The sequence below is a fragment of the Sphingomonas sp. GW821-FHT04B01 genome, from assembly GCF_059420425.1.
Map to the genome: position 1 here is coordinate 55,059 of NZ_JBWKTR010000002.1, position 113,696 is coordinate 168,754.

Annotated in this window: 97 protein-coding genes, 2 tRNA genes and 2 pseudogenes (2 of these 101 cut by a window edge); 38 read left to right on the top strand and 63 right to left on the bottom strand. The window is 67.5% G+C overall.

Annotated features, from left to right (window positions below; translation table 11 throughout):
* Positions 1-45 carry the 3' portion of a 30S ribosomal protein S20 gene (rpsT, locus tag AC07UH_RS06540; protein WP_038658785.1) on the top strand. 219 nt of this gene lie to the left of the window's left edge, so the window shows 45 of its 264 coding nt (coding positions 220-264); the start codon falls outside the window, past its left edge; the stop codon is at positions 43-45.
* Positions 46-48: 3 nt separating this feature from the next.
* Here rpsT and AC07UH_RS06545 read toward each other — a convergent pair whose 3' ends face one another.
* On the bottom strand, positions 49-384 hold the full coding sequence (locus AC07UH_RS06545) for a hypothetical protein (protein WP_495180427.1): 336 nt from the start codon (positions 382-384) through the stop codon (positions 49-51).
* Between the two features lie 93 nt (positions 385-477).
* On the opposite strand from AC07UH_RS06545, the gene dnaA reads away from it, so the two are divergent.
* The gene (gene dnaA, locus AC07UH_RS06550; RefSeq protein WP_495180426.1) at positions 478-1,896 is read left to right on the top strand and encodes a chromosomal replication initiator protein DnaA; all 1,419 of its coding nucleotides are present in this window, start codon (positions 478-480) and stop codon (positions 1,894-1,896) included.
* Between the two features lie 252 nt (positions 1,897-2,148).
* Here the strand turns inward: dnaA and trpS are convergent, their stop codons facing one another.
* From trpS to secB, 3 genes are read right to left on the bottom strand one after another with little or no spacing between them, the layout of a single operon-like run.
* Positions 2,149-3,162: a tryptophan--tRNA ligase gene (gene trpS, locus AC07UH_RS06555; RefSeq protein WP_495180425.1), complete on the bottom strand. Its 1,014-nt coding sequence runs from the start codon at positions 3,160-3,162 to the stop codon at positions 2,149-2,151.
* An 8-nt stretch (positions 3,163-3,170) separates the two neighbouring features.
* Entirely contained in the window at positions 3,171-4,733 is a 1,563-nt protein-coding gene (gene murJ / locus AC07UH_RS06560; RefSeq protein WP_495180424.1) for a murein biosynthesis integral membrane protein MurJ, read from the bottom strand.
* Between the two features lie 25 nt (positions 4,734-4,758).
* Positions 4,759-5,268 (bottom strand): protein-export chaperone SecB, encoded by a 510-nt coding sequence (gene secB, locus AC07UH_RS06565; protein ID WP_038658797.1) that lies wholly within the window; start codon positions 5,266-5,268, stop codon positions 4,759-4,761.
* Positions 5,269-5,463: 195 nt separating this feature from the next.
* Between secB and AC07UH_RS06570 the strand changes: the two genes are divergently transcribed.
* The 3 genes from AC07UH_RS06570 to AC07UH_RS06580 all read left to right on the top strand — a co-directional run bounded on the left by AC07UH_RS06570 (position 5,464) and on the right by AC07UH_RS06580 (position 8,520).
* Complete coding sequence (locus AC07UH_RS06570) at positions 5,464-6,114, top strand: Tim44/TimA family putative adaptor protein (protein ID WP_495180423.1); 651 nt, start codon at positions 5,464-5,466, stop codon at positions 6,112-6,114.
* A 494-nt stretch (positions 6,115-6,608) separates the two neighbouring features.
* Positions 6,609-7,982, top strand: a complete 1,374-nt coding sequence (gene mltA / locus AC07UH_RS06575) for a murein transglycosylase A (protein ID WP_495180422.1) — start codon at positions 6,609-6,611, stop codon at positions 7,980-7,982.
* A 25-nt stretch (positions 7,983-8,007) separates the two neighbouring features.
* Positions 8,008-8,520, top strand: coding sequence for a Smr/MutS family protein (locus tag AC07UH_RS06580; RefSeq protein ID WP_495189931.1), 513 nt, complete (start codon positions 8,008-8,010; stop codon positions 8,518-8,520).
* 152 nt (positions 8,521-8,672) lie between these two features.
* Here AC07UH_RS06580 and dapE read toward each other — a convergent pair whose 3' ends face one another.
* From dapE to rpmH, 7 genes are all read right to left on the bottom strand, one after another.
* Complete coding sequence (gene dapE, locus AC07UH_RS06585; protein ID WP_495180420.1) at positions 8,673-9,791, bottom strand: succinyl-diaminopimelate desuccinylase; 1,119 nt, start codon at positions 9,789-9,791, stop codon at positions 8,673-8,675.
* Positions 9,788-10,450 (bottom strand): glutathione S-transferase, encoded by a 663-nt coding sequence (locus tag AC07UH_RS06590; RefSeq protein ID WP_495180419.1) that lies wholly within the window; start codon positions 10,448-10,450, stop codon positions 9,788-9,790. Before AC07UH_RS06590 ends, dapE begins: the two co-directional genes overlap by 4 nt.
* Before the next feature lie 154 nt (positions 10,451-10,604).
* Positions 10,605-11,270 carry a ribosome biogenesis GTP-binding protein YihA/YsxC gene (gene yihA / locus AC07UH_RS06595; RefSeq protein WP_495180418.1) on the bottom strand — a complete coding sequence of 222 codons (666 nt, stop codon included), beginning with the start codon at positions 11,268-11,270 and terminating at the stop codon, positions 10,605-10,607.
* Complete coding sequence (gene yidC / locus AC07UH_RS06600) at positions 11,267-12,970, bottom strand: membrane protein insertase YidC (protein ID WP_495180417.1); 1,704 nt, start codon at positions 12,968-12,970, stop codon at positions 11,267-11,269. The genes yihA and yidC overlap by 4 nt, the downstream gene beginning before the upstream one ends.
* Before the next feature lie 16 nt (positions 12,971-12,986).
* Entirely contained in the window at positions 12,987-13,199 is a 213-nt protein-coding gene (yidD, locus tag AC07UH_RS06605; RefSeq protein WP_322849134.1) for a membrane protein insertion efficiency factor YidD, read from the bottom strand.
* On the bottom strand, positions 13,196-13,561 hold the full coding sequence (gene rnpA / locus AC07UH_RS06610; RefSeq protein WP_495180416.1) for a ribonuclease P protein component: 366 nt from the start codon (positions 13,559-13,561) through the stop codon (positions 13,196-13,198). Before rnpA ends, yidD begins: the two co-directional genes overlap by 4 nt.
* Positions 13,562-13,680: 119 nt before the next feature.
* Positions 13,681-13,815, bottom strand: coding sequence for a 50S ribosomal protein L34 (gene rpmH, locus AC07UH_RS06615; RefSeq protein ID WP_031393806.1), 135 nt, complete (start codon positions 13,813-13,815; stop codon positions 13,681-13,683).
* Between the two features lie 223 nt (positions 13,816-14,038).
* On the opposite strand from rpmH, the gene AC07UH_RS06620 reads away from it, so the two are divergent.
* Complete coding sequence (locus AC07UH_RS06620) at positions 14,039-15,547, top strand: YifB family Mg chelatase-like AAA ATPase (protein ID WP_495180415.1); 1,509 nt, start codon at positions 14,039-14,041, stop codon at positions 15,545-15,547.
* On the opposite strand, the gene AC07UH_RS06625 is transcribed toward AC07UH_RS06620, so the two are convergent.
* Entirely contained in the window at positions 15,540-15,698 is a 159-nt protein-coding gene (locus AC07UH_RS06625) for a hypothetical protein (protein WP_156143756.1), read from the bottom strand. The two genes, AC07UH_RS06620 and AC07UH_RS06625, sit on opposite strands and share 8 nt — an antisense overlap.
* Before the next feature lie 264 nt (positions 15,699-15,962).
* Between AC07UH_RS06625 and AC07UH_RS06630 the strand changes: the two genes are divergently transcribed.
* Positions 15,963-16,047 (top strand) — tRNA-Leu (locus AC07UH_RS06630).
* A 105-nt stretch (positions 16,048-16,152) separates the two neighbouring features.
* On the opposite strand, the gene AC07UH_RS06635 is transcribed toward AC07UH_RS06630, so the two are convergent.
* Together AC07UH_RS06635 and AC07UH_RS06640 are read right to left on the bottom strand one after the other, a co-directional pair.
* Complete coding sequence (locus AC07UH_RS06635; protein ID WP_495180414.1) at positions 16,153-18,471, bottom strand: TonB-dependent receptor; 2,319 nt, start codon at positions 18,469-18,471, stop codon at positions 16,153-16,155.
* 84 nt (positions 18,472-18,555) lie between these two features.
* A complete protein-coding gene (locus tag AC07UH_RS06640; protein WP_495180413.1) occupies positions 18,556-19,812 on the bottom strand; it encodes an MFS transporter in 1,257 nt (418 codons plus the stop codon).
* Positions 19,813-20,111: 299 nt separating this feature from the next.
* On the opposite strand from AC07UH_RS06640, the gene AC07UH_RS06645 reads away from it, so the two are divergent.
* The 7 genes from AC07UH_RS06645 (at position 20,112) to AC07UH_RS06675 (ending at position 25,714) form a co-directional block, all read left to right on the top strand.
* Positions 20,112-21,905, top strand: a complete 1,794-nt coding sequence (locus AC07UH_RS06645; protein ID WP_495180412.1) for a methyl-accepting chemotaxis protein — start codon at positions 20,112-20,114, stop codon at positions 21,903-21,905.
* A 122-nt stretch (positions 21,906-22,027) separates the two neighbouring features.
* A complete protein-coding gene (locus tag AC07UH_RS06650) occupies positions 22,028-22,420 on the top strand; it encodes a MerC domain-containing protein (protein ID WP_495180411.1) in 393 nt (130 codons plus the stop codon).
* A 41-nt stretch (positions 22,421-22,461) separates the two neighbouring features.
* Positions 22,462-22,929 (top strand): Fur family transcriptional regulator, encoded by a 468-nt coding sequence (locus AC07UH_RS06655; RefSeq protein WP_495180410.1) that lies wholly within the window; start codon positions 22,462-22,464, stop codon positions 22,927-22,929.
* Positions 22,930-22,982: 53 nt separating this feature from the next.
* A complete protein-coding gene (gene dxs, locus AC07UH_RS06660; RefSeq protein ID WP_495180409.1) occupies positions 22,983-24,908 on the top strand; it encodes a 1-deoxy-D-xylulose-5-phosphate synthase in 1,926 nt (641 codons plus the stop codon).
* Entirely contained in the window at positions 24,905-25,039 is a 135-nt protein-coding gene (locus tag AC07UH_RS06665) for a hypothetical protein (protein WP_495180408.1), read from the top strand. The genes dxs and AC07UH_RS06665 overlap by 4 nt, the downstream gene beginning before the upstream one ends.
* Before the next feature lie 46 nt (positions 25,040-25,085).
* Positions 25,086-25,316, top strand: a complete 231-nt coding sequence (locus tag AC07UH_RS06670) for a hypothetical protein (protein ID WP_495180407.1) — start codon at positions 25,086-25,088, stop codon at positions 25,314-25,316.
* Positions 25,313-25,714 carry a PIN domain-containing protein gene (locus AC07UH_RS06675; protein ID WP_495180406.1) on the top strand — a complete coding sequence of 134 codons (402 nt, stop codon included), beginning with the start codon at positions 25,313-25,315 and terminating at the stop codon, positions 25,712-25,714. The genes AC07UH_RS06670 and AC07UH_RS06675 overlap by 4 nt, the downstream gene beginning before the upstream one ends.
* A gap of 9 nt (positions 25,715-25,723) precedes the next feature.
* On the opposite strand, the gene AC07UH_RS06680 is transcribed toward AC07UH_RS06675, so the two are convergent.
* On the bottom strand, positions 25,724-26,395 hold the full coding sequence (locus AC07UH_RS06680) for an RBBP9/YdeN family alpha/beta hydrolase (protein ID WP_038658841.1): 672 nt from the start codon (positions 26,393-26,395) through the stop codon (positions 25,724-25,726).
* A gap of 203 nt (positions 26,396-26,598) precedes the next feature.
* Here AC07UH_RS06680 and AC07UH_RS06685 point away from each other — a divergent pair, with 203 nt between their 5' ends.
* The 5 genes from AC07UH_RS06685 to AC07UH_RS06705 all read left to right on the top strand — a co-directional run bounded on the left by AC07UH_RS06685 (position 26,599) and on the right by AC07UH_RS06705 (position 29,685).
* Positions 26,599-27,333, top strand: coding sequence for a TlyA family RNA methyltransferase (locus AC07UH_RS06685; protein WP_495180405.1), 735 nt, complete (start codon positions 26,599-26,601; stop codon positions 27,331-27,333).
* Positions 27,334-27,422: 89 nt separating this feature from the next.
* The gene (locus tag AC07UH_RS06690; RefSeq protein ID WP_495180404.1) at positions 27,423-27,974 is read left to right on the top strand and encodes a TspO/MBR family protein; all 552 of its coding nucleotides are present in this window, start codon (positions 27,423-27,425) and stop codon (positions 27,972-27,974) included.
* Between the two features lie 32 nt (positions 27,975-28,006).
* Positions 28,007-28,291, top strand: coding sequence for an accessory factor UbiK family protein (locus AC07UH_RS06695; RefSeq protein WP_495180403.1), 285 nt, complete (start codon positions 28,007-28,009; stop codon positions 28,289-28,291).
* A 96-nt stretch (positions 28,292-28,387) separates the two neighbouring features.
* The gene (locus AC07UH_RS06700) at positions 28,388-28,891 is read left to right on the top strand and encodes a type III secretion system chaperone family protein (protein ID WP_038658848.1); all 504 of its coding nucleotides are present in this window, start codon (positions 28,388-28,390) and stop codon (positions 28,889-28,891) included.
* Positions 28,891-29,685, top strand: a complete 795-nt coding sequence (locus AC07UH_RS06705; protein ID WP_495180402.1) for a pyrroline-5-carboxylate reductase family protein — start codon at positions 28,891-28,893, stop codon at positions 29,683-29,685. Before AC07UH_RS06700 ends, AC07UH_RS06705 begins: the two co-directional genes overlap by 1 nt.
* Positions 29,686-29,726: 41 nt before the next feature.
* Here AC07UH_RS06705 and AC07UH_RS06710 read toward each other — a convergent pair.
* Together AC07UH_RS06710 and AC07UH_RS06715 are read right to left on the bottom strand one after the other, a co-directional pair.
* A tRNA-Gln gene (locus AC07UH_RS06710) sits at positions 29,727-29,801 on the bottom strand.
* A 79-nt stretch (positions 29,802-29,880) separates the two neighbouring features.
* Positions 29,881-30,987 (bottom strand): branched-chain amino acid aminotransferase, encoded by a 1,107-nt coding sequence (locus tag AC07UH_RS06715; protein ID WP_495180401.1) that lies wholly within the window; start codon positions 30,985-30,987, stop codon positions 29,881-29,883.
* Positions 30,988-31,047: 60 nt separating this feature from the next.
* Between AC07UH_RS06715 and AC07UH_RS06720 the strand changes: the two genes are divergently transcribed.
* Complete coding sequence (locus AC07UH_RS06720; RefSeq protein WP_038658858.1) at positions 31,048-31,536, top strand: MarR family transcriptional regulator; 489 nt, start codon at positions 31,048-31,050, stop codon at positions 31,534-31,536.
* A gap of 48 nt (positions 31,537-31,584) precedes the next feature.
* On the opposite strand, the gene AC07UH_RS06725 is transcribed toward AC07UH_RS06720, so the two are convergent.
* Together AC07UH_RS06725 and AC07UH_RS06730 are read right to left on the bottom strand one after the other, a co-directional pair.
* On the bottom strand, positions 31,585-31,716 hold the full coding sequence (locus AC07UH_RS06725; RefSeq protein WP_495180400.1) for a hypothetical protein: 132 nt from the start codon (positions 31,714-31,716) through the stop codon (positions 31,585-31,587).
* A 31-nt stretch (positions 31,717-31,747) separates the two neighbouring features.
* Positions 31,748-32,158 (bottom strand): hypothetical protein, encoded by a 411-nt coding sequence (locus AC07UH_RS06730; RefSeq protein ID WP_495180399.1) that lies wholly within the window; start codon positions 32,156-32,158, stop codon positions 31,748-31,750.
* A gap of 128 nt (positions 32,159-32,286) precedes the next feature.
* Here AC07UH_RS06730 and AC07UH_RS06735 point away from each other — a divergent pair, with 128 nt between their 5' ends.
* From AC07UH_RS06735 to AC07UH_RS06745, 3 genes are all read left to right on the top strand, one after another.
* The gene (locus tag AC07UH_RS06735) at positions 32,287-32,958 is read left to right on the top strand and encodes a DUF6445 family protein (RefSeq protein WP_495180398.1); all 672 of its coding nucleotides are present in this window, start codon (positions 32,287-32,289) and stop codon (positions 32,956-32,958) included.
* A 166-nt stretch (positions 32,959-33,124) separates the two neighbouring features.
* The gene (locus tag AC07UH_RS06740) at positions 33,125-36,037 is read left to right on the top strand and encodes a TonB-dependent receptor (protein WP_495180397.1); all 2,913 of its coding nucleotides are present in this window, start codon (positions 33,125-33,127) and stop codon (positions 36,035-36,037) included.
* A 77-nt stretch (positions 36,038-36,114) separates the two neighbouring features.
* Positions 36,115-37,611, top strand: coding sequence for a tryptophan halogenase family protein (locus AC07UH_RS06745; RefSeq protein WP_495180396.1), 1,497 nt, complete (start codon positions 36,115-36,117; stop codon positions 37,609-37,611).
* Positions 37,612-37,905: 294 nt separating this feature from the next.
* Here AC07UH_RS06745 and AC07UH_RS06750 read toward each other — a convergent pair whose 3' ends face one another.
* On the bottom strand, positions 37,906-38,958 hold the full coding sequence (locus AC07UH_RS06750) for a LacI family DNA-binding transcriptional regulator (protein WP_495180395.1): 1,053 nt from the start codon (positions 38,956-38,958) through the stop codon (positions 37,906-37,908).
* 144 nt (positions 38,959-39,102) lie between these two features.
* Between AC07UH_RS06750 and AC07UH_RS06755 the strand changes: the two genes are divergently transcribed.
* The 4 genes from AC07UH_RS06755 to AC07UH_RS06770 all read left to right on the top strand — a co-directional run bounded on the left by AC07UH_RS06755 (position 39,103) and on the right by AC07UH_RS06770 (position 46,478).
* A complete protein-coding gene (locus AC07UH_RS06755; protein WP_495180394.1) occupies positions 39,103-40,926 on the top strand; it encodes an alpha-amylase family glycosyl hydrolase in 1,824 nt (607 codons plus the stop codon).
* Positions 40,923-42,530: an alpha-glucosidase gene (locus AC07UH_RS06760; protein ID WP_495180393.1), complete on the top strand. Its 1,608-nt coding sequence runs from the start codon at positions 40,923-40,925 to the stop codon at positions 42,528-42,530. Before AC07UH_RS06755 ends, AC07UH_RS06760 begins: the two co-directional genes overlap by 4 nt.
* Positions 42,527-44,620, top strand: a complete 2,094-nt coding sequence (locus tag AC07UH_RS06765) for a glycoside hydrolase family 97 protein (protein WP_495180392.1) — start codon at positions 42,527-42,529, stop codon at positions 44,618-44,620. The genes AC07UH_RS06760 and AC07UH_RS06765 overlap by 4 nt, the downstream gene beginning before the upstream one ends.
* 352 nt (positions 44,621-44,972) lie before the next feature.
* Positions 44,973-46,478: an MFS transporter gene (locus AC07UH_RS06770; protein ID WP_495180391.1), complete on the top strand. Its 1,506-nt coding sequence runs from the start codon at positions 44,973-44,975 to the stop codon at positions 46,476-46,478.
* Positions 46,479-46,514: 36 nt separating this feature from the next.
* Here the strand turns inward: AC07UH_RS06770 and AC07UH_RS06775 are convergent, their stop codons facing one another.
* The 6 genes from AC07UH_RS06775 to AC07UH_RS06800 all read right to left on the bottom strand — a co-directional run bounded on the left by AC07UH_RS06775 (position 46,515) and on the right by AC07UH_RS06800 (position 56,732).
* Complete coding sequence (locus AC07UH_RS06775) at positions 46,515-49,331, bottom strand: TonB-dependent receptor (protein ID WP_495193941.1); 2,817 nt, start codon at positions 49,329-49,331, stop codon at positions 46,515-46,517.
* A gap of 391 nt (positions 49,332-49,722) precedes the next feature.
* Entirely contained in the window at positions 49,723-50,505 is a 783-nt protein-coding gene (locus tag AC07UH_RS06780; protein WP_495180389.1) for an energy transducer TonB, read from the bottom strand.
* Positions 50,495-51,988, bottom strand: coding sequence for a surface lipoprotein assembly modifier (locus AC07UH_RS06785; RefSeq protein ID WP_495180388.1), 1,494 nt, complete (start codon positions 51,986-51,988; stop codon positions 50,495-50,497). Before AC07UH_RS06785 ends, AC07UH_RS06780 begins: the two co-directional genes overlap by 11 nt.
* Before the next feature lie 28 nt (positions 51,989-52,016).
* Positions 52,017-52,796, bottom strand: coding sequence for a Slam-dependent surface lipoprotein (locus AC07UH_RS06790; RefSeq protein ID WP_495180387.1), 780 nt, complete (start codon positions 52,794-52,796; stop codon positions 52,017-52,019).
* Positions 52,797-52,910: 114 nt separating this feature from the next.
* Positions 52,911-56,069 (bottom strand): TonB-dependent receptor domain-containing protein, encoded by a 3,159-nt coding sequence (locus AC07UH_RS06795; protein ID WP_495189843.1) that lies wholly within the window; start codon positions 56,067-56,069, stop codon positions 52,911-52,913.
* 120 nt (positions 56,070-56,189) lie between these two features.
* Entirely contained in the window at positions 56,190-56,732 is a 543-nt protein-coding gene (locus AC07UH_RS06800) for a sigma-70 family RNA polymerase sigma factor (RefSeq protein ID WP_495180385.1), read from the bottom strand.
* Positions 56,733-56,918: 186 nt separating this feature from the next.
* Here AC07UH_RS06800 and AC07UH_RS06805 point away from each other — a divergent pair, with 186 nt between their 5' ends.
* On the top strand, positions 56,919-59,963 hold the full coding sequence (locus AC07UH_RS06805) for a TonB-dependent receptor domain-containing protein (RefSeq protein ID WP_495193942.1): 3,045 nt from the start codon (positions 56,919-56,921) through the stop codon (positions 59,961-59,963).
* A 126-nt stretch (positions 59,964-60,089) separates the two neighbouring features.
* Here the strand turns inward: AC07UH_RS06805 and AC07UH_RS06810 are convergent, their stop codons facing one another.
* Positions 60,090-60,656: a zinc-binding dehydrogenase gene (locus AC07UH_RS06810; protein ID WP_495180384.1), complete on the bottom strand. Its 567-nt coding sequence runs from the start codon at positions 60,654-60,656 to the stop codon at positions 60,090-60,092.
* Positions 60,657-60,728: 72 nt separating this feature from the next.
* On the bottom strand, positions 60,729-61,142 hold the full coding sequence (locus AC07UH_RS06815) for an alcohol dehydrogenase catalytic domain-containing protein (RefSeq protein ID WP_495180383.1): 414 nt from the start codon (positions 61,140-61,142) through the stop codon (positions 60,729-60,731).
* Positions 61,143-61,206: 64 nt separating this feature from the next.
* Between AC07UH_RS06815 and AC07UH_RS06820 the strand changes: the two genes are divergently transcribed.
* Positions 61,207-62,124: a LysR family transcriptional regulator gene (locus AC07UH_RS06820; protein ID WP_495180382.1), complete on the top strand. Its 918-nt coding sequence runs from the start codon at positions 61,207-61,209 to the stop codon at positions 62,122-62,124.
* Between the two features lie 43 nt (positions 62,125-62,167).
* Here AC07UH_RS06820 and AC07UH_RS06825 read toward each other — a convergent pair whose 3' ends face one another.
* The 7 genes from AC07UH_RS06825 to AC07UH_RS06855 form a co-directional block, all read right to left on the bottom strand.
* Complete coding sequence (locus AC07UH_RS06825; protein ID WP_495180381.1) at positions 62,168-62,980, bottom strand: ABC transporter ATP-binding protein; 813 nt, start codon at positions 62,978-62,980, stop codon at positions 62,168-62,170.
* Positions 62,967-63,821: an ABC transporter permease subunit gene (locus AC07UH_RS06830; protein ID WP_495180380.1), complete on the bottom strand. Its 855-nt coding sequence runs from the start codon at positions 63,819-63,821 to the stop codon at positions 62,967-62,969. The genes AC07UH_RS06825 and AC07UH_RS06830 overlap by 14 nt, the downstream gene beginning before the upstream one ends.
* A 10-nt stretch (positions 63,822-63,831) precedes the next feature.
* Positions 63,832-64,797, bottom strand: a complete 966-nt coding sequence (locus AC07UH_RS06835) for an aliphatic sulfonate ABC transporter substrate-binding protein (protein ID WP_495180379.1) — start codon at positions 64,795-64,797, stop codon at positions 63,832-63,834.
* Positions 64,794-66,158, bottom strand: coding sequence for an LLM class flavin-dependent oxidoreductase (locus AC07UH_RS06840; protein ID WP_495180378.1), 1,365 nt, complete (start codon positions 66,156-66,158; stop codon positions 64,794-64,796). The genes AC07UH_RS06835 and AC07UH_RS06840 overlap by 4 nt, the downstream gene beginning before the upstream one ends.
* A gap of 36 nt (positions 66,159-66,194) precedes the next feature.
* Positions 66,195-68,570: a TonB-dependent receptor gene (locus AC07UH_RS06845; RefSeq protein ID WP_495180377.1), complete on the bottom strand. Its 2,376-nt coding sequence runs from the start codon at positions 68,568-68,570 to the stop codon at positions 66,195-66,197.
* A gap of 106 nt (positions 68,571-68,676) precedes the next feature.
* A complete protein-coding gene (locus AC07UH_RS06850) occupies positions 68,677-70,032 on the bottom strand; it encodes a hypothetical protein (protein WP_495180376.1) in 1,356 nt (451 codons plus the stop codon).
* 104 nt (positions 70,033-70,136) lie between these two features.
* The gene (locus AC07UH_RS06855; RefSeq protein ID WP_495180375.1) at positions 70,137-71,081 is read right to left on the bottom strand and encodes a TauD/TfdA dioxygenase family protein; all 945 of its coding nucleotides are present in this window, start codon (positions 71,079-71,081) and stop codon (positions 70,137-70,139) included.
* A 542-nt stretch (positions 71,082-71,623) separates the two neighbouring features.
* On the opposite strand from AC07UH_RS06855, the gene AC07UH_RS06860 reads away from it, so the two are divergent.
* Both AC07UH_RS06860 and AC07UH_RS06865 read left to right on the top strand, forming a co-directional pair.
* Positions 71,624-73,378, top strand: coding sequence for a tryptophan-rich sensory protein (locus AC07UH_RS06860; RefSeq protein ID WP_495180374.1), 1,755 nt, complete (start codon positions 71,624-71,626; stop codon positions 73,376-73,378).
* Between the two features lie 54 nt (positions 73,379-73,432).
* The gene (locus tag AC07UH_RS06865; RefSeq protein WP_038658893.1) at positions 73,433-73,699 is read left to right on the top strand and encodes a hypothetical protein; all 267 of its coding nucleotides are present in this window, start codon (positions 73,433-73,435) and stop codon (positions 73,697-73,699) included.
* Positions 73,700-73,712: 13 nt separating this feature from the next.
* Here the strand turns inward: AC07UH_RS06865 and AC07UH_RS06870 are convergent, their stop codons facing one another.
* The 4 genes from AC07UH_RS06870 to AC07UH_RS06885 are packed head-to-tail and all read right to left on the bottom strand — an operon-like array spanning position 73,713 to position 75,033.
* Positions 73,713-73,871: a hypothetical protein gene (locus AC07UH_RS06870; protein WP_156143759.1), complete on the bottom strand. Its 159-nt coding sequence runs from the start codon at positions 73,869-73,871 to the stop codon at positions 73,713-73,715.
* Positions 73,868-74,050, bottom strand: coding sequence for a hypothetical protein (locus tag AC07UH_RS06875; RefSeq protein WP_495180373.1), 183 nt, complete (start codon positions 74,048-74,050; stop codon positions 73,868-73,870). The genes AC07UH_RS06870 and AC07UH_RS06875 overlap by 4 nt, the downstream gene beginning before the upstream one ends.
* Before the next feature lie 26 nt (positions 74,051-74,076).
* Positions 74,077-74,580, bottom strand: a complete 504-nt coding sequence (locus AC07UH_RS06880) for a metallophosphoesterase family protein (protein WP_495180372.1) — start codon at positions 74,578-74,580, stop codon at positions 74,077-74,079.
* Between the two features lie 6 nt (positions 74,581-74,586).
* Entirely contained in the window at positions 74,587-75,033 is a 447-nt protein-coding gene (locus AC07UH_RS06885; RefSeq protein WP_495180371.1) for a winged helix-turn-helix transcriptional regulator, read from the bottom strand.
* A 51-nt stretch (positions 75,034-75,084) separates the two neighbouring features.
* Between AC07UH_RS06885 and AC07UH_RS06890 the strand changes: the two genes are divergently transcribed.
* On the top strand, positions 75,085-75,693 hold the full coding sequence (locus AC07UH_RS06890) for an NAD(P)-dependent oxidoreductase (RefSeq protein ID WP_495180370.1): 609 nt from the start codon (positions 75,085-75,087) through the stop codon (positions 75,691-75,693).
* On the opposite strand, the gene AC07UH_RS06895 is transcribed toward AC07UH_RS06890, so the two are convergent.
* The 16 genes and pseudogenes from AC07UH_RS06895 to glpK all read right to left on the bottom strand — a co-directional run bounded on the left by AC07UH_RS06895 (position 75,687) and on the right by glpK (position 94,238).
* Entirely contained in the window at positions 75,687-76,880 is a 1,194-nt protein-coding gene (locus AC07UH_RS06895) for a histidine-type phosphatase (RefSeq protein WP_495180369.1), read from the bottom strand. The two genes, AC07UH_RS06890 and AC07UH_RS06895, sit on opposite strands and share 7 nt — an antisense overlap.
* A 57-nt stretch (positions 76,881-76,937) precedes the next feature.
* A complete protein-coding gene (locus AC07UH_RS06900; protein ID WP_495180368.1) occupies positions 76,938-78,608 on the bottom strand; it encodes a hypothetical protein in 1,671 nt (556 codons plus the stop codon).
* A 13-nt stretch (positions 78,609-78,621) separates the two neighbouring features.
* Positions 78,622-79,698, bottom strand: a complete 1,077-nt coding sequence (locus AC07UH_RS06905) for a protein-glutamate methylesterase/protein-glutamine glutaminase (protein ID WP_495180367.1) — start codon at positions 79,696-79,698, stop codon at positions 78,622-78,624.
* A 1-nt stretch (position 79,699) separates the two neighbouring features.
* Complete coding sequence (locus AC07UH_RS06910; RefSeq protein ID WP_495180366.1) at positions 79,700-80,551, bottom strand: CheR family methyltransferase; 852 nt, start codon at positions 80,549-80,551, stop codon at positions 79,700-79,702.
* Complete coding sequence (locus AC07UH_RS06915; protein WP_495180365.1) at positions 80,548-81,051, bottom strand: chemotaxis protein CheW; 504 nt, start codon at positions 81,049-81,051, stop codon at positions 80,548-80,550. Before AC07UH_RS06915 ends, AC07UH_RS06910 begins: the two co-directional genes overlap by 4 nt.
* Positions 81,048-82,865 (bottom strand): methyl-accepting chemotaxis protein, encoded by a 1,818-nt coding sequence (locus AC07UH_RS06920; protein ID WP_038658919.1) that lies wholly within the window; start codon positions 82,863-82,865, stop codon positions 81,048-81,050. The genes AC07UH_RS06915 and AC07UH_RS06920 overlap by 4 nt, the downstream gene beginning before the upstream one ends.
* A gap of 103 nt (positions 82,866-82,968) precedes the next feature.
* Positions 82,969-83,886, bottom strand: a pseudogene (locus AC07UH_RS06925) (methyl-accepting chemotaxis protein); the annotation flags it as partial.
* A gap of 504 nt (positions 83,887-84,390) precedes the next feature.
* Positions 84,391-84,915: pseudogene (locus tag AC07UH_RS06930) on the bottom strand (CHASE3 domain-containing protein); the annotation flags it as partial.
* Positions 84,916-84,965: 50 nt separating this feature from the next.
* Positions 84,966-85,442 (bottom strand): chemotaxis protein CheW, encoded by a 477-nt coding sequence (locus tag AC07UH_RS06935; RefSeq protein ID WP_495180364.1) that lies wholly within the window; start codon positions 85,440-85,442, stop codon positions 84,966-84,968.
* A gap of 4 nt (positions 85,443-85,446) precedes the next feature.
* Positions 85,447-87,390, bottom strand: coding sequence for a chemotaxis protein CheA (locus tag AC07UH_RS06940; protein ID WP_495180363.1), 1,944 nt, complete (start codon positions 87,388-87,390; stop codon positions 85,447-85,449).
* The gene (locus AC07UH_RS06945; protein ID WP_038658930.1) at positions 87,387-87,755 is read right to left on the bottom strand and encodes a response regulator; all 369 of its coding nucleotides are present in this window, start codon (positions 87,753-87,755) and stop codon (positions 87,387-87,389) included. The genes AC07UH_RS06940 and AC07UH_RS06945 overlap by 4 nt, the downstream gene beginning before the upstream one ends.
* Positions 87,752-88,066 (bottom strand): STAS domain-containing protein, encoded by a 315-nt coding sequence (locus tag AC07UH_RS06950; RefSeq protein WP_495180362.1) that lies wholly within the window; start codon positions 88,064-88,066, stop codon positions 87,752-87,754. Before AC07UH_RS06950 ends, AC07UH_RS06945 begins: the two co-directional genes overlap by 4 nt.
* Before the next feature lie 291 nt (positions 88,067-88,357).
* Entirely contained in the window at positions 88,358-88,834 is a 477-nt protein-coding gene (locus AC07UH_RS06955; RefSeq protein ID WP_495180361.1) for a cupin domain-containing protein, read from the bottom strand.
* The gene (locus AC07UH_RS06960) at positions 88,831-89,937 is read right to left on the bottom strand and encodes a Gfo/Idh/MocA family protein (protein ID WP_038658936.1); all 1,107 of its coding nucleotides are present in this window, start codon (positions 89,935-89,937) and stop codon (positions 88,831-88,833) included. The genes AC07UH_RS06955 and AC07UH_RS06960 overlap by 4 nt, the downstream gene beginning before the upstream one ends.
* 270 nt (positions 89,938-90,207) lie before the next feature.
* Positions 90,208-92,493 (bottom strand): TonB-dependent receptor, encoded by a 2,286-nt coding sequence (locus AC07UH_RS06965; protein WP_495180360.1) that lies wholly within the window; start codon positions 92,491-92,493, stop codon positions 90,208-90,210.
* A gap of 254 nt (positions 92,494-92,747) precedes the next feature.
* Positions 92,748-94,238 carry a glycerol kinase GlpK gene (gene glpK, locus AC07UH_RS06970; protein WP_495180359.1) on the bottom strand — a complete coding sequence of 497 codons (1,491 nt, stop codon included), beginning with the start codon at positions 94,236-94,238 and terminating at the stop codon, positions 92,748-92,750.
* A 75-nt stretch (positions 94,239-94,313) separates the two neighbouring features.
* Here glpK and AC07UH_RS06975 point away from each other — a divergent pair, with 75 nt between their 5' ends.
* The 3 genes from AC07UH_RS06975 (at position 94,314) to AC07UH_RS06985 (ending at position 98,278) form a co-directional block, all read left to right on the top strand.
* Positions 94,314-95,795, top strand: coding sequence for a glycerol-3-phosphate dehydrogenase (locus AC07UH_RS06975; RefSeq protein ID WP_495180358.1), 1,482 nt, complete (start codon positions 94,314-94,316; stop codon positions 95,793-95,795).
* A 117-nt stretch (positions 95,796-95,912) separates the two neighbouring features.
* The gene (locus tag AC07UH_RS06980) at positions 95,913-97,268 is read left to right on the top strand and encodes a carboxylesterase/lipase family protein (RefSeq protein ID WP_495180357.1); all 1,356 of its coding nucleotides are present in this window, start codon (positions 95,913-95,915) and stop codon (positions 97,266-97,268) included.
* Positions 97,265-98,278, top strand: coding sequence for an SMP-30/gluconolactonase/LRE family protein (locus AC07UH_RS06985; protein WP_495180356.1), 1,014 nt, complete (start codon positions 97,265-97,267; stop codon positions 98,276-98,278). Before AC07UH_RS06980 ends, AC07UH_RS06985 begins: the two co-directional genes overlap by 4 nt.
* Positions 98,279-98,291: 13 nt before the next feature.
* Here AC07UH_RS06985 and AC07UH_RS06990 read toward each other — a convergent pair whose 3' ends face one another.
* From AC07UH_RS06990 to AC07UH_RS07010, 5 genes are all read right to left on the bottom strand, one after another.
* Positions 98,292-98,717: a bactofilin family protein gene (locus AC07UH_RS06990; protein ID WP_495180355.1), complete on the bottom strand. Its 426-nt coding sequence runs from the start codon at positions 98,715-98,717 to the stop codon at positions 98,292-98,294.
* Between the two features lie 4 nt (positions 98,718-98,721).
* Entirely contained in the window at positions 98,722-99,864 is a 1,143-nt protein-coding gene (locus tag AC07UH_RS06995; protein ID WP_495189841.1) for a M23 family metallopeptidase, read from the bottom strand.
* 276 nt (positions 99,865-100,140) lie between these two features.
* On the bottom strand, positions 100,141-103,122 hold the full coding sequence (locus AC07UH_RS07000) for a diguanylate cyclase domain-containing protein (RefSeq protein ID WP_495189840.1): 2,982 nt from the start codon (positions 103,120-103,122) through the stop codon (positions 100,141-100,143).
* Between the two features lie 109 nt (positions 103,123-103,231).
* Positions 103,232-104,227, bottom strand: coding sequence for a copper resistance protein B (locus AC07UH_RS07005; RefSeq protein WP_495180494.1), 996 nt, complete (start codon positions 104,225-104,227; stop codon positions 103,232-103,234).
* Positions 104,228-104,265: 38 nt separating this feature from the next.
* Complete coding sequence (locus AC07UH_RS07010; RefSeq protein WP_495180352.1) at positions 104,266-105,960, bottom strand: copper resistance system multicopper oxidase; 1,695 nt, start codon at positions 105,958-105,960, stop codon at positions 104,266-104,268.
* Between the two features lie 181 nt (positions 105,961-106,141).
* Between AC07UH_RS07010 and AC07UH_RS07015 the strand changes: the two genes are divergently transcribed.
* Entirely contained in the window at positions 106,142-106,417 is a 276-nt protein-coding gene (locus AC07UH_RS07015) for a DUF1488 family protein (protein ID WP_038658953.1), read from the top strand.
* A gap of 59 nt (positions 106,418-106,476) precedes the next feature.
* Here AC07UH_RS07015 and AC07UH_RS07020 read toward each other — a convergent pair whose 3' ends face one another.
* The gene (locus AC07UH_RS07020; protein ID WP_495180351.1) at positions 106,477-107,001 is read right to left on the bottom strand and encodes a Ros/MucR family transcriptional regulator; all 525 of its coding nucleotides are present in this window, start codon (positions 106,999-107,001) and stop codon (positions 106,477-106,479) included.
* 319 nt (positions 107,002-107,320) lie between these two features.
* On the opposite strand from AC07UH_RS07020, the gene nhaA reads away from it, so the two are divergent.
* Positions 107,321-108,712, top strand: coding sequence for a Na+/H+ antiporter NhaA (nhaA, locus tag AC07UH_RS07025; RefSeq protein ID WP_495180350.1), 1,392 nt, complete (start codon positions 107,321-107,323; stop codon positions 108,710-108,712).
* Positions 108,713-108,870: 158 nt separating this feature from the next.
* Positions 108,871-111,672, top strand: a complete 2,802-nt coding sequence (locus tag AC07UH_RS07030; RefSeq protein WP_495180349.1) for a TonB-dependent receptor — start codon at positions 108,871-108,873, stop codon at positions 111,670-111,672.
* 6 nt (positions 111,673-111,678) lie between these two features.
* On the opposite strand, the gene AC07UH_RS07035 is transcribed toward AC07UH_RS07030, so the two are convergent.
* Both AC07UH_RS07035 and AC07UH_RS07040 read right to left on the bottom strand, forming a co-directional pair.
* Positions 111,679-112,695: an LLM class flavin-dependent oxidoreductase gene (locus AC07UH_RS07035; protein WP_495180348.1), complete on the bottom strand. Its 1,017-nt coding sequence runs from the start codon at positions 112,693-112,695 to the stop codon at positions 111,679-111,681.
* Between the two features lie 73 nt (positions 112,696-112,768).
* Positions 112,769-113,696, bottom strand: partial view of a phospholipase C/P1 nuclease family protein gene (locus AC07UH_RS07040; protein ID WP_495180347.1) — the 3' portion only. 47 nt of this gene lie beyond the right edge of the window; the window shows 928 of its 975 coding nt (coding positions 48-975); the start codon falls outside the window, past its right edge — the gene reads right to left on this strand; the stop codon is at positions 112,769-112,771.

Below are 113,696 nucleotides of genomic sequence, written 5' to 3' on the forward strand. Positions count from 1 at the left end.
CGCAAGTTCTCGCGCCTGACCAAGGCGGTCGGCACGCTCGCCTAAGCCTTACCGTTCAGTGAGTTTTGACCCGTCGGGACGCATGTCCCGGCGGGTTTTTTGATGTCCGGAACGGGCGCAAAAGGAACGAACCGGGAAAGCGGGAGAACACCGCGATTCGTGTTGGCTGGCATTCAGGGCAGTCGTGCGGAAACGGGCAGAAAATGTAGCTTTTTCAATGGCTTGTAAGATTTCCGAACGCGTTTCTGCGGGCTTCGGGCTGTCAATCCCGTTTATTTCAACAATGTGACCTGCCGAGGGGTTGATCGACTCGGCCCAGGCTTCATAACTCGACTCCACCGCAGCGATGTTCATCGCGGTCGGGGACCTGAACAGCGTGGGCATGCCGGACGGCCGTTGGCCGTAAGGGGGATTTGTCTGTCTTGAATACGGCCGCCGGGCGACATTTCGTCGCTTTCGGCAACGAAGGGGTATGCGTTGAACGATCGACAGGCAGCGGCAGTGACGGAGACTGAGGCGCAACGCGCCTGGGCTCGCGTCCGCTGCAACCTGCGCGAATCCGCCGGCGCGCGGCTCTTCGAGCAATGGCTGAAGCCGATGGAGCTGATCGAGGACGGCGATCCCGAATCGATCCGCCTCGGCCTGCCGTCGGCGTTCATGACCAACTGGGTCCGCAACCATTATGCCGACCGGCTGCTGCTCGAATTCCGCGCGCTGCTGCCCGACGTGCGCGGCGTGTCGATCGAGACGCGCATCGCCGCGCCGGTCGCGATCAAGCTGGTCGCCGAGACGCCCGCGCCGGTCGCCGCCGTCGCGCCGGCGCCTGCCCCGGCGCCGCTGGCGGTGGCCGCGCCGCTCCGCCCGGCTGTCGATCGCCCGCCGCTCGATCCGCGCTTCACCTTCGACCGCTTCGTCGTCGATGCCGCCAATCGCGTGGCGTTCAACGCCGCGCGCATGCTTGCCGAACCCGGTGTGCCGCGGTTCAGCCCGCTGTTCCTCCATTCGGGGACGGGGCAGGGCAAGACGCATCTGATGCACGCGATCGGCCACGCCTTCCTCGCCGCGCATCCCGACGCGACCGTGCTGTGCATGTCGGCCGAGCGCTTCATGTTTGATTTCGTCGCGGCGATGCGCGCGCGCGACACGCACAGCTTCAAGCAGCGCCTGCGCGGCGCCGACCTGCTGCTGATCGACGACCTCCAGTTCATCGCCGGCAAGGACGCGACGCAGGAGGAATTCTTCCACACGGTCAACGAGATCATGAGCGCCGGCAAGCGCCTCGTTATCTCCGCCGATCGCTGCCCGACGGCGCTCGACGGCGTCGAGGCACGGATCGTCAGCCGCATGTCGGTCGGCCTCGTCGCCGACATCAAGGCGCCCGACCTCACGTTGCGCCGCACTATACTGGACAGGAAACTCGCAGACCTGCCCGAGGCGAAGGTCCCCAACGAGGTGCTCGACCTGCTCGCGGCGCGCATCCACGCCAACATCCGCGAGCTGGAAGGCGCGCTCAATCGCGTCGTCGCCTATGCGCAGCTCACCGGCGACAGTATCGATCTCGATTTCGCGGTGGCGACGCTCGGCGACGTGCTGCGCGGCTCGCAGCGCCGGGTGACGATCGACGAGATCCAGAAGCTGGTCAGCCAGCATTTCGAGCTGAAGCCGCTCGACCTCGTCTCCGCCCGCCGCAGCCGCGCGGTGGCGCGCCCGCGCCAGATCGCCATGTATCTCGCCAAGCGCCTGACGACGCGCTCGCTGCCCGAGATCGGCCGCAAATTCGGCGGGCGCGACCATTCGACGGTGATCCACGCGGTCCGCAAGATCGAGGAACTCCGCGACCAGGATCGCGACATCGACGCCGCCGTCCGCACGCTGATGCGCGAGCTGGAGGCGTAAGCAGCGGTAGCGCGCCAGGCCACACGCACCCGCCCCCCTTGCAGGGGCTATCGCCGACGATCAGTTGCAGTGTCGCGACGGCATTTATATCGTCGTCATGCCGGACATGATTCGGCATCCCGCTTCCTCGCCGCGTCCGAAGAAGTGGGACCCCGGATCAAGTCCGGGGTGACGGGGTGGCGTTGGAACGTCGTCCGAAGCCTGCAGATGTCCATATGCGACAGCTCCTCCCTTGCGGGGAGGGGAGAGAGGTTAAAGCACCAGCCCCATCGCCTCCTGCGCGCGGCGCAGCACCGGCACCGCCAGTGTCCGCGCCTTGTCCGCGCCCTTCTCGAGGATCGCGTCGATCGCGCCGCGGTCGTCGAGCAGCCGCACCATCTCGTCGCGGATCGGGCCGAGCTTCGCCACCGCGAGATCGGCGAGGTCGGGCTTGAACGCGCCGAACCCCTTGCCTGCATAATCCGCCAGCACGTCGCCCGGCGTGCGGTCGGCCAGCGCCGCGAAGATCGTCAGCAGGTTGCGCGCCTCGGGCCGCTCCGCCAGTTCCTCGACGGTCGCCGGCAGCACGTCGGGATCGGTCTTCGCCTTGCGGAACTTGTCGGCGATCACCTCGTCCGAATCGATCAGCTTGACCACCGACTGTTCGGACGGATTGGACTTGGACATCTTCGCCGACGCATCGCGGAGCGACATGATCCGCGGCGCCGCGGCGCTGACCAACGGCTCGGGCAGGGTGAACAGCTCGGTGGCATAATCGCCGTTGAACTTGGTCGCGATGTCGCGCGCCAGCTCAAGATGCTGCTTCTGATCCTCGCCGACGGGCACGTGCGTCGTATTGTAGAGCAGCACGTCCGCCGCCATCAGCACCGGATAATCGTATAGGCCGACGCTCGCGCCCTCGCGGTTCTTGCCCGCCTTGTCCTTGAACTGCGTCATGCGGTTGAGCCAGCCGACCCGCGCGACGTTGTTGAGCAGCCACGCCATCTCGCTATGCGCGGGCATGCGCGCCTGGTTGAACAGGATCGAGCGGTCGGGATCGATCCCCGCCGCCACCAGCGTCGCGGTCATCTCGATCGTATTGGCGCGCAGCTCGGCGGGCGCGATCCACTCGGTCAGCCCGTGGAGGTCGGCGATGAAGTAGAGCGTCTCGCCGCCCTCCGCCTGGATCGCATCCTGCTGCGCGACCCATTGCTTCACCGCGCCGAGATAATTGCCGAGGTGGAGATTGCCGGTGGGCTTGATCCCGGAAACGACGCGCTTTGCCATGATGGGCCTTATCTGGAACGGATGAGCTGACGAATGTCCGCGGGGCGCAGCGCGCCGGTCGCGAACACGGCGAGCGCATAGACCAAGGTGCCGGTCCCGACCAGCACCGCCATCGCGCCCCAGCGCGCCAGGTTGCTCCCCGACACATAGGGCGCGAACAGGTCGTTGAGGAAGAACATCACCCCGCCCATCACCAATGCCGCGACCAGCAGCCGCGGCGCCCGTCGCGTCAATTGCGCGTCGGGCACGAACTGCCCGCGCCTGCGCAGTGTATTATAGAGCAAGGCGACGTTGACCGTACTCGCGATCGCGGTGGCGAGCGGCGGCCCCATATGCTGGAGCGGCACGATCAGGATCAGGTTGAGCACCAGATTGACCACCATCGACACCGTCGCATAGCGCACCGGCGTGCGGGTGTCCGACCGCGCATAATAGCCCGGCGTCAGCACCTTGACGAGGATGTAGGACGGCAGCCCGATCGAGAAGGCGGCGAGCGCCTGTGCGGTGGCATGCGCCGCCGCGGCGGTGAACTGGCCATGCTGGAACAGCGCCGCGACGATCGGCACGCCGCAGACGATCAGCGCGACCGTCGCCGGCAGCGTCAGGAACAGCGCCAGCTCCATGCCGCGGTTCTGCGTCGTCATCGCCGCCGCCTCGTCGCCCTTGCCGAGCTGGCGCGAGATCGTCGGCAGCAGCACCGTGCCGAGACCGATCCCCACCAGCCCGAGCGGCAATTGGTTCAGCCGGTCGGCCATGTAGATATAGGTCACCGAGCCGTGGCTGAGCAGCGAGGCGGCGAGCGCGGTCGAGACGACGAGGTTGATCTGCACCGCGCCGGCGCCCGCCGCGGCGGGCCAGATCAGCGACAGCAGCTTTTTCACGTCCGGCCCGAGCCGCGGCGCCTTGATGCGTAGATGCACCCCCGCCTTGCGGCAGGCGAAATAGAGCCAGGCAAGCTGCAACGCGCCCGAGATCGTCACCGCGATCGCCTGGTTGCGCGCGGTGACCAGCGGCAGGTCGCTGTGGAAGACGAGCAGCGCGACGATCAGCGTCAGGTTGAGCAGGATCGGCGCCGCCGCCGCCACCCAGAAGCGGTGCAGCGAATTGAGGATGCCGCCGAGCAGCGAGACGAGGCTGATCAGCAGCAGATAGGGGAAGGTCAGGCGGCAGAGCTGGACGACATAGGCGAACTGGTCATGCGAGGCGTCGTTGAAGCCCCAGGTGAGCAGCCACGTCACCGGCCAGGCGGCGATCTCGATCAGCACGGTCATGCCGATCAGGATCGGCAGCAGCACCGACAGCGCGTCCTCGGCGAAGCGCACCCCGGTCGGCAGCCCGTCGCCCCCGGCTTCGGCCACCTTGCGGTTGAACATCGGGATGAACGCCGCCGAGAAGGCGCCCTCCGCGAACAAGGCGCGGAACATGTTGGGCAGGCGGAAGGCGATCAGGAACGCATCCGAGGCAAAGCCGGCGCCGACGAAGCGCGCGAACAAAGCGTCGCGCACCAGCCCCAGCACCCGGCTGGCGAGCGTCAGCCCGCCCACCGAGCCGAGCGCCTTGGTCAGATTCACGCGATCGCGCCCCCCGCCTTATGGATCAGGCGTGGCCGACGTCGCCGACCGAGAAGGCGCCGTTCTGCTCCGCCTGCTGCAGATAGAGCTGCGCGAAGTCGATCGGCTCGAGCAGCAGCGGCGGGAAGCCGCCGTCGCGCACGCAATCGGCGAGCACGCGGCGCGCGAAGGGGAAGAGGAGCCGCGGGGCTTCGCCGAGCAGGAACGGCTGCACCGCATCGGCGGGCACGTTGCGCAGGCCGAACAGGCCGGCATAGGTCAGGTCGACGATGAACGCGGTCTGCCCCTCGACCTCGGCCTTGACGTCGATCTTCAGCAGCACCTCATGCACCTCTTCGCCGACCTGGGCGGTGCCGATGTTGAATTGCACGTCGATCGCCGGCGGATTGGCGTTCTGGAAGATGCCCGGCGCATTGGGATTCTCGAACGAGAGATCCTTGACGTATTGCGAGATCAGGCCGGCGGCGGGGGCGGTGTCCGCGCCGTTGAGCGCCGACTGCGTATCGATCGAAGTGCCGTTGTCCTGGTCGGCCATGGGAATGATCCTCGAATGAAGCGGAAAAAGAAGGGGACCGAAGCCGCATGTCGGGCGTTCGATGCCTTTGGCGCCCGCGCCTAGCAGCGCCCGAACCGGGTTTCAACGGGCTGGGCTCAAAAGCCCGCGGGTCGAAAGCCCCGGTTTGAATTGAAGGGGTTTTGGGCCTATGTATCGATCAAGATCGGAGGCACGGTGTTTTACGTAGTTTTACTCGCGATGGTGGCGGCGTTCCTGGCGCTGCGCCTGTACAGCGTGCTCGGCAAACGCACCGGCCACGAACAGCAGCCGCTGCCGCGTGCCGCCGACGATCGCCCCGCCGCGGTCGCCCTGGCGCCGCGCCCGATCGATGCCACGGCCGAATCGCGCGAGCCGGTCAACCGCAACATCGAACCGCGTGCCGAGGCTGGCCTGCGGGGGATCATCGCCGGTGAGCAGGGCTTCGACGTCAACCAGTTCCTGTCCGGCGCGCAATCCGCCTATCGCATGACGCTGGAAGCCTATTGGGCGGGCGACGAGGCGACGCTGGCGACCCTCGCCGAGCCCGACGTCGCCCATGCCTTCGACGAAGCGATTGCCGCCCGTCGCGAGGCCGGCGAGACGCTGGAGAACCGTCTGGTCTCGATCGAGCGCGCGGTGATCGCCGATGCGTCGCTCGATGGTCGCGAGGCGCGGATCACCGTCCGTTTCGACGCCGATATCGCTGCGGTGACCCGCGACGCCGAGGGCCATGTCATCGCCGGCTCGCTGACCGACGCGGTCGAAACGCACGACGTCTGGACCTTCGCCCGCACGCTGAAGAGCCGCGACCCCAATTGGAAGCTGGCGGACACCGACGAGGAATAGGGGGCGGAGCGGACTATCGCGCAGGGCTGCGATGACGAAGGTCGCTCGATATCCTCATCAGATTCGTCACCCCGGACTTGTTCCGGGGTCCACCGGGCAACGAGCGAATGGTGTCGCTTCAAGCCTTTGCCCTCGCCGCAGAGTAGACCCCGGAACAAGTCCGGGGTGACGGGATGGGCTTGGAAAGCGCCGAGCTCAAACAAAAGCTCGTGAGGCAGATATAGAACCACGCCCGCTACCAGACCGACCCCGACCGCTGTCCTACACCCGCCGCGCTCTGCTATGCCGCCATCATGCCGGCCGACCCTCTCACCTCTGGATCACCACAGAAATGGAAACGATTCCCCGAGATCGTTTCCGTTAAGGTGTCCATCTTGTCCATGTCGTCCAACACGCCGCACCGCATTTGCGACCGCTTGGCCCTTGTCGGCACCCCTCCGCTTCGGCACAGCCGCAGCTTTCCGCAGTCGATAGGCGGACATACGGGGATCAGGATGACCGGTAATCGCATAATCGCCAGCATCGCGCTGGCTCTGGCTCTGGCTCTCAGCGCCTGCGGCGGCCGCGTCGTGCCGCTCGACACCGGCGCTGCGCCGCCTCGCCAGCCCGGCCGCCAGCCGGTCAGCCAGCCGAGCCGGCCGACGACACGCCCCGTCAGTCCCGGTCAGCAGATCGCCAGCGGCCGCAGCTTCGACGGCCGTATCCAGGGCGCGACGGCGCTGCCCGCCGCACCGGTCGTCGCCAATCCCGGCGCGACGACCGCGGCAACCGCGGGCATCGTCCCCGGCCCGAGCCTCGCGACGCTGCCGATCACTGAGGCGCAGGCCGAGGCGGCACGACAGGCGTTCCTCACCAGTTGTCCGGGCCTGATGCGCCGTACTGACGCCTCCGGCCTCACCCGCGGCACCGACTGGCAGCCCGCCTGCGCCGCTGCCGCCGGCGTGCCGCGCGGTGGCGCGCGCGCCTTCTTCGCCAGCTATTTCGAGGCGGTGCAGGTCGGCGACGGCAAGGCCTTCGCCACCGGCTATTACGAGCCCGAGATCGCCGCGTCGCGCGAGCGCCGTGCCGGCTACACCGTGCCGATCTACGCCCGTCCCAACGACCTGATCGACGTCGATCTCGGCAAGTTCAGCGATGCGCTCAAGGGCAAGAAGATCCGCGGCCGCGTGCAGGGCAGCAACCTCGTGCCTTATTACGACCGCGCCGCGATCGACACCGGCGTGCTCGACGGCAAGGCGCCGGTGCTCGCCTGGGGCGCCGACGAGGCGTCGGTGTTCTTCCTCCAGATCCAGGGCTCGGGCCGCCTGCGCCTGCCCAATGGCGAGATCATGCGCGTCGGCTACGATACGCAGAACGGGCGCGACTATACCGGCATCGGCGCGTTGATGAAGGCGCGCGGGCTGCTCCAGCCCGGCCAGACCTCGATGCAGGGCATCGTCGCCTGGCTTCGCGCCCATCCCGAGGAAGGTCGCGCGATCATGGCGGAGAACAAGAGCTTCGTCTTCTTCCGCGAACTCGACACGCCGCCGGTCGGCGCGATGGGCTATGTCGTCAACGGCGGGATCAGCGCCGCCGCCGACGTCAAATACGTGCCGCTCGGCGCGCCGGTGTTCCTGTCGATGGACCGGCAGGACGCGAGCGGCCTGTGGGTGGCGCAGGACACCGGCGGCGCGATCAAGGGCGCCAACCGCTTCGACACCTTCTGGGGCGCCGGCGCGGTGGCGGAGGCGACCGCGGGCGGCATGGCGGCGCGCGGCACCGCCTTCCTGCTGCTGCCGGTCGGCACGCTCGCGCGGAGCCAGCCGCAGCGATACATCCCCGATCCGTCGATATATGGGACAGCGGCCGGTGCGCCAGCTCAACCCTGACGAGGCCGATCTCTGGGCCCGGGTGATGGCGACGGTGAAACCGCTCCGAGCGGTGGCCGCGCCCACGCGCCCGGCGCCCGCCGTCGTCGCGCCGCCGCCACCCAAGGCGACCAAGCCCTCCAAGGCACTGACCCGCGCGATGGCGTCGCGCACGCCGGTCGCCAAGCCGGTCGCGGCGCCGTCGCCGCCGCGCCAGAACACGCTGGACGGCAGCTGGGACAAAAGGCTGACCCGCGGCATCGTCAGCCCCGACAGTTCGATCGACCTCCACGGCCACACCTTGAGCTCCGCGCATGCGATGCTCGACGACGGCCTGTCGCGTGCGATCGCGCGCGGCGAGCGCGTCCTGCTGCTGGTGACGGGCAAGCCGCCCCGCCCGGAAAGCGAACGCCCCCACGCGAGGGGTGCGATCCGCGCCGCGATCGCCGACTGGCTGGCGGCATCGCGCCACGCCGATGCGATCGCCGCCGTCCGCGGCGCGCACCCGCGCCACGGCGGGCAGGGCGCGCTCTATATCGTGCTGCGGCGGGGGAGGTAACGGCGTGCGGCTTATCGTCTCCCAATCGTCATCCCGGCGCAGGCCGGGACTCATGGATACGAGGCGCTGTCGGTCTTACGCTGACGAGCATTCGTCGTGACCATGGATCCCGGCGTTCGCCGGGATGACGAACGGGGGCTTCGATGTTGGCGCTAAAGGGTAGAAACCCGCCCGATCACATCGGCATAGACCGCCGCCAGCGTCTCCAGATCCGCCACCGCCACCGCCTCGTCGACCTGATGCATCGTCGCATTGACCAGCCCGAACTCGACCGTCGGGCACAGCCGCGACAGGAAGCGCGCATCCGACGTGCCGCCCGAGGTCGACAGCTCCGCGACCAGCCCGGTCTGCGCCTCGATCGCCGCGCTCAGCACCGCGGTCCACGGCCCCGGCGCGGTGAGGAACGCCTCGCCCGACACCTTGCCGGTCACCACCGCCCCCGGCGCATGTTCCTGCACCAGCACGGTGACCCGCTCGATCAGCTCGTCGCCACGCTGGCCGTCGTTGAAGCGGATGTTGACCCGCGCCTCGGCGCGCGCCGGAATGACGTTATGCGCCGGATTGCCGACCGCGATATCCGTGATCTCGAGGTTCGACGGCTGGAACCAGTCGTTGCCATGATCGAGCCCCATGTCCTGCAACGCCGCGAGCGCCTTGGCGAGCTTGCCCGCCGGATTGTCGGCGAGATGCGGATAGGCGACATGGCCCTGCCGCCCCGCCACGACGATCCAGATATTGACCGAGCCGCGCCGCCCGATCTTCACCATGTCGCCGAGCTGGCGCACCGAGGTCGGCTCGCCGACGAGGCAGAGGTCGGGCGCGATGCCGCGCGCCGCCATCCGCTCGATCAGCGCCGGCGTTCCGAAGGTCGCGGGTCCTTCCTCGTCGCCGGTGACGAGCAGGCTGAGCGTCGGTCCGCTCGCACGCGCCGCCGCCGCGACGAAGGCGGCGATCGCCCCCTTCATATCGACCGCGCCGCGCCCGTAGAGCAGGTCGCCACGCACCTCCCCGGACCAGGGCGGGCCTGTCCAGCCCACCCCCGGCGGCACCACGTCGAGATGGCCGGCGAAGGCGAGATGCTGCCCGACGCCCGCGCGCACCGCGATCAGATTTTCGACCGGCCCGTCCGGCGCCTCACCGACGACGAACCGGTCGACCGCGAAGCCGATCGGCGCCAGCGCCGCCTCCAGCACGTCGAACACCGCACCGCGCGCCGGCGTGACGCTCTCCGCCCGCAGCAGCGCCTGGGTCAGCGCGACGACATCGGTCACGCGGGTTGCTGCTCGTATTGCTCGATGACCCAATCCTCTTCCTGCGCCCCGGCGATCCAGTCCTGCATGAACGGATGGCGGATCACCGCATCGATATAGCCGGCGGCGAAGCGCGCGATCGGCAATTGGTAGGTGATGATCCGCGTGACGACGGGCGCGTACATGATGTCCGCCGCGCCGAAGTCGCCGAACAGGAAGTCGCCGCCGCCGCCCCAGCGCGCGCGCGCCTGCGCCCATAATTCCATGATCCGTGCGAGATCGGCGAGTACGTCGTCATCGGGGCGTTTTGCCGGGAAGACCTGACGGATGTTCATCGCATGTTTGCGGCGCAGCGCGGTGAAGCTCGAATGCATCTCCGCCGCCATCGACCGTGCCATCGCGCGCGCCGCCTCGTCGGCGGGCCAGAAGCGCTCGCGGCCGACCTTGTCGGCGAGATAGTCGACGATGGCGAGACTGTCCCACACCACCGCCTCGCCGTCCCACAGGATCGGCACCTTGCCCGACGAGGGCGCGAATTCGGCACCCTCGCGGCGGCGGTCCCATTCCGCGTCGTAGAGCGGCACGACGACCTCCTCGAAGGGAAGCGCCGATTGCTTGCACGCCAGCCAGCCGCGCAGCGACCAGCTCGAATAGGCCTTGTTGCCGATGATGAGCTTCATGGCCAAGGGACTAGCCGCGCGGGGAGGGCAGGTCCAGCGTGCTCGGGTGGGTATCAGACCTCGCCACGCCTACCCGTCACCCCGGAACGAGTTTGGGGTGACGGGTGGTCGTGGCCGCCGCCCGAACGCGAGTGGCCGGGTCAGCGGGGGCGGATCAGCCCACCGCTTCCAGCACGGCAGCGCGGAGCTCGGCGATGCCCATGCCGCCCTCGCTCGACGTCGCGAGGATATCGGGATGCGCCGCCGGCCGCTTGCGCGCCTCGGCCGCGACGCTGTCCATCACGTCGGCGAGTTCGGTCGCCTTGACCTTGTCCGCCTTGGTGAGGACGAGGCGATAGCTCACCGCCGCCTTGTCGAGCATCTCGAGGATCTCGCGGTCGACGTCCTTCACGCCGTGGCGCGAATCGATCAGCACCAGCGCGCGCTTCAACGTATCGCGTCCGCGCAGGAAGTCGTTGACCAGGAATCGCCACTTCTTGACGACATCCTTGGGCGCCTTGGCGAAGCCATAGCCCGGCATGTCGACCAGCCGGAATGACAGCGGCAGGCCGACGTCGAAGAAGTTGAGCTCCTGCGTCCGCCCCGGGGTGTTCGACGTGCGCGCCAGCCCGTTGCGCCCGGTCAGCGCGTTGAGCAGCGACGATTTGCCGACGTTCGAACGCCCGGCAAAGGCCACTTCCGGCACCACCGGCGCGGGCAGATGTTCGAGCGCGGGCGCCGATTTGAGGAAGCTCACTGGACCCGCGAAGGTCTTGCGCGCCTGCTCGATCAGCTCGGCCGAGAAACCCTCGTCCTCGGGGATGACGACATCCTCGCTCATTTGGCGGCCGCAATCTTGAGGTCGGGGTGGCGGGCATAGAGCACGCGCTGCTGGAGGATCGCGAGGAAGTTCGAGGCGATCCAATAGACCTGCAGGCCGACCGGATAGCTCGCCATCACGAACATCAGCACCCAGGGAATGATCGCGAACACCTGCTTCTGCGTATCGTCCATCGGCGCCGGGTTCAGCTTGAACTGGAAGTACATCGAGATGCCGAGGATGATCGGCACGACGCCGATCGCGATCATGTGCGGCGGGGTGAAGTGCAGATAGCCGAACAGGTTGAGCGGCGTCAGCGGATCGGGCGCGGACAGATCCTTGATCCACGCGACGAACGGCTGGTGGCGCATCTCGATCGTCAGCATCAGCACCTTGTACAGCGCGTAGAAGATCGGGATCTGGAGCAGGGTCGGCAGGCAGCCCGCGACGGGATTGACCTTCTCCGTCTTGTAGAGCGCCATCACCTCCTGCTGCATGCGCGGCTTGTCGTCCTTGTAGCGCTCCTGGATCGCCTTCATCTTCGGCTGGATGGCGCGCATCTTCGCCATGCTGGCGAACTGGCGCTGCGCGATCGGGAACATCAGGCCGCGGATCGTCACCGTCAGCAGGATGATTGCGACGCCGAAATTGCCGATCATGCGGAACAGCCAGTCGAGATAGGTGAAGATCGGCTTCTCGACGATCTCGAACCAGCCCCAGTCGATCGCCTTGTCGAGCTTGGCGACCCCGGCGTAATTCTCGTAATGCTGAAGCGCCTTCACCTCCTTGGCGCCGGCGAAGAAGCGGCTGGTCTGGGTCAGCGCGCGGCCGGCGGGCAGCAGCTTGGGCGCGAAGGCATAATCGGCCTGATAGGCGGTGTTGGCGCCGGCGCGGAACTGGCCGTCGAACTGTGCCGCCTGATCGGGAACGAGCGCGGTCAGCCAATATTTGTCGGTGAAGCCGAGCCAGCCGCCGGTCGTCGTGAACTTCTCGGGTGCCTTGTCGAGGTCCTTAAACTTCGTGCCGTAATCGGCGCCGCCGCCATGGACCGACATCGGGCCGGTATGGATCTGCCACGTGCCGGGGTCCTTCGACACGCCGACGCGGTTGACATAGCCATAAGGCGCGACCGGCACCGACGCGGCGCCGCCGTTCTGCACCGTCTGCCTGACGGTGAACATATATTGGTCGTCGACCGACAGTTCGATCGCGAAACGCTGGCCAGTCGCGTTGGCGGCGGTCAGCGTCACCGGGCGGCCCGGCGCGAGCAGCGGCGACGAGGCGGTCCACACCGCATCCGCGGCGGGCGGCTTCAATCCGTCGTCGCGCCAGCCGAAGCCGGCGAAATAGGCCTCGGGCGCGCCGGCGGGCGACAGCAGCCGGATCGGCGGCGAATCCTTGGCGATCGTTTCCCTGTACCTGACCAGCACGAGGTCATCGATGCGCGCGCCCTTGAGGTTGATCGAGCCCTGCAAGGTCGGCGTCTGGATGCGCACGCGCGGGCTTTCGCCGAGCACCGCCTGGCGGCTGCGCGTCGCGGCGGGCGCGTCCGCGGTCGGATCGGCGGTCTTCGTCGTCACCGGCACCGACTTGCCATTGACGATCTTCGTCACCGGCGGATTGGCCACGGGGAAGAACTTGCCCTGGATCAGCGGCCAGGCAAACAGGATCACCGCCGCGAAAACCGCGAACAGGATGAAATTCTGGCGTTCTTTGTTCAAAATACAGCCCCGTAGCTCAAGGGACGGGATCGGGTCCGTACCCGCCCCAGGGATGGCAACGCGCAATCCGCTTGGCCGCCAGCCATCCGCCCTTGGCGGCGCCATAGCGGCGAAGCGCGGTGATTGCATAGGCCGAACAGGAGGGTTGATAGCGGCACGAGGACGGCAAGATCAGTGACGGCCCCAATTGCCAGCCGCGCGCTATCCATATGAGAAGCTGCGCGATCATCGACGAGGCTTGCGCGGCCCGCGCGGCCGCGACGGCGAATCCTCGCCGCGCGCGATCTTGCCCAGCGCCTTGCCGAACTCGGCCTTGAGCAGATCATGGTCGCGTTCGATGCCGCCGTCGCGGCCGATCAGCACATGATCGGCGCCGCGGATGCCGCCCTCCGGCAACAGCTCGCGCGCCAAAGCCCGCAACCGCCGTTTCATGCGGTTCCGGACGACAGCGTTGCCGATTTTCTTGGTGACGGTGAAGCCGACGCGAATCGCCGGATCGCCGTCCTTGCGATCGTGCACCAGCAGGACGAAGCCCGGCATCGGTGCGCGCTTGCCCGCATTGGCCGCGAGGAAATCGCGGCGCAGCGTCATCGTGCGGATGTCGGCTGCGGCGGCCGTCGCCCGTATGTCGACTGCGCCGACGGTCACCTGCATGTCGGCTGCGCCGACGGGAGCCCGGACGTCGGCAGGACCGACGTCCGGCACCGAAATTACGCCGACAGCTTCTTGCGGCCACGCGCGCGACGCGCGTGGATCACCGCACGGCCGCCGACCGTCGCCATCCGGGCGCGGAAGCCGTGGCGACGTGCACGCACCAGATTGCTCGGCTGAAAGGTCCGCTTCATGATTCATTCCCTGATCGTCTGAATAGAAAAGGGCCGCCACGCGGACGGCCTTGATGGGGCGCGCTTAGCCAGACGGGGCGCGGAAGTCAACGCAAGGGCAGGGTTTCGATGCGTCATGCCGGTCGAGATAGGCAGCGTGTGTTATCCTGACAAGACGGCTGCGTTCGTCGCGTCCGCACCGATCGTGCCCGAACGCCGCTATGGTGGAAACGAAGGGGCAGACATGGCGGCGATCGTTCAGACGGTGGCGTATCTCGGGCTGGAGGCGCGCGGGGTCGAGGTGCAGGTGCAGCTCATCCCGGGCGTGCCTGCCTTCTACGTCGTTGGCCTCGGTGACAAGGCGGTGGCGGAGAGCCGCGAACGCGTGCGGGCGGCGATCTCCGCGCTCGGCCTTGCGCTGCCGCCCAAGCGGATCGTCGTCAATCTGTCGCCCGCCGATCTGCCCAAGGAGGGCTCGCACTTCGACCTACCGATCGCGCTCGCCTTGTTGGGGGCGATGGCGGTGATCGATGTCGAGCATCTCGCCGATTATGTCGTCGTCGGCGAACTCGGCCTCGACGGTCGCATCGCGCCGTCGCCGGGCGTGCTGCTCGCGGCGATCCACGCCAGCGCCGAGGGCAGGGGGCTGGTCTGCCCCGCAGCGCAGGGGGCAGAGGCAGCCTGGGCCGGATCGATCGAGGTGCTTGCCGCGCCCGACCTCCTCGCGCTCATCAACCATTTCAAGGGCCACGGCCTGCTCGCCGCACCGCCTGCCGGCGAGGTCGAGCCGATCGGCCACGGTCCGGACCTGCGCCAGGTGAAGAGGCAGGAGGTCGCCAAGCGCGCGCTGGAGATCGCCGCCGCCGGTGGCCACAATCTGTTGATGATCGGCCCGCCGGGGGCGGGCAAGTCGCTGATGGCGTCGTGCCTGCCCGGCATCCTGCCACCGCTCGACGCCGCGGAGGCGCTCGAAGTGTCGATGGTCCAGTCGGTCGTCGGCACGCTCGCCAGCGGGCGGCTGACCCGCAACCGGCCGTTCCGCAGTCCGCATCACAGCGCCTCGATGGCGGCGCTGACCGGCGGCGGCCTCAAGGTGAAGCCGGGCGAGGTCAGTCTCGCGCATCTCGGCGTGCTGTTCCTCGACGAGCTGCCCGAATTCCAGCGCGCGGTGCTCGATTCGCTGCGTCAGCCGCTGGAAGCCGGCGTGGTCAGCGTGGCGCGTGCCAACGCGCACGTCACCTTTCCGGCGCGCGTGCAACTCATCGCGGCGATGAACCCGTGCCGCTGCGGCCATCTCGGCGATGCGAGCCTCGCCTGCGCACGCGCGCCGCGCTGCGCCGCGGATTATCAGGCCAGGGTGTCGGGACCGCTGCTCGACCGGATAGACCTGCACGTCGAGGTCGCCGCCGTGACCGCGACCGATCTGATCCTGCCGCCACCGACGGAAGGCTCGGCGGACGTCGCCAAACGGGTCGCCGCCGCCCGCGCGATCCAAAGCGAACGCTATGCGCACGAAGCGATCCGCACCAACGCCGAGGCCGATGGCGCGCTGCTCGACCGCATCGCCACGCCGGAGGAAGCCGGGCGTCGCCTGCTCGCCCAGGCGGCGGAGGCGATGCGCCTGTCGGCGCGCGGCTATACCCGCATCCTGCGTGTCGCCCGGACGATCGCCGATCTCGCCGACGCGGGAACCGTAAATCGCGTCCACATCGCCGAGGCGCTGAGCTATCGCCGGCGTGCCCCGATCAATTGACCGCGGCGATCCGTTCGGAAGACGCAGCGCGATGATGCATCAGATCGAGGCACTGGCTGAGCAGCGCGGCGATGAGGCAATCCCCCGTGGCGTCGGCCTGTTGCAGCGCGCGCACCAGCTGCTGCTCCAAATTATCCTGCTCGACCATCATGCTGTCAGCACCATCTTGAAGCGGAGCGGCAATCCAGCACGGCTGGCGACCTGTCCGCAACGACATGGATTAGCATAACGGACTCGTGGTGCTAATCCAAGACGCTTGCGATCCCTTCGCCAATTGGCTACCGGCCTTTGCCTCGTCACCGGGGTCCGGTTCGCGGACGCTGTCCTATGATCGCTCCGGGTGACGAGCAGGGCCGTTCCGGTTACTCGCGGTGCCTTCAGGCGCTGCGAATGCGGGTTGAGTAAGCGGCTCCGTGCGGGTGTGGTGAAATTGGTAGACGCGCGGGACTCAAAATCCCGTTCCGCAAGGAGTGTCGGTTCGAGCCCGACCACCCGCACCATTCATGTCAGCTTGGATGCCGAAAGGCGTGGGTGGCAACGTTGATCCCTTCTCCCGGATCTCCGGCCCGCCGCGGGGCGAGGGGCCGTGATCGCTATCCCCTCGCTCAGAAATCCTTGCGCAGCAGCAGTCCGCCGTAACGGCGGTCGTCGCGGGGGACGAAGCGGACCGTTCCGGCGAACGTCCCCGGCGCGAGGAAGCTGGCGTAGGACGTATCGGTGATGTTCTTGACATAGGCCCGCAGCTGCCAGCCGTCGGCAGGGCGGACCAGCGCGACGCTGGCGTTCCAGATCGCATAGGCCGGCTGGATCGTGTTGGCGGTCTCGCTCAGCGAATATTGCACCTTGCTGCTGAACGTCACGTCGCTCTGCAATTCGAACGCCAGGGCGTCCGACAGCGCGAAGCGATAGGCGGCATTCTCGTACAATTTGACACGCGGCGCATAGGGCAGCGGCTGACCGTCGACGTTGCAGCTCACCGGGGCACCCGGCGGGCAGAGGAAGTCGCGCACCTTGGCATCGGTATAGGCGCCCGACAGATCGACGGTGAAGCCCTTGGCCGGTCGCAGCGTCACGTCCGCCTCGACGCCGCGCGAGCGCACCGAGCCGGCGTTGATCAGCCGCGTCACCTGCGCGCCATTGACCACGTCGGCGAAATTCGCCTGATAGCCGTCGAACGTCGTCGTATAGGCGGCGAGGCTGTAGCTCAGCGTGCGATCGGCGGTGCTGCCCTTCAGGCCGATCTCGAACGAGTTGGACGTTTCCGGGCTCAGCGGCAGTTCGTCGAGCGGGGTGGTCGCGTTGAGCGAGCGCATGTTGAAATAGACGTTGTAGGCCGGTCCCTTGTAGCCCCGCGAATAGGTGAAATAGGTCTGCGCACGATCGCCGAGGTCGAGTTGCAGGCCGAGACGATAGCTGTCGCCGCGCCGGTCGGTGCTGCCCTGCGCCCGGTGATAGGCGCGGATGCCGGGGCGATCGAGCGCCGGCGCGCCGCTGTTGGTCGGATCGGCCGACGAGGTGCGCAGATGGTAGAAGGACAGGTCGTCCCAGGTCGAGCGATAGCCGCCGATCCCGCGAAACGCCGTGGTGAAGTTGATGTTGGCCTCGCCGAACAGCGCATAATTGTCGTCGGTGATGCCATAGTCGGCGACGCCGTTGGTCGTCGTCTGCACCGTGCCGGCAAGGCTCGTCAGCGTCCGCGCGTAGACCTCGTCGGTCCTGGCGTGGAGGTAGTAAGCGCCGACGACATAGTCGATCAGTCCACCGCGCGGCGAGGCGAGGCGCAGCTCCTGCGAGAATTGCTTGCTGTCGACGCGGCCGTCGTCGATCCCCTGCGGAAAGGCGGCGGTGAGCGTCGGCAGGCCGTCGTAATCCTGCTGCTGGTGGTTGAGCCACTGCCGCCACGCGGTGATCGAGGTGACGCGATACTCGCCGATCGCCAGTTCGGCGGTCAGCGAGCCGCCGTAATTTTCGTCGCGGACGTTGGTGTCGATATTGGTCGCCGCGACGCGATTGCCGGCCGATGGCCGCACCCCGGCATTGGCGAGCACCGCGGCGAGCGGTGCCGAGACGCTGACGATCCCGGTGGGGTAGGCGACCTGCCGCGTCGAGGCATAGACCGGGGCGACCGTTTCATAGGTGTTGAGGTAATCGCCGATCAGCGTCAGTTTGAGCGCATCGACCGGGGTCACGACCAATTTGCCGCGCACGCCGTAACGGCGCGAGCCGTTGGTGTCGTTGCCGGTGGTCGCATTGCGGGTGTTGCCGTCGAAATCGCTGTAGAGCCCGCCGATCAGCGCCTGGAGCTTGCCCGGCACGATCGCGCCCGACACACCCCCCTTGATGCGATAGTCCCGATCGGTGGTCACGCCCGCTTCGCCGAAGGCGTGGAAGTCGTCGGTTGGGTTGCGCGTGACGATGTTGACGACGCCCGCCGAAGCGTTCTTGCCGAACAACGTCCCCTGCGGCCCGCGCAGCACCTCGATCCGCTCGACCTCGCCGAGATCGAGCGTCGACTGGCCCGGCCGGGTCAGCACGACGCCGTCGAGCACGGTCGACACCGACGGCTCGACGCCGGGGGACGTGGTGATCGTGCCGATGCCGCGGATGAAGATCGTCCGGTCCTTGTTCGACGCGCCGCTGCGGAAACCGACCGAGGGGATCGCCGCGCTGATCGTCTCGACCGTGTTCAACTGCCGCTCGGCGAGCGAACTGCCGCTGATCGCGGTGATCGCGATCGGCACCTGCTGGAGGCTTTCGTTGCGGAAACGCGCGGTGACGACGATCTCGCCGTCCTGCGTGTCGCCCGGCGCGTCGCTCACCGGCACGGGCACGGGCACGGGCGGGGGCGCTTCCTGGGCGAAGGCCGGCATGGCGGCGGACAGGCAGGTGGTGGCGAGCAGCGCGAACAAACGGTTGGCGTTCATCGAAATCCCCTTTGATCGCGCGACCTTATTATCCCTCTGCGCGCTGGGGTATAAAGAAGCATCGCGGCCCCCGACAGCACGCCTTTATACCGCGTCCCCGTCCATACCCTCCGCCAGCGGCTGCAGATGTGGCAGCAGCAACTGGATCCAGCCGAGCGCGGCGAGATAGGCGACGCTCGCGAACAGCAGCAGCGGCAGATAGCCGAGCCCCGCCGCCAGCGTCAGTCCGGCGACCTTGGCGATGCCGATGCCGCCGACGTTGCCGCAGAACGATCCGAAGGCGGTCACCCGCCCGACCCGGCGCTGCGGCACGATATCGGCGATCAACGCGAACAAATTGGTCGAGAAGGCCTGATGCCCGGCGAGCGCCAGCGCCATCAGTGCGATCGCCAGCGGATAATCGTGGATGAGCAGCGCGAAGGGGATCGGCACCACCGCCAGCGCCGCGACCAGCATGATGCCCTTGCGCACGCGGTTCACCGCAACCCCCTTGCCGAGCAGCCGCGTCGACACGCTGCCGCCGACCAGCGACCCCACCGCCGCGCCGCCATAAGCGATGGCGAGCGGCACGCCGAGCGCGACCCCCGACAGCCCGAACTGGCGATGGAAGAAATCGGGCAGCCAGAATAGCAGCAGCCACCAGGTCGCGTCCGACAGGATCTTGGCGCCCGCCACCGCCCAGGTCCGGGAATCGCGCAGGATCGGGCCGTCGAGCGCCGCCAGCGGCGTCGCCGTGGCGGGCCGGTGCGGCGTGAAGCGCACGCCGCGTGCCGCGATCAGCCAGCCGCCCGCCCATATCAGCCCGAACAGCCCGGCGGCGACGAAGGTCCCGCGCCAGCCGAACGCCAGCGCCACGGCGGGGATCGCCAGCGGGGCGAGGATCGCGCCGAGGCTGCTTGCCGCGTTGGTTGCGCCGAAGCCGGTCGACCGCCAGCGCGGCGACAGCACCGCGGTGACCGTCTTGGCCCCGGTCGGCGTCCCCATCGCCTCGGTCGCGCCGAGCGCGATCCGCACCGCGGTGAACTGCCCGATCGTCATCGCCCAGCCGTGCAGCAGCGCCGCGACGCTCCACGCTGCCACCCCCGCCGGATTGGCCCATTTGACGCCGAGCCGGTCCGCGATCCAGCCGCTGAACAGGAAGCCGATCGCCGCGCCGGTCTGGAACCAGGCGGCGAGCGTGCCGTAATCGTCGTCGCTCCAGCCGAGTTCGGCGGCGATCGTCGGCTTGAGCACCGCGATGATCTGGCGATCGACGAGGTTGAGCACCCCCGCGGTGATCACCAGCGCGAACAGCAACCCACGATGGCGCGCGCTCAGCTCGCCTACCGTCCTCAATGCCATGGTCCATTCATGCGCCCGACCATGAGCGGCCCGCGCCGGGGTGGCGAGGGAGTTTTTCTAAAGCACGCTGCGTTCGTACCGCATTGCGCCGTCGCGCGCACTCCACCCGCTCAAGTAGTTGAGACAATTCCAAGGATGGTTGACGAACGCTTCCGCTCCTCCTGATCGAGATTTCACCTCGCGATCGTCGACATCCGCGCAATGCGGTTTGCAGGCGAGCGGATGCTTCGGTCCAACTATACTAGCAATAGGACGAAGCGATGCCGAGTGGAGTACGTCGGGGTGGGCGGATCAATCGTATGACTATTCAGGAAAAATGCCGGATTGCAGGGCTATCGGCGATCGCGCTGGTGCTATTCTGCGGTGTCGTTGCCGGTTTCGGCATCGATACGATCCGGGTCGGCGGCCCGATCGCGCGTCAGAATCAGGAGATCAGCGACCTCGACGCGGACATCCTGCCGCCCCCCGCCTATGTCATCGAACCCTTCCTCGACGCGACGCTGCTCGCGCGCGATCCGGCGTCGCTGCCCCGCCGACGCGCGTCGCTCGCCCGGGCCGAACAGGCCTTTCGTGGCAGCGTCGCCCGCTGGAAGGCGTCGTCGCTGTCGGAGCCGTCGATCCGCCAGCCGCTCGATCGCGCGGTACATGACGCCGAGCTGTTCTGGGGCGAGCTCGACCGCGTCCTGATGCCCGCGGTGGAACGTGGCGACGCCGCGGCGATGCAGGAAAGCTACGCGCGGCTTGCAACACTCTATGCGACCCACCGACAGCATATCGACCAGCTCGTGATCGCCACCGCCAAGGTCCAGCAGGCGCTCGCCGAACACGGCCAGCGTCAGCTCGCCAGGACGATCGCGTTGCTGGCGCTGATCGGCCTCATTCTGATCGCGCTGACCGCGGCGGCGCTCGCCTATCTGCTCCGTCGCGTGCTGAGGCCGGTCGGCGATACCGCCAACGCGATGCGCCGCATGGCGGATGGCGACCTTAGCCTGCGTCTTGCCGGCGGCGATCGGGCCGACGAGATCGGCACGATGGTCGCCGCGGTCGAGGTGTTCCGGGTCGCGGCGCAGGCGCAGGTCACCAACGCGCGCAAACAGGACGCCGTCGTTTGCGAACTGACCAAGGCGCTGGGTGAACTCGGCAGCGGTGACCTGTGCTACCGGATCGGCGACGCGCTGCCCGACGATTATCGCGAACTGGCGCGTTCGTTCGATGCCGCGACGGAGCGCCTGTCGCAAACGCTCAGCCGGGTCGCCGAGTCCGCCACGCGGGTGAAGGTCGCGACGGTCGAGCTGCGCAGCGCCTCGGACGACCTGTCGCTGCGCACCGAGCAGCAGGCGGCGGCGCTCGAACAGACCGCGGCGGCGATCCACGAGATCACCTCGGCGGTGAGCGAGGCGGCGAGCGGCGCCAACCGGACCGACACGATCGTCGGAAACGTCCGTCGCGAGACCGAGGAATCGGGGGGGATCGTGCGTCGCGCCGTCGAGGCGATGGGCGCGATCGAGCGCTCGTCGAACGAGATATCGGAGATCATTTCGGTGATCGACGGCATCGCCTTCCAGACCAATCTGCTCGCGCTCAACGCCGGCGTCGAGGCGGCACGCGCCGGCGACGCGGGACGCGGCTTCGCGGTCGTCGCCTCCGAGGTGCGGGCGCTGGCGCAGCGGTCCGCGGATGCGGCGCGCGACGTCAAGGGCCGTATCCTCGCCTCGGGGGCGCTGGTGCAGGACGGCGTCGGCCTCGTCACCGATACCGGGCGCACACTCGACAGCATCTTCGTGCGGATCGGCGAGGTCAGCGATCTCGTCTCCGGTATCGCCCGCTCGTCGGAGCAGCAGGCGAGGGGGCTCAGCCAGGTCAACGTCGCGGTCGGCGAGATGGACGGCATGACCCAGCAGAATGCGGCAATGGTCGAACAGGCGACCGCCGCGGCGCGCGAACTCGCCGCCGAAGCGGATGCGCTGGCGCAGGATGTCGACGGGTTCAAGCTCGATGCCACGCCCACCGCCGGCCCGATCCGCGACGCGCGAGCCGCGCAGCTCGCGCTGGTTCATCCCGGCAACGACACGCCGTCGCTCGCCGCCAGCTGACCGCGGCCCGCCGGTGGCCGCGGGGCTACCGGCTTGTCGATGAAAGACCGCAAGAAAATCGCTGCCGAATGCGCCATGTGATATTGTAACCTTGCAGCAACCGGCCTAGATGGACGGCAGCAATGACGCACGGGACGCATATTGTACGCCGCTTCGGCTGGGCCTGGCTCGATCGCGCCGCGATCGCGCTGTCCGGCCTGTGCGTCGTCCATTGCCTCGCGAGCGCGGTGCTGCTGGCGATGCTGTCGGCGGCGGGCGGGCTGCTGCTCAACCCGATCTTCCACGAGATCGGCCTGACGGTCGCCATCTTCCTCGGTGCGGTCGCGCTCGGTCGCGGCGTTATGGAGCACGGCTATGTCATGCCCGCGTCGATGGGCGCCTTCGGCCTCGGGATCATGGCGGGTGCGATGACCCTGCCGCACGAAGGTGGCGGCGGTGCCGAAACCTTGTGGACGGTGATCGGCGTCGGGTTGCTGGCGTTCGGTCACGATCTCAACCGCCGCGCCGTCATCTGACGCCGCTTGTGATCGCGGTCGACGCCACCTAAGTCCCCGTTATGACAGCGCACGCGCATCACGATCACCACGAGCCGCAGGGCGCCGACCTCACCAAGGCCGCGCGCGCGACGCTGGAGAAGTCCGGCGAGCAATGGACGCAGATGCGCGCCAACGTCTTCGCCGCGCTCGTCGGTTTCACCAAGCCGGCCAGCGCCTATGATATCGCGGAGGCGATGTCGAAGAGCGAAGGCCGCCGCGTCGCCGCGAACAGCATCTACCGCATCCTCGACGTCTTCGTGGCGTCCAACCTTGCGCGGAAGGTCGAAAGCTCAAACGCTTACGTGGCCAATGCGCATCCCGATTGCCTGCACGATTGTATCTTTCTGGTGTGCGATTCGTGTGGACAAACGGTGCATCTCGACGACGACACGGTCACGCGTGGTGTCAGGAGTGCCGCGCAAGCCGTTGGTTTTGCACCAATTCGTCCGGTGATCGAGGTGCGCGGCAAATGCGCCGACTGCGCCTGACGTTGCGCGCGCCGACAATCGACACCCATCGTACAAGCGCGTAGACGGGTCCGATGGCCGAATTACCCGAAACGCCGCTGCTCGATACCGTCAACACACCGGAAGAGCTGCGAAAACTCCCTCCCGAGCAGTTGCGCCAGCTGGCCGACGAACTGCGGCAGGAGACGATCTCGGCGGTCGGATCGACCGGCGGCCACCTCGGTTCGGGGCTCGGCGTCGTCGAGCTGACCACCGCGATCCATTACGTCTTCGACACGCCGCGCGACCGGCTGGTGTGGGACGTCGGCCACCAATGCTATCCGCACAAGATACTGACCGGCCGGCGCGACCGGATCCGCACCCTGCGTCAGGGCGGCGGGCTCAGCGGCTTCACCAAGCGCAGCGAGAGCGAATACGACCCCTTCGGCGCGGCGCACAGCTCGACCTCGATCTCGGCGGCGCTCGGTTTCGCGGTGGCGAACAAGCTCGCCGGCACGCCCGGCCGCGGCATCGCGGTGATCGGCGACGGCTCGATGTCCGCGGGCATGGCCTATGAGGCGATGAACAATGCCGAACAGGCGGGCAACCGGCTGGTCGTCATCCTCAACGACAATGACATGTCGATCGCGCCGCCGGTCGGCGGCCTGTCGGCCTATCTGTCGCGCATCGTGTCGAGCCGCGAATTCCTCGGCGTCCGCGACATCCTGCGCAAGTTCGCGCGCCGCCTGCCGCGGCCCTTCTACGCCGCCGCGCGCAAGACCGACGAATTCGCCCGCGGCATGACGATGGGCGGCACCTTGTTCGAGGAGCTCGGCTTCTACTACGTCGGCCCGATCGACGGCCACAATCTCGACCATCTCATCCCGGTGCTCGAGAATGTCCGCGACGCCGAGGAGGGGCCGATCCTCGTCCACGTCGTCACCAAGAAGGGCAAGGGCTATGGCCCGGCCGAGGCGGCGGCGGACAAATATCACGGCGTCCAGAAATTCGACGTCATCACCGGCGCGCAGGCCAAGGCGCCACCAGGACCGCCCCAATATCAGAACGTCTTCGGCGACGCGCTGATCAAGGAAGGCGAGCGCGACCCGACGATCGTGGCGATCACCGCGGCGATGCCGTCGGGCACCGGCGTCGACCGCTTCGCCAAGGCCTTCCCCGACCGCGCCTTCGACGTCGGCATCGCCGAACAGCATGCGGTGACCTTCGCCGCGGGCCTCGCCGCGCAGGGAATGCGGCCGTTCTGCGCCATCTATTCGACCTTCCTCCAGCGCGCCTATGACCAGGTCGTCCATGACGTCGCGATTCAGAACCTGCCGGTACGCTTCGCGATCGACCGCGCCGGGCTGGTCGGCGCCGATGGCGCGACGCATGCCGGCTCGTTCGACGTTACTTATCTGGCGACCCTGCCCAATTTCGTCGTGATGGCGGCGGCCGACGAGGCCGAGCTGGTCCATATGACGCATACCGCCGCGTTGCACGACAGCGGTCCGATCGCGCTGCGCTACCCGCGCGGCAATGGCGTCGGCGTCGATTTGCCCGAGGTGCCCCAGCGGCTCGAGATCGGCAAGGGTCGCATCGTCCGCGAGGGCAAGACCGTCGCGATCCTGTCGCTCGGCACCCGGCTGGAGGAGGCGCTCAAGGCCGCCGAGGTGCTCGAGGCCAAGGGGCTGTCGACCACCGTCGCCGACCTGCGCTTCGCCAAGCCGCTCGACGAGGCGCTGATCCGCCGCCTGCTGACCACGCATGAGGTCGCGGTGACGATCGAGGAGAATGCGGTCGGTGGCTTCGGCGCGCACGTGCTGACGCTGGCGAGCGACGAGGGGCTGATCGACGGCGGGCTGAAGCTGCGCACGATGCGCCTGCCCGACGTCTTTCAGGATCAGGACAAGCCGGAGAAGCAATATGCCGAAGCGGGCCTCGACGCCGACCATATCGTCCAGACCGTGCTCAGGACGTTGCGCCACAACAGCACCGAGGTGACCGAGGGCGCGCGCGCATGAAGGGGTGGACCGCGGTGGTCGTCATCACCGGTCTCGCGCTGGTGGTGCTGATCGGCCTCAACGTCCGCCTCTACCGCGCGATGAAGGCGGCGACGGCCAAGGGGCGCGAGCAGGAGCGGGAGGGGCGCTGAACGGCCCCGTCTCGCCCCTGTCACGATATTGTGGTATGAGCGGGTCATGAAGCTGACGAAGACATCGGATGGCTATATCGTGAAGGTCCCCGACGAGGTCGTTGCCTCTTTGGGACTGCACGACGGGGACGATGTCGATTTCGCGAAATTGGGTGTCATCACGCTGGCGGTGACGCAAGAACAGCGGGAACGGGCACTGGAAGACATGAAGCGGCTCGCACGTCCTTTGCCGACCGATTATAAGTTCGACCGCGAAGAAGCCAATGCGCGCCGATGAGCGCGTTTCTCGACTCTAACGTCCTCGTCTATGCATTCGGCGCCGATGTGCGCAGCGCCGTTGCTTATAGCCTCGTCGAGGATGGCGGCGTGATCAGTACGCAATCGCTCAACGAAATGGCGAACGTCTTGCGGCGCAAGCATCGATGGACCTGGGATGAGGTGAGGCGAGCCACCCGCGCCGTCATCGTGAACTGCCCGACCATCGTGGTGCTCGACGTGGCACTCCACCAACTCGGCGTGCGTCTGGCTGAACGCTATACCCTCTCGATCTACGACGGGATGATCGCGGCGGCAGCCGTCATTGCCGGGTGCGACATTCTCTATTCGGAAGACATGCACCACGGCCTCGTCATCAACGGGCGCGTCAGGATCGTGAACCCCTTCGCGCCCGCCTGACGCGGCCGCTCACCGGCCGAGGTAATGCGCCTGCGCCGCCTCGGTGGCGTTGATCGCGAGGATCGAACGCGCGTCGCTCGCCGGGCGCGCGCGGCCGCGGCTGTCGGTGCCCGCGGCGATCACCCGGTTGAGCAACTCCTGCCCCTCTTCCCACCAGCCGATGCCGCTGGCGGCGTTGAGGTGCCCCTGCGGCCCGGCATCGATGAAATGGCTGCCCCATTGCGCGGCGAGGCTGTGCGCCCGGTCGATGCCGATCCACGGATCGTCGCTCGACGCGACGAGGATCGACGGGAAGGGCAGGGGAGTGCGCGGCGTCGGCGCGAAGCCGCGCAATTCGTCGGGCGCGCCGGGCCGATCGACATCGGCGGGTGCCACCAGCAATGCGCCGGCGACTGGCCAGCCATAAGGCTGCGGGCTCAGCTCCGCCCACCACGCCACCGCGAGGCAGCCGAGGCTGTGTGCGGCGAGGATCACCGGCGCCTCGGCGCGGGAAATCGCCTGGTCGAGCTTGGTCACCCAGGCGTTGCGATGCGGTGTGTTCCACATGCCGAGCTCGACGCGCAGCGTGTCGGGACGCGAATCCTCCCACAAGGTCTGCCAGTGCGACGGCCCGGAGCCGCCGAGGCCCGGCACGGTCAGGATGGTCGGTTGCACGCTTTCGAAACTGGAAAATCCGGTCATGGCTGCATCTCCCTCCGTGTGAAAGGGCGTGTCGGGCCGGGGCTCGGATCCTCCGTCCTTCCACACCAGCACAACCGAGAAGATAATCCTACTGTTCCACTAGGCAATTGCCGATGCGCCCAATCGAAGGCGGCGAGCGCCGGAGCGAAGGACCGGCGCATGCGGGGTGACGCGCGCGCCATTTCCGCGCTAGGGCGCGCGTCATGGCAAAGACCCGTGCGGACCAGATGCTCGTCGATCGCGGCCTTGCGGAATCGCGGACGCGTGCGCAGGCGCTGATCATGGCGGGGCTCGTGTTCGCCGGCACGCGCAAGGTCGACAAGCCGGGACAGGCGTTCCCCGACGACGTCGCGCTCGACGTGCGCGGGCGCGATCATCCCTGGGTATCGCGCGGCGGCATCAAGCTGGCGCACGGACTGAACCATTTCGGTTGGGCCGTCACCGATGCGGTGGCGATCGACGTCGGATCCTCGACCGGCGGCTTCACCGACGTGCTGCTCAGCCGCGGCGCGGCGCGCGTCTATGCCGTCGACAGCGGCACCAACCAGCTCGCGTGGAAGCTGCGTCAGGATCCGCGCGTCATCGTCCACGAGCAGACCAGCGCCCGCATCCTCACCGACGCGCATATCCCGGAGCCCGTCGACCTGATCGTCTGCGACGCCAGTTTTATCGGTCTTGCCAAGGTGTTGGAGCGGCCGATGGGCTTCGCCCGGCCGGGCGCGCGACTGCTCGCGCTGATCAAGCCGCAGTTCGAGGCGGGGCGCGCCGAGGTCGGCAAGGGCGGGGTGGTCCGCGATCCGGCAGTCCGAACCCGCGTCTGCGACGAGGTCGTCGCATGGCTGTCGGCGGAAGGCTGGCCGGCGGTCGGTGTCGTCGAGAGCCCGATCACCGGACCGGAGGGCAATGTGGAATATTTGGTCGCCGCGATACGCGATTGATCTACAATGGGAACGATCACCGATACGGGTGCTTTACGAAGGCTGCGCGGCGCGGCAAAGCAGGCGTGAACGCTGTTGAGGAGCATCGGGTGGGGGGCATCGCTTCCAAGGGACAGTTGCGGGTGTCTTTCCTGCGCTGGGCCATCTTTACCGTACCGCTGATCCTGTTGCTCGGCTTCGCCTCCGGACGAGCGGTGCCGGCGGGTGCCGACAACGGCTGGTACGTCGCGTTGCAGAAGCCGGCGCTGACCCCGCCGGGCTGGGTCTTCCCGGTCGCCTGGACCTCGCTCTACATCCTGCTCGGCCTCGCGGTGGCGATGATCCTCCATGCGCGTGGCGCACGGGGGCGGGGACTGGCTCTGACGGCCTTCGCCGTCCAGTTCGTCCTCAACCTCGCATGGACGCCGCTGTTCTTCGGGATGCATCAGGTCGGCGCCGCATTGCTGGTGATCGTCGCGATCCTGATCGTCGCGACGATCACCACCGTGCTGTTCGGCCGCATCCGCCCGCTCGCCGCGTGGCTGATGGTGCCTTATCTGATCTGGATCAGCTTCGCCGGCGTCCTGACCTGGCGGATCGGCCAGCTCAACCCCGATGCCGAAACCCTTGTGCCGGCGGCGCATACGTCCCAGATGCTCTGACACATAGCATCGCTTTTCCGGGACCCTTCGATATGCAATCCGACAACCGCCTGTTCGACGATCTGGTGAAGCTGGTGAACGGCGCCGCCGGCACTCTGGCCGGGGTCGGCCGCGAGGCCGAATCGGGCGCGCGGGCACGGGCGCGCGAGTGGATCGGCGGTCTCGACTTCGTCAGCCGCGACGAGTTCGAGGTGGTGAAGGCGATGGCCGTCGCCGCGCGCGACGAAAACGATGCGCTCAAGGCGCGGCTCGATGCGCTGGAAGCGCGGCTCGGCGCCACCCCGACGCCGTCTACCGATCCGGTCCCCACCGCCTGATCGACTTTTCCACAGCTTTATCGACAGTGTTGTCCACGATGGGGTTGCCTGGGCGTTTTTGCCTCGGCAGCCTTGTCGTGCGATAGAGGCGTAACGATGCTCGACCACGCTGAACACGAATCCGAACCCGACGCCCCCATCGACATGCTCGAGGCCTATTATGCCGCGCATGGCTGGGAGCATGAGCGTCACGACGACGAGATCGTCGCGACGGTGAAGGGCAGCTGGACCAGCTACGAATTGCGCGCACTCTGGCGCGAGGACGACAGCGTCCTGCAATTCCTCGCCTTTCCCGACATCAAGGTCACCGACGATCGCCGCGCTGCGGTGTATGAGGCGATCGGTCTGGTCAACGAGCAATTGTGGATCGGCCATTTCGAGCTCTGGTCGTCCTCGGGCGTGCTGCTCTACCGCCATGCCGCGATGATCGACGGCGAGGAGGAGGGGACGATGTCGCTCGGCGCCACCGAATTGCTCGTCGAATCGGCGATCGAGGAGTGCGAGCGCTTTTATCCGGTGTTCCAGTTCGTGCTCTGGGGCGGCAAGACACCCAAGGAGGCGCTCGCCGCCGCGCTGATCGAGACGCAGGGCGAAGCCTGATGCGGCTGCTGATGGTCGGTGCCGGCAACATGGGCGGCGCCATGCTCCGCCGCTGGCTCGCCGCCGGCCTGTCGCCCGCCGACGTCACCGTCGTCAGCCCCAGCGGTCGCGCGATGCCCGATGGCGTCCGCGTCGTCCCGGCGATCCCCGACGCGGGGGAGGGGGCGTTCGACGTCATCCTGCTCGGCCTCAAGCCGCAGCAACTGGGCCTGTTGCGTGACGGGCCGCTCGCCGGTCATGCGCCGCGCGTGCTGGTGTCGATTCTCGCCGGTGTGGAGGAGGCGACGCTCGCCACGCTCTGCAAGGCGGGCGCGGTGGTGCGTGCGATGCCGAACCTGCCGGTCGCGATCGGGCAGGGCGTCGTCGCACTCTTCTCCACCGCCGCCGACGATGCGACACGTGCCGAGCTGACCGAATGGATGCAGCCACTCGGCCTCATCGAATGGATCGCCGGCGAAGCGCAGTTCGACGACGTCACCGCGCTCGCCGGTTGCGGCCCCGGCTTCGTCTTCCGTTTCGCCGATGCGCTCGCGCAGGCCGGTGCGGCCTTGGGCCTGTCGCAGGATCAGGCGGCCCGGCTCGCGCTGGCGACGCTCGAGGGATCGGCGACGATGGCCGCAGAGGCCGACGTCAGCCCCGCGACACTCGCCGACCGTGTCGCCAGTCCGGGCGGCTCGACCCGCGAAGGCCTGAACGTTCTCGACCGCGACGATCGCCTCGTCACGCTGCTGACCGAGACGTTGGCGGCGTCCGCGGCACGCAACCGCGCCATGGCGGCGGCAGCGCGGGACTAGGCCGCCGCGACCGGCGCATCGAGGTCGATGTGTCTGGATCCTGGCTGGGGCGGCAGGATTCGAACCTGCGGATGGCGGCACCAAAAGCCGCTGCCTTACCACTTGGCGACGCCCCAACGAGGAGGCGGCCTTATAGCCGGGTCGACGGGGTTGGAAAGCCCCGCCGGTACGACTTTTCGGGCCGCCCCGACGAAATCAGTCGAGCCGCTGCAACCAGCCGTGCGGGTCGGCCGCGCGACCGCGCTGGATCGCCGACAGCGCGTCGAGCATCCGCTGCGTGAGTTGACCGGTGCCGCCGCCGCCGATCGTGAACCGGCCGTCGACACCCGCGACCTCGCCGATCGGCGTCACCACCGCGGCGGTCCCGCAGGCGAATGCCTCGGTCAGGCGACCGCTCGCCGCATCGGCGCGCCACTGGTCGATGCCGTACAGCTCCTCGCGCACCTCGATCCCCTGATCGCGCGCGATGCGGATGATCGAATCGCGGGTGATGCCGGGAAGGATCGTGCCGGTCAGCGGCGGCGTCACCATCGAACCGTCGTCGAACACGAAGAAGACGTTCATGCCGCCCAATTCCTCGACCCAGCGGCGCTCGACCGCGTCGAGGAAGACGACCTGGTCGCAGCCCTGACGGATCGCCTCCGACTGGGCGAGCAGGCTGGCGGCATAATTGCCGCCGCATTTCGCCTCGCCGGTGCCGCCGGGCGCGGCGCGGGTATAATCCTGGCTGACCCAGATCGACACGGCGCGTGCGCCGCCCTTCCAATAGGCGCCGACCGACGAGGCGATCACCATATAGAGATAGTCGGACGACGGCTTGACGCCGAGGAACGCCTCGCTCGCGAACATGAAGGGGCGCAGGTAGAGTGCGCCGCCGTCGATCTGCGGGAACCAGTCGCGCTCGGTGGCGACCAACTGCCGGCACGATTGCAGGAACAGTTCCTCGGGCAGTTCGGGCATCGCGAGCCGGCGCGCGCTGTTGTTGAAGCGGCGGGCATTGGCGTCGGGCCGGAACAGCGCGGTGCCGCCGTCGTCGAGCCGATAGGCCTTGAGCCCTTCGAAGATTTCCTGCGCATAATGCAGCACCGCAGTCGACGGATCGACCGTGATCGGCGCGCGGGCGGTGATCTTGGCGTCGTGCCAGCCCTCCGCCTCAGTGTAGCGGATCACCGCCATATGATCGGTGAAGACGCGGCCGAAGCCCGGATCGACCAGCCGCGCGGCACGCTCATTGGCCTCGACCGGGGTTGCGCTGCGATCGAAACGGAAGGTCGGCGCGGCGGCCGTGGAAACACGGGTCATCGATTTCTCTCAGGCATCAGGGGTTGCGGACGCGTACGGGCGGGGGCTAAACTGGTCAACATGGCTGCCACAGCTCCCTCCGCTTCCGCCCAGTTTCTCCGCGAGCCCGAATTGCGTCGCGGCATGGAACTGCTGTATTTTGGCCATAGCCATCTCACCCGCTCCGTCGATCAGGGGCTCGCAGCACAGGGATTGGGCCGCGCGCATCATCGTGCACTGTATTTCATCGCGCGCAAACCCGACCTGACGGTCAGCGAGTTGCTGGGATTGCTCGCGATCACCAAACAGTCCTTGGGCCGCGTACTCAACGAACTAACCGACCGCAAGTTGGTCGAGACCCGTCCGGGCGAACGCGACCGCCGCCAGCGTCTGCTGCGCCTTACCGAAGAGGGCGCGCGGATGGAGAACGACCTGTTCGAGGCGGTGCGGATCAAGATGTCGCAGGCATACCAGACCGCCGGGCAGGATGCGGTGTCGGGCTATTGGGCGGTGCTGGAAGGCATGATCCCGGACGTCGACCTGACGCTGGTCGAGGGCTTGCGATCCTGACGGGCGGGGGCGGCGCTTCCACGGCGGCTTGGCCGCCGACCGCGCCTGCTACAGCGACGCCTTGACCGCGATCGCCATCATCCGGTCGAATGCCGCCTCGCGGATCCCCGCGATCGGCTCATAAGCGACCCAGCCGGCATTGTGGATCGCCCCGTGGACCCGTCCGCTAACATCGACCATGATCCTTTATCCTCGTCCAGCGGCGCTGCGTTCATACCTCGTCCGCCGGCCCGCCGCCGGCCAGGAGCTGGCGCGCGAGCCGTTCAGCCTCGGCAGCCGTGGCGCGTACGGCCTGCGGCGTACCGAACGCCTTGACGAGATTGGGGTACATCGCCTCCATCTCCGCCCGCCGCGCGGCATCGGGCTCGATCGCGATCACCGCGAGGCAGCGCTCGGCCAAGGCCGTCTTATTGTGTTTGAGCCACTGGCCGCGGGCGACGCGGTCGGCATGTGCCTCCTCCTGGCGGCGCGGCGGATAGATCAGCACGAACCGCCCGCCATCGGCGAGCAACCGATCCATTTCCGCGCACCAGCGCGTCGCATAGCCTTCCGTCGCCTCGCCGACGAAGCGCACGATCGGGTAATCGCGAACGTCGTACAGGGTGTAGACCGGCTCCGTCATGGCATCGCCTCCGTTGATCCCGTCGCCTCTTCATCATAGATGTTCCGACGCATTAGCGGAAGTGCAGATATGAGCCCTTGCGGGTCCCGCGATTGCATTCTTCGCCGTCATGCCCGACATCCCCGGCGATGGACTGGACGGTTTCGATCACCCACCACGGCGCCGAGGCGCAGCCCGTCGTCGTCATCGACGGTTTCGCCGATGCCGCGCGCTTCCGCGACGATGCCGCCTTCCTGTCGTTCGCGCCGATCGGGCCGCATTATCCCGGCATCCGCGCCCCGGTCTCGCCGCGAATGCTGCGCGATCTGCTCGCCCGGCTCGAGCCCGTCGCACAGGCGGCGTTCGGCGTCGGCGGGCTGGCGATCGCCGATGCCTTCTATTCCATCGTCACCACGCCGCCGGCGGCGCTCGCGCCGATCCAGCGCCTGCCGCATTTCGACGAAGTCTCGCCGACGCGGCTCGCGCTGCTCCATTATCTGTCGCCGGACGAGCGTAGCGGCACCGCCTTCTACCGGCATCGCAGCACCGGTTTCGAGTCGATCGACGCGACGCGGCTCGACCCGTATCGCGCCGCGCTCGACACCGACCTGCGGCGCGACGGCCTGCCCGCGGCCGGGTATATCGCGGGCGACACGCCGTTGTTCGAGCGGCTGGCGGTGCACGAGGGGCGGTTCAATCGCGCGATCCTCTATCGGTCGAACACGCTGCACTGCGCCGATTTGCCGGTGGACCTCGCCTTCGATCCCGATCCGGCGACCGGCCGGCTCACCGTCAACACCTTCCTCGACGCCACGCACTAGTGGCCTGACGTTGCACGAAAAGCACGGAGCGCCTGCCGCTCCGTGAATACGTATGTGGCCGACTTGGCTCCTAATCCCCCCGCGTTCACAAGCCGGGCAACCAGTCAGCTGATCATCCGCGATGGAGCGGGTGGGGGCATGACGCCACCAGGGGGAGGATTTCTTCGTGTCCCAGACCGAGTCTCTATACACGCGCCGCGCTCGTATCGCGCTGTGCTCCAGCACCGTCGCCATCGCCAGCGTGCTGCTGGTCACCGGCGGTGCCGCCTTCGCGCAGGAAGCGCCCAACCCGCAGTCGCCCACCGCCAATCCGCCCGCCGCGGCGACGGTGCAGGCGCCGGCCCCCGCCGCTGAGCCGACCCCCAATCAGGAGGCGGCACAGACGCAGACCGTCGAGGACGCAGCCACCGACAATGGCGAGATCGTCGTCACCGGCATCCGCGCCAGCCTCGCCAATTCGGCGAAGATCAAGCGCAACTCGACGCTGATCGTCGACAGCGTCTCGGCCGAGGACGTCGGCAAGCTGCCCGACGTCTCGATCGCCGATTCGCTCGCGCGTCTGCCCGGCGTCACTGCGCAGCGGCTCGAGGGGCGCGACCAGCGCCTGTCGATCCGCGGCCTCGGCCCCGATTTCTCGACGACGCTGCTCAACGGCCGCGAACAGGTGACCGTCGGCGACAACCGCGGCGTCGAATATGACCAGTATCCGTCGGAATTCTTCCGCAACGTCAACGTCTACAAGTCCGCCGACGCATCGCTGATCGCAGCTGGCATCTCGGGCACCGTCGACCTGCGCATGCTGCGTCCGCTCGAACAATCGGGCCGCGTCTTCGCGATCAACGCCCGCGGCCAGATGAACGGCATCGACAATCTCAATCCGGATTCGTCGCGCTACGGCTATCGCGCCTCGGCGACCTATATCGACAAATTCGCGGGCGACACGCTCGGCATCGCGATCGGCGTATCGGGGACGCAGACGCCGTCGCAGGACGAGCGCTACAATGCCTGGGGCTATCCGGGCACCGGCACCGCCGCCGATCCGTACATCCTCGGCGGCGCCAAGCCCTATGTCCAGTCGAACGAGTTGAAGCGCTACGGCGCGGTCGGCACGATCGAATGGCAGCCGTCCGAGGTGTTCCACTCGACCTTCGACGCGCTCTATTCCAATTTCGAGGAAACGCAGCGGCTGCGCGGCATCGAATTCCCGCTCGGCTTCTCCGATCCGGTGCGCAGCGGCATCACCGTCAACAACGGCTTCGCGACGACGACGACGTTCAGCAACGTCTTCGCGGTTCAGCGCAACGATTATAACCAGCGCAAGGCGGAGAATCTGTCGCTGGGCTGGAACAACGACATCAAGCTCGGCGAGCGCCTGCACTTCAACGTCGACGCGAGCTGGAGCCGCGCGACGCGCACCGACTTCCTGCTCGAGACCAACACCGGCACCGGCTTCGCCAAGAGCGGCGTCGCCGACACGGTGACGGTCACGCAGAATGCCAACGGCACCTACCGGATCGTGCCGACGCTCGATTACACCAACACCAACATCCTGCGCCTCACCGATCCGCAGGGCTGGGGCAACAACGGCACGCAGGCGGTGGTCCAGTCGGGCTTCCTCAACCAGCCCAAGTTCAAGGACGATCTCAAGTCGCTCCGCGCCAGCCTCAACGGCGAGTTCGAGGGCAGCCTCGTGCGCAGCTGGGAGGTCGGCGGCAATTACAGCCGGCGCGAGAAGACCAGCGCCTATACTTCCTATTTCCTCTGCCCGCGGGGCGCCGGCACCGGCTGCACCGTCGCGAGCGGCACGCCGACCAGCGCCGCGGTGCCGACCGAGGCGTTGCTCGGTACCAACATCCCGCTCGATTATCTCGGCGTCCCGGCGATGCTGACCTACGACCCGCTCTACGTGTACAACAATGCGCTCAACGCCGCCTATGACAACCGGCCGTCGTCGCTGGTCCGCGACAATCGCGTCATCGAGGACGTCTATACCGGCTATGCCAAGCTGAGCCTCGACGGCGACCTCGGCGGCAAGGCGGTGAAGGGGGCGCTCGGCGTGCAGGTGGTCCGCTCCGAACAGCGATCGGTCGGCCAGATCGCCAGCGTCGTCAACGGCGTCGTTACCGTCGCCCCGGCCGACCAGACCGAAAAATACACCAACGTCCTGCCCTCGGCGACCTTCTCGGTCGAGCTGGTCGACAATGGCTACGTCAAGCTCGGCGCGTCGCAGACGATGGTGCGTCCGCGCCTCGATCAGGAGCGCGTCACGCAGGACGTGGGGATCAACCTCACCAACATCGGTCGTACCCCGGCCGGGCTGTTCCCGGTGTTCAGCTCGACCGGCGGCAACGTCGCGCTGCGACCCTATCAGTCGACCAACATCGACCTGTCGCTGGAGAAATATTTCGACGCCGGCGGCTATGTCGCGCTGTCGGGCTATTTCAAGCACCTCACCGACTTCGTCGATCCGAACAACAGCTATGCCTATGACTTCTCGGCGCTGCTGCCGGCGCTGACCGCGGCGCAGCAGGCGCAGGTCATCGCCGCCGGCCAGACGATCGGCAACGTCAGCGCCCCGGCCAACACCGGTCGCGGCGAGGTGCTCGGCGTCGAGGCGACCATCTCGCTGCCGTTCAAGGCGATCACCAGCGCGCTCGACGGCTTCGGCATCTTCGCGAGCGGCAATTACACGCAGTCGACGATCAAGTTCGCCAGCAACCCGACGCGGGCGATCACCTTGCCCGGCCTGTCGAAATGGACCGGCAGCGGCACGATCTACTTCGAGAAATGGGGCTTCCAGGCGCGCGCCAACTACCGTTATCGCTCGGACTTCCTCGCCGAGGTCGCCGGCCTCTCGGCGTCGCCGACCTATCGCACCGCCAAGTCGGAAGCGATCCTCGACGCGCAAATCGGTTATGAATTCCAGGAGGGCTTCCTCCGCGGCTTCTCGATCCTCGCGCAGGCGAAGAACCTCACCGATCGTCCGTTCATCACCTATCAGAACGACGATCCGCGCCAGGTGATCGACTACCAGCGCTATGGCCGCGATTACTATATCGGCGTCACCTACAAATTCTGACGCCGACCTCCATTCCTCCCCGGAACCTTGGGCTGTCGTCTTGTGACGGCAGCCCTTTTTGTCGATAGGCCAAGGGCATGACAGCATCCGTCACCACGATCGTGATCGCCGGCGGCGGCACCGCCGGCTGGATGGCGGCGGCGGCGCTGGGTGGGTTTCTCGAGACCGGCTATCGCATCCGCCTGATCGAATCAGACGACATCGGTACGGTTGGCGTCGGCGAGGCGACGATCCCGCAGATCCGCCTGTTCAATCAGGCGCTCGGCCTCGACGAGGATGCCTTCCTGCGTGCCACCGGCGGCACGTTCAAGCTCGGCATCGCCTTCGACGGCTGGCGCGAGCCCGGCCATAGCTACATGCACGCCTTCGGCGACGTCGGCCGCGACGTCGGGCTGATCGCCTTCCAGCATTACTGGCTGCGCGCCCGCCGCCTCGGCCGCGCCAAGCCGCTCGACGCTTATTGCCTCAACGAGGTCGCGGCGCGGGCCGGACGGATGCACCGCGGCGGGCCGCTCACCGCGGCGACGATCCCGGCGATGCCTTATGCCTTCCATTTCGATGCGGGCCTCTATGCCGCCTACCTCCGCCGGTTCGCGGTCAATCGCGGCGTCGAGCGGACCGAGGGGAGGATCGTCGGCGTCGAACGCGATGCCCTGACCGGCGACGTCGCTGCGCTGACGCTCGACTCCGGCGAGCGTGTCGCTGGCGACCTGTTCCTCGATTGCACCGGTTTCCGCGGCCTGCTGATCGAGGGGGCGCTCGCAACGGGTTACGACGACTGGCGCCATTGGCTGCCCTGCGACCGCGCGATCGCGGTGCCGAGCGCCAATGTCGGCGCGCCCTTGCCCTATACCCGTGCGATCGCGCGCGAGGCGGGCTGGCAATGGCGCATCCCGCTCCAGCATCGCACCGGCAACGGCCACGTCTATTGCAGCGCCTTCACCAGCGACGAGGCCGCGGCCGACACGCTGCTCGCAAACATCGAGGGCGAGACGCAGGGCGATCCGCGCCAGCTCCGCTTCGTCACCGGCCGCCGCAAGCGCGCCTGGAGCCACAATGTCGTCGCGATGGGGCTGGCGAGCGGCTTCCTCGAACCGCTCGAATCGACCAGCATCCACCTCATCCAGTCGGCGATCGCGCGGCTGATCAAGCTCCTGCCCGCGCTGCCCGTCGCCCCCGCCTTGCGCGACGAATACAATCGCCAGACCGGGATCGAGATTGAGCGCATCCGCGACTTCCTGATCCTCCATTATTGGGCGAACGGCCGCGCCGAACCCTTTTGGCAAGCATGCCGGGCGACGGACCTGCCCGACACGCTGCGCGCCAAGATCGCGCTCTGGCAGGAGGCGGGGACGATCGTCCGCGAACAGGAAGAATTGTTCACCGAGGACGGCTGGCTCCAGGTGCTGGCCGGGCAGGGGGTGGCGGCACGCGCGCATCACCCGCTCGCCGGCCAGATCGACGACGGCGACCTCGGCGAGTATATGGAGACGCTGGAGCTGCTCTACCGTCGCGAGGCGGGCGCGATGCCGACGCACGCGGCGTTTATCGACCAACATTGCAAGGCGCGGTGACTGTAAGGAAGGTTTTTGTTCGCGCAGAGACGCAGAGACGCGAAGGTGTCGCGCTCGGGGCAGTGCGTGGTCCTGTCTACCTCATGGCGTGAAATGACGGGCCGCGGACGCGGCAGGCGCTCCCCCTTTGCGTCTCTGCGTCTCTGCGTCTCTGCGCGAACTATTCTTTGCCGGGTTTGAAAAGGCATGAACGTCCGGGCGAGAACGCCCCTTCCCCCCGTTCGCCCTGAGCCTGTCGAAGGGCAGGTGAGTCTCACGGTGCTTCGACAGGCTCAGCACCAACGGTATGGATGCTTACGTCGATCCCCGCACGATCAGCCGCGGCTGCAACAGCGCCGTATCGGTCGGTTCGTCGGCGATGCGGCGCAGCAAGGTGTCGACCAGCACCTCGCCCGCGCGGCGATAGTCCTGCGCGATCGTCGTCAGCGGCGGCTGCGTCGTCGCGGCGGCGGGGATGTCGTCGAAGCCGACGATCGCGACATCCTCGGGCACGCGCCGTCCCGCCTCGGTCAGCGCGCGCATCGCGCCGAGCGCGATGATGTCGGAGGCCGCGAACAGCGCGTCGAACGGAATGTCGCGCGCCAGCAACCGCTTCGTCGCCTCATAGCCTGATTGTTCGACGGTCAGCGCATCGGCGTGCAGACCGGGATCGACCGGCAGGCCGTGCGTGCGCAACACGGCGCACAGCCCGCGATAGCGGTCGCGGAATTCGGGATAATGATCGTCCGCATGGCCGATGAAGCCGATCCGGCGGCGGCCGCGGTCGACCAGATGCTCGGCGGCGATCCGCCCGCCCGCGATATTGTCGCAGCCGATCGTCACGCCGAGATTGTGGCTGTCGACCGAGCCCCAGCGCACGAAATGCGTCCCCTGCGCGACCAGCGCCTCCAGCCGCGCCTTGTACAGTTCGTAATCGCCATAGCCGAGCAGGATGATCCCGTCCGCCTTGCGGCTGTCCTCGTAATCGGTGTGCCAGTCGGCGGAGAGCTGCTGGAACGAGCTGAGCAGATCATAGCCGCGCGCCGCGCAGGTGCGCAGGATCGAGCCCAGCATCGACAGGAAGAAGGGGTTGATGAAGCTGCCGTCGTCGAGCGGGTCCTCGAAGAACAGCAGCGCCAGCGTCATGCTCTGGCCGCGGCGCAGCGACGAGGCGTTCTTGTCGACCTTGTAGTTGAGCTGTCGGGCGATCGCCTCGATCCGCATCCGCGTCGCCGCGCTCACCGTGCGGTCGCCGCGCAGCGCGCGGCTGACGGTCGGCTGCGACACGCCGGCGCGTGCGGCGATGTCGAAGGAGGTCGGCTTGTCGCTCGCTCCGCCCGGTCCCCGTCCTCTGCTCTTCACGGCCATGAGGGCAATCTACATCAGTGCGACGGGGCGGGATAGCGTCAGTGAATACGTATGCCCTATGCTTGGCTTGGCGCGCCTGCGTCCGCACAACGGCCCCGGATGCGGCCGGCGATGGATCGGGCGCACGACGATGCCGGGGGATGCATGCTGAAGCTCGCCACACGAACCGCGACCGCGCTCGCGCTGCTGTTCGCGGCCCCCGCCGTGTCCGCGCAGACCGCCGATTATCGCGCGCGGTTGCCGCAGGACGAGGTGATCTATTTCCTGCTCCCCGACCGGTTCGAGAATGGCGACACCGCCAACGATCGCGGCGGCCTGAAGGGCGGGCCGCTCGTCACCGGCTTCGATCCGACGGCGAAAGGCTTCTATCACGGCGGCGACCTCAAGGGGCTGACGCGGCGGCTCGACTATATCCAGTCGCTCGGTGCGACGGCCCTGTGGGTCGGGCCGATCTTCAAGAACAAGCCGGTACAGGGCGGCGCCGGCCAGCAATCGGCGGGCTATCACGGCTATTGGATCACCGACTTCACGCAGGTCGATCCGCATCTCGGCACCAACGCCGATTTCGCCGCTTTGGTCGCGGCGGCGCATGCGCGCGGGATGAAGGTCTATATGGACATCATCATCAACCACACCGCCGACGTGATCCAGTATCGCGAATGCCAGGCAAAGCGCGAATGCCCGTACCGCAGCCGCGCCGATTATCCCTATCAGCGCCGGCTCGGCATCAACGGCAAGCCGATCAATCCGGGTTTCGCCGGCGACGACGTCCGCACGCCGGAGAATTTCGCGCGCCTGACCGATCCGGCCTATGCCTATACGCCCTTCGTCCCCGCCGCCGAAAAGGCGGTGAAGGTGCCGGCATGGCTCAACGACGTCACGCTCTACCACAATCGCGGCGACACGACCTATCGCAACGAGAGTTCGACGATGGGTGATTTCGTCGGCCTCGACGATCTGATGACCGAAAACCCCAAGGTCGTCGCGGGGATGATCGACATCTTCGGCGGCTGGATCGACCGGTTCGGGATCGACGGCTTTCGCATCGACACCGCGCGCCACGTCAACCCGGAGTTCTGGACCGAATTCGTCCCCGCCATGCAGGCGCGCGCGAAGGCGAAGGGCATTCCCAATTTCCACATCTTCGGCGAGGTGTCGGATCACGAGGTGCGGCCGGCGGTGCTCGCGCAGCATACGATCGTCGACAAACTGCCCGCGGTGCTCGACTTCTCCTTCCGGCAGGCGGTGGTCGAGACGGTCGCCGGTACCCGCGGCACCGACGCGTTCGAGGCTCTGTTCGACGGCGATGCGCTCTATGCCAAGGGCTTCGACACCGCGGTGCAATTGCCGACCTTCACCGGCAATCACGACGACGGCCGCTTCTCGACCTTCGTCCGCAAGGCCTTCCCGCAGGCGAGCGACGCCGAGGTGATGGCGCGCGTCATGCTGTCCAACGCGATGCTGCTGACGCTGCGCGGCGTACCGACGATCTATTCGGGCGACGAACAGGGGTTCGTCAGCGACGGCAACGATCAGGATGCGCGCGAGGACATGTTCGCAAGCAAGGTCGCGGTCTATAACGACAACCGCCTGCTCGGCACCGACACCACCAACGCGACGGCGCATTTCGGGCAGGACAATCCGCTGTTCCGGCAAACCGCCGCGCTGGCGAAGCTGCGTCTGGCCACCCCGGCGCTCACCCGCGGTCGCCAGCAGCTGCGCGCACGAGAGGAGACGCCGGGCCTGCTCGCCATCTCGCGATTCGATCCGGACAGCGGCGCGGAGGTGCTGCTCGCCTTCAACACCGCGACGACGCCGCTCACCCGTCAGGTCGAGGTCGGCATCGGCGCGACCGGCGCGACCACGCTCTCCGGCAGCGGCTGCGGTGCGGTCGCCGCGCCCGGCAGCCTGACGATCACGCTTCCTCCCCTCGGCTATGCCGTCTGTGCCCTGAAGGCGACCCAATGACCCTGACTGACCGCCCGTGGTGGCACGGCGCGACCATCTACCAGATCTATCCGCGCAGTTTCGCGGACTCCAACGGCGACGGCATCGGCGACCTGCCGGGCATCACCGCGCATCTCGATCACGTCGCCAGCCTGGGCGTCGAGGCGATCTGGCTGTCGCCCTTCTTCCGCTCGCCGATGGCCGATTTCGGCTATGACGTGTCGGACTATTGCGACGTCGATCCGATCTTCGGCACGATCGCCGATTTCGACGCATTGGTCGTGCGCGCGCATGCACTGGGTCTCAAGGTGATCGTCGATCAGGTCTGGGCGCATACCAGCGACCAGCATCCCTGGTTCGTCGAGAGCCGGTCGAGCCGCGACAATCCCAAGGCCGACTGGTACGTCTGGCGCGATCCGCAGCCCGAGGGGTCGCCGCCCAACAATTGGCAATCGGTGTTCGGCGGTCCGGCCTGGACGTGGGACGCGCGCCGCGGCCAATATTACATGCACAATTTCCTGAAGGAGCAGCCGCAGGTCAACGGCCACCATCCGGCGGTGCAACAGGCCTTCCTCGACGTCGCCCGCTTCTGGCTGGAGCGCGGCGTCGACGGCTTCCGTATCGACGCGATCAACTTCATGATGTTCGACCCCGATCTACGCGACAATCCGCCCGCGCCGCTCGACGACGGCATTCCGCGCACCCGCCCGTTCGATTTCCAGCTGCACAAATACAATCAGAGCCACGACGCCATTCCCGGCTTTCTGGAGCGCGTGCGGGCTTTGTTCGACAGCTATGACGCGCGCTTCACCGTCGCCGAGGTCGGCGGTGCGGACAGCGATCGCGAGATGAAGCTGTTCACCGCGGAAGGGCGCCGCCTGCACAGCGCTTATGGCTTCGACTTCCTCTATGCGCCGACACTGACGCCGGGGATCGTCGCGGAGGCGATCGACAAATGGCCCGAGCAGGACGGCGTCGGCTGGCCGAGCTGGGCGTTCGAGAACCACGATGCGCCGCGGGCGATTTCGCGCTGGGCGGGGCAGGGCGATCCCAGTGCCTTCGCGCGCATGAAGATGCTGCTGCTGGCCAGCCTGCGCGGCAATATCTTCCTTTATTATGGCGAGGAACTCGGCCTGACCCAGGTCGCGGTGCCGTTCGAGGATCTGCAGGATCCGGAGGCGATCGCCAACTGGCCGCAGACGCTGTCGCGCGACGGCGCGCGTACGCCGATGGCGTGGCGCAGCGATGCCGCCAATCTGGGCTTCTCGACCGCCCGGCCGTGGCTGCCGGTCGGTGCCGATCATGCCGCGCTGGCGGTCGACCGGCAGGAGCGCGATCCGCATGCCCTGCTGCACTGGACGCGCGAGACGCTGGCGCTGCGCAAGCGGCATCCCGCGCTGCTGACCGGCGACATTCGCGTCGTCGCGGCGGACGCGGCGATGCTCGCGATCGAACGCCGCGCATCGGACGAGACGATGCTCTGCGTCTTCAACCTGTCGCCCGAGCCGCAGCGCTGGGCGCCCGAGCAGCCCGATGCGTGGCGGCCGGTCGTCGAAAACGCGACACAGGGCTGGCATTTCGACGGATATGGCGCACTGATCGCCACCAAAATGGGAGAGGCATGATGAAGCATTACACGATCGGGGGCGCCCTCGCGCTGGCGCTGCTGACGAGCACGGCGATCGCGCAGACCGACGCCAATGGCGTCGCCCAGATCCCGACCGTCGCTGCCCAGCCGGCGGCGACCGCGACCTCGCCCGACAAATCATTGGTGGTGACGATCGCGCTCGATAACGACGGCCGCCCGACCTACGCGGTGACGCGCAAGGGCAAGCCGGTGCTCAACCCCAGCAAGCTCGGCGTCATGTTCACCGACGCACCCAAGATCGAGCGCAACCTCGAACTGATCGGCAAGACGACCGCGTCGGCGGACAGTAGCTGGACGCAGCCGTTCGGCGAATGGAAGACGATCCGCGATCGGCATAACGAGCTTGCCCTCCGCTTCCGCGAGAAGACCGGGCTGAAGCGTGAGATGGACGTCACCTTCCGCATCTTCGACGACGGCATCGGCTTCCGCTACAGTTTCCCCGACCAGCCCAATCTGCATCAGGCGAATATCGCCGACGAGCTGACCGAATTCGCCTTCGCGCAGAACGGCACGGCGTGGTGGAAGCCCGCGCTCCAGTGGAATCGCGAGGAATATCTCTACGAGAAGACCCCGCTCGACGCGGTCGGCACCGCGCAGACGGTGATGACGGTCAAGCTGGCCGACGGCACGCACGCCGCGGTGCATGAGGCGGCGCTGATCGATTATGCCGCGATGAATCTGGCGCGTAGCGAGGGCAATACGTTCAAGGCGGCGCTGACCCCCGGCGCCGGCGCGCCCAAGGTCGTGCGGACCGCGCCCTTCGCTTCGCCGTGGCGGACGGTGATCCTGTCCGACGATGCGCCCGGCCTGTACATGAGCCACCTCGAGCTCAACCTCAACGAGCCGAACAAGCTCGGCGACGTCAGCTGGATCAAGCCCGGCAAGTTCGTCGGCGTGTGGTGGAACATGATCAAGGGCGACTGGACCTGGGCAACCGGCCCGAAGCACGGCGCGACCACCGCCAACGTCAAGACCTATATCGACTTCGCCGCCGCCAATCGCATCCCCGGCGTGCTCGTCGAGGGCTGGAACGTCGGCTGGAACGGCGACTGGTTCGGCAATGGCAACGACATGCAGTTCGACCAGCCGACCCCCGATTTCGACGCGGCGGAACTGTACCGCTACGCCAAGGCGAAGGGTGTCTATCTGGTCGGCCATAACGAGACCGGCGGTTCGGCGAGCCATTACGACGCGCAGCTCGACCGCGCCTTCTCCTATGCGCGCGACCACGGCATTCCGGTCATCAAGACCGGCTATGTCACCGACGCCGGCCAGATCGAGCGCGTCGATGCCGACGGCACCAAGAAGCGCGAATGGCACGAGGGCCAGTGGATGGCGAACCACTATCTGCGCGTCGTCCAGACCGCCGCCAAATACAAGGTCGGCATCGACAGCCACGAGCCGATCAAGGACACCGGCCTGCGCCGCACCTATCCCAACTGGCTGAGCCGCGAGGGTGGCCGCGGGATGGAATATAACGCTTGGCCGGGCAAAAACCCGCCGAACCACGAAGCCAATATGTTCTTCACGCAATGGCTCGGCGGCCCGATGGACTTCACCCCCGGCGTGCTGAGCCTCGAAGGATCGGGCGGCAGCCCGTTGCTGTCGACCGAGGCGAAGCAGCTCGCGCTGTACGTCGTGATCTATTCGCCGGTGACGATGGCGGCGGACACGCCCGAGAATTACGCCAAGCATATGGACGCCTTCCAGTTCATCCGCGACGTGCCGGTCGACTGGTCGGAGACGCGCGTGCTCAACGGCGAGGTCGGCGAGTACGTGACGGTGGCGCGCAAGGACCGCGCCGGCGAAGATTGGTATCTCGGCAGCATCACCAACGAGGCGCCGCGCATGCTCACCGTCGCCCTTAACTTCCTTGATTCCGGGCGTAGCTATACCGCAGAAGTGTATCGCGACGGCGCGGGCGCGGATTACCGGACGTCGGCGCGCCATGCGATCGCGATCGAGAAGCGCAGCGTGAAGAAGGGCGACACGCTGTCGCTCGCGCTGGCGCCGGGCGGCGGACAGGCGATCCGCTTCGTCGCCGCCGGCAAGGCGCGGCGGCGGTGATCCGCCGGGGGCCGAGGCGCGCGATCGTTGCCGAACCCACGCCGTCATGCCGGACTTGTTTCGGCATCCACCGGTCCGCAGGCGCGGAAAGCGTTGCTCACCGGGGGGACGGGAGGTTTGGCGAGGCCGGTTGCCCGGCCCCGTACAGCCGCGGCATCGCCTATGGCCGATCGGGTGTCGCGGCGGTTTCCACATCGTTCGTCATGCCGGACTTGATCCGGCATCCCGCTTTCTGGCGCCGAAGAAAAAGAAGCGGGACCCCGGCGCAGGGCCGGGGTGACGGCGGGGTGCGAGAGCGTGCGAGGCCAGCATCGACCCTACCTCATGTCCCCGCGATCCACCGGCGCGCCGCGTGACCGCCGTCGCACGGCCGCGGCAGAGCTGGGCGGGTCTCTGGAACATCTCGTTCGGCTTCTCCGGCATCCAGATCGGCTTCGCGCTCCAGAACGCGAACATGAGCCGCATCTTCCAGTCGCTCGGCACCAGCCTCGACGATCTGCCGGCGCTGTGGGTCGCGGCACCGCTCACCGGGTTGCTGGTGCAGCCGGTGATCGGCCATCTCAGCGACCGCACCTGGCTCGGCCGCCTCGGCCGGCGGCGGCCCTATTTCCTCGCCGGCGCGATCCTCGCCGCGATCGCGCTGCTGCTGATGCCCGAGAGTCCGGGGCTGCTGATGGCGGCCTTGCTGCTCTGGCTGCTCGATGCGTCGCTCAACGTCTCGATGGAGCCGTTCCGCGCCTTCGTCGGCGACATGCTCGACAAGGACCAGCATGCCGCCGGCTATGCGGTGCAGACCGCCTTCATTGGCGCGGGCGCAGTGTTCGGGTCGATCTTCCCGTGGCTGCTCGAACATCTCGGCGTGTCGAACGTCGCGGCGGGCGGCGGCATCCCCGATACGGTGCGCTTCGCCTTCTGGTTCGGCGGCGCGGCGCTGTTCCTCGCAGTGCTGTGGACGGTGCTGACCACCCGCGAATATTCGCCTGCGGAGATGGCGGCATTCCACGGCGAGGCCGATGCCGAGGATCAGGAGCATGTGACGCGCACGCTCGCCGCGCGGCGCCTGACCGGCAGCGGCGTGTGGATCGCGGCGGGCGCGATCGTCGTCGCCGGCGTCGCGGTGCTGGGCCTCGAAAAGGAAGTGTATCTGCTCGGCGGCCTGCTGATCGCTTATGGACTGGCGAGCATTCTCGCCATCCTGCGCGCGCGGGGCGGTCGGCCGGTCGACATGCTCGGCCATATCGTCGGCGATTTCGGCGGCATGCCGGTGCTGATGAAGCGGCTGGCGGTGGCGCAATTCTTCAGCTGGTCGGCGTTGTTCATCATGTGGATCAACACCACGCCGATCGTCGCCGGCGCCTTCTACGGCGCGCCCGACGCGCGCAGCCCGCTCTATCAGGCCGGGGCCAATTGGGTCGACGTGCTGTTCGCCGCCTATAACGGCATCGCTGCGGTGGCGGCGCTGACGCTGCTGCCGCTGCTGGCGCGGCGGATCGGGCAGGCGCGCACGCATATCGTCGGGCTGCTGTGCGGCGCGGCGGGCTTCGCGAGCTTCTTCGTCGTCACCGATCCGAGATGGCTGCTGGCGAGCGAGATCGGCATCGGCATCGCCTGGGCGTCGATCCTCGCCATGCCCTATGCGATCCTCGCCTCCAGCCTGCCGCAGCGCAAGCTCGGCATCTATATGGGATTGTTCAACGTCTTCGTCGTCGTGCCGCAGTTGCTGGTCGCGACGGTGATGGGCTCGATCACCAAGCATTTCTTCCCGACCGAGCCGATCTGGACGCTCGCCTTCGCCGCCAGCGCATTGCTGCTCGCCGCGCTGGCGATGACGCGCGTGACGGCAGGCGTGACGCGATAATCTGCGCCGGACACGACGGTCCGGCGCCATCGACGGTCAGAAGGTAATGCGCGCGACGCCGGCGATCTGCCGGTCGCTCATGATCGAATCGCGCGGGCGGGTCGTGATGCCGTAATAGGTCGACCGCACCGTATTGGTGAGATTGGTGCCGTTGAGCGTCAGCGACAGATGCGGCGTCACGTTGGCGGTGATCGACGCGTCGAGCTGCCCGGACGACTTCTGGAAGATGGGCAGATTGCCCGTGCCGTTGGCCGAGGTCGTCACCAGGAACTTGTTGCGCCAATTGTAAGCGACGCGTGCGGAGATCAGGCCATGTTCGTAGATGCCGACCAGATTGTAATTGTATTTTGACAGGCCCTCCAGCGGCAATTGCGTCACCGGCCCCTGGCTGGCCGGGCTCGGCGCCTCGGAGTCGACGTAGGTGAAGTTCGCCTGCATGCCGAGGCCGCTCAGCGCGCCGGGGAGGAAGTCGAAGAACTGCTGATAGGCGATCTCCGCGCCCTTCACCTTGGCCTTGCTGGCGTTGTCGTAGGTCGTCACGTCGTAGAGCGCGGTGACGCCGTCGGTGAAGGTGACGCTACGCGGCACGATCACCGTCTGGATGTAGTTGGAGATGTTCTTGTAGAAACCGGCGACGCTCACCGAGCCGGTGCGCGCGAAATACCATTCGAGCGAGGCGTCGAGGTTGCTCGACCGCATCGGCTTGAGGAAGGGATTGCCGGTCGAGGTGGTATGCTGCTGGTCGATCTGCGCGGTGCCGGGCTCGGTGATCGTCAGCGTCGGGTTGAGCTGGTTGAAGTTCGGGCGCGAGATGTTCTTCGATGCGGCGAACCGCAATTGCAGCCGCTCGGTGAGATGCGCGCGCAGGTTGAGGCTCGGCAGCACCGACGTGTAATCGTTGCTCTGGTCGTTCACCGTGAAGGTCGGCGCGGCGGTCTGCTGCGTGCCGTCCGGCGCCGTGATCAGGTCGATCTGCTGATAGAAGCCGGTCACCGCCACCTTGGTGCGGACGACGCGGACGCCGACGTTGCCGTCGATCGGCACCGGCAGCGCGTCCGCCTTGAAGAAGGCGGCCATATAGCCCGTATAGGTCTTCTGCGCCTGCGTATTGGTGCCGCTGGGCTGGAAGGTCGGCGTCGAGGTGATGCCGAGCGTCGCCCGCGTCGCATCGTAGTTCAGCACCGTCGGCAGCGAGAAGGCCTGGATGTCGCCGAACAGATTTGCGTCGCCACGGAAGAAGTCGCCGAGGTCGACGTAGCGGAGATTGCCCGCCGGTCCGGTCAGCCCAGTGTAGCGATAGCCGGTATCGTTGGTGCGGTTGCGGCGATCGGCGTAGCGGATGCCGGCCTTGATCGAGCTGAGGATGCCGCCGTCGAAGTGATATTCGCCGTCGAGCCGGCCGACCTTGTCGGTGCCCTTCGAATTGTTGAGATTGTCGAGGTAGAAGCCGTTGCTGTAGGTCGCCGGGCTGGCGAGCCCCGCCGCCGAGGTGATCTGGAACGACGGGATGTCGCCGCGGATATCCTGGGTCAGCGTCGTCGCGGTGCCGCTCAGGCCGACGATCGAATTGAGATTGTTCGTCTTCGAGTCGACGTACTGGCCGTCGGCGGTGATCGTCAGATTGGGTGTCGGCCGCCATTTGGCGTTGAGCGAATAATCGGTGGTCACCGAATGGCGCGCGCCGATCGAGGTGTTGTTGCCGATCGGCACGTCGACGAAGGTGCCGCTCTGGAAATCGCCGTTGGGCGCATAAGTGAAGGGCGCACCCGCCTGCGGCGTGATCGCGACGCCGCTGGTATAGGCGAAATAGCTGTAGCCGTAGGAGCGCAGCTTGTAATCGTTGCGGAAATATTCGCCGGTGAACTCCAGCGTGTCGGACGGCCGCCACTGCAGCGAGACGTCGACGCCGAAGCGGCGGCGGTCGCCGGGCACTTCGCCGATGCCGGTGCCGTGCGGCAGCGTCGTCGTCTGGCCGGTGCGGCCGAGCGTCGCCAGCGTCGCGGCATCGCCGGCGTTGGTCGGATCGAGCGTGTAGAACGGCTCGGTCGAGATCGTATCCTGGCGGAAGGCGGTTTTCTGATAGGAGGCGCTGGCGAGGATGCCGATCTCGCCGATGCCGGTCGACCAGCGATCGCTGAGCAGCAGCGACGCTGCCGGCTTGCTCCGGCGTGCGAGATCGTAATAGGTGTTGGTCACGGACGCGGACGCCTTGGCGCCGTCGAAGTCGAACGGCTTGCGGGTGCGGAAGTTGATCGTGCCGCTGAGCTGGTCCTCGATCAGGTCCGCCGACGGGTTCTTGTAGACGTCGATGCCGGCGAGCAGCTCGGACGGCACGTCCTCCAGGCTGAGCGAGTTGCTCGATCCGCTGGCAGTGAAGATGTCGCGGCCGTTGAGCTCGGTGCGGACCTGGGTCAGGCCGCGGATCGCGACCGAACTGCCCTCGCCGAACGCGCGCTGGATCTGGACGCCGGAGATGCGCTGCAAGGCCTCGGCGATATTGCGGTCGGGCAGCTTGCCGATGTCTTCCGCGACAATCGAATCGACGATCTGCGCCGCGTTGCGCTTGATGTTCTGCGCCGACTGAAGGCTGGCGCGGACACCCGTGACAACGATGTCATCGCCGGCCGAAGGCGTGGTGGGGCTGGGGTCGACGGCCTGTCCCTGATCGCCGCTCGGGGCGGCGGTGCCGCTGTTCTGCTGCGCTTCGGCCGCTGCGACGGGGGCGGGGCCGTCCTGCGGTGGCGCCGTCTGCGCCTGTGCGGCCGAGCCGGCCAGAGCGATCGCCAGCAGCGATACCGTCGCGTGGAAGCCCTTGTCGCGACCCAAGCGCGTGCGCACCATCGAACCCGTCATCATTCTCTCTCCAGCCGATCCGGCCGCGGCGATACCGCCGCGCCTGACTTGCAGACGTCGTGCTCGGCCCGTCGCGAACGTCTCGGGGCGCCGCCTAATCCACTGGAAAACGCATTTATACGACAAATATGAATTTACAGGCGAATGTTGGAAAGCATTGGTAAAAATGTCGCAGAAGGGCCCGTTCGGGCTGATCCATGTGAAGCGAGCGGCCTATGCGAGCTAACGTACGGAGATCGGGCGGTCATGTCCCGCGCGGAACAGCTAGGTTGGGCTCGTCATGCCGCTGGGGCGGCTGCTATCCGGCCTCACCATCGGCGGCGTGGCGCGTGGATGACCGCGCTTGAGCTATGGCTAATTCAGACAAATCCATCGCACGTGAACGATGGGGTCAGCCCCGCAGGCTGAACTGGATCGGCAGTTCGACCGAGACCGGATCGCCCGGAATATCGGGCGTCGGCGCGGGCAGGGGCGAGCCGCGCCTGATGGTCGCCAGCGCTTCGCCATCGAGCAACGGATAGCCGCTGCCGCGCACGATCCGCGCCGAACGGACGATGCCCTGACGATCGACGCCGATCGCAACCAGCGCCACGCCCTGCTGCCCGTCGCGTTCGGCGACACGGGGATAGCGCAGCAGCGGCCGGAGATGCGCGAGGATATCGCCCTGCCAATTGGCTCGCGCCGCGCGCTCCGCCGCGGCGGTTCGCCCCGATGTGGGTTGCGCGGCGGCAGGAGCGGCGCTTGCCGGGGTGGTGGCGTCGGCGGGCTGGTCGCTGTGCCCCTGCGGGCGGGGCAGCGCGGGCGTCGCGGGTTCGGCCGGCGCGGGATGCGGGGCGGGGAGCTGGACGAGCGGCACCGGCACCGGCGGCGTCGGCGGCGGCGTCTCGGTCCGGCGCGGCATCTCCTGCGCCGGCGTGGTCGCCTGTGCGGTCGCGGACGCGTCTTGTGCGGCGGGGGGGACGTCGAAGACGGCCAGTGCGGGCGCCGGCCGACTGCTCGGTGCCGTGGAAGGGGCCGTCCAGTGCCAGAGCGCGATCGCCGCCAGCACGACATAGACCAGCGCCGTGCCGCCGAGCCCGAGCAAATTCTCGCCATGCCGACGCCGCGCGGCATAGGAGGCGGTGGGCCAGCCGGTCGCCATCGGCGCCCGCGCGAATGCTAGGTCAGAAGACATGATCCATCCTCAGGCTGACGCTGGTGCGCCGGTAGGAATAGAGCCAGTCGACATTGCTGCCGACGCGGCTGTGCTGGACGAGCAGGCTGGGGCTGAGGCCCGCGACCTTCGCGCCGGGGAGGCGCGCGAGCATCGTGTAATTCCGCTCGACGTCGCGGCGTTTGGCGTCGAGCAGCGGGCTGAAGCCACCATAATCGCGGCGGCGGAGCGAGGCGGTCAGCAGCAGGTCGACCGCCGCGCCGATCGTCCGGTCGAGCCCGAGCCGCGCGCCATATTGGCGATAGGCGTTGACCCGATCGCCGGCGCGCTTGTCGAGCAGATCCGGCCCGCCGAACACCGTCCAGCCGTGCGGCAGCGTGAGGAAGCCGGTCAGCCACGCATCCGCCTGCCGCCCGTCGTAATCGCGATAACCGTCGCGCCGGTAGCGATAGTCGCGCCAATTGCCCTCGACCCGGACGAGCGTGCGCGACCCGAACCCGCGGCTATATTCGCCGTGCAGACCCCAGGCATCGTAGAGCCGCTGGCCCCCCAGCGTGCCGAGATCGAACGAGGGGGCGAGGACCAGCCCGGTAGCGGCGGTGCGGCGGTCGTAGCCCGCGTACAGCGACAGCGCGGTCTGGCTGTAGCGGCCGTGGCCGGGGAAGAGATCGCCGAAGGCGAGTGCCCGGCCGCCGATCCCGTCATGGCCGGCGAGCGGCAGGCGCAGCGTGGCATTGCCCTCGATATTGATCCCGCGCGCGGCGATCGGATCGGGCACCTTGCGGTCGAACAGGCAATCGCCCGAGGCGCCGGGGATCAGGCAGGTATAGCTCGCCGACGACTGGTTGAGATTGGAGCTGTATTCGGGGCCGAACGACACCATGCCCTGCACGCCGCGCCGTTTGCGCAGGGCGGCGAGAAAGGTGTCGACCGTCCGCACCACGCCCGCCGCCTTGTCGCCCTGCGCGAGCAGCGCGCCGCGCACGTCGGCGAAGGCTTGCGCCGCCTCGCGATCGCGGCGGTCGAGGAACAGCACGCGGGCCAGTTCGAGCCGGCCGGGCAGGAAATCGGGCTGCGCCGCGACGAGCGCGCGATAGGCGCGCTCCGCGCCCGCCATGTCGCCCGCTTCGCGCGCGAGGCCGCCTTCGGCGTAGAGGACGAGCCCGTCCTCGTGACCGGGGAGGGCGCGATAGGCGGCGAGGAAGCGACGCACGTCCGCCCAGCGTCGCCGCATGATCGAGACGTAGAGCGCCGCGCCCGTGTCGCTGGCGTTGCGGCCGACGGCATAGGTGGTGCCGTCGATCTCGACGCTGGTCGGATCGAGCCGCTCGGTCTGGTCGCGCACCCGCGTTTCGGCCTCGGCCTTGCGCTGCTCGACGGTCTGGTCAAGGCGCAGGCGCGTGTCGCCGCTGCCGGCCTGCTGGGCAAGCGCGGGCGAGGGGCAGGCGGCGGCCAACAGGGCGCCGGCGATGCCGACGCCCCGCGGGGCAAGGACGGAGGCCATGACGGCCCCCGTCCCCCGACGCATCGGATCAGTTCTTCGTGCCACCGAAGGCCGCGTCATACTGGCGCGCCGAACCGAAGGTGGCGATACCAGCCAGCGCTGCGGCGTTGGTGCCGTAGAATTGGCCTTTGACCGCACCGCCCGAAGCAACCGTGGTCCCGGACTGGGTTGCTGACGCACTGGAACCGGAGAAGGTCACGCCGTCGATTGCGGCGGTGCCGATGTTCACCCCATACCCCGACGCGCTGTTAGCGATGCCGCCGGTCAGCGTGCCCGACGAGCCTGACGCGAAGTTGGCGGTGAAGGTGCCGGTCAGCAGACCCTTGTTGGCATAGTCGCTGATGCCCCGGACCGCATAGGTCGCCGAGCCGCTGGTCGGCACGGTCGTGCCGGTCGTGGTGCCGGCATAATAGACCGTATGATCGGTGCTGCCCGAGCTGGCATTGCTGCTCCACTCGCCGAACCAGACGTCATCGTTGCCGACTTGCGCGAAGTGGAACAGGCCGAGGTTGCGATGATCGTCGGGGCCGGTAGTCGGATTGTTGATCGTCGTCACGCCGTTCAGGTCGGTTGAGCCGTTGCCCTTCAGGTCCTGAAAGGCGACGAAATTGTTGATCCCCGTTGCCTTGGCGCTCAGTCCGGCCTTGCCGGCGGTTGGGTGCGACGGGCCGAACGCCGAGCTTACCCCAACGCGATTGTTGTCGCGATCGCTGGTGCCGCCTTCAACGTCCTGGGCATGAGCGGTGCCGGCGAATGCCATCGCCAATGCGGCGGAGGCGGCGAAGAGCTTGAGGTTGGTCATTTTCATGATACGTCTCCTGCTTGGTAACGCATCCGGCCATTCCGGATGCGGGTATCCGGCAGTCGCGGCCCGGCCATGGGTTTGCATGTCAGGCGCGGCGGCGGCTGCCGAATTCGGGTGTCACAGCCTCCCCGTCAGGCTGAGACGCAGCGTCCGTCCCGGCGAGGGATTGAGCGTGCGGCTGAGCGGGTCGCTGTAGTAATGATCGGTCAGATTGGTGCCGTTGATCTCGGCGGTGAAGCGATCATCGACGCGGAAGCGGACATAGGCGTCCACCGTCAGGTTCCTGCCCCATGCATAGGGAACGTTGAGCGCATAGCCCTGGACCGGATCGGGGGAGTTTAGCAGCGTGTCGAGCAGCGGGTTGTTATACTGGCTGTACCAGACGAAGCGGGGGCCGAATTCCAGTCGACGATCGAGCAGCCGCGCACCCAGCGTCAGGTTGAGCGAGTCGTCCGGCGCGGCCTGCGTCAGCAAATAACCTTGATAAAAGCCATATTTGACGCAGGCTGGAATCTTGCCGAGCCAAGTAGAACCGGAGTCCGTTACCAATGCTCTGGTTTCGTCGCAGACGCGATTGGTGAAGACGTGGGCATAACCGATGTCGCCGAACACGCTGCCGTTATCGTATCGCGCCTGCGCCTCGATGCCCGACAGGATTTGCTTGTCGAGATTGGAGGACTGAAGGTTGGTGTTGCGATCGATCACGTCGGTCGTGACGTTGCGATACCAGGTCAGGCGAAAGTCCGCCTTCCGGCCGTCGCCGAGCCGGAACAGCGGACGCAAGTCCTGAATATAGGCGGCCTCGAGCGATTGCAGATGCTCCGGCCTTAATGGATAGTCGGCATTGAGCGATTGTGAAAAGCCCGACGTGCTTTCGAATAGGCTAGGATACCGAAAATATTCGGCATAGCGGACATAAGCGCGTGCCGAATGGCTCAGATAGGCTGTCGCTGATGCTGTCGGCGCCCAGTCATGGCCGGAAAGCCGCGTATCGGCCATCGTAAGGTTCCGAAAGGCGAATATCTCATCGATACCGCAAACGCTGCGACCAGAATAACCCGGTCTATAGCGCGAACTGTCGCTATATGCCCCGTTCAGACAGTCGATCTGCGATCGTGTGATCTTGCCTCGCGCATTTGGATAAAATGGATCGAGGTAGGAATAAAGGGTCCACTGATTAAGCTTTGGACTGTAGTTGGCAGCTAAGGTGTCGGCCAGCAGGGTGGCGTCGGCGATCGATTTTCCCCAATAGATGGCGTTGCCATATCTGTCACGTCGGTAATCGTCTTTGCTCTGGATCTTGAACGATCCCACCTTGTTCACATATCCCGCTACGCCTCTGACCAACAGCTTGTCGCCCGCCGCGATCGCTGCGCGAAGCTTGTCGTCGATGGCGTGGAATCCGGCATAGGTGACGCCGGCATCGAGCTTGAGGAAGCTGGCCGGGCGCCATTCGGCCTTCACGTCGATGCGATATTCGCCGCGCCGCCCCGAACGGTTGTTGCCGCAGAAGAAGCCGCAATAGCTCGCCCCGCGCGCGACCGCGGACTCGCCGGTCGGGCGCAGCACCTCGCGTTGCCAGTTGCCCTGCAGCAGCAGGTCGAAGCGCGAACCGAATTTAAACTGGTTGCTGGCGATCGCGCCGAAGCGGTCGTTGCGCTGGTGCAGGATCGCGGTGTCGCGCAGGATCGGGTCGGTATAGGATGCGGCCTGCGGATAGCCGCCGTTGCTGTTGGTGTCGCTGAGCGTGTGCGTGTCCCAGAAGCTCGCCTTGAAGTCGAGCCACCAGAGGTTCGGCTGCAATTTATAGTCGAGGTTATAGGCCTGGGAATGGATGTGGCCGAGCGTCCACTGGAGCGATCCGATGCCCGGGCTGCCGTAGCCGACCACGCGCGACGGCAGGATGTCGCCATAGGTCGAGCGCGTGTCGCGGAACCCGGCCTTCAGGTAGGAGGCATCGTCGATGTGCCAGACCGTTTTGGCCAGCCATGACGATGTCCGCGACGAGGTATTGGTGACCTCGTAGCCGGGCCGGTAGTTGAACGCCATGCGCTGGATGAACGTGCCTTGCTTCTTGGGATCGGCATCGACCTGCGAATAATAGCCGGCGTCATGTTCGCCGGCGAAATAATTGCCACGGGTGCGATAGGCATAGGCGCCGAGCAGATCGATCGCGCCCAGCCGCCCCGCCATGGCGATGCGCGCCGCCTTGTCGCCGAACGAGATGAGATCATTGTCGTTGGGGCTGCGTGCCTTGACCCGCACCGCCGGGTCGCCCCCCGGATAATTGACGAGCCCCGGGGTTATCCCATTGCCGGGGAACAGGGGGAGGTCCCGATAGCTCTGCCCGAGGCTGAGCCGGGGGAGCTGCGGCGCGGTGGAATTGTTGCCGCCTTCCACCTTGGCTTCGATGCCGAACGTCTGCCCCTTGCGCAGGATATCGGTGGCGTCGAGCGTGTGGACGACGACTGCGCCGCCGCTCGATCCGTCGACGCCGCGCTCGGACACCGGCCCCTTCGCGACCTGGATGCCCGCGATCAGATTGGGATCGATATAGGCGCGGTTGCTCGCGCCGTTATAGCCGCGCCAGACGGTCAGCGCCTGTTCGGTGCCGTCGATGATCACCGGCACGCGGCCGGGGCCGGAAATGCCGCGGATGCTCGGATCGATGCCGCCGCCGTTGCGCGCGTCGCCGCTGTAGACGCCGAGCATGCCCTTGAGCACGTCCGCCGGGGTCACGCCCTTGTACCGCTCGACCTCGTCTTTGCCCATATAGGTGGTGGTCGTGTCGCGGTCGTAGATGTCGTCATAGCCGCGCGCGTCGCGCGCGCTGCCGCCCTCGGCGGTCTGCTGGCCCTCGACGCGCAGCGCATCGGTGGTGATCGTGTCCGCCGTCGCGGGCGCGGGCAGCCGCTCGATCGTCACCCGGTCGCCGCGCAGCCGCCCGGTGAAGCCGGTTCCCGCCAGCAGCCGGGCGAGCGCCGCCTCCGCCGTCAGCCGCCCGCTGACGCCCGGCGATGCCGCCGCCCGGACTGCGTCGTCCGGCGCGTCGATCTGCACGCCCGCCTGCTGTCCGAACGCGATCAGCGCCTCGCCCAGCGGCCCGGCGGCGATGGCGAAATCCCGCGCCCGTGCCTGCTCGGCCTGCTGTGCCGCGGCCACGCCCGGCGCCACCACCCCCGCGAGCGCGGTCGCGCCCAGCCATGTCGCACGCCACACCACGATCGCCGCGCACCGCCCCCGCAGTCCGCCGCTGGTCCGTCCCGTTCCTCGCACTTGCTTACCCCCATTTCACGTTCCGGCCTTGATGCGAACGCGTCGCATTAGCCTAATATATGAAACGCAGTGGCGGTCGGGATTTTCGGAGAATAATGCGCGACGAACATCGCGCGGCGGTCATTTCGGCTGGCGCAGCGCGGTGCGGCAGCGGGCGACGCCCTCGGCGACGAGGCCGTGTGCGGTCGTCACCGACACCCCGAGCCGTTCGGCAATTTGGGTCAGCGTCGCGCCTTCGATCCGGTGCATCTCGACCGCCCGCCGCATCCGGACCGGCATCGTCTCGAACAAAGCGGCCAGCGCGCGTAGCTCGTCACGGGCGATGGCCTGGCTTTCCGGCGACGGATCGAGGCTCGGCACGTCGACGGCCGGCGTGTCGGCGCTCTCGGCGAACAGCGACGACTGGACAGAACGCCGCCGCCGCCAGTCGCGGCTGAGATTGTCGACGACGGTGCGTAGATAGGGCAGGGTCTCACGCTGCGCCTGACCGGCCGCGGCGGCGTCGAAGCGCAGCCAAGCGTCCTGCAGCAGATCCTCCGCGATACTCCCGTCACCGGTGAGCCGGACGGCGCGCCCGAGCAGCTTGGCGCGCGACATCAGATAGAGCCGCAGCCGCCGCTCGGCGGCGGTCATGCCCTGCTCCATGTCGACGTAGCGGGCCATACCGAAGTGGACCTAGTCGATATGCTAACGACTCGCAATATCCTGTCGGCTTAGGGCAGGCACTCGTTGGTTGTGGTTACGATCGGCGACATCGCGAGAGGCGGAGAAGCCTCTATTTTTCCAGCCAGCCCGTTTCCCGGCGGTCCGCTCCTAAAATGGATCGCGAGAGCGTCAAAAGGGGTAGGCTTGGTGACATTGGTGAATTCCGCGTTTTACGCCGTGCGACATGGCGTATCGGCTGCCGCCCTCGTGACGGCGATCGCCGCACCGGCTTATGCGCAACAGGCGCCGACGACGGATGCGGCTTCCGCCGATCCCACCGGCGCGCAGGGCGCGCCCGGTCAGCAACCTGCGATCGGGGCCGCACCGTCCGATCCGGGCCAGGGCACGGAGATCGTCGTCACCGGCACGCTGTTCCGCGATTCGAACGCGACGTCGATCTCGCCGGTCACCGTGCTCAGCGCAGAGACGCTCGAGCGCGCGAACATCACCACCGCACAGGACGCGATCCGTTCGGTATCGGCGGACAGCGCGAGATCGATCTCGACCGGCTTCCGCAACGGTTTCTCGGCCGGCGGCGCCGCGGTGTCGCTGCGCGGCCTCGGCGTCTCGTCGACCGTGGTGCTGATCGACGGATTGCGCTCGGCGAACTTCCCGCTCAACGACGATGGCCACAACGCCTATGTCGATCTGAACTCGATCCCGTTCAGCATCGTCGACCGGATCGAGGTGTTGAAGGACGGCGCATCATCCACCTATGGCGCGGACGCGATCGGCGGCGTGGTCAATCTGATCAGCAAGAAGCATTTCGAGGGAATCGAAGGATCGGTGCAGGGCGGCGCGACCGAACGCGCCGACGGCTCGCATTATCGCGCGACGCTGACCGCCGGCTATGGCGACTATGAGGCGCAGGGCTTCAACGTCTATCTGAACGGTGAATATACCTATGACGGGTACATCACCAACCATTCGCGCGGCTATCCATTCAACACGCTCGACCTGCGGCCAAGCGGGCTGAAGGACCGCAACCGCAACGACGACTCGCTGGTAGTGGAGAATCCGCAGGCGGTCGTCACCCGCGTCAGGCAGACCGACCTCAACAACTCGCTCGCGGGGCAGGTCGGGGCGCCACCCACCAACCAATATCAGCTGCTGAATCCGAACGCTTGCCCCTATGGCACGTTCACAGTGAGCACGGCCAAGGAACAGGGGGTCGGCTGCGCCCATAATCTCCCCGACGAATATAACATCATCCAGCCCCGGCAGCAGCGCTATTCGGCGACTGCCCACCTCACCGCACGCCTGAGCGACCATCTGGAAGCTTTCGCGACCGGCAGCTACTCGCATTCCGAAGTCAGCATCACCGGTGGACCTGCATCGATCCTCCAGAACCAGCCGTTCGGCGCGCCCGCTGCGCTCTCGTCAAAGAATCCCGGCATCGTCTTGCCGGTCTACGTCTGCTCTGCGGGGGTGAATTGCGTCAGCGCAGCTGACAAACGGCTGAACCCGAACAATCCCTATGCTGCCGCCTATGCTGAAAATCCTGCAGAGGGTGCCGCTCGCATCTATTATCTGTTCGGGGACAACCCCAGTGGCAGCGACCGCTATGTCGACGTGTTTCGCACCACCGCCGGAATCTCGGGCAATCTGGGCGACGGCTTCAGGTTTCGCCTGAACGGCGTCTACGCCCGCGACGAATTCAGTGTGACGCAACGCGGCTACATCAACGTTCAGGGCCTGCTGAACGCGATCAACACGGGTGCCTATAATTTCGTCAACCCGGAACGCAACAGCACGGCAATCCGAAACCAGATTTCGCCCGCCCGTACTACGCCTTCCTATTCAACTGTTGCGACCATCGGCGGCTCCATCATCAAGGCCGTGACGACGCTGCCCGGTGGCGATCTGAATATGGGTGCGGGTTTTCAGATTCGCCGCGAAACGCTGATGAACCGCAACCAGAATGCGGATCTGAGCTACTATGCGCTGAACACGTCTTCCGCGCAGGGTCATCAGACTGTTACGGCGGGCTTCTTCGAGATTGATGCGCCGTTCGCCAATGAACTCGACCTCAACGTGTCGGGCCGCTACGATCATTATTCGCAGGGCTACAGCCATTTCTCGCCCAAGATCGGCGTCAAATTCACGCCGATCGAGCAGATCGCGCTGCGAGCGACCTACTCGCAAGGCTTTCGTGCGCCGACCTTCGCGGAGTATAATCCAGCGAGCAGCTACGCTGGCTTCTCGTATCTGACGCCGCCCGACGACTTCATCAAGGCGCATGCAGGAAATCCGGCATACACCGACAGATACAGTATCGGCAGCGCCGCCGCGGGCAATCCCGACATCCTGCCGGAAGCGTCGCGCAGCATCACGCTTGGCACGATCCTAAAGCCGGCACGCTGGCTCAGTCTGACGGCCGACTATTATAACATCAAAAAGTCCAACCTTATCGTCAGCGGGCCGCTACGCGGTCAGGCAATCGACGCCTATTACGGCAAGACCAATGCCACCGAGGGGTGCGCTGCGCTTGCGGCGGTGGGCACGGGCTACAAGTGCAACGTTATCGATGCGCCCGATCCCGCCAATCCGAACGCATTGCCCCGTTTGCTGGTGTTCGACGTGCCCTACGTCAACGCCAATTACCAAGTGAGTTCGGGCATCGACGTGCAAGCGAGCGCGAATATCCCGTTGTCCGATGGCGTGCGGCTTATCAGTCGCCTCGACGTAACCCGCGTGCTCCGTCTTGATCTGGTCACCCCTGCGGGCGTGGTGCAGAAATATGCGGGCACGCTGGGACCGTACGAGCTGTCGTCGGGTGGGGGCACGCCGCGCATGCGCGGCAACTGGCAAAATGCGCTGGAAGTCGGCAAATTCTCGCTCACGGCGACCACCTATTATGTGGGCCGGATCAAGCAGGTCGCGGCCGACGAGATTGCCCCCGTCAACGGCGTGATCGATCTCTCCTGCAAGAATACGCTGGCGCCGGTGCCGTCGGGCGGCGACAAGGCCAATCAATGCTACGTCCGTCCGTTCATCTACGTCGACCTCAACGCCGGTGTGCAGGTGAACGACCAGTTCCGGTTCTTCTTCAACGTGCAGAACCTGACCAATGCCCGCGCGCCGCTGGCATCGGGCGCCTATGCCAGTAATCCGAACTATCTCAGCAGCTGGCATTATGCAGGCCTCGTCGGCCGGAATTTCAGTGCTGGGGCCAGCTTTAACTTCTAATAGGATAAGGTGACTGCGGTGCATCGGAATGGCCCTTGCCATTTCGATGCACCGCAGGTGGGGAGCCTGTCGAAACGCCTGGTGCTTTCGCGGAAGCCTTTTGCACCGGGTTCGCCCTGGCGTAACTCAATCCATCGTCACGACGATCTTGCCGAACGGCCCGCGGTCGAGGTGGTCAAGCGCCGCGAGCAGGGCATCGAAGGCGTAGCGCTGGGCGATCACCGGTGCGATGCGGTTGACGTCGACCGCGCGCACCAATTCCTCCAGCGCGCGGCGATGACCGACCCGGATACCTTGGACGACCGCCTGTTTGAGCATCAGATGGCGCGCGGCGGCGGACAGATCATAGCCCTCGATCACGCCAATCAGCGACACCCTTCCGTGCATCGCCACCGCCTCCAGCGACTGGCTGAGGTGCGCGCCGCCGACGATGTCCAGCACATGATCGATACCGCGATCCGCCGTCAGGCGATGGACGGTTTCGACCCAGCCTTCACGGTCGATCGCGTGATCGGCGCCCAACGCGATTGCCCGCTCGCGCTTCTCGATGCCGGCCGAGGTCACGAAGACCTCGGCGCCATGCGCCTTGGCGATCTGCAGACCGAACAATGCGACGCCGCCGGTCCCCTGCACGAGCACACTCGATCCCGCTTGTATGCCGCCCAGTTCGACCAGCGCATTCCAAGCGGTCAAGCCGGCGCAAGGCAGGGTGCTTGCCGCAGCAAGGTCGAGCGTATCCGGTGCGGCCGTCAACCAGGCCTCGGGCTAGGCGACATATTCGGCAAGCACGCCCTGATGAAGGCCGCCCAACGCACTGAACGGGGGCTCTGCAGCGCTGCCCGGATGCGGGCCATCGATCCACCCGGGGAAGAAAGTCGAGATCACACGCGCGCCGACGGCGAACCGTGCTGCGCCATCACCCGCCGCGACGATTGTGCCAGCGAGGTCCGACCCCGGCACGAACGGGAAAGGAAGCGGCATCCCGCCCATACCATTGTCGATCACCAGCTTGTCGCGATAGTTGAGCGAAACCGCCGCGACCTTGACGAGCAATTCGCCGGCGCGCGGTTCCGGAACGGGTGCATCCTCAAGCCGGAGCGTGTCGCGGCCAAATTCGGTGATCGTCCAGCGCTTCATCCTTGCCATCGTCATACCCATCCGATTGTTGATGTCGGACATTAGCGTTGATCGGCGCGTGGCGGTGGCGATAGATCGGATCCGGACGGGTGCGTGGGAGGCGACAATGAACCGAGGCGACATGCTCGCCGATCTGCCGGTGTTCGTCAAGGCGGTGGAGGCGGGCGGCTTTGCGGCCGCCGCGGCAAAGCTCCACCTGACGCGTTCGGCAGTGGGGCGTACCGTGACGCGGCTCGAGCGGCGACTGGGGGTGCGGCTCTTCCATCGGACCACACGCACGCTCGTGCTGACCGACGATGGCCAGGTCTTCTTCGAACATTGCCGCCGCGCGCTCGACGAGGTCCAGGCGGCCACGGCGCAACTGGACTCGGGCCGCCGCGAAGTCGCCGGGCGGCTGCGCGTATCGGTGCCGGTACTGTTTGGGCGGATGCGCGTTGCGCCGATCCTGATCGGCTTGCTCGCCACCCACCCGAAGCTGGAGATCGACCTCAACTTCAACGATCGGCTGGTCGACGTGGTGGAGGACGGCTTCGATCTGGTGGTGCGCAACGGGCCGTTGCAGGATTGGCCGGGGCTCGCCGCGCGGCGGGTCGCGCACCAGCATATGGGGATATGCGCGTCGCCCGTCTATGTCGCCGCGGCGGGGCTGCCGGAGACGCTTGCCGATCTGTCGGACCATTGCGCCGTGCTGTATGGACGGCCCGGGCGGGTGCGCTCGTGGCTGTTTCCCCGCACCGGCCGCTTACCGGACGAGATCGTACCACCGAGCCGCATGCGCTTCGACGATCTCGGCACGATCCGCGATGCGGCGGTGGCAGGACACGGCCTCGCCTGGCTGTTCTGCTGGCTGATCCGCGACGACGTCGCGGCCGGGCGATTGGCGATGGTGTTGCCTCATCTGCCGGCGCACGTTTTCGAAAGTCACGTGCTGTGGCCACAGACGCCGCTGCTGCCGCTGCGTGCCCGGATCGCGATCGATGCCTTGGCGGCAGGGCTGCCGGAGACGGCGGCTATTGCGGCGTGAACCCCGGACCCATGCGATACGGCGCCACGACACCGCTGCGGCCTCAGGCTGGATGCTCGGCGAGGGGCGGATATCGGGTTGGTCGTGCCGTCCCGAGCAGTTGATCCAGTATTTCACCTTCGATCGCTGCTAGCCTACTATCGCCGTGGCGGCGCGGGTGCGGGGCGGGAACGGCAATGTCGCGGGTGATGCGGCCATGTTCCATCATCACCACACGATCCCCGAGCGCCACGGATTCGGCCACGTCGTGGGTCACGAGCAAGGCGGTGAATCCTTGGCGGAGCCAGACCGTTTCCAGCAAGCGCTGCATTTCGATCCGGGTCAGCGCATCGAGTGCGCCGAGCGGTTCGTCGAGCAGCAACAAGCGCGGGCGGCTGACCAGCGCACGTGCGAGCGCGACGCGCTGGCGCTGCCCCCCGGATAGCCGCGCCGGCCATTGCTCCGCCTTGTCGGCAAGCCCGACCAGTTCGAGCGCTTCATAGGCCTGTTCGCGCGTTTCCTGCACCGACCCTTCGGCCCCGAGCGCGACGTTGGCGAGCACATGCTCCCAAGGCAGGAGGCGTGGCTCCTGAAACACGACGCGGGTGCGGGCGCGGTCAAGATCGATCGTCCCGCGATCCGGCTGCTCAAGGCCGGTTATGGCGCGCAACAACGTGCTTTTGCCGCAGCCCGAGCGTCCGACGATCGAGACGAACTGGCCGCTTTCGATCTCCAGATCGAGATCGTCGATGACGCGATTGGCGCCGAAGGCGACGCCGAGACCATGAACGGCAAGGCGGGCGCCGCCATGCGTGGGAGCCACGTCGCGGGTATCGATCGTGACCGGTCGTGCACTGGCCATGTCAGGACGCTCCATACAGGGGGTTCCAGCGCAACAGGCGCCGTTCGAGCAATCTTGTGAAGGTGTCGGCAAGTTTGCCCAGGCCGGCGTAGAGGAGGATCGCCAAAACGATGACGTCGGTCTGGCTGAACTCGCGCGCCTGATTGGCCATGTAGCCGATGCCGGAATTGGCCGCGATCGTCTCGGCGACGATGAGCATCAGCCACATGGTGCCGAGCGCGAAGCGCAGACCAACGAGAATTGAAGGCAAGGCGCCTGGCAGGATAATGCGGCGGAACAGCGTCCACCGGTCCATGCCATAGACCTGTCCCATTTCGATCAGCCCGCGATCGACCGAACTGACCCCGTGATAGGTGTTGAGATAGATCGGAAAGAACACACCCCAGCCGACCAGCAGAATCTTGGCGACCTCGTCGATCCCGAACCAGAGGATGACGAGTGGGATCAGCGCGGGCGGCGGGATCGTCCGCAACGCCTGCAAGGTGGGATCCAGCAGCCGCCGCAACTCCGGTGCGAGCGCGGTGACGAACCCCAGCAGCAGCGCGATCCCGCCGCTGACGATCAGTCCAGTCAATGCGCGAAGGGTACTGACCCGCAGATTGGTGACGAGCGTACCGTTGCGCAACAGTGTCCCGGCGACCTCGACGACCGCGGACGGCGCGGGCAGGATGGTTGCGGGCAATGCTCCGGTGGCGGAGGCGATCTGCCAGCCGGCAAGCAATACGGCCGGCAGCAGATAGGGCGTCCACCGCGATCTGGCGATCAGGCTGCGTCGATCGCGGGCGGCGGCGGCGCGTTCGGCGACCGCACGCGGATCGGCGGCACGGCGGGGTGGCGTTGGCGCGAGGCTGGCCATGATCGTCTCCTCAATGTTTGGGGGCCCAGCCGATCCAGGCGGCGGCGTTCGCGTCGATCTTGCGGGTCAATATACCCGCCTCGGTCAGATAGTCGGAGACGCGTTGCTGGTTGGCGATGTCGATCGGGGTGACCGGATTGACGGAAAAGGGGTCGTCGCCGTAGCGCTCCTGCATCTTGCGGACGACTGCCGGCGGCAGGCCGGTCGCGGCTGCGGTGAGCCGGGCCACCTCGTCACGATGGGCGCGCGCCCAGGCGGCCTCGTCCCGCAGGGCGTCGAGCGTCGCGATCAATGTCGTCGGCCGGTCGCGGACGAAGGCACCGCGCGCGATGTAGAACTCGCCCGCGCGCAGGCCCGCGCGGTCGATCTCCACCTCGCGTGCGCCGAACCGCTGCTTGGCGAGGGTCAGATACGGGTCCCAAGTCAGCCAGGCGTCGATCGACCGATTGGCGAAGGCGGTGATCGCATCGGCCGGTGTCAGATAGACCGGGGTCAGGTCGTTGAGCGTCAGGCCATACTTCTTCAGCGCGACGACGGCGCTCAGTTCGGACGCCGACCCCTTGGTAAACGCGAGCCGTTTGCCTTTGAGATCGTCGGCACTCCGGATCGGCGCCCCTTGCGGTACGATCAGGCCGCCGCCGACGACACTTGGATAGGTGTGCGCGGCAACATAGCGCAGGTCGTTACCGGACGCTTGCGCATAAGCGATCGGCGTATCGCCAACCACGCCGAAATCCACCGAGCCGGCGCGCATCGCCTCGATCAGCGGTGGCCCGGAGGGAAATTGGACCCAGCGAACCGGTGTGATCCCCCGCGCCTCCAGCGCCTTGCCGACCGCGCCGCGGGTCGCTGCGACGAACAGCAGGCCGCCCTTCTGATAGCCGATGGTGACCCCCTTGGCCTGATCCGAGCCATTCCCGCCGCAGGCGGTCAGGATCAGGCCCAGTGCGGCGGCGAGCAGGCTGCGCCGGTTCATTCCGCGGTCTCTGCGAACGCGGCCTGTCGCGCCCGATGCGTGGGGAAGGGGAGGCCGAGATGGTCGCGTAGCGTCGCGCCTTCATAGTCTTCGCGGAACCGCCCACGGCGGCGTAGCTCGGGCAGGACGTGCGCGATGAAATCGTCGAGATGGTCGGGCAAATACGGCGGCATCACATTGAACCCGTCTGCGCCATGACCATCGAACCAGCTTTCGAGCTGATCGGCGATTTGGCCGGCATCGCCGAAGATCGTCCAATGGCCTCGCGCGCCGGTCACCCGCAGATGCAGCTGACGCGCGGTGAGCCCCTCCGCCCGCGCCATGCCGAGCAACAGCGCCGGCCGGCTCTTGCGACCGTCGACGTCCAGCCAGTCGGGCAGCGGCCGGTCGGGATCATGCGTGAGCAGCCGGTCGTCCTCGAACAGGCGCGCAAGATAGCGCAGCCCGATATCGGGGTGCACCAGTTGCTGCAGTTCCTCGTATTTCTCGCGGGCATGCGCTTCGCTGTCGCCGACCACGGCCATTACGCCCGGCATGATCTTGAGCGTGTCCGGCTGCCGGCAATAGCGGGCGAGGCGGCCTTTCACGTCGGCGTAGAAAGCGGCGGCCGACTCGAGCGTTTGATGGGCGGTGAACACGACTTCAGCGGTGGCGGCGGCAAGATTCCGGCCCGGTCCGGACGAGCCCGCCTGCACGACGACCGGATGACCCTGCGGCGAGCGCGGCACGTTCAGCGGGCCGGCGACGGAGAAATGCTCGCCCTGATGGTTCAGGATGTGCAGCTTGGTGGGATCGGCGAACTGGCCCAGCGCGCGGTCGCGGGGGAACGCATCGTCTTCCCAGCTTTCCCACAGCCCCTTGACCACGTCGGCGAATTCGGCGGCGCGGGCATAGCGCGCCTCGGGCTCCGGATGCTGCGCCAGTCCGAAATTCTGCGCCTCGGCTGCCGACGCGGAGGTGACGAGGTTCCAACCGGCGCGGCCGCCGCTGACATTGTCGAGCGAGGCGAACAGACGTGCCAGCAGGAACGGCGGGTAATAGGTCGTTGTCGCAGTCGCGACGAGGCCGATCCGCTGCGTGCGGGCGGCGATCGCGGCCAGCAGCGTCAGCGGCTCAAAGCCGGCGACCTGCGCCACAGGCGCGATACTGTCAGGATCGTTGCGATCGATCCAGCCACCCTGGCTGTCGGCGAGGAACATCATGTCGAACTTGGCCGCCTCGGCCTTTTGCGCGATCGCGATGCAATGTTCGAGATTGACGCCGGCATCGGCGGCAGCACGCGGATGCCGCCACGCGGCGACATGGTGGCCCGTCGCCATCAAAAAGGCGCCGAGACGAATATGGTCGGTGCGTCTGGTCATTGCACGTCTCCGTTGGGAAGGGGGCGGGATGCGGGTTCACAGGAACCGCCGGGTCACGGTCAGGCCGATCGTGCGGGGCTCGCCGAAAATCTGATTGATGGGGGAGGCGCCGCCCGCGGCGCTGAACATGGTGGCGTAGCGCTGGTCGAATAAATTGCGCGACCAGAGCAGCGCCGACCAGCGGTCGTCGGCAGATTTGATGCCGAGCCCCGCGTTCACCAGTGCATAGCCGGGCTGCCAAAAATAGATCGAGCGCGGGTTCACCAGATTGGTGCGGCTGCGGTAAGCCGTATTGACGTAACCCGTCCATGCCACGTCGCTGGATAGTGGCCGGTTGATGTCCAGCCCCCCTTGCAGCGTCCACCGCGGCGCATTGCGGATTTGATATCCGGTCAGCGACAAGGTCGTCGCTGCGGCGGCGACACCCTGCTGGGTCGCCAGATAGGCCTGATATTCGAGCGGCGCCGGTGCCGCCTCATAGGACAGATAGCGCGCGTCATTATGCGCGGCATTGAAGCTGAGTGTGTATCCGCGCACGGGCTCCAGCGCGGTTTCGAGCTCGACGCCGCGCAACCGGATCTTGCCGACGTTCGCCAGGTAGCTTCCGAGCACCGGCTGGCTGCGATCGACCTGCGTGTCCTGGTAGTTCTGGATCGTATCGGAATAGACGTTGACGTTCGCGGTCAGCCGTCCGTCCAGCCAGCGTCCTTTGAGGCCGGCTTCGAAATCCTGCGAGGTTTCGGGCGCGATGATCAGCACGCCGCCCTGCGCTGCGGTGGCGGCGGTGTTCACCGCGCCGGACTTCTCCCCGTAACTCGCCACCGCATAAGCGTTCAGATGATCGCTGATCTTCCAGGCCGGATTGATCAGCCACGACCAGGAGCCGTGGCGTACCGCCGTATCGAGACGGTAGGTTGGCCCGGTGATCGTCGCGCGGCCGGCGGCATAGCCGGCGAGGCCACCGGTCAGCTCCGCCGCGCCGAACGCCGTGCCGGCCACCGTCGCCGCCTTGCGCTCGTTGGTGTACCGCAGTCCGCCGGTCATGGAGAGCGCCGGGGTGATATGCACCGTCGCCTGCCCGAAGCCGGCCAGGCTATCGATCTTCATCCGGCCGTCGCGATCGACCTCCAGATTGGCGAGGACGGCGGACGGCACGGTCGGGCCGAGAAAGAAGGCGCTCGCGTCGCGATAATAGATCGTGCGCAGCCGGCTGCGCAGGTTTTCGTGCAGATAGTATCCGCCGATCGTCCAGTCGAGCAGCCCGCCCTTGCTCGATGCCAGCCGAACTTCCTGCGTATATTGGTTGACGTCGACGTCGAAGCCGTTGCGCAGGATCGATAACGGGCTGCCGTCGCCGTCGTTGTACGGGCGGAAATACATCCGCCGCCAGGCCGAGACGGAGGTCAACGTCGCCGCACCGAGGTCGATATTCGCCTCGTTCGACAGGCCATCGACGCGCGAGACCAGCCGCCGCTGCGTGTCGAGATTGGCATTGTCGGGCGCGTTGAAGCTCGGCGTATAGCCGAAGATGGTCTTGAGCTTGCTCGACCAGCTTGCCCGCGCTCCGGTCGGGTTGGTGGCGGTGACGAAGCGGCTGTTGTCGGGTTTGAGGTTGTAGTGGACGTCGACCGTCGGTGGATACCAATTGTTATATTCGTTCGTCTCGTAATGTTCGGCGATGAGCCGGTCGCTGATCCTTTCTGCGGGTGTCCACAGCAACTGGCCGCGAACCGACCACCGGTTGTTGTCGAGATACTTCCGGCCGTCATAGGCGTTGGTGATCCAGCCGCCGCCGAGGCTCGCCGCATAGGTCAGGCGGTAGGCGAGCGTATCGGTGACCGGACCGGTGGCATTGATGCGGAGCTGTTTCAGATCCCGTTCGCCATAGGTCGCCGCGATCTTGAGCGACCGGTCGAAGCTGGGCAGCTGCGTCCTGATCACCACCGCGCCCACCGTGGTGTTCTTGCCGAGCAACGTGCCCTGCGGGCCGCGGACGACCTCGATACTGTCGAGATCGACGAAATCCAGCCAGCTGAACCCGACGTAATTGTAGACCACGTTGTCGACGATCAGGCCGACACCGCCTTCCGCGCCGTCGTTGCTGGCATTGCCGCCAAGACCGCGGATATACAGTCCCGACACGCGGGTATTTTGTTGCAGCGCGCTGAAATTGGGGATCTTGATCGCAAAATCGGCAACCCGTTCGAGGTGCTTGGCGCTCAGTTCCGACCCGCCGATCACCGAAATCGCGATCGGCACGTCCTGCAGCCGTTCGTTGCGGCGCCGCGCGGTCACCACTACCTCCCCGTCCGCCGGCGTATCCTCCGCAGCCGCAACCGCGGGCGTCGTGGGCTCCGCCCGCTCTTGCGCCGCCGCCGGCTGGACGATCGCCAGCAGCGATACGGCCGCCATGCTCTCGCGTAGAAAGTGTGACCGCCTCGTGATGCGGATCATCATCGTGCTTCCCCCTTTATGTTTTGATCGGATGGTCGGTCGCCGAGCCGTCGCGGTGCTGCGGTCAGCGTTCCGTGAAGCGCCGCTCGAAGGTCCGGGCGCGTTCCGTCTGCCGCGCGGCCCGCTCGGCCGGCGTCTCGGTCTTCGTACCCTTGGGCAGGATTGCCGGCAGATCGGCGAGCCGGACCAGCCGCGCATCGACCGCGGGGCCGCCGCTCGGCGGATCGGCTGGGGCAAGCCGTTGCCAGCGGAGCATGACGATGCCCTCGCGCAGACCGCCCGCGTCGATCCAATTGCCGATGCCGGGATCGCGATTGGACAAGACGACGGTGATCGTCCCGTCGCCATTGGCCAATGCCTGCGCCGCGTTCAGACTGTTCTGGTGTCGGCGCGGATCGGGGGTGATCCCCCAGATGCTGGTGACCGGGAAGGTCGCGTAGCGGGCGCCGCCGGGATTGAACGTCGCAACGATCGCCTCGTCGGCGTTGATGCGGAAATGACCGAGGGCATTGCGCTGCGTAACGAGGAAGCCGGGTTTGTCGGCGACGGCGCCGGGCTGCGGGATGCTGTTCGCGGGGCGGTTCAGGATCGGCGGCTGCAATTCGGCGACGCTGCGGCGCACCGTCGCACGCAGCCGCGCGACGACCTGCGCGGCCAGCGCATCGTCGGTCGGCTCCGGTCCCGCGGCGGGCCCGGCGACGCGCTCGATGGATAGCGTGTCGGGCAATTCCTTGGCCCAGTCGCCCAACGTGTTGCGGATCAGCAGGAAGCGGGCGTCGTCGCGGATATGGATATGGTTGCGGCGTCCCTGCGCCGGTTGATCGTCGATCGTGATCCGATAGCGGCCATCGTCACCGACCTGCAGATCGTCATAGCCGATGTTCGCCAGCGTCACCCAGCCGTCACCGGTCTGCAGTGAATAATTGGCATCGATCGGCCCGCGGCCATGCCGCTGCCCGGTCAATACGTAGCTGGATCCCCGTTCGACCGGCACCAGGAAATAGAGCGTGTCGGGATTGTTGATCCCCCATCGCCCGCCCGGCACGTCGAGCCCGTACCAGCGATGGGGTGGCGCCGATATTTCCGTCACTTTGGGGCGGCGGGGATCCGACGCGATCGCCTGCAGCGCGGTCAGCAGCGCGAGCTCGCGGATCGACTGGGGGAGCTGGCGATACGTTTCGGGCAACAGGCCGGGGGTGCCGTCCTGCCACTCCTGCGCCAGCGGGCCGAGCGCCGCTTGCACATCGGGTCGCGCGATCAGGCGGAGGGCAAGGCGTTCGTCGGCGAGCTGATCGCGCACCGAAGAGGGCGGTTCGGCGGACGTGGCCGCGGCGGCAGGGCCGCCGGCAAGCAAGGCGGCCGTTACGATGATGCCGGCATGGTACAGGATGTGCGTCATCCGGCGAGCTGTGCGAGACATGCGGTTTCCTGAAGAACTCTGGACGGCGGACTACCGGATCGAAGCGATGGGGCGGGGCGCGGCCGGTCGGTCCGGGTCGATCCCGCCCCATCGCGATCCCGCTGTCAGGCGGCGGCGGCCCGTTCGACGGGGGCGGGCTTGATCGCGCGGCTCGGCTGCCCGTCGAGGCCCACCGGCACGTCACCGGCTACGGTTGCGCGGCGGAGATGACGCGCCTGCTTGCCGAAGTCGGCGATGGCGCGATGCTGCGTTGCCCGATTGTCCCAGATCGCCACGTCACCGGCCTGCCAGCGCCATCGCACGGTATTCTCCGGCGAGGTCGCATGGTCCTGGAGGGCATCGAAAATGCGCTGCGAATCCGCTTGTTTCAGGCCGACGAACTTCTGGATGAAATGGCCGAGCAGCAGCGCGCGCTCGCCGGTTTCCGGGTGGACGCGCACCACCGGATGTTCGGTTTCGTAAACGGTCGAGGTGAACACCTCGTGATAGTGTTTCTCGGCGGCACTGCCGACTCCACCCGGTTTGAACGCGGCATAATCGTAGAGGTTGGAATGCACCGCACGAAGCTGGTCCGCCAGCGTGCGCAACGGCGCGGGCAGCGTTTCATAAGCGGTGACCGCATTTGCCCAGAGCGTATCGCCGCCGGCTTCCGGCACGACGATCGCGCGCAGGATCGACGCCTGCGGATAAGCGGGGACGAACGTCACGTCGGTGTGCCAGCTCGATGCGGCCTCGCCTTCACGGCTTTCGAGATCGAGCAGATAGCGCGACCCGCTCGCAACCGGCACGGTGGGATGCGCGACGGGATCACCGAGCCGTGCGGCAAACGCCTCGTGCGCGGCGTCGTCCAGATCGTCCTGGCCGCGGAAGAAGATGACCTTGTGGCGGAGCAAGGCATCGCGAACGGCGATCAGCGTCGCACGATCGTCCAGATCCCGGGTGATGCGTATGCCACGGATCTCGGCGCCGATACGGCCGGCGACCGGGCGGATGTCGAGCGGACTATCCACCGCCGCCGAGCTGCCGAACTTCTGCTGGATCAGGGTCATGTTCTGTCCTTTCATATTAAATTGTAGGAAAGAGTAATTTTTAGTTGCTCTGTGTATGTTGGGTATTCGTAAGTCCGGACAATAATAGGGCAAGCAACTATCGGTTCAAAGCCTCACGCGGAACGAAGAATCTATGACGATCGCAGCCGAATCTTATCGTGGACGATGATCAACACCCTTTGCGAATCGCAGAAATAGCGAAATGCTTTGGATAGTCAGAACGTGTCGGGTCTTTCCCGATACGTCTCTATAATCTACCAATTTGGTAGGGTATCAAGTTAATCAAAACTTTGTGTCGGCCAAGGGTGGGTTTGATCACGCTTGCCGCGGTGGGTCCGGCAGCATCTGACGGGCGATCGCACCGGCTGGGGGGATGCAACCCCTGGATACGGGCGAAAAGGCATGTGCTGGGATGTCGCCGAGCGCGTCGGCTGGGTCATGGCGAACGAAGGATGTCGCATGCGCGCGCCGATCCGCCCTGATACGAACGAACGCGACCTTCCGGCACCTCGACCGTTGTGCGGGACAGAGGAGAATCTGCCATGTCCCGCCGTGTCCTGATCACCGGTGCCAGCGTCGCCGGCAATACCGCGGCGTGGTGGCTCGGCCGCGCCGGCTTCGATGTCGAGGTGGTCGAACGCGCGCCGGCGTTTCGCGACGGCGGCCAGAATATCGACGTGCGTGGCGTCGGCCGCGAGGTACTGCGGCGGATGGGACTGGAACAGGCGGCGCTCGATCGTGGCACCGGCGAGGAAGGCACCGCCTGGGTCAAAAGCGACGGCAGCGTCGCCGCGCAGTTCATCACCGCCGAGCTCGGAGCCGACGGACCCACTGCCGAAATGGAGATCCTGCGCGGCGATCTCGCCCGCTTGGTCTACGAACCCGCCGCGGCGCGCGCCACCTATCGCTTCGGCGACAGCGTGGCGGCGATCGACGAGGATGACGCGGCGGCGGTGGTCACCTTCGCCAGCGGACGGACCGCGCGATACGATGCGGTCATCGTCGCCGAGGGCGTCGGATCGGCGACCCGCTCACACGTCTTCGCGAACGAAAATGCGCCGCGCTGGATGGACCTGACGATCGCCTATTTTACGATCCCGCGGACCCAGGACGACGGGCAATTGTGGCGGTGGTACAATGCGACCGGCGGGCGCAGCGTGTCGCTGCGGCCCGACCGTTACGGCACCACGCGTGCGATGCTGTCGGTGCAGCAGCAGCCGGGCGGCGAGCAGGATTGGAGCACGGACCGCCAGAAGGCGTGGCTGCGCGAGCGGTTCGCCGATGCCGGCTGGCAGACCGCCCGCGTGCTGGACGGTATGGCGACGACGGACGATTTCTATTTCGACGTGCTGCGTCAGGTGCGGATGAAGCGCTGGTCGAAGGGCAGGGTGGTGCTGACTGGCGACGCCGCATGGTGCGCGACGCCGATCGCCGGGATCGGCACGACGCTGGCGATCACCGGCGCCTATGTGCTGGCGGCGGAGCTGGCGCGGCACGACGATGTCGCCGCGGCGTTCGACTCCTATGAGCAGGCGATGCGCCCGATGGTCGAGGACGCGCAGGGCGTTCCCAAAATCGCACCGCGGCTGATGAACCCGCAGAGCCGGCTCGCCATCCGCCTGCTCCATGGCGCGCTCGCCGCGGCGAGCCGTCCCATCGTCCACAAGGCGATGGGCAAAGTGTTCGGGAGCGGCCCGAAGGAGCCCGATCTGTCCCGCTACGATGACGCCATCCCGACCGACGCGACGATCGTCGCGCCGGAACGGGCGCCATCCGGCGTCGCGGCATCGGCGGCGGGCGGACTGTCACCGCTGCTCGCGATCGGCGCGGTCGGCGTCGTGCTGGGGGCGAGTGCGGTGCTCGGGCGGCGCAACGCGCCCGATCCGTCGCACCCCGCCATCCGGCGCTGGTATCGCCGGCTCGACAAGCCCGGCTTCACCCCGCCCGATGCCGCCTTCGGCGCGGTCTGGCCGGTGCTGGAGACCGGCCTGGCGGTCGGCGGCTATCGCCTGTTGCGCCGACCGGCGGGGCCGGCGCGCAATGCCGCGGTCGGGCTCTGGCTGCTCAACACCGCGATGGTCGGCGGCTGGACGCACTTGTTCTTCCGCGAGAAGAAGCTCGGCGCGAGTGCGGCGGCATCGGGTGCGATGGTCGCATCGGGCGCCGCCTATGTCGCGACCGCCGCGCGGGTCGACAGGCCGGCGGCGGCGGTCGGAGTGCCGTTCGTCGCGTGGCTCGGCTTCGCCACGCTGCTCGCCGAGCGGATCTGGCGCGACAATCCGGCGGAAGAAGGATGAGCCGCGACCCTTGCGGGCTTGCCGCCGGATGATCCGCCGCTAGGAGGCTCGGCGATGGACCTCGACGACCAGATGCGCCGCTATTTCGGCACCGACCAACTGGCAACGGTGCCGCCAGAGGCGATCGCCGCTGGGATCGAGCATATGAGGGTCGATCTCGGCCTCGAGCGCGACCGGGCGCGGCGGTTCGCGTTGTGGACCTTGCTCTACATGCTGGACGCGGCGCCGGCGCTCGACGCGGTCTTCGAGGAGGAGGCCGATCGCGACGCGGCGCGCAACCTGATGGACCTGTCCGCCCGGATGATGCCCGACGCGGACTGATCCGCGACGGCGGTCAACTGCGATAAAGCGCGATGCCGAGCGCCAGCATGCCGGCCATCGATACGGCGAGGAAGGCGATCATCACGATGATCACCCGCCGGATCAGCGGGCGGTTGCCGGCAGCGCCGTCGCGCCGGCCGGCATCCTGTCCGAACGTGTCGCGATCCGTCATTGTTCGAGGGGGTCCTTGACGAAGCCCTTCAGGTCGTCCGCGTCGAGATCCTCCTGCGCCTTGCCGACGTGCTTATCGTCGGTGCTGCTGCTGTCCGATTCCTCAACGGCGCAGGTCGTCTTGCCGGCGGTGTCGTCGGCATCGGGGCGGTCGGTGGCGTCGTCCGGTTGGTCGGTCATGGTGATATCCTTCGCGTTGCCGCTGCTCAACGAGCGGCCGGCGGCATCGGGGCCAGCAATTCCGCGAGCGTGACCGGCGCGAAATCGCGGGCGTCGACGCCGACGTCGAACTGGCGCGGCATCGGCTTCAGCCGGCCGTGGCTATGGCCGTGCAGGTTGATCGCGCGGCGATGCTGGCCGTTCCAGCTGCGGAAGGGATAATGGCAGAGGACGAGCGCGTGGCCGTCGAGCGACAGCTCGGCATAATCGCCGACGCTCGCCCAGCCGGCGGCGACGCGGGTGCCGTCGGGATCGTTGTTGCCGACGAGCAGATGCTTGCTGCCGTGCAGCCGGTCGAGCAGCCCGGCGACATCGCCGGCCCGGCGGGCGACGTCGCCAAGATGCCAGACGATATCGTCCGGCGCGACGCGCGCGTTCCAGCGCGCGATCAGCGTCGCGTCCATCGTCGCGGTGTCCGCGAACGGCCGGTGCTGGATGTTGATCGTGCGATGGTCGCCGAAATGCGTATCGGCGGTAAAGAAGACGGCCATCGCGGATCAACGCGCCGGGAGGACGGACGATGCGGGATCGGCCGTGACTCGCGTGTCGTAGCGACCCTGCGCCGCCGCCACCTCGGGCATGCGCGTCTCCGCCCAGTCGATCATCAGCCGCAGCGCGGCGAGCAGGTCGCGGCCGAGCGGGGTGACGCGATAGCTGACGCTGACCGGCACCGTCGCGACGGCATGGCGCGTCACCAGCCCGTCGCGTTCGAGCGCACGCAGCGTCTGGCTCAGCATCTTCTGCGAAATACCGCCGATCCGCTGCTTGAGCTGGCCGAAGCGCAATTCCCGGTCGCCGAGCAGCAGCAGGATCAGCACGCTCCATTTGTCGCCGATCCGATCGAGCAACTGGCGCGTTGGGCAGTCGCGCGCATAGGCGTCGCCGCGTCCGGTGGCGGTTTCACCAAGGTGACCAAGGGAGATGAAAGTGCCGTCTTGCTTCATGGGTCACCTCTAGCGATGTTGGTCACCGATGGAAACCAATGGAGGTGCGACATGCAGATAGCGGTATTGGGTGCGAGCGGTCACGCCGGGTCGGAGATCGCCACGGAGCTCGCCGCGCGCGGCCACAAAGTGCGGGGCATCGCCCGAAACCCGGCGGCGATCCCGCAGGCGGAGGGGATCGAGGCGGTGGCGGGCGACGCGTCCGACCCGGCGGCGCTCGCCGAGCTGATCCGCGGCAGCGATGCGGTGATCAGCGCGCTGCATTTCGACGTCACGGCGGACACGTTGCTGGCGGCGGTCAAGCGGGCGGGCGTGCCGCGATTGCTGGTCACCGGTGGTGCCGCGAGCCTTGAGGTCGCACCGGGTCAGCGGCTGTTCGACACACCGGACTTTCCGGAGGAATGGAAGCCGTTCGCTGCCGGCGGGATCGCCTTCCTCGACGCGTTGCGGGACGAGCAAGAGGTCAACTGGACCTTCTTCTCGCCGGCGGCGCAGATCTTTGAAGGGCCGCGGACCGGCCGGTATCGCACCGGCGGCGATCAGCTCGTCGTCGATGCGAATGGCGAGAGCAGGATCAGCTTCGCGGATTTCGCGATCGCGATGGTCGATGAGCTCGAACGGCCGCAGCACAGCCGCAGCCGCTTCACCGCGGCTTATTGAACCGCGGCGAGACGGCGACGGATCATCCGGTCGAAGGTCGCGAGTTCGCATAGACCGGTCACGCCGCAGCCGGGGATCGGCAGCGGCGTGATCGTCACCCTTGGCGACAGGCGGCGCAGATCATCGGGCGATTGCGTCCGGTAGGAGGCCCGGACGTAGCGCCGCTTGCGGGCGGGATCATACACGCGTTCGAGCCAGATCGCGCCGCCGGGGGCGACATCGCCCTCGGCATAGCCCGGCGCGCGCAGCGGAACGTGCAGGACGGCGGCAAGCGCGGTGACGTTGGTGTCGTGGCCGACCAATATGTCGACCGGAGAGGCATCCGCGCCGGTCAGCCCGGCGAGCATGTGACGGCCGAAGACCGCGGCCTGATGCGCGGCCATATAGGGCGGACGGGTGAAGACGTCGAACAGCGCGGCGTGGAGCGCGCCGACCCGACGGAGCGCTGCCGCGTCGATCCGGGGCCAGCCGCGCGGGTCGAGCCCCTCGGCATATTGCAGCAGGAGCACCTGCGCCGTGCCCGAGGTGGTGCGGATCGGCCCGCTCAGCTCGATGCCCCGGCCGTCGGCCGACGCAACGATGCGCGAGGGCGTAACCGGGCTGCATCCCTGCGGCGCGGCGCAACCCAGCAGCATGTCGAGTTGCGCGATCGCTGCGGCATGGCGGCGGGCGAGCGCGTCGACGCCGCCGGTATAATGCTGGATGTCGGCGATCGCGGTCGCCGGGTCGAACCGGGTCGCACCGGCGCGCAGCGGCTCAAACAGCGGATCGGCGCGATCGGGCGCGAGGTGATCCACCGGGATCGTGCAGCCCGGCGCGAGGCCAGCGGCGAAGGCGGTTCCGCTGGCGATCGTGCGCTCGGCGGTGTTGGCGTGGATGCGCACCGTGCGCGGGGCAGGACAGCCGACGCGCGGCAACAGCCCGGCGGCAACCAATGCGCGGCGATCTTCCGCGCCGAGGATCGTCATCGCCCGCGCGCCATGCGGCGTCAGTTGCTCGGCCGGCACCGGCCAATGTGGCCAGGGCGCCGCGGTGCGCGTCCCCTCCGGCGCCTCGCCGTCGATCGGCGCACGCACGCCGTGCCGCATCAGCACGACGACGCGCTCGACGGTGAGCGCCGGCCGCGCGGCGAGCGGCGTGGACGCGGCGAAGAGGAGCAGGGCGGGCAGCAGGCGGAGGAGCGTCATCTGCGGCCGCCTAGCCGCGGATTGGGTCAGGCCGGTGACGGTCCGCGCCGAGGCGGTTCAGAACAGTCCGTCGTCGTCGTCATCGTCGTTGGCGGCATGCGCCGTCGGCGCCATGCCGGGCAGCAGGAAGCGGGCGTGGACGTCGCGCTCCGCGGCCATCGTGTAGAGCTTGGCGATCGCGGGCAGGACGGCGTGCAACGCGCCCTCGTCGTCTTCCGTCAGCGTGGGCAGGTCACCGGCGCGTTCCGCCAGGATCGCCGACGCCTCTTCCATCGTGCCGGCCAGCGCCAGCTCCTGCGCGAGGTCGACCGCGGTCGCCTCGACGAGCTCGACCAGCCGCTGCGCATCGTCGCCACCCTGCAGCACGACCTGATCGGTGCGGCGGCACGCCTCGCGGATGACGAGGAGCGCGCGGGCGAGCATCGTCGCAACATCCGGCTCGTCGTTGCTCAGCGCCAGCGACACCTCGGCATCGCCGAGCCGCCCGATCGTATGCCCGACGTCGACCGTCGTCGCACCGAGGTCGCGCGCATAGGCATCCACCTCCTGCGCGACGACCGCGACGGCGCGACCGACGGTGCCGTGCCGGCGGCAGAGCAGGCGCGTGTTGGTGGCGATATCCTGTACGTCGGTGCGGATCGCGCTCAGCCGGCCGACGCGCTGCGTCAGCTCGGTGACGGTCGCATCGATCAGCCCGGTCATCCCCTCCGCCTGCCGATGTGCCGATTGCAGCTGGACGATGATCCGGTCCATGCCGGTGACGCTCTCCTCCAGCCGGGTGAGGAAGCCGCGATTGTCCTCGCCGGCCTGTTCGGCGATCAGGTCGAGCAAGGCGCGGCCATCGGGGATCAGCGCGTCCAGCGAGTCGACCAGCGCGCCCGTCTCGCGGCCGAAGTCATGAACGACGGCGTCGAGCTGTGCGGCGAGCAGGCGATCGACATGCGCCGCCGCCCCCGGACCGCAGCCGTGCGATTCGACCAGCTGCAGTGCGGCGACGACGTGTTCCAGTCGCTGACGGGTGCTGTCGCCGACCTGCAGCGCGCCGAGCAGCACCGCCACCTTGGTCTGGATGCTGCGCGCGATCGCGGCAACGCGGCGGGCGAGCTGCGCGGCGCCCTGGAGGTGGACGCCGAGCGCGGCGGCGTCCGCGGCGAGGCGCTGCGGCACCGCCGGCACCGCCTTGACGCATTCGGCGGTGAGCAGGCGATCGACCTGCTGGACGCTGGCGAGCCCCGTCTCCAGCTCCTTGAGCTTGCTGATCACCTCGGTCAGCAGCGTCTCGCCAGCGGCGAGCTTGCCGTTCATGCCGTTGACGAAGCCGACGAATTGCGGCTCGCCCGAGGCGGCGATCTTGATGTTCATGCCGTAGATGCCGAGCACGCGCAGCGAGCGATGCATGTCGAGCACATGCTGGCGCAGCAGCGCGGCGATCGCCGCGATCGTCTTGACCCGGCCGGTGCGCCCGGCGAGCGCGGCGGGCAAAGCGGTGATGCGCGCGGCGACCTCGGCGAGATCGGCGGCGGCGGCGCCGGCGTTGCTGGCGTCGAGCGCATCGACGATCGTGTCGAGCCCGCCGACGATCCGGTCGATCATCCCGATCGCGTCGGCCAGCGTCGTGCCCGCACGCAGGAAGCGCGTGTCGAGATTGGCGGCGAGCTGCGCCAGCCCCCGCCGCATCGGGCATTCCTCCGGTTCGACCACGACCAACGCGTTGCTGTCCTGAAGCATCGTCTTTTCCTATCTATCGCGTGGCGGCGAGCAGCAGTTCGCGGGCGATCGCGCCGAGCGGCACGACGCGATCCGCCGCGCCACGGGCGATCGCTTCCTTGGGCATGCCGAAGACGATCGAGGTCGCCTCGTCCTGCGCCAGCGTGCGGGCGCCCGCCTGCTTCATCTCGAGCAGGCCGCGCGCGCCGTCGTCGCCCATGCCGGTCATGATGATGCCGACCGCGTTCGATCCGGCGTTACGTGCGGCGGAGCGGAACAGCACGTCGACCGACGGCCGGTGCCGCGACACCAGAGGCCCTTCGCGCACCGCGGCGACGTAGCGGGCGCCCTGGCGTTCGAGCATCATGTGGCGCAGGCCGCCCGGCGCGATCAGCACCCGGCCGCGCATCACCGTGTCGCCATCCTCGGCCTCCTTGACGTCGACCTCGCACATGCCGTCGAGCCGCTTGGCGAAGGCGCGGGTGAAGCTTTCCGGCATGTGCTGGACGACGACGATGCCCGGCGAATTGGCGGGCAGCGCGGTCAGCACCTCGCGCAGCGCTTCGGTCCCGCCGGTCGAGGCGCCGATGCACACCACCATCTCGGTGGTGCGGCTCATCGCGCGGCCGCTGGGCGGCGGCAGCACCGCGTCGGCGGTCAGCCGCTGCTGCGGCGCCGTGCCGGCCGGCTGGCGGCGGCCGAGCCGCGCCTTGGCGGCGCCCTTCACCGTCTCGCAGATATGCAGATGCGCCTCGACCAGATGATCGGCGACGCCGACGCGCGGCTTGAGGATGACGTCGACCGCACCCGCCTCGAGCGCCTGCAGTAACGTCTCCGAGCCTTCCTCGACCAGCGACGAGCACATGACGACCGGCGTCGGGCATTGCGCCATCATCCGGCGCAGGAAGGTGATGCCGTCCATCCGCGGCATCTCGACGTCGAGGGTGATGACGTCGGGCACCTCGGCCTGGATGTAGCGCGCCGCGGCGAAGGGATCGGCGGCGGCGGCGATCACCTCGATCTGCGGATCGGCGGAGAGGATCTGGGTCATCGCCTGGCGCACGCTGGCGCTGTCGTCGATGATCAGGACGCGGACGGGCTTGGCCGGCATGTCAGTGGCGCCTGAAGATGGTGTTGCCCACCAAAGTGAGCGGAAGGTCGAGGTCGGCGATCGATTCCGAATGGCCGAGGAACAGATGGCCGCCCGAGCGCAGATTGGCGAGCAGCCGCCGCACGACCTTCTCCTGCGTCTCGCGATCGAAGTAGATCAGCACGTTGCGGCAGAAGATCATGTCCATCGGCGCACCGACGGGATAATGATCGTCCATCAGGTTGAGCGCTGCGAAGCCGATCGCCGCGCGCAGCGCCGGGGCGATGCGCACCTCGTCGCGGCCCGGCGCGGTCGGGCGCAGCACGTAGCGTTGCTGGAGCAATGGCGGCACCGGCTCGACCGCGGCGCGCGGGAAGATGCCGCGCCGCGCGACCGCCAGCACGTCGGTATCGAGGTCGGTGGCGAGGATGCCGAAATCCGGCCCGCCGCGCTCCTGCGCGAAGGCGTCGAGCAGCATCGCCAGCGTATAGGGCTCCGCCCCGGTCGAGCAGCCGGCGCTCCACACGCGCAGACGGTTGCGCCCCTCCGCCGACAGCGCCGGCAGCAGCGTGCCGGTAAGATAGTCGAAATGGCCGGGCTCACGGAAGAAATCGGTCTTGTTGGTGGTCACCGCGTTGATCAGATGCTCGGCTTCCACCGCCATGCCGCCGTCTTCGAACAGCCAGTTGCAATAATCGGCAAGCGTCTCGTGGCCGGTCGCCCGCACCCGACGGCGCAGCCGGCCGCTGAGCATCGATGATTTGTTCGACGGCATCTTGATGCCCGACACCTCCGTCACATAAGCGGAGATGCGGGCGAAATCGCGCGCCGACAGCAGATCCTCGACGATCCGGTCATAGCTTAAATCGCTCACGAGACTGCCGCGACCGGGGGCGCCGCGCCCGATTGGGCGAGGATCTGCGCCATGCCGGCCAGGGCACCGTCGAGTTCGAGCAGGCCGACGAAGCCGCCGTCGCGGCGCAGCACGCTGACGACATGGCGCGAATGCCAGGCGGTGCCGGTGTCGGGCAACGGCTCGATCGCCTCGCGCGACCAGGTGCTGACGTCGAGCACCCGGTCGACGACCAGCCCGATGACGAGCGGGCGCTCGCCGCCGGTGTCCGATTCGACCACCAGCACGCGCGTCGCCGGCGTCACCGCGACGCTGGGCAGACCGAGGCAGATGCGGAAATCGACCATCGGCACCGACAGGCCGCGCACGTCGCACAGGCCGATCAGCCAGTCGGGCGCATTGGGGACGCGGAACGCCGGGCCGTGATCGAGGATTTCGCGGACGACGCCGATCGGCAAGGCGAACAGTTCGTCGCCGATGCCGAAGACGATCGTCTGCAGCGTGCCGTCACCGCCGCTCATGCCGCACGTCCGAAATCGGCGTCTTCCGCGTCCGGACCGCCGTTGGCCAGATCGAGCGCGAAGCCGCGCACGCGTGTCTGCTGATCGGTGATCGTCCCGGGCTTGGGCTTCGACAATCTGGCCATTTTGGTTCCCTTGACGTCGGCACGACGCACCACGGCGGTCGTCGCGACGCGTCGCGTCTGCGGGGCGCTGTCCCGCCGATCGTCGGCGAGCCGGAAGAAGGCGATGCTGTGCTCCAGTTCCTCCGCCTGATCGGACAGCGCTTCCGAGGTCGAGGAGATCTGCTCGGACGCGGAGGCGTTCTGCTGCGTGACCTGATCGAGCTGCTGGATCGCCTGATTGATCTGCGATGCGCCGATGTCCTGCTCGCGACAGGCGGCGCTGATCTCGGCGACCAGCTCGGCGGTGCGGCGGATATCCGGAACCAGCCGGATCAGCATGTCGCCCGCTTCGGTGGCGGCACCGACCGTGTCCGAGGACATCGCGCTGATCTCGGTCGCGGCCGCCTGGCTGCGCTCGGCGAGCTTGCGCACCTCGGCAGCGACGACCGCGAAGCCCTTGCCGTGATCGCCGGCGCGTGCCGCCTCGACCGCCGCGTTGAGCGCGAGCAGATCGGTCTGACGGGCGATTTCCTGCACGAAGCCGATCTTTTCGGCGATCGTCCGCATCGCACCGACCGCACGCTGCACGGCGGCGCCGCTGCGCTCCGCCTCGGTCGAGGACTGGCGCGCAATCTTCTCGGTCTGCGCGGCATTGTCGGCATTCTGTTTGATGTTCGCGGCCATCTGTTCCATCGACGCCGAGGCTTCCTCGGCGGCGGCGGCCTGTTCGGTCGCGCCCTGGCTGACCTGCTCGGAGGCCGAGGACAATTGCTGGCTGCCCGCGGCGACGCTGGCCGAGGCCTGCGTCGCATCGCCGACGACGGAGCGCAGCTTCTCGATCATCGTGACCAAGGCATGGCCAAGCGTATCCTTGTCGGACAGTGGCTTGTGATCGATGGTGAGATCGCCGGTCGACACCGACTGGGCGAGCTGCGCGCTCTGCCGCAGGTTGATCGTCATGCGATTGACGGTGTCGACCAGATCCTTGATCTCGTCGTTGTTGGTCGCGGCGATATCATGGTCGAGATCGCCGATCGCCACCGCGTCGATCGCCGCGCCGATCCGCTTCAGGCCGCGCGACACCAGGGTCGAAATCCAGACCGCGCAGGCCGCCGCCAGCAGCGTCGCGGCGACGCCGACGCCGATCAGCAGGTTGCGCGCGTCGGCATAAAGCACGTTGGTCTCTTCGTCCGCCTCGTGCATGTGCGCGCTCTGCCGATCGACGATGGCGCTGACATCGCGTGTGATCGCCTCGACCATCTTCTTCTGTTCGGTTTCGGTGAGTTCACCCGCCTTGGCGTTATCGTTCGCGGTGCCGAGGGCGCTGATCCGCTCGTAGACGGGCTTCAGGGCTTCCCAATCCTGCCGCACCTGGCGCCACAACGGCTTGTCGTCCGCCGCCGCCCGGCTCTCGCCATCGGCAAGCAAGGTCTCGAACTGACGCACCCGGCGAGCGGTGTCGATATTGTAGCCGGCCATGATCTGCTGATCGGTGTTGAGCGCGAGCGCCTTCTGGTTCGACAGCATGTAGCCGAGATGGGTCTCGACCTGCTGCGCCGTCTGGAGCTGCTTGGCCGGACCGGCGATGACGTCGGTGATCGCGTCGTTGAGGGTGTTCGACTTGGCGATGCCGAGGCCGATCACCATCAGCAACATCGCGGTCAGGATCGCAAAGGCGATCCCCAGCTTCATCTTGATCGTGGCTCGCATGGGAAAATCCTAGAGGTCGGAGGCGCTGCGTCGCGCGTCGAATGGGGGGCGTCATGACGCCGGTGGTGGATCGGATGGCGATCGAAATGCCATCCGATCCCGGTCAGGCTGCGCGGCCGAAGTCAGCGTCCTCGGCATCCGGGCCGCCGGTGTTGAGGTCGAGCGCATAGCCGCGCACGCGCGACTGCTGGTCGGCGATCGTCCCCGGCTTCGCCTTGGTCAGGCTGGCACTCTTCGTGCCTTTGATCGGCACGCGGCGACGCGTCGAAGCGGTGGCGGCGATCGTCTTGCGCGCCGGTTGCGCGGGACCGACGTGATCCGCGTCGGCAAGACGGAAGAAGGCGATGCTCTGCTGCAATTCCTCCGCCTGATCGGCGAGCGAATCGGAGGTCGACGAGATCTGCTCGGACGCCGAGGCGTTCTGCTGCGTGACCTGATCGAGCTGCTGGATCGCTTGGTTGATCTGCGCGGCGCCGATGTCCTGTTCGCGGCAGGCGGCGCTGATCTCGGCGACCAGCTCGGCGGTGCGGCGGATGTCAGGGACGAGGCGGATCAGCATGTCGCCCGCCTCGGTGGCGGCGCCGACCGTGTCCGTGGACATCGCGCTGATCTCGGTCGCAGCCGCCTGGCTGCGTTCGGCGAGCTTCCGCACCTCGGCGGCGACGACCGCGAAGCCCTTGCCGTGATCGCCGGCCCGCGCCGCCTCGACTGCCGCATTGAGCGCGAGCAGGTCGGTCTGACGGGCGATTTCCTGCACGAAGCCGATCTTCTCGGCGATCGTCCGCATCGCGCCGACCGCGCGCTGCACGGCGGCGCCGCTGCGCTCCGCCTCGGTCGAGGACTGGCGTGCGATCTTCTCGGTCTGCGCCGCATTGTCGGCATTCTGTTTGATGTTGGCAGCCATCTGTTCCATCGACGCCGAGGCTTCCTCTGCGGCGGCGGCCTGTTCGGTCGCGCCCTGGCTGACCTGTTCGGAGGCCGAGGACAATTGCTGGCTGCCCGCGCCGACGCTCGCGGCGGCGGCGGTCGCATCGCCGACGACGGTGCTCAGGCGCGCGATCATCGTGACCAGCGCACGGCCGAGGACATCCTTGTCGGACAAGGGCGTGTGATCGACGGTGAGGTCGCCATTGGCGATGCGGTCGGCAAGCGTCGCCATCGCGTTGAGATTGACGGTCATCGTCGTCAGCAACCGGCCGACCTCGCTGCTCAGGCCGCCGTAATCGCGGTCGAGCCGCTGCGAGAGGTCGCCGACCGACACTGCGGCAACGACGTTCGAAATGTCGCGGAACGCCGCCTCGACCGCCTGTGCGCTGCCCAACATCCGCCCGACCTCGTCGCGGCGATCGGTCGCGAGCGGGGTGGCAAGCGTGCCGAGCAGCTCGGCGACGCGGCCGACGGGGCGCGCGATCGTCACCGTCATGCTGAAACCGATCGCGACGAGCAGCACCAGCGTCAGCGCGGTGCCGATGAAGATCGCGCGTTCGATGGTGGCGAATGCAACCGTCTGATTGGCCTGACGCTCGGTCATCAGCCGGTTTTCCTCGTCGGTCACCGCGGCGATCTCGGCGCGCAGGCTGTCGAACACCTGCTTGCCGGCGCCGCTGATCTCGATCTGGCGTGCGTCGCCGACGGTCTGCGGATTGCCCATCAGGTGGATGGCGCGCTCGGCGACACGGTCGTGCCAGTCGTCGACCAGCGTCTTGATCTTCTGCAACCGCTCCTGCTGGCGCGGATTGTCCGCGGTCAGTTTGCGCGCCTCGTCCCAGGCGGTGGCGAGATCAGTCGCGCCCTTGCGATAGGGTTCGAGGAACTTGGCGTCGCCCGACAGCAGATAGCCGCGATAGCCCGTCTCCTGATTGACCGCATTCTCCTGGATCCGATTGGCCGCGCCGATCACCGCAAACGTGTGCTGGTTCATCTCGGTCGCCGCCCGCAAGTCATTGGACTTGTTGTAGATGACCGTATTGGCGCCGATCGCGAAGAGCAGCAGGATCGTGAAGCAGACGATCAGCTTCTTCGGTATCGACAGATTGGTGAATGCGTTCATGGCGGTTTCTCCCCCCCCGGGTGGTTATCGTGCGGCCGTCGGCCGACAGGTCAGTGGACGACGGTCGCGAAGATGGCGTCGAGGTCGGGCAGGACGACGATCTCGCCATGGTGCTGGATGAGCCCGCGGATGTGGTCGCGGCGCCAGCGCATGCCGATCGCCGGCGCGGCTTCGCAATCGATCGACGACAGGGTCGTCACCTCGTTGACCCGGTCGGCGCGCAGGCCGATCAGCTCGAGCGTCTCGCCGACCGGCCGCTCGATCACGACGATGCGATTGTCGCGGGTGGTGTCCGCCGGCGCCATGTCGAACGCCCGGCGCAGATCGGCGAGGGGAATGACGCGCCCGCGGAAGTTGATGACGTGGCCGACCAGCGGATCGGCGCCCGGCACCGCGGTCTCGGGCATCAGGTCGAGGATCTCCTGCACCAGCACGGCCTCGATCGCGAAGGTCTCGCCGCCGACGCCGAAGGACAGGACCTCGAGCGTGCCGTCGGCGGTCCAGGGGAGGGGAGTGGAATCGGTCATGGGCTTATCCTGCGGCCTGCAGCCGCTCCTCCCGGGGCTGGGCGAGATCGACCAGATGGCCGATGTCGAGGATGAGGGCGACGTTGCCGTCGCCGAGGATGGTGGCGCCCGAGAAGGAGCCGATGTCGCGATGCAGCGCCGACATCGACTTGATGACGGTCTGGTGGTTGCCGATGATCTGGTCGACGACCAGCCCGACGCGTTCCGCGCCGATCGAGACGACGACGATCTTCTGATAGGGATCGGGCGCCGTACCGGTGGCGAACAGGTCGCGCAGCCGGACGAACGGCACCAGCCGATCGCGCAGGCTGATCAGGCTGCGCCCGCGCGAGCGGATATCCTCCTCGGGACTGAGTTCGAGGCATTCCTCGACCGCGGCGAGCGGTAGTACGTAGCGACCGTCGCCGACGCGCACGAGCAGCCCGTCGATGATCGCCAGCGTCAGCGGGATGCGCAATGTGATCGTCGAACCCTCGCCGTCGACCGAGGCGACGTCGATCGTACCGCGCAGCGTCTCGATCGTGCGCTTGACGACGTCCATGCCGACGCCGCGGCCCGACAAATTGGTCACCTGCGCGGCGGTCGAGAAGCCGGGCGCGAAGATCAGGCCCAGCAACTCGCCGTCGGTCAGCACCTGGCCGGGCTGGACGAGGCCGTTCGCCTCCGCCTTGGCGCGGACGCGGGCGCGGTCGATGCCGCGACCATCGTCGCGGATCGTGATGACCACCTCGCCGCCGGCCTGATGCGCCGCCAGCCGGACCGTGCCGGTGGCGGGCTTGCCGGCGGCGGCGCGGACGTCCGCCGGCTCCAGGCCATGGTCGCAGCTGTTGCGGACGATATGGACGAGCGGATCGAACAGGCGTTCGACGACGGTCTTGTCGATCTCGGTCGCCTCGCCGTCGGTGATCAGCTCGATCGCCTTGCCGGTGTCGCGCGCGAGATCGTGGACGAGGCGGCGGAAGCGGCCGAACAGCGTGCCGACCGGCACCATGCGCAGCCCCATCATCGTGTCGCGCAATTCGCCCGACAGCCGCTCGATCTCCTCGGACACCGAGCGCAGCGCGACGCCGCCGTCCTGATGCGCGAGCTGCGACAGCCGGCTCTGCGCGATTACCAGCTCGCCGACGCGATCCATCAGCAGGTCGAGCCGCTCGGCGGGCACGCGGACGCTTTCCGCCGCCGGCTTGACGGGCAGCTTCGCCTCGTGCTGGCCTTCGTCCTCGACCGGTGCCGCGGCGACCGCCTCCGCAACCGCGGCATCCGGCGCGTCCGGCTCGATCGCTTCGATCTCGAGCGTCATGTCGTCCATCACGAAGATGAACACGTCCTCGATCGCCTCGCGGCTGATGTCGCCGGTCAGCGTCACGTCCCAGCCGAGATGGCAGTCGGTCGGCACCAGCGCCGGCAGCGGCGGTACCGCGTCGGTCCGCACCGCGATCGTGCACGCACCCAGCTCGCGCAATTCGTCGAGCAGGGTCAGCGGGTTGGTACCGTTGCGCATCGCATCGACGGGCAGGCGGAAGAACAATTTCCAGCCGCGCTGCGCCGCGGCGGGCGCCGCGACCGCGACGCCATCGGTCTGCGCGGCGGCGACCGCATCCGCCAGCCGTGCGAGGATCGCCTCGCCCTCGCCGGTATCGGGATCGCCGTCGACCAGCGCGCGCATATGGTCGCCCGCCGAGAGGATCACCGCGACGAGCTCCTCGGTCGCGGGCACCTCGCCCTTGCGGACCTTGTCGAAGGCGCTCTCGCAATGATGGGTGAAGGCGGCGAGCGCGTCGAAGCCGAACATCGCGCCCGAGCCCTTGAGCGTGTGCAACCCGCGGAACACCGCGTTGACCAACGCGGTGTCTCCGAGGTGATGGCCGAGGTCGAGCAGCCCCTGCTCGACCTGGTCGAGCAGTTCGGCGGCTTCGACCCGGAAGGCGGCGGCGGGATCCTCGGTCATCTGCCGAGCACCTTGCGCGCGGTCTTGACGAGCTGTTCGGGGACGAACGGCTTGACCAGCCAGCCGGTGGCGCCCGCCGCCTTCGCCTGCGCCTTGATGTCGCCGTCCGATTCCGTCGTCAGGAACAGGATCGGCACGCCGGCCTGTTCGGGTTGCTTGCGCAACTCGCGAATCATCGTCAGCCCGTCCATGTTGGGCATGTTGAGATCCGTGACGATCAGATCGAACCGCGTCTCCGCGGCCTTGGCGAGCCCCTCGACGCCATCGCCCGCCTCGGTCACGGCATAGCCCGCGCCCGTCAGGGCGATACGGATCGCCATGCGCAAACTGGCGCTGTCGTCGACGGTCAGGATGGAAGCGGTCATTGCGGCAATTCTCCGTGGAACCAGAAGGTGATGTCGGCAGGCGACGCCGCCGCCAGGAAGCCGGCGCGATCGAGCAGCGCGGCGAGCGCCGGCGAAGCGGGCTGGGCAAGCGTCACCGCCGCGCCGCCATCCGCAGCATTTCGCCGGGCCGACTCAATAAGTTGCAAGGTACTAAGGTCGATAGTGCCGGCCGTGGCCAGATCGAGGCAAATGCTGTCATGCTCGGACGCAGCATCCCGTAGACGATCGGCAATATCCCCGACCGTCTTCAGGCATGCGTCATCATTGAGCACCAACGTCATGGTGGTCATGTCTCGATCGCCTCATAGAATTATAGCACCGCAACGCCGTTTGCCGGCAGGCCGATGCTAAAGCGGGCGAGACAGCTAACGACTGCCTTTTGGTCAGTAATGGATTTAAAAGCCGTTAATGCGATAAGTGCGTCGCCGCGAAATCATCGCGTGCGTGCAATTCGGCCGTGTGCGGTTGCGCCGGCGTCAGTCGCGGACGGTTCTTCGATTATAGCGCGAGCGCGGTGTAACCGATCCGCATGTGCGGCGGATCGGCTGCGACGACGAGGCAGGATCAGCGCGCGTCGATCGTCATCGGGCGGTGGACAATTTGGTGCCGAGCAGGACCAGCCGCTCGCCGGTGATCCCGAACCAATGCGGCACGCCGGCGGGCACGAGGAAGACGTCGCCGGGCTTCAGCGTCCGCGTCGTCCCGCCGACGATACGGCTGCCCTCGGTGAGATCCGGGCGGGTCGGCTTGGCGTCGGCGAGCGTTCCGCCCGAGATCATCGTACCGGCGCCGTCGACGACCATGACATATTCCGCCTGCGCGGGATGGACCGCGGGACGGCCGGGTGACTTCCAGATCTCGAGCGCGGCGACATGGCCGTCGGCCTGCACCAGCGGCTGCCACGCGAACCCCTGGCCCGGCTTCATCGCCTTGGCCATCGCGGCGATCTGCGTCCGCACGTCCGCGGCGGCGGCAAAGCGGGCGGGGCCGCTGCTCTGTGCCGCCAGCGGCGCCGCGACCAGCATTGCCAGCGCGGTGCAGAGACGCAGGCCGGTCATGCGCGACCGTCCAGCCGGATCGTCCGGCCTTCGCGTGCCGAGCGGTAGATCGCCTCGACGATGCGCATGTCACGCAGCCCTTCCTCGCCCGAGACGATCGGTTCGCGTCCGCTGCGCACGCATTGTGCGAGGTGGTCGAGCTGGCCGGCGAATTGCGTCTTCGCAGGGCCGGCGGGCGGAGTCACCTCGCGTTCGCGGCCGTCGCGCCCCAGCCACATATGGTTGCCGTCATAGCGCGTCGCCGGCTCCAGCTCGATCCGGCCCTTGTCGCCCATCAGCAGGATATGGTTCTGGTTGGCGCTGTACATCGACTGGCAGCCGGCGATCGCGCCGGACGGGAATTCCAGCGTCCATTCGATCATGTCCTCCACCTCGGTGAAGCGCGGATCGCGCCGGTCGGTGGATTCCCGCGCGGTGACCGCGATCGGCTCCTCGCCGGTCATGTAGCGCGCCGCCTGCAGGCTGTAGACGCCCATGTCCATCAGCGAGCCGCCGCCCGCCAGCGCACGCTTGAGTCGCCATGCCGACGGGCTGCCCTGGGTGAAGCCATGCTCGGTACGGACGTAGCGGATCTTGCCGGCGGCGCCGGTGCGGGCGAGCCGCATCGCCTCGAGGTTGAACGGCTCGAAATGGCAGCGATAGCCGATCATCAGCTTGCGGTTCGCCTTCTTGCAGGCGGCGATCATCGCCTCGCATTCGGCGACCGACACCGCCATCGGCTTCTCGCACATGACGTGCTTGCCGGCTTTGGCGGCGCGGATGGTATATTCGGCGTGCATCGAATTGGGCAGGCAGACGTAGACGATGTCGACGTCGGGATTGTCGCGGATCGTGTCGAAATTGGCGTAGGAATAGACCGATCGGGCGGGCAGGCCGTGCTCCGCCGCAACGCGCTGCGCCTTGGCGGCATCGCCGCTGACCACCGCGGCGAGGCGGCTGTGGGTGCAATTGGCGAATTGCGGGATGATGACGCCGAGGCCATAGCTGCCGAGCCCGACGATGGCATAGCCGAGCGGCCGGTCCGGCGCCGCCCGCCCGATCGCGCTGGAGCCGACGGTCAGCGCCGCCGCCGAGAGTAGGAGGTCACGACGTCCGATGTCCATGTCAGGCTCCGATGTGCAGGATAAGCGGCGCGCCGGGTGATGCGCCTGCCGCGGGCCGCGACGGATCGAACGCCCGGGTCGTGCCGCACCGGAGGTGGCATCCGATCGCCATCATCCACCTCCTCCCGACCGGGGCGCGCCCGGCCTGTTGCGCCGCTTCGACGAGCGATCTGTCTGCCGCCGCGACTCACGGCTCGCCACCTTGGTAGTCGAGGCGGTCAGACAGATACAAGCGGGATTGTCGTCTCTTATCCGAGACTTATACTCAGGTTAGAAGTTGAGCCCGACGCGGAGGCCGCCGTAGCGGCGATAGTCGCGCGGCAGCATCGCGACGGTGGCGACGCGATTGTCGAAGTTGCTCGCGACGTTGACCATCGCGCTATAGTGGCGCTGGTCGAACACATTGTCGAGGAAGGCGACCGCTTCCCAGCGGTGCGCCTGATCGCGCACGCCGAGATTGACGTTGACGATGTGATAGGCGTTCTGCAGCACCTGCGGGTCGCGCGGCGCGTAATAGAGCGCGCCCTGATATTGCCACGCGACCTGGATCACGCCGCGCCGCTTGTCGTCGAGCGCCGGCGAATAGTCCGCGATCGCATTGATCCGCCACGTCGGGGCCTGCGGCAGCCGTTCGCCGCTGAGATTCTGGCGACGGGGATTGCCGGTGCAGCCCTGCGCCTCGGTCTGCAACGCATAGCAGGGCGCGGAGGGGAAGGAGACGTAATTGGCGCGCAGATAGGTCGCATTGCCGGTCAGCGTGACATCGTCCGTCGGCCGTACCGAGCTTTCGACCTCGATGCCGCGGGTCACCAGCCGGCCGACGTTGGTCAGCCGGTTGATGAACGTGCCATCGGGGAAGGTCTCGATCGTCTGTGCCTGCAGATCGCGATAATGGGTGTTGAAGAAGGTGAGGTTGAACGTCAGGCGACGATCGAACCACTGGCTGCGTACGCCGATCTCCTTGTCGCGCGAGCGTTCGGGCCGGATCGGGCCGCTGTCGGCGCGCTTCTGGTCGAACCCGGTCGACAGGTCATAGGCCTGCCCCTTGTAGCCGGTCGCATAGCTGCCGAAGAGCATCAGGTCGCGGGTCGCCTGATAGTCGAGGCCGAGACGGTAGGTGAAGACGTTGTCGCTGTCGTGACCGGCGAAATAGCTCTTCGCGGTCGGATCGCGCCGGGCGAGCAGGCGATTGGCATAGGTGTAATCGACACGCTCGTTCTGGACACGGCCACCGGCCGTCGCGGTGAGATGCGGCACGAACTCCCAGTCGATCTGACCGAAGCCGGCGATCTGCCGCGAGCCCGCGGTGGCGTACAGGTTGGACAAGGCGAAACCGGGGCCGCGATCGAACGGGCGTTCGAAGCCGGTGTTGGCGTAATAGACGCCGAGCGCATAGCGGAACGCCGCATCGTCGGGCGACAGCAGCCGCACCTCCTGACTGAACAGCCGCGACCGGAAGGTGCCGATCTCGCGCGCATTGCCGACGCGCTTCCTGGCGGCGGTATCGTCATAGTCGAAATAATCGTCGAGCTTGAACCGGTCGTAGTTCGTCAGGCTGAGCAGGTTTAGCGTTCCCAGACTGAGCTCGGTCCGCAGCAGTCCGCCGCCGCCGTGATATTGCGTACCCGAGCGAGCGTTGTAGGCGACGTTCTGATTGTCCGGACCGATCACGACCCCCGGCAGCACGACCGCGCTGGTCAGGGCGGGATCGCCGCGCAAGCGCGCTTCGGGCGACATCGCAACGAACGGTCGCGCGGCGGTGGAATTGCCGGTCAGGTAATTGCCCGACAGGGTGAAGGTGAGCCCGGGGCTGGCCTTCCAGCGCAGCTTGGCACGCGAGTTGAGCGTCTCGCGACCATTGGCGCGCTTGCCGTTGTCGAGGTTGCGGGCGTTGCCGTCCCAATGCGTGTAACCGCCCGAGAAGACGAAGCCGAGCGTATCGGTCAGCGGCCCGGTGACGCTCAGCTGCTCGGCGAATTCGTGATCGCCGGTGATGCGCGCATTGGCGCGGATATGCAGCTGGTCGGTCGGCTGCGTCGTCATGATCTTGATGAGGCCGGCCGAGGCCGACTTGCCGTACAGCGTGCTTTGCGGCCCGCGCAGCACCTCGATCATCGCGACGTCGGGCAGGTCGGTGATCGCACGCGCCAGAAACGCCACCGGCGCGCCGTCGACGGTCACCGCGACGCTCGATTCCACCCCGATCGCATAAGCGAAGGTGCCGATGCCGCGCATCGCCACGTTGTAGTTCACCGGATGGTTCGCCGGCCGGATGACGAGCGACGGCATCACTTTGTCGAGATCCTGGAAATGATGCGCGCCCTGCGCGTCGAGCTGCGAAGGCAGCACCACCTGGACGGGCATCGGCACGTTCTGGAGGTTCTCGAACCGCTTCTGCGCGGTCGTGGTGACGATGATCGCGCCATCGGCGTCCTCGGTGACGGTCCCCGGTCTGGGCGCGGGCGCCTGCGTCTGGGCGGCGGCCGGCGCTGCCGCGAGTGCGGCAGCGGAGGCGGCGATCAGGCATCGCGCCTGACGCGAACGACGATAGTGCATCAAAGTCCCCCTGGTTCGTGATATTTGTCCAGGTCTTGTAGAGAATCCGCGAGGCCCGCCGGCGCAGCGGCGTTGCTTTTTACCGATTATGGGTTTCTTTTCAAAGCGGCCGTATCCTTGCGGACACTGGGAGCGCTGGCGATCGGCAATAGAATTTAGCGTTTGTTACGATACGTTTGACCATCGACTTTGCCATCGAAGGCGTCGCTTGACTTGCCGTGGATGCTCCGGATTCCTGACCGCTGCGTCTTTACTTAGTGCGTACTCAACGTCCGCCGTACGGCATCATGCCAGCCCGCGGCGAGCGGGGCGCGTTCCTCCGCGCGCATCGTCGGCGCGAAGCAGCGGTCGCGCGACCAGAGCCGGGCGAGATGATCGAGCCCCGACCAGACGCCGGTGGCGAGGCCGGCGTGGAAGGCGGCCCCGCGTGCGGTCGTCTCGAGGTCGGTCGGGCGTTCGACCGGCGTGTCGATCATGTCGGCGAGGAAGCCGCACAGCCAGTCGTTCGCCGCCATGCCGCCATCGACGCGCAGGATCGCCGGATGGCCGCCGCCGTCCGCCGCCATCGCTTCGGCGAGGTCCATCGTCTGGAACGCCACCGCCTCAAGCGCGGCGCGGGCGAGATGCGCCGCGCCGGCGCCGAGCGTCAGCCCGAAGATCGCGCCGCGCGCGTCCGGGTCCCAATGCGGCGCACCGAGCCCGGTGAAGGCGGGGACCATGTAGACGCCGTGATTGTCGGGAACGCGGGTGGCGAGATCGTCGGTCTGGCTGGCGTGGGTGATGACGCCGATGCCGTCGCGCAGCCATTTGACCGCGGCGCCGGCGATGAAGATCGATCCTTCCAGCGCGTAGACGGTGCGTCCGTCGAGCCGATAGGCGGGGGTGGTGAGCAGCCGATGCTGCGAGGCGACCGCCTCCCTTCCCGTGTTGAGCAACATGAAACAGCCGGTGCCATAGGTCGATTTGGCCATGCCGGGCTCGAAGCACGCCTGCCCGAACAAGGCGGCCTGCTGGTCGCCGGCGATCCCCGCCACCGGCACCGCGGCGCCGAGCAGGTCGGGACGGGTGATGCCGTAGACATGAGCGTTGTCATGCACCTGCGGCAGCATCGCCGCGGGCACGCGCAGCAGTCGGCACAGCTCGGCGTCCCAGTCCTGACGGTGGATGTCGTAGAGCATCGTCCGCGACGCGTTGGTGATGTCGGTGGCATGCACCGCGCCGCCGGTCAGCCGCCACAGCAGGAAGCTGTCGATCGTCCCGAAGGCGAGCTCGCCACGCTCCGCGCGGTCACGTGCGCCCGCGACGTTGTCGAGCAGCCAGGCGATCTTGGTGGCGGAAAAATAGGGATCGATCAGCAGCCCGGTGCGCGCGCGAACCAGATCCTCGGCACCCTCGGCCTTCAGCTCCTGACAGCGCGCCGCACCGCGCCGGTCCTGCCAGACGATCGCCCGATGGACCGGTTCGCCGGTGGCCCGGTCCCAGACCACTGCCGTCTCGCGCTGGTTGGTGATGCCGATCGCGGCGAGATCGGCGGCGGCGAGGCCGCTGTTCGCGAGTGCCGTTCGTGCGGTGGCGAGCGCGTCGCGCCAGATGTCCTCCGGATCGTGCTCGACCCAGCCGGGTGCCGGATAATGTTGCGCGAATTCGGCCTGGGCGATGGCGACGCGGCGGGCGGTGCCGTCGAAGACGATCGCGCGCGTCGAGGTCGTGCCCTGATCGATGACCAGAATGTGCGTCTTGGCCATCCGTCTCTCCTGTGCTTCGTTTCGCTCCGGGATGCGGTATTGCTCGCAGCGCGACGAAAGCGAAGGATTTTGACGATGGAACGGGGGCCGGACGAGAGTGTCGACGTGCTGGTCGTCGGCGGTGGCATCAACGGGACCGGCATCGCGCGCGACGCGGCGGGGCGGGGGCTGTCGGTGCTGCTGGTCGAGCAGGACGATCTCGCCAGCCATACCTCGTCCGCCTCGACCAAGCTGATCCACGGCGGGCTGCGCTACCTCGAATATGGCGAGTTCCGGCTGGTCCGCGAGGCGCTGATCGAGCGCGAGCGCCTGTGGGGGATGGCGCCGCATATCGTCTGGCCGCTGCGCTTCGTACTGCCGCAGACGCATTCGCCGCGGCCGGCGTGGATGGTGCGGGCAGGGCTGTTCCTCTACGATCATCTTGGCGGCCGCCGGAAACTACCGGGGACGCAAAGCGTCGCGCTGGCGCGGTCGCCGTTCGGGCAGGGCCTGTCCGAACGGGCCGGCAAGGCATTCGTCTATTCGGACTGCTGGGTCGAGGACAGCCGGCTTGTCGTGCTCAACGCGCGCGACGCGGCGGAGCGTGGCGCGCGTATCGCGACCCGGACGCGGCTGGTGCGCGCGCAGCGCGGCGCGGACGGCTGGACCGCGGAGATTGCCGACAAGGACGGTCACGTCCGGATGGTCCGTGCACGGGCGCTGGTCAATGCGGCGGGGCCATGGGTCGCCGACGTGCTCGGCCGGACTGCGGGAGCGCGCAACGATCGCGGCGTGCGGCTGGTCAAGGGCAGCCATATCGTCGTGCCGCAGCTCTACGAAGGCGATCATGCCTTCATGCTTCAGAACGAAGACCGGCGGATCGTCTTCGCCATCCCCTACGAAGGGCGGTTCACCCTCGTCGGGACGACCGACGCCGCGTGGGACGCACCGCCCGCTCGCGCGGCGATCGATGCGGCCGAGACGCACTATCTGCTCGACACGATCGCCCGCTATTTCGAGCACAGCGTCGGGGCGGACGACATCGTCTGGAGCTATGCGGGCATCCGGCCGCTCTACGACGACAAGGCGGCCAATGCCTCGGCGGTGACGCGCGACTATGTGCTCGATCTCGACGCGGGCGAGGGGCAGGCGCCGATGCTGAGCGTCTACGGCGGCAAGATCACCACCTATCGCAAGCTCGCGGAACATGCGCTGCGCGATCTCGCGCCGCTGCTCGGGTCGCAGGCGCCGGCGTGGACGGCGGGGGCGGTGCTGCCCGGCGGCGATCTGCCGGATGCGGATTTCGGGCGCTTCCTGACCGGTTTGCAGGCGCGCTATCCCGAGGTGTCGCGCGATCTGCTGCGGCGGCTGGCACACGCATACGGCACGCGCGCGACCGCGATCCTCGACCGCGATCCGGGGCAGGATCTCGGCGGCGGACTGTTCACCACCGAGGTCGACTATCTCGTCGCGCAGGAATGGGCGCAGACCGCCGAGGACGTGCTGTGGCGGCGCAGCAAGCTCGGCCTGCACGTGCCCGCGGGCACGGCGGAGCGGCTTGCCGCCTATCTCGGATGACGCCGCGGCGCCCCTCGACTTTGGTCGGGGTGGCCGGGCCGGATCAATCCAGTCGTTGCCCAAGGGGGCACCGGCGTGTCATCGAGGGGCGGACGAGAAACGACCGGAGAGCGGTGCATGATATCGAAATATGTTCGGCTGGCGCTGCTGCTCGCGGTGGTGCCGGGCGCGGCGGCGGCACAGGACGCGCCCGTGGTGCGCACCGTCGACGGCCCGGTGCGCGGCGCGCGTGCGGACGGGGTCGTCGCCTTCAAGGGCATCCCCTTCGCCGCGCCGCCGGTCGGCGCGCTGCGCTGGCGCGCCCCGCAACCGGTGGCGCGCTGGACCGCGGTGCGCGACGCGACCGCTTATGCCGCCGATTGCATGCAATTGCCCTTCCCGAGCGACGCCGCGCCGCTCGGCACCGCGCCGGCGGAGGATTGCCTCTACGCCAACGTCTGGCGGCCGGCGGGCGATGCCAAGAAGCTGCCCGTGATGGTGTGGATCTACGGCGGCGGCTTCGTCAACGGCGGGTCGTCGCCGCCGACCTATAGCGGCGCGGCGCTGGCGCGGTCGGGCATCGTGGTGACGAGCTTCAACTATCGGCTCGGCCGGTTCGGCAGCTTCGCCCATCCCGGCCTCAAGCCCGCCGACGCGGATTACGGGTTGCTTGACCAGCTCGCCGCGCTGCGCTGGGTGAAGGCCAATATCGCGCGCTTCGGCGGCGATCCCGACAACGTCACGATCATCGGCGAGAGCGCCGGCGGCATGTCGGTCCATGCGATGCTCAGCTCGCCGGCGGCGGCGGGATTGTTCCAGCGCGCGGTGATCCAGTCGGGCGGCGACGGGTCGAACCACGGCAGTTCGCTGGTGACCGCGGAGGCGGCGGGCGTCGCCTTCGCCAGCGGCAAGGGCATCGCCGCCGACGATCCGCAGGCCGCCGCCAAGCTGCGCGCGCTGCCTGCCGAGCAGGTGGTCAATGGCCTCAATCTCGCATCGATGGGGCAGGGCGGCTATAGCGGGCCGGTGCCCGACGGGCGTACCTTCGTCGATCCACGCACCGCCTACGACGCCGGCCGCTTCGCCAAGGTGCCGGTGATGATCGGCGCGACCAGCGCCGACATCGGCGGTCCGACCGGCGCGATGATCGCCGGCGCGCGCGACGTCGCCGTGCTGCTGGCGAGCAAGAATGTGCCGGTCTATCATTATCGCTTCGACTATGTCGCGACCTCCGCGGTGACGCCGCAGACCAAGGGGGCGGGGCATGCCACCGACATCCCGTTCTTCTTCGACACCGCCGCGATCAAATATGGCGCGGCGACCAGCGACACCGATCGCACCGCGGCGCGGACGATCAGCCGCTATCTGGTCAATTTCGTCAAGACCGGCGATCCGAACGGACCCGGCCTGCCCGCCTGGGGCCGCGTCACCGCGACCGCGCGACCGATGCTGACGCTGACCCGCGCCGGCACCGCGCAGGTGGCACCGGAATGATCCCGCTCGATCGCCGCACGGTGTTGGCCGGCGGGCTGGCGCTCCTCGCGACGCGCGCCGGTGCCCAGACGCCGGAGGCGCCGCGCGTCCGCCGCATCGCCCCCGGCCTCGACCGGATGATCGTGCCCGGCACGCAGCCCGAGGTGATCGCCACCGGCATCCGCTGGGCGGAAGGGCCGGTATGGGTGCCGGCGGGCGGCTATCTGCTGTTCTCGGACCCGCCCGCCAACCTCATCCGGCGCTGGCAGCGCGGGCGCGGCGCGACGCCGTTCCTCAGCCCGTCGGGCGCCGCCGGCACCAACCCCAAATTGGTCCGCGAGGCGGGGTCGAACGGGCTCGCGCTCGACCGCGGCGGCGGGCTGCTGATCGCCAACAGCGGCGGGCGCAGCATCGACCGCGTCGATCTCGCCACCCGGCGACGGACGGTGTTGGCGGACCGCTACGACGGCAAGCGCTTCAACAGCTGCAACGACCTGCACGTCGCGCGCGACGGCAGCATCTGGTTCACCGATCCGCCCTATGGCTTCGCCGACGGCGATGCCTCGCCGCTCAAGGAGCAATCGGTCAACGGCGTGTACCGGCGCCACCCCGACGGCAAGGTGACGCTGATCGAGGGCGGCCTGACCCGCCCCAACGGCATCGCCTTGTCGCCCGACGAGCGGCGGCTCTACGTCTCGGTCTCCGACGAGGCGGCACCGCGGATCATGGTCTACGACCTCGATGCCGCCGGCAGGCCGGGGGCAGGGCGGGTGCTGCTCGACGCGAAGGCGATGAAGGCGGCCGGCGGGCCGGGCCTGCCCGACGGGATGAAGGTCGCGCGCGACGGGACCTTGGTCTGTTCGGTACCGGGCGGCATGATGCTCATGACGCCCGAGGCCGAGCCGCTCGGCCTGATCGAAAGCGGCGCGCCGATCGCCAATTGCGCCTTCGGGGAGAAGGGCCGCGCGCTCTACCTGACGGCGAACGACCGCGTCCTGCGGCTGGCGCTGCGGCCCGGCTGGCAGGGGTAGCCGGGCCGGCGGATCATTCCGCCGTTCCGTCGGGGTCGTCGCCCTGCCACGTCAGCGGCGGGTTCTCATAGGGTTCGCGGGCGGCCGGCTCGCCAGGGATCGTCGTGCCCGGTGTCTCGGCGCCGCCCTTGGCGAACGTGCCTTCGACGCGGGCGCCCTGTTCGATCGTCAGCGTCTCGTAATGCACGTCGCCGACGATATGCGCGCTGCGCTGGATGACGAGGTCGACGACGACGATGCTGCCGCGCACCGTGCCGGCCAGATGCGCCGACTGGGCGGTGATCGTGCCGATCATCTCGCTGGCCGCACCCTGCACCAGCGCGAGGCAGTTGACGTCGCCGTGGATCCGGCCGTCGATATGGACGTCGGCCGAAGCCGAGAGGTCGCCGGTGATGACGACATCGGCGCCAATCATCGAGAATGTGGCATTCTTGCTCATGGCTTCAGTCGCTACCCTTGTCTGGACCGGAATCTTCGGCGGGGCCGGTGGCCGGGGCTGGGCCGGCAGATTGGCGGACGATCTTCGATGGAACATGGCTGCGCGCCTCTAGGAAGGGACGGGGGTTGGTGGGGCGGTTGTTGATCCGCACCTCGAAATGCAGATGCGGCCCGGTCGAGCGCCCGGTGGAGCCGATCGCGCCGATCGTCTGCCCCGCGACCACCTGCTGGCCGACATGGCTGCGGAACGCGGACATATGCGCGTAGCGCGTGACGAGGCCGCTACCATGCGTCACTTCGACGCAATTGCCGTAGCCGGAGCGCTGGCCGACGAAGCTCACCACGCCGCGCGCCGCGGCGTAGATCGGCGCGCCGAGCGGGCCGCGGAAATCGAGGCCGGGGTGGAACGATCCGTGGCGGGTGAACGGGTCGGAGCGATAACCGAAGCCGCTGGAGATCGAATCGACGCTCGCGGGCAGCACCTGCGGCATGCGGGAGCGTGCCTGATCCAGCGCGCTCATCCGCGCCAGGCTGGCGCCGAGCCGGGCGAAGCGCGGATCGATCGAGCCATCGGCGTTGGTCGACAGCGCGAACAGCGGCCCGCCCATCGCCTCGCCATCGTCGCGCGCGGCCAGCAGCATCTGCGGGTTGACGCCGAGCTTGCGCATCGTCGCGGCATCGGTCGCGGCGCGGCGGTCGGCATAGCGCGTCAGGCTCTCGACGAAGGCGATCTGACGCGCCTCCGCCCGCGCGAGATTGCCGGCCTCGGGCACCGCGGCGCTGACCTTGTCGATCGTCCGGCGCGCTTCGCCGCTGCTGTTGGTGACGGTCTCGTCGCGCTTGGCGTCGCGTGGCAGTTTGCCGAGATGCGCCTGCGTCACCTTCTCGATGAAGTCCTGCCGCCGCTGCAGGTCGGACGCGACGCCGTCGAGGTTCTTGCGATAGGCGGAAACGCGATTCTCCGCCTTCTCGACCCGCGCCTGGCGGGTGAGCAGGGCATCGATGTCGTAGGAGTCGCGCCAGCGGATCACCGCGAGCGTGGCGATCGAGCCGACATAGGCCAGCACCAGCACCGCCGCACTCATCGCCGCGCGCTTCTGCGTGCGCGCGGAGATGCGCAGGAACCGCACCTGACCCTGCGAGCGCATGATGAACTCGCGGTCGGGGAACCATCCGTCGATCCGCCCCCGCGCATGGGCAAGCCTGTGACGCAAGCGAGCGCGAGCGAAGCGCTGCCCCGCCTGCCGCGGTTTCGGCTTGTTCAAAGCGATCCCGCTTCCCTTACCCCTGACCCTAGGACGCTTTATAGCGGGCGCGCCGATCCCGGACCGGCAGCGCGGACATGACGCGCCGCCATCCACGTCGAGGCGCTCCATACGCGCGATGAAGCGAGCGAGTCGAGCGACCCAGACGCGTGTGTGCCGTCAGACGTCCGGGTCGATCGGCGAGAGGCGCCAGGTGCCGCGGCCGGCGCGTTTGGCGTCGTAGAGCGCGAGATCGGCGAGCTTGTAGACCGCCTCGGTCGACATCCCCTCCGCCCGCGCGACGACCGCGCCGATGCTCAGCGCAACCTGCAGGCGGTGGTTGCCGGCCGCGACCGGCGCGGTGAAGGCGGCGTAGAGGCGGCGGCACAATTCGTCGATCGCAGGCGCGCCGTCGAGGCCGGCGAGGATGATCGCGAATTCGTCGCCGCCGAGGCGGAAGATGCTGTCGTGCTGGCGGATCGTCGCGCTCAGGCGGTCGGCGACCTCGATCAGCAGCGCGTCGCCGACATCGTGGCCGAGCGCGTCGTTGACCTGTTTGAACCGGTCAAGATCGATCAGCAGCAATCCGAACGGCGCATGCCGCGCGTCGCCGAGATGGCGCGCGAGCATCTCGCCGTACAATCGGCGATTGCCGAGCCCGGTCAGCGTATCGGTGTAAGCGAGCTTCTCCAGCTCGGACCGGCTGACGAGCAGCTCCGCGGTACGCCGCTCGACGAGCGATTCGAGCTGCCGCTCGCGCTTGCGCGCCGCGCGCAACCGCAGGTTGAGCAAAGCGAGCAGCGCCGCGACGATCGCCGCGGCGGCGGCGATGCGGAACGCGCTCGTCTCGAACCAGCGTGTCTCGACGTCGATCTCCAGCGTCAGCGGCGCGCCGACGACGTGCAGGCTGCCGCGATCGCCCGCGCCCAGCGCTCTGACGACCAATGTCGACCGGCCCGGCGGCAGATTGGTGTAGCGCGCGCTGCGGTGCATCGCATCGACCCGCGTCCAGTCGGTCTCCTGCGGGAACAGACGGTAGACGTAGACCTGATCGCGCGCGGCGGCATAGTCGAGCCGCGCGAAGTCGGCGGTGAGGCTGCGTTCGCCGGCACCGATGGTCAGCATCCGCCCCGGCGCCGGCACGAAGGCCTTGTCGTTGCCGCGTACCGTGGTGAAGCGCAACGGCGCGTCCGCCGCCTCGCGCGGCGGCACGGCGGGATCGATCATCGTCAATCCGCCGAACCCGGCGAACACCAGCCGGCCGTCGGGCAGCGTGGCGCCGGCGCCGGTCCAATAAGCGGTGAAGGGGACGCCGTCGGACGCGTAGAGCGGCGTGATCGTCAGGCTGGCGGGGTCGATCCGCGCGATGCCGCCATCGGTGCTCGCCCAAACGTCACCGTCGCTGCCGAGCAGCAATTTATCGACGGTATCGTGCGGCAATCTCTCGCGGCGGCCGAGATGCGCCATCGGCCGCCATGCACCGGCAGTGCGGGCGAAGACGGTGATGCCGCCGCCGATCGTCCCCGCCCATAATCGCCCGTCGCTGTCGCACAGCAAGGTGCCGACGAAATTGGCGCGCAGGCCGTTGCCGGGGCGGATGCCGACGACGCGACCGCTGGCGGGATCGACGCGGTTGAGCCCGCGCGCCGTTCCCACCCACAGCATGCCGTCGGGGGTGAAGGCGAGCGAACGGACGCGCAGGTCGGTGAGCGCCTTCGACCAGGGCAGGGGGCGCGGCGGCCCCGGATGGCGCGCATCGACCAGTGCGACGCCGAGGCCGTTGCCGACGTAGAGCCGGTCGCCTTGCAGCAGCACCCGCGACCAGGCTTGCGCCGACAGCCGCTGCGCGCGCCGGCCGTCGAGCGACAGGCGGAACAGCCCGCCCTCGCCGGCGGTGAAGGCGGCGTCTGGGGCGAAGGCGATCGACTGGACGTTGCGCACTGCCGCCGGGAGCCGTTGCGGCGGCGCGAGACCGCCACCGACGGCGGGAGCGAGGCGCGATCCCGGAATGTCCGGGGAGCCGTACCAGAGCGCGCCGTCCGGCGCGACGCCGAGCGACCAGGCGCTGTCGGGCTGTTGCCGCGAACCGGCGCGCAGCGCGTTCACGAGGCCGAGCACGCGGCGCGGGGCGGGATCGACATAGGAAAGCGTCGCGTCGCCGACGATCCACACCAGCCCCGACCGGTCGCGGATCAGATGGTTGAGCCCGTCTTCGGCGAGGCTGGCGGGCAGTTGCGGATCATGCGCGAGGCGCCGCATCCGCATCGTCGCCGGGGCGACGGCGATGATCCCCGCCCGCGACGCGACCCACAGTTCGCCGTTGCCGGCGTCGACCATCGTGCCGAGCGGCACCGCATGCCCGTCGACCGTAACCGGCAGGTGGCGGACGCCGCCGTCGGGCGCGAGGACGTGGAAGCCCGACCCGGCGGTGGCGATCCACAGCCGGCCGTCGCCATCGGCATGCAGCGCGGTGATCGTCCCGTTCACACCGGGTACTGGCACCGCGACGAAGCCGCCGGTGACGTCGCGGCGGAACAACCGCGATTCGTCGCCGACCCACAATTGCCCCTTGCGGTCGCGATGCACCGCGCCGATCCGGCCCGGCGGCAGACCCTTGACGAGCGTCGCGCGATGGTCGGAGCCGCGGATGTGGCTCAGCCCGGCCTCGCTGCCGACCCACAGGCCGCCGGCGTCGTCATCAATGATCGCCATGACATGGGCACGATCCAGCGGCGTGCGGTTGGGCGGGCGATGGAAGCTGTCGGTGAGCGGATCGCGCCACAGCAGCCCCTCGGCGCTCATGCCCAGCCACAGCCGGCCGCCACGATCCGTGAACAGCGTGTTGACCATCAGCTCCGGCAGCGACCCGGCGCCGTCCGCGGGTTCGGTCGAATAGGTCTTGAAGCCGGTGCCGTCCCAGCGGGCGAGGCCGCCGTCGGTGGCCAGCCAGATGAAGCCGTCGCCGTCCTGCGCGACCGCGCGGGGGAGGCCGGCGTCGGGAATGGCGTCATCGCGCGCGGCGACCTTGAAGAACAGATCGGCGGCGGCAGCCCAGGGGTCCGCGATGCGTGGCGCAACGATGGCGACGGGGCGGGCGACGGGGGCGGCGGTCGGGCGTGCCGCCGAGCCGGTCAACGCGCATGCGGCACCCGCCAGACCCATAGCAAAGGAGCACCACCGCCACCGCATGATGCTCCTTTGCCGCGTCGACGTTGAGGACTGCTTAATATAGGTTGTTCTGAATGGCTTCGATCGGGTTTCGTACTGACGCTCAGAACCAGCCGCGCACGCCGAGCACCAGCGCCGCGCCGCCGGCATCGTCGTGCGTCGTCGGCCGTCGGCGGTGCTCCCACGACAGGCCGACGTAAGGCGCGACCTCGCGCCGGATCTCGTAGCGCAGACGCAGGCCGAGCTCGGCCTCCGACAGTCCCGCGGCAATGCCGCTCGCCGGCACGTCCTGCGCGGCGACGTTGAGTTCGGCGCGTGGTTGCAGGATCAGCCGCTGGGTGATGCGCTGGTCGTAATAGGCCTGGACGCGGCCGAGCAGGTCGCCCTTGTCGGACAGGAACAGCGCGCCCTCGACCTGGAACCAGTAAGGCGCCAGCCCCTCGACGCCGACCGTCGCATAGGTGCGCTTGGCACCCGCGCCGAGGTCCTGCCGCAGGCCGCCCTGCAGATCGACATAGGGGCCGATCGCGCGCGAATAAAGCGCCTGTATCTCCGCCCGATCGATCCGGTCGATGCTGCCGTCGCCCTCGCTCTTGACGACCAGACGGTGGACGTCGCCGCCATACCAGCCCTCGCCGTCCCAGCGCAGGCCGTCGCGGCCGTTACGCACCTGCACCTCGGCGAGGTCGAACAGGATCTGGCCGAACGTCATGCCGCCGTGTTCGGCGCGCATCCGCCGGTCCGCCGCCGCCATCGCCGCCGGATCGTAGAAGCGCGCGGCCGCGAGATCGCGCGGCGGTGCGGGCGGCGGCGCATTACCGGCGGGCTGGTCGGTGCCGGTGGCCGTCGCTGCCGCTGCCGCGGGAGCGGGGGTCATCGTGGGCATGTCGGGCATGGCGTCTGGGGGGGCGTCTGGGGGGGCGGCTGCGGTGCAATGGCCCATCGCGGCGTGTTCGGGCGGGCAGGCCGTGGGTGCGGCGGGCGCCGCGGCGCGGGGCGTCACCGGCCGCGCCTTGGGCTTCGCCTTCGGCCTGGCTTTGGGACGCGCGGGTGCGGGCATCTGCATGCCGGGCATCTGCATCCCGCCCATGTCATGCATCTGCGCCGCGGCGAGCGCGAGCGCAGGCAGCAGCGCGCTCACGCGCCCGCTCCGGCGGCGGGGTCAGGGCGGACGCTGACCACCTGCATCATCCCGGCATGCATGTGGTAGAGCATATGGCAGTGGAACGCCCAATCGCCCGGCGCATCCGCGGTGAGATCGAAGGTCGCGGTGCCGCCGGGCGCGACGTTGATCGTATGCTTGCGCGGGCTGTGGTCGCCATGGCCAGTGACCAGTTCGAAGAAATGGCCGTGCAGGTGGATGGGGTGCGCCATCATCGTGTCGTTGACCAGCGTCACGCGGACGCGCTCGCCCTCGCGGAACGCGATCGGCGCGGTGACCGCGTTGAGCTTCACCCCGTCGAACGCCCACATATAGCGTTCCATGTTGCCGGTCAGGTGGATGCGAAGTTGCCGCGACGGCGCGCGCGGATCGGGATTGGCCTCCTGTGCGACGAGATCGCGATAGACGAGCACCCGGTGGCCGGTATCGGCGAGGCCCTGCGGCGGCTCGCCGGTCCGGTCCGCGGGCATCGGCGCGATCGTCTGCACGACCGGCGTCCTCGGCACGTCCGGCGCGGCGGCGAAATCGCGCATGCCGTGATGCATGCCGGCCATCCCCGCCATCTCCCCCATCCCCATGTCGCGCATCGTGGCGAGCGGACGCCGGCGCAGCGGCGGCACCGCCGCGCGCAGGCCGAGCCGCGGGGTCAGCGTCGCGCGCGCCATCCCCGACCGGTCCCACGCCTCCGCGACCACAGTATAGGCGCGATCCGCCGGCGTGACGATCAGGTCATAGGTCTCGGCGACAGCGATCTGGAGTTCGTCGACCGTCACCGGCCGCACGGTCTGCCCGTCCGCCTGCACCACCGTCAGCGGCAGGCCGGGGATGCGCAGGTTGAAATTGGTCATCGCTGCGGCGTTGACGATGCGCAGGCGTACGCGCTCGCCGGGCGCGAACAGCGCGGTCCAGTCGTCCTTGGGGCCATGACCGTTGACCAGATAGGTATAGGTGGCACCGGTCACGTCGGAGACGTCGGTCGGGTCCATCCGCATGCCGCCCCAGGCGAGGCGATCCTTGGCCGGCTGGTCCCGCCCGGCGAGCAACCCGGCCAGCGTCTGCTTCTGATAGTTGAAATAGCCGCCCTGCTGCTTCAGCTTGGTGAAGATCGCATGCGGGTGCAGCGGGCTGTGGTCGGACAGCACGATGACGTGCTCGCGGTCCGCCGCAATCGGATCGGCGCCGGCGGGATCGATGACGATCGGGCCGTAATGCCCCATCTGCTCCTGCAGGCCGGAATGGCTGTGATACCAATAGGTCCCCGCCTGCACGACGGGGAATTCGTAGGTGAAGGTGGTGCCCGGTGCGATGCCCGGGAAGCTGATCCCCGGCACGCCGTCCATCTGGAACGGCACCAGCAGCCCGTGCCAGTGGATCGACGTTTCCTCGGCGAGGCGGTTGGTCACCGCCAGCCGCACCCGCTGCCCCTCGCGCAGGCGCAGCAAGGGCGCCGGCAGCGTACCGTTGACGCCGATCGCATGCGTCGGCCGGCCGTCGATCGTCGCCATCAGGTGATCGACGGTGAGCGCGATATCGGGGCCGGTCAGCGTCGGCAGCGCCGGCGCGAGCCCCGTCGACACCGGCTGCGCCCAGGCCGGCAGCCACGGCACGGCGAGCGCGCTGACACCGAGACCGGCATCGCGCAGGAAGCCGCGGCGGGAGGGTGAGGTCATGCGGGGCCATTTGCGCATTGGCCGCCGCGAAGGCAAGGCCGGTCAGGCATCGCGACCCGATCGCACTTTTGATACGGGCGCGTTATGGTCGATGGCGCGCCGGCATGGAACATCATCCGACGCCCAGCGCTATCCGACCTGACCCGCCGATCGCGGGATGATTTGACGAAAGAGGTACCACGTGGCCGCAGACAAGCTCGAAATCGACAATGCTTCCATCCTCGACAATCCGAACGAGCGCCAGGTCGAATTCTCCGGCGAGGTCGACGCCGAGGAACTGCAATTCGCCGTGCAATATGACGTGCTCGAGGCGTTGAGTGGCGACGCACCCGAGGAAGACGATGCGGTCGAGATGTTCAACCGTTTCTCGGACGAGATCGCCGAGGCGGGGCTCGCCGCACTGGCGCGCAACCCGGATCAGCCGTTGATCGTGATCAGCGAAAACGATCTGGAATGAGGGACCCTGCCACGGGCGGCCCTCGCTGAGGGCCGCCCGTGGTGTGCATCGCGAGGGTCTTATTCCTCGTCGGTGCCGAGCGTATCCTTGGCCGCCTGCAGCGCGGCCTTGCCGCCCTTGCGCGGCGCCTTGGCGGCACCGGCTGCGGCGCCGGCGCCCTGATCGACCTTCTGGCCCGCCTTGCGACCCAGGCCGATCGTCTTCGCCATCGCGCTGCGGCTCTCGCTGTAGGACGGCGCGACCATCGGATAGTCGGGCTTCAAGCCGTAACGCTGGCGATAATCGTCCGGCGTCAGGCCGTGCGTGGTCAGGTGCCGGCGCAGCGTGCGATACGGCTTCCCGTCGATCATCGAGATGATGTGATCGCGCGACGCCAGCGATTTGCGCACCGACACCGCGGGAACATAGTCCTGCGACGCCTGCTCGGGCTCGGCGGCGTCGGGGCTGGCGAGACGGCCGACCGCGGCATGCATCGACTGGAGAAAGGCCGGCACGTCGTCGGCGTTGGTGCGGGTGTTGGGATTGCTGAGCCAGGCAATGGTCAGCTCGGTGGCCAGTTCGACCGTGTTGGTTTCCGTCGTCATGGGGGGTACTCGCTTCGTCGGACAAAAGGCGCCGGACACCCGGGGGAGGGTCGGCTGTAACCTACATGCCCTTTGACGGGTGAAAGTCAAAGGAACAATTTCAGGCCTGCGTCCCGAAATGGCTTCGACACTTCAACGATCCGGTACAAAGCATGATCGTCGCATTGTCGGCAGCGTCGCTCAGGCAAAGAACGACGAACAACTCGGCTGCTAGATACGTCTAATCTGCATCACCAAGGCTTACGAGGGTCAGCGCAGCCGGGAACGCACCGGAGTGCTTATCCGTATCATTTCCCAAGGTTTGCTGAACAGGAATTCCATGGCTCTCAACCCCCGCCTGTCCGGGCGCGTCGCGGCACGGGCCCATCATTCGCCCGCTGCGGCGATCCTGCAGAAAATCGAACCATTTTTCGCGATCGGCCAGGTCTCGGGCGGGCCGCTGCTGATCGCGACGATCGTCGCCTTGGTCGTCGTCAACTCGCCGTTCGGCGCCGACTATGTGCGGCTGTGGGACCGGCCCGTAAGCTTCAGTTACGGTGCCTGGACCTTCGGCCGGCCCGCCGCCGAATGGATCAACGATGCGCTGATGCCATTGTTCTTCCTGATCATCGGCACCGAGGTGAAGCGGGAGTTCGTCAAGGGATCGCTCGCCACGTGGCAGACCGCGATCTTCCCCGTCGCCGGCGCGATCGGCGGGCTGGTGGTGCCGGTCGCTCTCTATCTCGCCTTCAATTACGGCACGCCGACGCAGCACGGCTGGGGCGTCGTCGCCGCGATGGACACCGCCTTCAGCCTGGCGATCGTCGCGATGTTCACCACCCGCCTGCCGCCGGCGGTGCGCGCGGTGCTGCTCGCCTTCGCCGCGATCGACGACGTGTTCGGGCTGCTCGTCATCGCGGTCGCCTATACCGCGACGATCGACTGGTGGTTCGTGGCGCTCGCGGCGGCGGGGTATCTCGGCATCGTCGGCCTGCTCCGGCTGCGCTGGGTCGCGTCCATCCCCTATGTCCTGCTCGGCCTCGTCGTCTGGATCGGCGTGTTCGGCTCGGGCATCCATCCGACGATCGCCGGGGTCGCGGTCGGCCTGCTGCTGCCGACCAGCTCGCGATTGTCCGAAGGGGTGTTTGCCGAGCGCGTGCAGCGCCCCGTCGACCAGTTCAAGGAAGCCGTCGCCGCGGCCGAGGATACCGACGATCCCGCCGTCGAGGAAGAGGCGCGCGATCACGCGCAACAGCGGCTCGGCTACATCCACGAAATGGCCGCGGCGACCGATGAGGCCGCCGAACGGCTCGTCCGGGTACTGACCCCGTGGGTCTCCTATATCGTGCTGCCCTTGTTCGCGGTCTCCAACGTCCGCATCCATTTTTCACCCGAGCTGGTCGGCGAGGCGCTGCATTCGCCGTTGAGCGCGGGTGTCGTCGTCGGGCTGGTGATCGGCAAGCCGCTCGGCTTCCTCGCCGCGACCTGGCTGGCGACGCGGCTGGGGCGGGCGACGTTGCCCGATGGCGTTACGTGGCAGATGGTGCTCGGTATTGGCGGCGTCGCCGGTATCGGCTTCACCATCTCGCTGTTCATCGCCGAACTCGCCTTCGCCGATGTCGCCGAGACCGAACAGGCGTCGCTCGGCATTCTCGTCGCATCGATCCTGTCCGGTCTGCTCGGCTATTTTATCTTCTGGCGGGCCGCGACGCCCAAGTCGCAAAGCAACTAGGACTTGTTTTAAATCAGAAGTTTACTTGCCGTTAGGTGCGAAACGTGTGTCACCGTTTTGCAACATTGACCGTCCTTTGACGTATACGATATCCACTTCCTTGAGAAACCCGACGGATAACAGTCTGATTCGGTAGAGATTATCAGGGGAGTTTAACCATGAAAGCTGCAACGTTCCTCCTATCCGTGGCGCCGCTCGCGCCGTTCGCGGCGCCGGCGCTGGCCGCGCCGAATGGCCAGACCGACAGCGCCACGCCGCAAGGCAGCGAGACGGAGGAGCGGAGCCAAGACCAGGACATCATCGTCACCGGTCTGCGTGCCAGCCTGCAATCGGCGCAGCGGATCAAGCAGACATCGGACTCGATCGTCGATGCGCTGGTCGCGCAGGACATTGGCAAGCTCCCCGACAATCAGGCGGCGGAGGCACTGGCGCGATTGCCCGGCGTGCAGGTCACCCGCTTCGACGACGAGGCGACCGGCGTGCTGGTCCGCGGTCTGCCCGACGTGACCTCGACCTATAACGGTCGCGAGATCTTCACCGCGCAGAATCGCAACGTCGCATTACAGGACTTTCCGGCGCAGGCGCTCGCCGGTATCGAGGTCTATAAATCGGGTACTGCCGACCTGATCGAGCCGGGCCTCGCCGGCCTGATCAACGTTCGTTCGCGGCGGCCACTCGACTTCAAGGGCCTGTTCGTCGGCGGCGGTTTCCGCGGCACGTACAACGACCAGAGCAAGAAATACGACCCGACCGGCAATATCCTCGTATCGGATCGCTGGACGACGCCGATCGGCGAAATCGGCATCCTCGCCAACGTCACCTATGCGCAGCAGCAGTATCGCAACGCGGTGCGCTATAACGACCAGTCGGTCCAGAAGGTCAGCTCGCTGTCGCCGGTCACGCCGGCGAGTGCCGGCAACCAATTCTATTACCCCTATTCGGTCGGCCTCTACAGCAGCGGCGGCCGCCGGTATCGCCCGTCCGGCAATATGGCGCTTCAGTGGAAGCCGTCTGACAAATTCGAAGTCTATTTCGATGGCATCTATCAGGGCTATCGCGGCCGGCAGGCGACCGACTGGTTCGCCGCCGATCTGCGGGGGATCGACAGCGTTCGCGGCGCGCCGGTCATCTCCAACGTCGTGCTGATGCCCGGTCGGACCGATCAGGCGGCAAGCCTGACCAAGAGCGGCGGTGTCGCGCCGACCGCATATCGCAGCACCGGCGCCGATTATACCAACACCTATCAGGGCGCGTTCGGGGCGATCTGGCATACCGACAAGGCGGTGCTGTCGACCGATCTTGCCTATACCAGTTCCGAATATGGCGCGCGTAGCTGGAGCTTCGACAGCGCCTTCGCCAATTCGCCGACGGTCAATGCCGCGTTCGACGTGCAGAACGGCTCGTCCTTCGACTTCGTCGGGTTCGACGCAAAGAACCCGGACAATTATATCTGGCGCGGTTATTACGAAAGCCGCGGAATCGCCAAGGGCAAGGGTTGGCAATGGCGCGGCGATCTTGTCCTCGACACCGAGATCGAAGCGCTGCCCGAGATCAAGTTCGGCTTTCGCTACACCGATCGCGACGCATCGGCGAATAACGGCAATCGTTATGCATATACGCTGCCGCTCAACGTCCCGCTCGCCAGCCTTCCCGTGGGCCAGCTTGAGCTGATCCAGAATACGTTTCGCGGCGACGCCCAGAAATTTACCCAATATCTGATGCCGACGCGTGACGGTATTGCCGGGAACGTCGCGGCGCTGCGCACGCGGTCGATTGCCGCCCTGCGTCAACTGGTCGCGCTGAACCCGACGGATACCGGTTATCGCGACGCGCTGACCAAATTCCTCGCCGACGACGTGCCGATCCAGCCGTACGACCAGTTCTACGCGAAGGAGGAAAGCTACGCGGCTTACGCCCAGAGCAAATATCAGTTCGATATCGGCTCGGTGGGTTTCGACGGTACGTTCGGCGTCCGGCTGGTCAATACGGCCGGCACCTATTCCGGTACGTCGCGCATCTACAACAATGATGTCGAGACTCTGACGCCGCAGACGATCAAGCAGAATTACGTCGACGTGCTGCCCAATCTCAGTCTGCGGATCAAGCCGCTCGAACAATTGCAGCTCCGCTTTGCCTATACGAAGACACGCACGCGGCCCGACTTCGGCACGCTCAACCCGGCGCTCGTCATTACCCAGAATATCGCCGGCGGCGTCGTCGATCCCGATTCGCCGCTGCTCAACGTCAACGCCACCGGATCCGGCGGCAATCCTGACCTGAAACCGCTGACCTCGAACAATTACGACGTCAGCGCCGAATATTATCCGACCTCGACGTCGAGCATCACGTTCGCGGCCTTCTATCGCGACCTGTTTGGCTTCATCGGCAATTACGAACGCCAGATCCAGGACCCGGTCTTCGGCGTCGTCCGCCTGTCGCGTCCGGAGAACGCCGGCAAGGGCAAGATCAAGGGGTTCGAGGTCGGCGGCCAGACGTTCTTCGACTTCCTGCCCGGCGCGCTCAGCGGTTTTGGCGTGCAGGGCAACGTGACCTTCATCAACGGGCGGAACGCCTTGCCGGAGGCGCTTGGGGTCGGGACGCCGCTGGTACGCCTGACGGGCGTATCGAAATGGTCTGGTAATGCCTCCGTCTTCTACGAGAAATACGGGGTCACGACCCGCCTTTCGTACAATTACCGGTCCGACTATATTTCCAATTACCGGCAGAATACCGACGGTTCGCAATATACCGGGGTCGGCGTCCGGGCGATCAAGCGGCTCGACTATTCGCTGAGCTACGACGTGCTCAAGCAGGTGACGCTGAGCTTCGACGTGACCAACATCCTCGCCGGGCCGTTCAAGAACTTCAACAACTATACCGCGACACGGACCTATCCGGTCGATGTGCGGTACGAGGGGCGCTATATCGGGCTCGGCTTCCGGTTCCGCTTCGGCGAGTAACCGCGCTCAGCGCCAGCCGAGCGCGGGCGCGACGTGGCGGAGCACGGACTCGATGACGTGGGTGTTATACGCCACGCCGAGCTGGTTCGGCACCGTCAGCAGCAGCGTGTCCGCCTCGGCGATCGCCTCGTCGGCGCGGAGCTGTTCGATCAGCGTCTCTGGTTCGGCCGCATAAGAGCGGCCGAACACCGCGCGCATATTGTCGATCACGCCGATCTGGTCGCTGCTGTCGCCGCGGCCGAAATATTGCCGATCGCGATCGTTCATGATCGCGAAGATCGACCGCGACACCGAGACGCGCGGGGTGCGGGCATGGCCCGCCTCCTGCCAGGCGGCGCGATAGGCGCGGATCTGCTTGGCCTGCTGGACGTGGAACGGCTCGCCGCTCTCGTCGGCCTTGAGCGTCGAGCTCTGCAGGTTCATGCCCTTTTGCGCCGCCCAGATCGCGGTGGCGTCGCTGCTCGATCCCCACCATATCCGCTCGCGCAGCCCTTCGGCATGCGGCTCGAGCCGGAGCAGACCGGGCGGGTTGGGGAACATCGGCCGCGGATTGGGCTTGGCGAAGCCCTTGCCGGCGAGCAGTTCGTAGAACAATTCGCCGTGGCGGCGGCCCATGTCGGCGTCGCTCTCACCGGGCGCGGGGGCATAGCCGAAATGGCGCCAGCCTTCGATCACCTGTTCGGGCGAGCCGCGGCTGATGCCCAACTGCAGCCGTCCGCCGCTGATCAGGTCGGCGGCGCCGGCATCCTCGACCATGTAGAAGGGGTTCTCGTAGCGCATGTCGATCACGCCGGTGCCGATCTCGATCCGCTTCGTCCGCGCGCCGACTGCGGCGAGCAGCGGGAAGGGCGAGGCGAGCTGCTGCGCGAAATGGTGGACGCGGTAATAGGCGCCGTCCGCGCCGAGTTCCTCCGCCGCGACCGCGAGGTCGATCGACTGGAGCAGCACGTCCTGCGCCGAGCGGGTCGCCGAACCGGGGGCGTCGGACCAATGGCCGAACGAGAGAAAGCCGATGTTCTTCATCGCGACAAACTGGGCCCGATCGTGAGCCGTCACAAGATTGCGCACGGAATGACTGCGTTTCCGAAAACTTCTTTCAGCCCGGCGCGGACCCCGTCTCGGGATCGAATCGGGGGTTGTCGAAGTCGATCGGCGACGGCTTGACCTCGGCCGGCGGCACCGCGCTTTCCGCCCAGGCGCGGCACAGCATGTCGCGCAACATCGTCGCGCCGGCGCTGGTCCGCTCGTAGATCAGCGCGCGCACGTCCTTGTCGGCGAAGTCGCGAAAGCCGTTGCGCCGTTCGAGAACGTAGACGCGCTCCATCTGGTCGCCGGCGGTATCGAGGAAAGCGAGGATCGCGTCGAAAATGTCGCCGCTGCGGCGTCCCGGGGCACCGATGCGCGGCGCGAGATCGGCGGCGGTCAGCCGCATGCCGTCGACGAAGCCGCTCTCGAACCGGCCGTGGATCGAGCGATCGGTGGTATAGCCCTTGGGATTGGCGCCACGCCAGCCGTCGCTGTTGACCGAGTCGTGCAGCGGCTGCGCACCGTCGCCGATATAATGGCCGAGGCGGATGACATCGAAGGCGCAATTCTGTTCGGCGAAGGCGGCATCGCGCTGTGCCACCTGCGCCGCGCGCACCTGCCGCATGCAGACGATGATCCGCTGATATGCCTCCATCGCCGCATAGGGGAGGGTGCCCGTCCAGCGCACGTTGGTGCGCGCCGCGGTGGCGGGATCGCTGCGCTTGATCGCTTCATAGTGTTTGAACAGCGCGATGACGAATTCATAGCGCGAGCGCGGGATCGGCTTGAGGAAGGTGAATTGCTCGCGGAACCAGCCGTGGTTCGGGTCTTCCTCGATCTTGGCGAAATTCTCCGCGGCGTTGCGCCACGCGTCGGGCAGCGCGGCGGAGCTGGCGATATAGTCGACGTGCCGGCGCAGGAAGACCGGGCCATCGTCGGGGATCGCCGCGATCGCGGCACGGTCGATCACCGCATGCGCGGTGCCGCCCCAGGCGAGC

What these genes read in the sequence shown, in the direction of transcription:
- AC07UH_RS06545 (WP_495180427.1), bottom strand. Translation starts at nt 384, where the DNA reads ATGCCCACGCTGTTCAGGTCCCCGACCGCGATGAACATCGCTGCGGTG.
- trpS (WP_495180425.1), bottom strand. Translation starts at nt 3,162, where the DNA reads ATGGCAAAGCGCGTCGTTTCCGGGATCAAGCCCACCGGCAATCTCCAC.
- secB (WP_038658797.1), bottom strand. Translation starts at nt 5,268, where the DNA reads ATGGCCGACCAGGACAACGGCACTTCGATCGATACGCAGTCGGCGCTC.
- mltA (WP_495180422.1), top strand. Translation starts at nt 6,609, where the DNA reads ATGACCGGTAATCGCATAATCGCCAGCATCGCGCTGGCTCTGGCTCTG.
- AC07UH_RS06580 (WP_495189931.1), top strand. Translation starts at nt 8,008, where the DNA reads ATGGCGACGGTGAAACCGCTCCGAGCGGTGGCCGCGCCCACGCGCCCG.
- AC07UH_RS06590 (WP_495180419.1), bottom strand. Translation starts at nt 10,450, where the DNA reads ATGAAGCTCATCATCGGCAACAAGGCCTATTCGAGCTGGTCGCTGCGC.
- yihA (WP_495180418.1), bottom strand. Translation starts at nt 11,270, where the DNA reads ATGAGCGAGGATGTCGTCATCCCCGAGGACGAGGGTTTCTCGGCCGAG.
- yidD (WP_322849134.1), bottom strand. Translation starts at nt 13,199, where the DNA reads ATGATCGCGCAGCTTCTCATATGGATAGCGCGCGGCTGGCAATTGGGG.
- rnpA (WP_495180416.1), bottom strand. Translation starts at nt 13,561, where the DNA reads ATGACGCTGCGCCGCGATTTCCTCGCGGCCAATGCGGGCAAGCGCGCA.
- rpmH (WP_031393806.1), bottom strand. Translation starts at nt 13,815, where the DNA reads ATGAAGCGGACCTTTCAGCCGAGCAATCTGGTGCGTGCACGTCGCCAC.
- AC07UH_RS06620 (WP_495180415.1), top strand. Translation starts at nt 14,039, where the DNA reads ATGGCGGCGATCGTTCAGACGGTGGCGTATCTCGGGCTGGAGGCGCGC.
- AC07UH_RS06625 (WP_156143756.1), bottom strand. Translation starts at nt 15,698, where the DNA reads ATGATGGTCGAGCAGGATAATTTGGAGCAGCAGCTGGTGCGCGCGCTG.
- AC07UH_RS06635 (WP_495180414.1), bottom strand. Translation starts at nt 18,471, where the DNA reads ATGAACGCCAACCGTTTGTTCGCGCTGCTCGCCACCACCTGCCTGTCC.
- AC07UH_RS06640 (WP_495180413.1), bottom strand. Translation starts at nt 19,812, where the DNA reads ATGGCATTGAGGACGGTAGGCGAGCTGAGCGCGCGCCATCGTGGGTTG.
- AC07UH_RS06645 (WP_495180412.1), top strand. Translation starts at nt 20,112, where the DNA reads ATGACTATTCAGGAAAAATGCCGGATTGCAGGGCTATCGGCGATCGCG.
- AC07UH_RS06650 (WP_495180411.1), top strand. Translation starts at nt 22,028, where the DNA reads ATGACGCACGGGACGCATATTGTACGCCGCTTCGGCTGGGCCTGGCTC.
- AC07UH_RS06655 (WP_495180410.1), top strand. Translation starts at nt 22,462, where the DNA reads ATGACAGCGCACGCGCATCACGATCACCACGAGCCGCAGGGCGCCGAC.
- dxs (WP_495180409.1), top strand. Translation starts at nt 22,983, where the DNA reads ATGGCCGAATTACCCGAAACGCCGCTGCTCGATACCGTCAACACACCG.
- AC07UH_RS06665 (WP_495180408.1), top strand. Translation starts at nt 24,905, where the DNA reads ATGAAGGGGTGGACCGCGGTGGTCGTCATCACCGGTCTCGCGCTGGTG.
- AC07UH_RS06670 (WP_495180407.1), top strand. Translation starts at nt 25,086, where the DNA reads ATGAAGCTGACGAAGACATCGGATGGCTATATCGTGAAGGTCCCCGAC.
- AC07UH_RS06675 (WP_495180406.1), top strand. Translation starts at nt 25,313, where the DNA reads ATGAGCGCGTTTCTCGACTCTAACGTCCTCGTCTATGCATTCGGCGCC.
- AC07UH_RS06680 (WP_038658841.1), bottom strand. Translation starts at nt 26,395, where the DNA reads ATGACCGGATTTTCCAGTTTCGAAAGCGTGCAACCGACCATCCTGACC.
- AC07UH_RS06685 (WP_495180405.1), top strand. Translation starts at nt 26,599, where the DNA reads ATGGCAAAGACCCGTGCGGACCAGATGCTCGTCGATCGCGGCCTTGCG.
- AC07UH_RS06695 (WP_495180403.1), top strand. Translation starts at nt 28,007, where the DNA reads ATGCAATCCGACAACCGCCTGTTCGACGATCTGGTGAAGCTGGTGAAC.
- AC07UH_RS06700 (WP_038658848.1), top strand. Translation starts at nt 28,388, where the DNA reads ATGCTCGACCACGCTGAACACGAATCCGAACCCGACGCCCCCATCGAC.
- AC07UH_RS06705 (WP_495180402.1), top strand. Translation starts at nt 28,891, where the DNA reads ATGCGGCTGCTGATGGTCGGTGCCGGCAACATGGGCGGCGCCATGCTC.
- AC07UH_RS06715 (WP_495180401.1), bottom strand. Translation starts at nt 30,987, where the DNA reads ATGACCCGTGTTTCCACGGCCGCCGCGCCGACCTTCCGTTTCGATCGC.
- AC07UH_RS06720 (WP_038658858.1), top strand. Translation starts at nt 31,048, where the DNA reads ATGGCTGCCACAGCTCCCTCCGCTTCCGCCCAGTTTCTCCGCGAGCCC.
- AC07UH_RS06725 (WP_495180400.1), bottom strand. Translation starts at nt 31,716, where the DNA reads ATGGTCGATGTTAGCGGACGGGTCCACGGGGCGATCCACAATGCCGGC.
- AC07UH_RS06730 (WP_495180399.1), bottom strand. Translation starts at nt 32,158, where the DNA reads ATGACGGAGCCGGTCTACACCCTGTACGACGTTCGCGATTACCCGATC.
- AC07UH_RS06735 (WP_495180398.1), top strand. Translation starts at nt 32,287, where the DNA reads ATGGACTGGACGGTTTCGATCACCCACCACGGCGCCGAGGCGCAGCCC.
- AC07UH_RS06745 (WP_495180396.1), top strand. Translation starts at nt 36,115, where the DNA reads ATGACAGCATCCGTCACCACGATCGTGATCGCCGGCGGCGGCACCGCC.
- AC07UH_RS06750 (WP_495180395.1), bottom strand. Translation starts at nt 38,958, where the DNA reads ATGGCCGTGAAGAGCAGAGGACGGGGACCGGGCGGAGCGAGCGACAAG.
- AC07UH_RS06755 (WP_495180394.1), top strand. Translation starts at nt 39,103, where the DNA reads ATGCTGAAGCTCGCCACACGAACCGCGACCGCGCTCGCGCTGCTGTTC.
- AC07UH_RS06760 (WP_495180393.1), top strand. Translation starts at nt 40,923, where the DNA reads ATGACCCTGACTGACCGCCCGTGGTGGCACGGCGCGACCATCTACCAG.
- AC07UH_RS06765 (WP_495180392.1), top strand. Translation starts at nt 42,527, where the DNA reads ATGATGAAGCATTACACGATCGGGGGCGCCCTCGCGCTGGCGCTGCTG.
- AC07UH_RS06775 (WP_495193941.1), bottom strand. Translation starts at nt 49,331, where the DNA reads ATGACGGGTTCGATGGTGCGCACGCGCTTGGGTCGCGACAAGGGCTTC.
- AC07UH_RS06780 (WP_495180389.1), bottom strand. Translation starts at nt 50,505, where the DNA reads ATGTCTTCTGACCTAGCATTCGCGCGGGCGCCGATGGCGACCGGCTGG.
- AC07UH_RS06785 (WP_495180388.1), bottom strand. Translation starts at nt 51,988, where the DNA reads ATGGCCTCCGTCCTTGCCCCGCGGGGCGTCGGCATCGCCGGCGCCCTG.
- AC07UH_RS06790 (WP_495180387.1), bottom strand. Translation starts at nt 52,796, where the DNA reads ATGAAAATGACCAACCTCAAGCTCTTCGCCGCCTCCGCCGCATTGGCG.
- AC07UH_RS06800 (WP_495180385.1), bottom strand. Translation starts at nt 56,732, where the DNA reads ATGGCCCGCTACGTCGACATGGAGCAGGGCATGACCGCCGCCGAGCGG.
- AC07UH_RS06815 (WP_495180383.1), bottom strand. Translation starts at nt 61,142, where the DNA reads ATGTCCGACATCAACAATCGGATGGGTATGACGATGGCAAGGATGAAG.
- AC07UH_RS06820 (WP_495180382.1), top strand. Translation starts at nt 61,207, where the DNA reads ATGAACCGAGGCGACATGCTCGCCGATCTGCCGGTGTTCGTCAAGGCG.
- AC07UH_RS06825 (WP_495180381.1), bottom strand. Translation starts at nt 62,980, where the DNA reads ATGGAGCGTCCTGACATGGCCAGTGCACGACCGGTCACGATCGATACC.
- AC07UH_RS06830 (WP_495180380.1), bottom strand. Translation starts at nt 63,821, where the DNA reads ATGGCCAGCCTCGCGCCAACGCCACCCCGCCGTGCCGCCGATCCGCGT.
- AC07UH_RS06835 (WP_495180379.1), bottom strand. Translation starts at nt 64,797, where the DNA reads ATGAACCGGCGCAGCCTGCTCGCCGCCGCACTGGGCCTGATCCTGACC.
- AC07UH_RS06840 (WP_495180378.1), bottom strand. Translation starts at nt 66,158, where the DNA reads ATGACCAGACGCACCGACCATATTCGTCTCGGCGCCTTTTTGATGGCG.
- AC07UH_RS06845 (WP_495180377.1), bottom strand. Translation starts at nt 68,570, where the DNA reads ATGGCGGCCGTATCGCTGCTGGCGATCGTCCAGCCGGCGGCGGCGCAA.
- AC07UH_RS06850 (WP_495180376.1), bottom strand. Translation starts at nt 70,032, where the DNA reads ATGTCTCGCACAGCTCGCCGGATGACGCACATCCTGTACCATGCCGGC.
- AC07UH_RS06855 (WP_495180375.1), bottom strand. Translation starts at nt 71,081, where the DNA reads ATGACCCTGATCCAGCAGAAGTTCGGCAGCTCGGCGGCGGTGGATAGT.
- AC07UH_RS06860 (WP_495180374.1), top strand. Translation starts at nt 71,624, where the DNA reads ATGTCCCGCCGTGTCCTGATCACCGGTGCCAGCGTCGCCGGCAATACC.
- AC07UH_RS06865 (WP_038658893.1), top strand. Translation starts at nt 73,433, where the DNA reads ATGGACCTCGACGACCAGATGCGCCGCTATTTCGGCACCGACCAACTG.
- AC07UH_RS06870 (WP_156143759.1), bottom strand. Translation starts at nt 73,871, where the DNA reads ATGACGGATCGCGACACGTTCGGACAGGATGCCGGCCGGCGCGACGGC.
- AC07UH_RS06875 (WP_495180373.1), bottom strand. Translation starts at nt 74,050, where the DNA reads ATGACCGACCAACCGGACGACGCCACCGACCGCCCCGATGCCGACGAC.
- AC07UH_RS06880 (WP_495180372.1), bottom strand. Translation starts at nt 74,580, where the DNA reads ATGGCCGTCTTCTTTACCGCCGATACGCATTTCGGCGACCATCGCACG.
- AC07UH_RS06885 (WP_495180371.1), bottom strand. Translation starts at nt 75,033, where the DNA reads ATGAAGCAAGACGGCACTTTCATCTCCCTTGGTCACCTTGGTGAAACC.
- AC07UH_RS06890 (WP_495180370.1), top strand. Translation starts at nt 75,085, where the DNA reads ATGCAGATAGCGGTATTGGGTGCGAGCGGTCACGCCGGGTCGGAGATC.
- AC07UH_RS06895 (WP_495180369.1), bottom strand. Translation starts at nt 76,880, where the DNA reads ATGACGCTCCTCCGCCTGCTGCCCGCCCTGCTCCTCTTCGCCGCGTCC.
- AC07UH_RS06900 (WP_495180368.1), bottom strand. Translation starts at nt 78,608, where the DNA reads ATGCTTCAGGACAGCAACGCGTTGGTCGTGGTCGAACCGGAGGAATGC.
- AC07UH_RS06905 (WP_495180367.1), bottom strand. Translation starts at nt 79,698, where the DNA reads ATGCCGGCCAAGCCCGTCCGCGTCCTGATCATCGACGACAGCGCCAGC.
- AC07UH_RS06915 (WP_495180365.1), bottom strand. Translation starts at nt 81,051, where the DNA reads ATGAGCGGCGGTGACGGCACGCTGCAGACGATCGTCTTCGGCATCGGC.
- AC07UH_RS06920 (WP_038658919.1), bottom strand. Translation starts at nt 82,865, where the DNA reads ATGCGAGCCACGATCAAGATGAAGCTGGGGATCGCCTTTGCGATCCTG.
- AC07UH_RS06935 (WP_495180364.1), bottom strand. Translation starts at nt 85,442, where the DNA reads ATGACCGATTCCACTCCCCTCCCCTGGACCGCCGACGGCACGCTCGAG.
- AC07UH_RS06940 (WP_495180363.1), bottom strand. Translation starts at nt 87,390, where the DNA reads ATGACCGAGGATCCCGCCGCCGCCTTCCGGGTCGAAGCCGCCGAACTG.
- AC07UH_RS06945 (WP_038658930.1), bottom strand. Translation starts at nt 87,755, where the DNA reads ATGACCGCTTCCATCCTGACCGTCGACGACAGCGCCAGTTTGCGCATG.
- AC07UH_RS06950 (WP_495180362.1), bottom strand. Translation starts at nt 88,066, where the DNA reads ATGACCACCATGACGTTGGTGCTCAATGATGACGCATGCCTGAAGACG.
- AC07UH_RS06955 (WP_495180361.1), bottom strand. Translation starts at nt 88,834, where the DNA reads ATGACCGGCCTGCGTCTCTGCACCGCGCTGGCAATGCTGGTCGCGGCG.
- AC07UH_RS06960 (WP_038658936.1), bottom strand. Translation starts at nt 89,937, where the DNA reads ATGGACATCGGACGTCGTGACCTCCTACTCTCGGCGGCGGCGCTGACC.
- AC07UH_RS06965 (WP_495180360.1), bottom strand. Translation starts at nt 92,493, where the DNA reads ATGCACTATCGTCGTTCGCGTCAGGCGCGATGCCTGATCGCCGCCTCC.
- glpK (WP_495180359.1), bottom strand. Translation starts at nt 94,238, where the DNA reads ATGGCCAAGACGCACATTCTGGTCATCGATCAGGGCACGACCTCGACG.
- AC07UH_RS06975 (WP_495180358.1), top strand. Translation starts at nt 94,314, where the DNA reads ATGGAACGGGGGCCGGACGAGAGTGTCGACGTGCTGGTCGTCGGCGGT.
- AC07UH_RS06980 (WP_495180357.1), top strand. Translation starts at nt 95,913, where the DNA reads ATGATATCGAAATATGTTCGGCTGGCGCTGCTGCTCGCGGTGGTGCCG.
- AC07UH_RS06985 (WP_495180356.1), top strand. Translation starts at nt 97,265, where the DNA reads ATGATCCCGCTCGATCGCCGCACGGTGTTGGCCGGCGGGCTGGCGCTC.
- AC07UH_RS06990 (WP_495180355.1), bottom strand. Translation starts at nt 98,717, where the DNA reads ATGAGCAAGAATGCCACATTCTCGATGATTGGCGCCGATGTCGTCATC.
- AC07UH_RS06995 (WP_495189841.1), bottom strand. Translation starts at nt 99,864, where the DNA reads ATGCGCTCGCAGGGTCAGGTGCGGTTCCTGCGCATCTCCGCGCGCACG.
- AC07UH_RS07000 (WP_495189840.1), bottom strand. Translation starts at nt 103,122, where the DNA reads ATGGGTCTGGCGGGTGCCGCATGCGCGTTGACCGGCTCGGCGGCACGC.
- AC07UH_RS07005 (WP_495180494.1), bottom strand. Translation starts at nt 104,227, where the DNA reads ATGCATGACATGGGCGGGATGCAGATGCCCGGCATGCAGATGCCCGCA.
- AC07UH_RS07010 (WP_495180352.1), bottom strand. Translation starts at nt 105,960, where the DNA reads ATGACCTCACCCTCCCGCCGCGGCTTCCTGCGCGATGCCGGTCTCGGT.
- AC07UH_RS07020 (WP_495180351.1), bottom strand. Translation starts at nt 107,001, where the DNA reads ATGACGACGGAAACCAACACGGTCGAACTGGCCACCGAGCTGACCATT.
- nhaA (WP_495180350.1), top strand. Translation starts at nt 107,321, where the DNA reads ATGGCTCTCAACCCCCGCCTGTCCGGGCGCGTCGCGGCACGGGCCCAT.
- AC07UH_RS07030 (WP_495180349.1), top strand. Translation starts at nt 108,871, where the DNA reads ATGAAAGCTGCAACGTTCCTCCTATCCGTGGCGCCGCTCGCGCCGTTC.
- AC07UH_RS07035 (WP_495180348.1), bottom strand. Translation starts at nt 112,695, where the DNA reads ATGAAGAACATCGGCTTTCTCTCGTTCGGCCATTGGTCCGACGCCCCC.